The following is a 103,127-nucleotide window of genomic DNA, read 5'->3' as shown; positions in this document are numbered from 1 at the left end:
CGGGGTGCCCCGCACCGCTCTCGACCAGCTGGGGATCTTCCCCCTTTTACTGGCCGGCAGCGTTCTCGCCATCGCGGTGACCTCGTCGGCCACGTCCGTCCTGGTCGCACTGGGCCACTCGGAACTGGTGATGAGAGCCGGACTGCTCGGCACCGCCGCGTCCACCACGCTGTCGGTGCTCCTCGTGGGTGGTCCCGGTCCGTTGCCGAGTTACGGCCTGACCGGGGCAGGTGTCGCCATGCTCGCCTCCAGCATGATCAGTGCCTCCGTCAACCAGGTGGCCCTCCGCCGCTCCGCGATGCCGGCCGGCCGCTCCATGTGGCCGGGCAGACCGGATGTCAGGCAGGTCTGGAAGCTGGGCGCCGTGGGGATTCCGCTGGCCGGCACGGTACTCGTCAAGTTTGCCGTCCTGGGCGTACTGACCTTCGCGGCGGCCCGGATCGGAACGGACAGCGCGGCGGTGCACAGCGTGGGAATCTCGCTGGTCAACCTCATCTTCACGGCCGCGGTGGCGGTCGGCCAGGCCACCATCCCGGTGATCTCCGGCCATGCGGAGACCCGCGACAGCGCGAGTATCCGCCACAGTGTCCGGGCAGGGACGTTGCTGGCGCTGGCCGTTGTGGGGTTCATCGCGGCAACGGTGATCGTCCTCGGTCCGTGGGTGGTTCCGCTGTTCACCACGGATGCCGTTGTACGACCGAGGATCACTGACCTTCTGCCGCTGGTGTCGGCCGTGGTCGTCACCGACGCGCTTCAGGCGGTCGTCGGATTCGGCCTCATCGGCCTCAAGCGCACGGTGCCGAGCTTCGTGTCGACCTTCGTCTGCTACGGAGTCCTGGCCGCTGTCGCGGCTCCGGTCGCCTCGGCCGGGGGCCTGGCCGCGCTGTGGACGGCTCTCGCCCTCGCCAATTTCCTCCAGGCAGTCGGCAAGGCGTACTCCTTCCACCGGCACAGCACATTCGCGGAGCACCGTGAAGACGCCTCGACCAGTGCGACCAGCCGATGAACCCGCGCCCGGCACCCGGTCAGGGGCGGGCCGACGCCGTGAGCCGACGCAGTGCCGCCTGTCCCGGTGGCCCCCACGTCGGCTTGCCGCCGGGGCGGCCCTGGTCGCCCGCGTGGCCGATGTGGATGCCGGCCAGGGCGCGGAGGACCGCCCAGCCGCGGGCGCGGCGGAGGGTCGCGGGGTCCGGGGCCGGGCGGTAGGCGGCGTGGAAGCGGTCGGTGGCGCCGTCCGGGAGGAGGAGCCAGGCGCAGGCCAGGTCGAAGGCGGGGTCGCCGGCGAAGAGGTCGCCGAAGTCGATCACGCCGGAGAAGGTGCCGTCGGTGGTGAGGATGTTGGCGGGGTGCAGGTCGCCGTGGAGCCAGAGGCGGGGGCCGGTCCAGCCGGGCGCGGCTGCCGCGTCCTCCCAGATCGCGCGGACGGCGTCCGGGTCGTGGACGAGGCCCAGTTCGGCGGCCCGGGCGAGCGCGCCGGTGAGGCCTTCGGCGGTGTCGGCCAGGCGGCCCCCGCGGTCCCGGCCGGCCGGTGCCTCCTCGGGGGCGGGGCGGTGAAAGGCGGTCAGGAAGGCCGCGAGCGCGTCGGCCGCCTCCTCGGGGCGGGTCGCGGGCGCGTGGTCGGCGGGCTCGCCCGGCACCCAGGTGGTGACGAGCCAGGGGCGCGGGAAGCGTGCGGAGGGCTCACCGAGGCGCTGCGGTACGGGGATGGGCAGGGGCAGCCCCTCCGCGAGGAGCGGCAGCCAGGTGTGTTCCTTGCGCAGCAGCGCGTCCGCCGACTCGGTCGCCCAGGGCATGCGGACGGCGAGGTCGTCGCCGAGCCGCCACACCTGGTTGTCCCAGCCGAGCGCTCCGAGCTTCAGGGGGCGGTCCGCCAGGTCGGGGTGCTGCTCGCGCAGCAGATCCCGGATCAGGTCCGCCGTGATGTCCGTCCCGGTGACTGTCATGGGGAGCAACGGTAGCGGCCCGCTTAGGCCGGATGCCGGTCCAGGATGCGTGCCCGGCCGGTCGCGCCGGAGGATTCTGATCATGCGGAACTCCTCTGACACTCCGTCCTGTCCCCGGTACGCGCGGCGCGGTGGTGCCCGGCACGCCATATCCGCGGCGGCCGTCTGCGGTGTCCTGCTGGCGGTGACCACGGCCTGCGGGGACACCGGCAAAAAGGCCCGCTCCGGCGGCGCGGCGGGCAATGGCAACCCGGCCGTGTCCGGGTCCTCCCGCCCGGCGACCGGCACCGGCGTCCCCGGCGTCGGGGAGCGGATGGGCAAGCAGATCCCGGCCGACACCCGGCAGCTGGTGGTCGTCTACGGCGACGACCGGGACTCCGCCGAGGGCCTCGCCGTGCTGTACGAGAAGCAGGGCGCCCAGTGGAAGCAGTCCGCGAGCTGGCCCTCGCACAACGGCCGCCGGGGCTGGACGACGGACCATCAGCTGGACGACGAGCGCAGTCCCGTGGGCGTCTTCACCCTCACCGACGCCGGAGGCACCCTGCGCAGTCCGGGCACCAAGCTGCCGTACTGGTACGACGACAACGCCTACGCAGCCTCGGTGAACCAGGACGACGAGGCGCACACCCACGACTTCGACTACGTCATCGCCATCAACTACAACCGGCTCAAGGGCACCCCGCCCTACGACTGGAGCCGGCCCGAGGGCGTGGAGAAGGGCGGCGGCATCTGGCTGCACCTGGACCACGGTGACGGCACCTCGGCCTGCGTGACCGTCCCGGAGGCCGGCATCAAGACCCTGCTGCGCACCCTCGACCCGGCCGATCATCCGGTCGTGGTGATGGGCGACCGCGAGCGCCTCAAGGGCTGAGCGGAACCCATCCGTCACACGCGTATCGGCCGCGGCGATTCGGCCAGCGCCGCGCGGATGCCCGGCGCGGTGAGTCCTACGGCGCGTTTCCGGGGCTCCCGGAATGACGCCTGTCGATGCGGACTCCGCTGCGGCCGAAACACGTGTGTTCGATATCGGTCTCCCTCTCGTTGGTTCCGGTGCCGCACCTTCACCGGATTCCACAACCTGAGGAGACGCGCAGTTGAGCACATCCACCCGCACCGTCCCACCGCCCGCCCCGGCGGAGATCACCTACTCCGGGCACTACTCCGTCAACCCGCTGGGCGAGGCGAGTTTCCGTAGCCTGTGCGCCCAACTCCCGCGCGTGCTCGGCCGGATCACGGCCATGGCGTGGGCGATCGACCGCCGGTCCGTACTGCTGCTGCTCGGGTGCCAGGCGGCGACCGGCGCCGGGGCCGCCGTACTGCTGACCGCCACGGCCAGGGCCATGACGCCCTTGCTCGGAGCGGGCGCGATGGCGGACCGGCTGCGCGCGGCACTGCCCGCGCTGGTCGCCGTCGCCTGCGCGGCCGCCGTGGCGCGGACCGCCCTGGCCATCGCCCGTTATGCGGAGCGCCGCATCACCCCCCGGCTGACGACCGCCACGGACACCGCTCTGGTCGAGGCGGTCTGCCGGGTGGAGGCGGCGGCCTGTGCGGTGGACGGCTTCTCCGACCGGCAGGAAGCCGCCGAGATGGGCGTGACGCGTACGCAGGTCATGGTGATGGACGCCCAGCGCTTCATGTCGGCCCTGATCAGGATGGTCACCGCGGGTGCGGTCGTCACCGTGCTCAATCCGCTGGTGCTGCCGCTGCTCCTGCTGGCCGTCGCCCCGGCCGCCATCGGCGCCGTCCTCACCGCGCGGGTCGACTACGACATCCACTACGCCAACATCGCGGACCGCAACGTCCGGGGCATGACCCGCTGGTGGGCGACCACGCCGAAGTACGGTGACGAGGTCCGCGCCAACGGCATGACCGGCTACCTCCTGTACTGGTACCGGGCCCTGTCCGAGCGGGTCGACCGGCGCACCCTCGCCGCGGCCCCGAGGACGCTGCGGATCGCGCTGCTCTCCTCCTTCGCCGGGGGCTTCTTCCTCACCGCGACCTGGGGAATGCTGGCCTGGCTGGCCGTCACCGGCCGAGTCGCGCCCGCCGTCGCCGCCACCGCGGTGGTCGCGGTGCAGACGACGCTGTCCGCGCTGTCCCAGCTGGTCATGGAGGGCGCGGCCGTCTTCCACACCAGCCTCTACCTGGGTGACATGCAGGCGTTCTTCGACCACGCCGCCGAGCGGGCGCCGAGGCGTGGGGGCGCGGTCGTCCAGGCGCCGGTGGAGGAGATCCGGCTGGACGAGGTCAGTTACCGGTATCCGGGCAAGGACCGGCCCGCCGTGGACGGTGTCTCGCTGGCGCTGCGGCGCGGCGAGATCCTCGCGGTCGTCGGTGTGAACGGCTCCGGCAAGAGCACCCTGACCCGGCTGATCACCGGTATCTACCTCGCGGACAAGGGCCGGGTCGTCTGGAACGGCACCGATCTCGCCGCAGCCGATCCGGCGACCGTCTGGGACAACACCGGTCTGGTGCCGCAGATCTTCGCGCAGTGGCCCCTCCGGGTCCGGGAGAACGTCACGCTCGGCCAGCCCCGCAGCCATGACGACGGCCCGGTCTGGGACGCGGTGGAGGCCGTCGGCATGCGCGAGGCCGTGGAGGAGCTGCCCGCCGGTCTGGACGCCCTCCTCGCCCGGGAGATCTTCGGCGGCACCGAACTCTCCGGGGGCCAGTGGCAGCGGCTCGCCTGCTCCCGGGCGCTGTACCGCCGTCCGTCCCTGCTGATCCTGGACGAGCCGACGTCCCAGATGGACCCGCACGGCGAGCACGCCATCTTCGAGCACATCAAGGCCATCTCCGCCGACCGGATCACGATCGTCATCACCCACCGCCTGGAGAACACCCGGATCGCGGACCGGGTCGTCGTGATGGACCAGGGCCGGATCACCGAGCAGGGCACGTACGACGATCTCGTGCACGCCGGCGGCACCTTCGCCGACCTCCTGCGGCTGTCCCAGGACCGCTGAGCGCTTCGGCGCGGGTCCCCGGCGGAAAGGGGGAACGCGTCAGGCGGAACGGAACGGGCCCGTCGCGCGGGAGCGGGCGGCGGGCCCGGCAGGGACAGCGCGCGGGTGAGTGCCGTGCGGCGAGGAGGCGACATGGGTGGCGACGGCAACAGCGCCTTGGGCCACAAGAAGTTCAACCGGTCCAAGAGCCATTTCACGGACCGGATCACGGCCGACGGGCGGGACGGCCGGCCGGTGGAGTCCGGGCGGTACCGGCTGGTGGTCTCGAGGGCCTGTCCGTGGGCCAGCCGGGCGGTGATCTCCCGCCGTCTGCTGGGGCTGGAGCGGGCGCTGCCCATGGCGGTCACCGACCCGGTCCAGGACGACCGGAGCTGGCGGTTCACCCTGGACCCCGGCGGCCGGGACCCGGTGCTCGGCATCCGGTACCTGGCCGAGGCGTACGAGAAGCGGGAGCCTGGCGCGCCGGGCGGGGTGAGCGTGCCGGCGATCGTGGACGTGCCGAGCGGCGAGCTGGTCACCAACGACTACCAGCAGCTCACCCTGGACCTGGCCACCGAGTGGACGGCCCTGCACCGCGAGGGCGCCCCGGACCTGTACCCGGAGGGGCTGCGGGACGAGATCGACGAGGTGATGGCGGAGGTCTACGAGGACGTCAACAACGGGGTGTACCGGGCCGGGTTCGCCTCGGACCAGGAGGAGTACGAGGAGGCGTGCGCCGGGGTGTTCCGGCGGCTGGAGGCGCTGGCCGAGCGGCTGGCGGGGCAGCGTTATCTGGTCGGGGACACGATCACCGAGGCGGACATCCGGCTGTTCACCACGCTGGTCCGCTTCGACCCGGTCTACCACGGGCACTTCAAGTGCAATCTGTGGAAGCTGACGGAGAACCCGGTGCTGTGGGCGTACGCGCGGGACCTGTTCCAGACGCCGGGGTTCGGGGACACGGTCGACTTCGACCACATCAAGCGGCACTACTACCAGGTCCACTCCGGCATCAATCCGACCGGGATCGTGCCGCTCGGCCCCGACCTCTCCGGCTGGCTGAGCCCGCACCACCGCGAGGAGTTGGGCGGCCGGCCGTTCGGCGAGGGGACTCCGCCGGGACCCGTGGCACCGCACGAGCGGGTGGGACCGCGAGGTCTGCCTGCATGAGGAGGGCTGGACGAGGAAGAAGCGTGACATGGCGAAGAACAAGACCAAGAAGAAGCTTTCGCTCACCTACAAGCCGGTCGGCTTCGTGATGAGCTGGGCCGGCGGCGCGCTGGCCGGGTTGGCCTTCCGCAAGGCGTGGATGGCGATACGGCACGAGGAGGACGCCCCCGACGCCCTGGACCGGGACCGGGGCTGGGGCGAGGTCCTGCTCGCGGCGGCGGTGCAGGGCGCGATCTTCGCGGTGGTGCGCAGCGCCGTGGACCGTACCGGGGCCAAGGCCATCGAGCGGTCGACGGGTGTGTGGCCGGTGGCCGAGAAGGGCGGCCGGGACTGAGAACACGGGGACCGGGGGTGGCGGGCCGACAAGGCGCCCGCCACCCCCGGTCCTCGCGTGTGGCTCAGCCCTGCTTGGGGGCGGTCGGCGGGGCCAGCCGCACGGTGAAGGAGTGGCCCGCCGGATCGGAGTAGCCGCGCTCCTCGTGCGGGCCCACCGCGTCCCGGGTCTCGATGGGGCGGCCCCCGAGCGAGACGATCCGCCGCTCGACCGCGTCCAGGTCGTCCACCATGAACTCGACATGCGCCTGGAGCGAGTTCTCCGGGCGGGGCCAGCTCGGAGGCGTGGCGTTCACATCGCGGCGGAAGGCGATGCGGAAGCCGTCCGCACCCCGTATCTGCACCAGGTTGGCGGAGGCGACAGTCTGCTCGCCGTCCAGCAACTCCTCGTAGAACGCGGCCAGTTTCTCCGGCTCGGCACAGTCGAGCACCACCACACCCGCTTTGACCAGCGTCATGCTTCCTCCCAGAAAGTCGCCTCACCCCAGCGACTGTCCAGGCCCACCCGATTCAGTCCGCGGACCTCGCGCGGCTCAGTCCGCGAGGCCGACGAGGAACTTCCGGGCGGGGCAGAAGAAGGTGACGCCGGTGACCGCCCGTGAGTAGTCGAGGATGCGGTCGTACAGGGGCGGCGGGTCGCCGATGAACATACGCTCCAGCATTTTCTCCGTGACCCACAAGTGCCGGGAGTAGCCGATGAAGTAGGTGCCGTACTCGCTCTTGCCGGGTGTGGCGAACGGCATGTTGTCGCGGAGGATGTCGTGCTCGCCCTCGGCGTCCTGGATGGTGCACAGGGTCTTGTGGGACTTCTGGCCCTCGGTCGCGTCGGGGAGTTCGATGTTGTCGAACTTGGTGCGTCCGATGACCTGTTCCTGGGTCTCGGTGGTCTGGGCGCGCCAGTCCCTGAGGTTGTGCAGGTACTTCTGGATGACGACGTAGCTTCCGCCCGCGTACGCCGGGTCCTCCTCGCCGACCAGGGTGGCCGCCGGCAGGGAGAGGCCGATCGGATTCGCGGTGCCGTCCACGAATTCCAGGAGGTCGCGTCCGTTGTAGTAACGGAATCCGGTGACATCGTCCACGGCGGTCACGGAATCACCGAATGCCTCAAGGAGGATCTTCTCGAATTCGACGACGAGGTCCACCGAATCGGCGCGGATATGGTAGAGGAGATCGCCCTCGGTGGCGACCGCGGTGTGCTGGGCGCCGCGGATCTCCTGGAAGGGCTTGAGTTCCTTCGGCAGCGGTTTCCGGGTCAGCGGTTCCCAGGCGTGGTGCGAGATACCGAGATTGCAGGTGAAGATGCCGGTGTTCACCTGGATCTTGATGTCCTTGACCAGGTCCTCGATGCTCGCCACCACCGACCGCGCCTTGTCCATGGACTCTTCGCCGTCGTTGATGGTCAGCACCAGGAAGGCGGCCGCGGCGGTCATCGGCGCGTCGATGTACTGCGGCTCGGTCTCGAGGGCGTGCTTGGCGGCGGCGGTGTAATCCATGGCCTCTCCCGGTGAGCGGCCTGCGTCGCAGGCAGGCGGGGCGGTGCGTAGCGGGGCGAATCCGCCTGTCCAGCATCGGACACCGTACGGCGGTCCGCCACCGGCGCCGGAGCCGGAAAGGTCCGCCATTCAGGTGATCCCAGATGTGCCGCGCACCTGCGGCTGCCCAGAAACCACGGGCCCGCCGGGGCCTTCCCGGCTCGCGGGTTGATCGATTCGAAGTGGCAGCCTGACGGCGGCGGGCCGAAACTGAAGCGGCAGTTCGTGATCAGAGAAGAGCACGTGGCCGAGCCAGCGATCCAGACGTTCTCGCAGGAGATCACATGGTGGAACAGTCCTCGGACGTCCATATAGAGGGAACGGACGAGAAAACCGTCGTCGAGCGGCGCAGTCCCGGCCCGGCGGTGGTGAAGACCGAAGCGCGGCTGGCGGATGCGCTCGCCGATGTCATGGGCGTGGAGAACGTTCCGGCCGATGCGCACTTCTTCGACGGCCTCGGCGCCAATTCCCTGGTCATGGCGCAGTTCTGCGCACGGGTCCGGAAGCGGGAGGATCTGCCTTCCCCGTCCATGAAGGACATCTACCGGTACCCCACGATCCACGCCCTGGCGGCGGCTCTCGCGGAGTCCGCCCCGGCTCCGGCCGATTCCCCGGCCGGCTCCTCCCCCGCCACGCTCGTGATGCCGCCGGAACCGGTGACACGCGCGAGCACGCTTTCCCACGCCCTTTGCGGCACGGCCCAGTTGCTGATCTTCCTGGGGTATTCAGTGGTCGCCGGTTTCGCCACGGCGGGCGGATACGAATGGGTCGCCGACGGTTCCGGTGTGGTGGATGTCTATCTGCGGTCCCTGCTGTTCGGCGGCGTCGGATTCGTGGTCCTGTGCGCTTTCCCCGTCGTCACCAAATGGGTGCTCGTCGGGCGCTGGAAACCCGGTGAATTCCCCGTGTGGGGCCTCTCCTACCTGCGCTTCTGGGTCGTCAAGGCGCTTCTCCACGCGAATCCGATGATCCTCTTCATCGGCAACCCGCTGTATGTGTTCTATCTGCGGGCGCTGGGCGCGCGGATCGGCAAGGGGGTGACGATCCTCTCCCACTCCGTACCGGTCTGCACGGATCTGCTGACGATCGGTTCCGGCACGGTCATCCGCAAGGACTCGTTCTTCCTCGGCTACCGGGCGCACGCCGGGCGTATCCAGACGGGCCGGATCAGCCTCGGCCGGGATGTGTACATCGGGGAGAAGACCGTCCTGGACATCGACACCTCGATGGGTGACGGCGCCCAGCTCGGACACTCCTCGTCGCTGCACAGCGGCCAGGCAGTCCCGGACGGCGAGCACCGGCACGGCTCCCCCGCGCAGGCGACCGAGGTCGACTATCTGCGGGTCGCGCCGGCCCGGTGCGGCACCGCCCGCCGGACCTGGTTCGGACTCGCCTCGCTGCTCCAGCTGTTCCTGCTGTACATCCCGCTGGGTGTGGGCGGGATGTACATGCTGTTCAACGCGGTGCCGGCGGTCCGCAGACGGCTCGACCCCAAGACGGCGCTGCCCCTGACGGAGGTGGCGACCGACGCGGTGGTCCTCTCCCTGGTCCTCTTCGTCGGCTTCGTGGTCCTGGGCCTGGCCCTGCTGTGCACCCTGCCGCGCCTGCTGAACCTGGTGGTCCCGCCGGACCGGGTGTTCCCGCTCTACGGGTTCCGGTACGCGGTGCACCGGGCGACGGCGCGGATGACGAACATCAAGTTCTTCGCCTGGCTCTTCGGGGACAGCTCGTACATCGTCAACTATCTGCGCGGCATCGGGTACGACCTCTCCCACGTCGAGCAGACCGGGTCGAACTTCGGTACCGAGGTGCAGCACGAGAATCCGCTGCACGTCACCGTGGGCAGCGGGACGATGGTGGCCGACGGGCTCTCCGTGATCAACGCGGACTACTCGGCCACGTCGTTCCGGGTGTCGCGGGCGACGATCGGGGCGCGCAACTTCCTGGGCAACAACATCGCCTATCCCATCGGCGGCCGGACCGGCGAGAACTGCCTGCTGGCGACGAAGGTGATGGTGCCGCTCGACGGGGAGGTCCGCGAGGGCGTCGGGCTGCTCGGCTCGCCGTGCTTCGAGATCCCCAGGTCGGTGGAGCGCGACACCCGGTTCGACAAGTTCAGGTCCGGTGACGCGCTGCGCCAGAGCCTCGCCCGGAAGAATCGTTTCAACCTGCGCTCGATGGCCTTCATGCTGTTGGTGCGCTGGCTGCACGTGCTCGGGCTCACGCTGCTGGCCCTGGCCACCGTGGAGCTGTACGGCGTGCTCGGGCACGTGGTGATCGCCACCTACATGGCGCTGACGCTGGCCCTGTCCACGCTCTACTACGTGCTGCTGGAGCGCTGCCTGACCCGCTTCCGCCGGCTGCGTCCCATGCTGTGCTCCATCTACGACCCCGCCTTCTGGTCGCAGGAGCGCCTGTGGAAGGTGCCGGACCGGCACCTGAACATCTTCAACGGGACCCCCTTCAAGTCCCTTGTCTGGCGCCTGATGGGTGTCCGCATCGGCCGCAGGGTGTTCGACGACGGCTGCTACATGACGGATCGCACGCTCGCCGTCATCGGCGACGACTGCACCCTGAACGCCGGCAGCAAGGTCCAGTGCCACTCGCAGGAGGACGGCACCTTCAAGTCCGACATCAGCACGCTCGGTGCGGGCTGCACCCTGGGCGTCGGCTCGCATGTGCACTACGGCGTGACGATGGGCGACGGCGCGCGACTGGCGCCCGATTCCTTCCTCATGAAGGGCGAGGAGGTCCCCGCGCACGCGCGCTGGGGCGGCAACCCCGCCGTGGAGATGCCGGAGGCCGCGGTACTGCCCGCCGGCACCGGCCGCAGGACCCCACCGTCCGTGGACAGCGCCGCCGCGGCGTCCGTGAGTTGAGGGAGCATCCGATGGCAACGCGTGTGCAGGCGGACCGGGAGTTCTGGAGCGGCGTGCTGAGCGCCGGCGGATTCACCGTGGTACCGCGCTGGGCCGAGGTGCCGGTTCCCGGTATCGCCGGGCACGAGGTGCCGGTGCCCGGGTCCGTGGGCGAGTCGGCGCGACGACTGGATGTGCCGGCGGGCGCGCTGCTGCTGGCGGCGCACGCCAAGGTGCTGTCCGTCCTCTCCGGCGAGCAGGACGTGGTGACGGGGTACGCCGCCGACGCGGACGGCGAGCCCCTGCCGTGCCGGCTCACCGTGTCCCCCGGCACTTGGCGCGAGCTCACGGAGGCGGCCCAACGTGCGCAGGAGGAGTTGCTCGCGCACCGGGACTTCCCGCTGGCGGACCTGCGGCGCGAACTGGGCGTGACGGAACCGTCGTACGAGGTGGTGTTCGGTCCCCCGGAGCCGCCGACCGGCGACCGTGTCCTGCACGTGCACTGGTCCGAGACCGAAGGGCGCCTGGTCCTGCGGTACCGGACGGATGTCCTGGACGCCGGGAGCGCGGACCGGATCGCCGGCTACCACCTGCGGGCGCTGGAGCTGATGGCGGCCGATCCGGACGCGGAGCACACGGCTCAGAGCCTGCTGTCGGACCAGGAGCGGCACGAACAGTTGGCGGGGCTGGCCGGTCCCGTACGGGAGTTGCCGGACGCGCGGGCGCACGAGCTGTTCGAGCGGCGCGTACGGCAGCACCCGGACGCGGTGGCGGCGGTGCACGGCGGCCGGGAGTGGACGTACGGCGAGCTGAACCGCCGGGCCAACCGGCTGGCGCGGGCGCTGGTGGCGCGCGGGGTGGGCCGCGAGGACGTGGTGGCCGTGGTCACCGAGCGCGACCTCGACTGGCCGGCCGCGACGTTGGCCGTGTTCAAGGCGGGCGGCGTCTACCTGCCGATCGAGCCGCACTTCCCGCCCGGCCGTATCGCGGCGACGCTTCTCCGGGCCGGGTGCCGGCTGGTGCTGACCGAGTCGGGCAGCACCGGCACGCTCGACCAGGCGCTGGCCGAGGTTCCCGGCGCCGAGCGGCTGCTCATCGGGGACGCGTACGCGGAGGGGCACGCCGACGACGATCTCGGTGTCGCGGTGGACCCCGGGCAGCTGGCCTACATCTACTTCACCTCCGGCTCCACCGGTGAGCCGAAGGGGGCGATGTGCGAGCACGCGGGGATGCTCAACCATCTCTTCGCCAAGATCGACGACCTGGGTGTCGGCGAGGGCGGCGTGGTGGCGCAGACGGCACCGCAGTGCTTCGACATCTCGCTGTGGCAGCTGATCTCCGCGCTGCTGGTGGGCGGGCGGACGCTGCTGGTGGAGCAGGACGTGCTCATGGACGTGGAGCGGTTCGCCGACACGCTCGTGGGCGGCCGGGTCGGGGTAGCCCAGCTGGTGCCCTCCTATCTGGAGGTCCTGGTCTCCTACCTGGAGCAGCACCCGCGTGACTTCCCGGACCTGCGCTTCGTGTCCGTGACCGGTGAGGCGCTCAAACCGGAGCTGGTGCAGCGCTGGTTCGCCGTCCAGCCGGGCATCAAGCTGGTCAACGCCTATGGCCTGACCGAGACTTCGGACGACACCAACCACGAGATCATCGACGGGGTGTGCGAGCGCGTCCTGCTGGGGCGTGCGGTGAACAACGTGCGCGTCCTGGTCGTGGACGAGCGGCTGGAGCTGGTGCCGCTGGGCGCGCCGGGGCTGATCGCCTTCTCCGGGGTCTGTGTGGGCCGCGGCTACGTCAATGATCCCGAGCGGACCCGTGAGGCGTACCTGGAGGACCCCTACCGGCCCGGTGAGCGGCTCTACCTGGGCGGTGACTGGGGGCGCTGGCATCCCGGCGGCAAGCTGGAGTTCCTCGGGCGCCGGGACAACCAGGTCAAGATCCGGGGCTTCCGCATCGAGATCGGCGAGATCGAGAACACCCTGCTGCGGGTTCCCGGGGTGCGGGACGGCGCGGTGGTCGTGGCCGAACGGCCGGGGCAGGGACAGCAGTTGGTCGCCTTCTACGCGGGACGCGAGCTGCCCGTGGACGAACTGCGCGACACGCTGGGCGCGGACCTGCCGGCCTACATGGTGCCCGCGGCCTTCCACTGGCAGTCGGCGCTGCCGCTGACGGCCAACGGCAAGACCGACCGGAAGGCGCTCACCGCGCTGGCCGAGCGGACCACGCCCGCGGCGCAGGACGGCGCCGGGGACCGGGAGCCGCGCACCCCGGCCGAGCGGAGGCTCGCGGCCGCCTGGGCGGTGCTGCTCGGCGTTCCCGAGGAGCGGATCGGCCGCAGGGACCACTTCTTCGACTCCGGCGGCACCTCCCTGACGGCGGTGAAGCTGACGATCGCGCTGGACCGCGCGGTGTCGCTGAAGGACATCACCCGCAACCCGGTCCTCGCCGACCTGGCCGCCCTCCTGGACGGCGCGGCCGGGCCGAGCGGGGAGCTGCTCCAGCCGCTGGCGGAGGCGGACGGGACGCCGGAGTGCGCGCTGGTGTGCTTCCCGTACGCGGGCGGCAACGCGGTCAACTTCCAGCCGATGGCGAGTGCGCTGGCGGGCGGCGGGATGTCGGTGTTCGCGGTGGACCTGCCGGGTCATGACCTGGCCGGGCGGCGGGAGCCGTTCGGTTCGATCGCCGAGGTGGCGGAGCGGGTCGCGGCGGAGATCACCGCGCGTGGTCTGACGCGGGTCATGCTGTGGGGGCACTCGTCGGGCGCCGCGCCGGCCGTGGAGACGGCCCGCAGGCTCCAGGAGCGCGGGGTGGAGGTGGCGCGGCTGTTCCTCGGCGCGCAACTGCTCGGCACGGCCGCCGAGCGGCATGCCGCCGTGGAGGCGCTGTCGGTCCGCAGCGACGCCGAGATCGCCGCGCGGCTGGCCGAGGAGGGCGGTTACGTCGAGCTGGCGGAGCTGACCGCGCGGCACGCCGAGCGGGTCGGCGCCGCCTACCGGCACGACTGCCTCTCCGCGCACCGGTACTTCTGCGACGCCCTGGATAATCCGCCGGCGGTGCGGCTGTCGGCCCCGGTGTCGGTGGTGGTGGCCGCCGACGACCCGTACACGGCCGGGTACACCGGGGCCCACCTGGACTGGCTGCTGCTGGCCGGCCGCGTGGACCTGCACGAACTCCCCGACGGCGGGCACTACTTCCCGCGCCTGCGCCCCACCGAGGCGGCGAAGGCCGTACTGGCCGCCGTCGAACCGCTGGCCTCCTCCTGACCCCTCCCCCAGCCCCGTGACGGGCGACCGAAAGGACAACCGAGATGTCGACCTCATCCCTGTCAGCCCAGCTCGATGTGGAGCTGCGGCCGGGCAGACCGCCGGTGGCCCGCATCGACACCCCGGCCGATGTGCCGGGCTGGGCGGCGCAGTACCGCGACGTGCTGCGCGCCCAGGTCACCGAGCACGGGTCGCTGCTGGTCCGGGGCCTGGGGCTGCGGGACCCGGAGCAGGTCGGTGCCGTGTTCGCCCGGCTGACCGGCGGCCTGATGACGGAGCGGGAGTCCTTCGCACCGCGCGAGACCTTCGGCTCGGGGCTGTACGAGTCCACGACCTGGCCGGCCAACCAGCCCATGTGCATGCACCACGAGCTGAGTTACACGCAGGAGCCGCCCTCTTTGATGCTGTTCGCCTGCCTGACCGCGCCCGAGGACGGCGGGGCGACGGCGGTGGCGGACGCTACGGAGGTGCTCCGGGAGCTGCCCGCCGAGGTGCGGGAGCGCTTCGAGCGGGAGGGCTGGCTGCTGACCCGGTCCTACAACGACGAGATCGGGGCGTCCCTGGAGGAGTCGTTCGGGACCGCCGACCGCGCCGGGGTCGAGAGCTACTGCCGGGCGCACGGCATCGACTTCAGCTGGCAGCCGGACGGTTCCCTGCGGACGGCACAGCGGCGCCCTGCCGTGGTCCGGCACCCCGTGACGGGTGAGCCGTGCTGGTTCAACCAGATCGCCTTCCTCAACGAGTGGACGCTCGCCCCCGAGGTGCGCGAGTACCTGGTGGACATCTACGGCGCGGACGGCCTGCCGTTCAACACCCGCTTCGGGGAGGGCGGTCCGATCGGCGAGGACGTCGTCGGGCTGCTCAACGCGACGTACGAGAAGCACACCCGGCGCGAGCCGTGGCAGGCCGGTGACCTGCTGCTGGTCGACAACATCCGGACCGCGCACAGCAGGGAGCCCTACACCGGGGACAGGCAGGTGCTGGTCGGCATGGCCGAGCCGCGCGGCCTGGCCGCCGGGGAGACGAACTCGGAGGCGAGCGAGCGATGACCGATCTGTTGCCCACCACCGCACAGCCGGCCGTACCCGACCCGGCTTCGCCGACGTTCGCGGTGATCTCCGGTGAGCAGGTGCAGAAGGCGCTCGCCGGGCGCGAGAAGGAGATCGTGGACCTGGTCGAGGCGACCTACCGGTTGCACGGGGCCGGGGACTCGGTCAACCCGCCGTCCTACTTCCTGCGGTTCCCCGACCGGCCCAGCTCGCGGATCATCGCGCTGCCGGCCTCGGTCGGCGGGTCCGTAGGGGTCGACGGCATGAAGTGGATCTCCAGCTTCCCCGACAACGTCCGGTCGGGGCTGCCCCGCGCCTCCGCGGTGCTGATCCTCAACGACCCCACGACGGGCTACCCGTTCGCCTGTCTGGAGAGCTCCATCATCAGCGCGACCAGGACGGCGGCGTCGGCCGCGCTGGCCGCCGACTGGTTCAGCCGCGACCGGCCGCGTCCGACCCGCGTCGGGTTCTTCGGCACCGGTCTGATCGCCCGCTACATCCACACCTTCCTCGCGGGCACCGGCTGGGAGTTCGAGACGGTCGGGGTGCACGACCTGGCCGCCGACAGCGCCTCCGGCTTCTGCGACTACCTGCGGCAGAGCGGGACGAGCGCCGAGGTCACCGTCCACGACAGCGCCGCGGACCTCGTCCGCTCCAGCGACCTGGTCGTCTTCGCCACGGTCGCGGGCGAGCCGCACGTCACCGACGCCTCCCTGTTCGCCCACAACCCCCTGGTCCTGCACGTCTCGCTGCGCGACCTCGCCCCCGAAGTCCTCCTGGCGTCGGCGAACTTCGTCGACGACGTCGAGCACTGCCTGAAGGCCGACACCTCCCCGCACCTGGTCGAACAGCGCACCGGGAACCGGGACTTCCTCAACGGCACGCTCAACGACGTGATGCTCGGCCGGGCCGCCCCGCCGCCCGACCGGCCGATCGTCTTCTCGCCCTTCGGGCTCGGCGTCCTCGACCTCGCCGTCGGCAAGTACGTCTACGACGAGACGGCCGCCGCCGGAAACCTCGGCCTCATCGACAACTTCTTCCACGACCTGCGCCGGTACGGCTGAGAGCGCTGCCCTTCCCCGGTACCAGGAGGCCCACCGTGCCCGTCATATCCGCTCCCCATGACTTCAACGAAGGCCATCTCTTCGTCGACCTCAAGTCGATCTTCGGATGTCCCCTCTACCTGAAGTGCGAGGGCTTCAACTTCGCCGGCTCCATCAAGCTGAAGGCCGCGAACGAGATGGTGGAGAGCGCCGAGCGGGAGGGCATTCTCAAGCCGGACTCCGTCATCGTCGAGTCCTCGTCCGGAAACCTCGGCGTGGCGCTCAGCATGATCGCCGCGAGCAAGGGCTACAAGTTCCTGTGCGTGACGGACTCGCGCTGCAATCTGTCGACCCGGCTGCTGATGGAGGCCCTCGGCAGCAAGGTGCACATCGTGGCCGACCTGGACGAGAACGGCGGGTTCCTGGGCACGCGGATCGAGTACGTCCGCTCGCTGTGCGCCTCCGACGACCGGTACGTGTGGCTCAGCCAGTACACCAACCCCGGCAACTGGCAGGCGCACTACCGGACCACGGCGCCCCAGATAGCGCGTCATTTCCCGCGCCTGGACGTGCTGTTCATCGGTACGGGCACCGCCGGGACGCTGATGGGGTGCGCCCGCTACTTCCGGCAGTGGCACCGGCCGGTGCGCATCGTCGCGGTGGACAGCGTGGGCTCGGTCGCGTTCGGCGGGGAGCCGGGGCGCCGGATGATCCCCGGCCTCGGGATGAGCATGCGGCCGCCGCTGCTGGACGAGTCCTACGTCAACGAGGTGATCCGGGTGGAGGAGGCGGACACCATCCGGGCCTGCCACCAGATGGCCCGGCGTGGCTTCCTGTTCGGCGGGTCCACCGGCACGGTGGTCAGCGGCGCGGCCGACTGGCTGTCCCGCCACGACACCCGCGACATGACGGCGGTGGCCATCGCGCCGGACCTCGGCGAGCGCTACCTCGACACCGTCTACCAGACCAACTGGCTCCAGGACCTGTTCGGCGACGAGATCCTCGCCCCGAGCGGCCCGACCACCACCCCCTTCCCGACGGACGAGCCGGCGCCCCGCGAACCGGACCGCTGGCCACAGCCGTGACACCTCACCCACCTGCCCCGTCCATGTCGGTGCCTCGGGTGTGAGGGCCCTGTGGAACGGGGTCCGGGCAGGCGTCCCTCCGCGTATGCGGGGCATCCGGTTCTCCGGATACGCAGGAGGGGTGATGGTCATGTTCGAACCCGACCGTGAACCGGCGGTGGCCCGTGACGAGCCGGTCGGTGAACTGGTGCAACGCGCCTCGCAGCAGCTCACCGAGCTGGTGCGAGGCGAACTCCGCCTTGCGCAGGCGGAGATGAAGGAGAAGGGCAGGCGGTACGGCAAGGGCGGCTCGCTGTTCGGAGGCGCCGGACTGGCCGGCTTCCTCACGCTCCAGGCACTGGTGGCCACGGCGATCGCCGCGCTGGCCGTACCGCTGCCCGTGTGGGCCGCCGCGCTCATCGTCACCGGCGTCCTCGGCGCGGTCACGGCGGTTCTCGCCCTGACCGGCAAGAAGGAGGTCGGCATGGCCGCCCCGCCCGCGCCGGAGCAGACCATCGACAGTGTGAAGGCCGATGTGGCCGAGATCAAGGAGAGTGCCAAGCGATGACACAGCAGCCGTTCGAGGAGTCCGCCTCCGCGAGCCCGCAGGAGCTGCGGGAACAGGTCGAGCGGACCCGCCACGAGCTCGGGGAGACCGTGGAGGCGCTCACCGGCAAGGCCGATGTCAAGGCCCGTGCCCAGGAGAAGGCGGCCGCGCTCAAGGTGCAGACCGTCGAGACGGCGCAGAAGCTGCGGGAGAAGGTGCCCGACCCGGTCAAGGAGAAGGCCGCGACGGCGGCGACCCAGGTCCGGGCCAAGGCCGGCCAGGCCGAGCAGCTCTGGCAGGACCGGGCTCCCGAGCAGGTCCGCGACAAGCGCAAGCTGCTGGTCGCCGGCGCGGTCGCGGTGCTCGCGCTGACCCTGCTGCGCCGCCGGAAGCGCCGCTAGCGCGCGTCTGCGGTGCTGAACGGGCCCCGGCCGAGCAGAAGTCCGCTCGGCCGGGGCCCGTTCCGTCGGCTCAGTTGGGCTGCCCCACCGGCCGTACGACGACGGTGTTGACGTCGACCCCGGCCGGTTGCCGGATCGCCCAGACCACCGAGTCGGCGATCTGGCCGGCGGTCAGGAGATGCCCCGGCGGCAGGCTGCCGTAGGCGTCCCAGAACGGGGTCTCCACCCGGCCGGGCGCGACCAGGGTGACACCGATGCCGTACTCGGTGACCTGGCGCCGGGTGTTCTCGGCGAGCCCGGTGACCGCCCACTTGGTCGCCCCGTAGAGGTTGCCGGGGGTGTTCACGAACCCGGCGACACTGCCGATGAGAACGATCCGGCCGCGGGACTCCTTGAGCGCGTCGACGGAGGCGCGGATGAGCAGCGCCGGGCCGAGGACGTTCGTCAGCACCATCTCGCTCCAGCCCGACGGGTCTCCCTCGGCGACGGAGTCGTGCGTGGCGACACCGGCGTTGGCGATGACCGTGTCCAGCCGGCCGTAGGTCTCGATCGTGCGGTCCACGGCGTCCCGGACGTCGTCGTACGACGAGGCGCTGCCGGGTAGGGTCAGCAGTTTCCCGGGGTCGCCCACGCTCTCGGCGAACTCCCGCAGCCGGTCCTTGCCGCGCCCGGTGACGGTGACCCGGTGGCCGGTGTCCAGTAGTTGCCGGGCCACAGCCGCGCCGATGCCGCTGCCGCCGCCCGTGATGAGCGCGACCGGAGAGTCGTTCATGTTCATCCCCCTCTATGTTCGTGGACACCGCAGAGCCCATCACTTGGAGTGCTCACGAAGTCAAGTGTTCCGGCGGGTGCCGGGGCGATCGCGGGGAAGGCGGGTGTCATGAGCGTGGACGAATCTCCTTTGGACAAATCTCCTCTGAGTGCATCTTCCCTGCGGGCCGTGGGGTGGGCGCGGTCGTTGCCCGTCAGCAGTGGGGTGAAGGCGGCGCGGGACTGGACGCGGGGGCATCTGGAGACCCTGGCGTGGGCACGGAGCGCGCCGGAGACGGTGGACGCGGTACTGCTGACCGTGTCCGAGCTGGTCACCAACGCCCATGTGCACGCCCAGGCGACCGCGCAGCTCGTGCTGACCTGGGACAGCGAGTGCCTGCATGTCACCGTGCATGACGCCTCGCCGCAGCTGCCCGAGCAACGCCGGCCGACCAGCGTGGCCACCGGCGGCCGGGGCATGCTTTTGGTGGACGCTCTCGCCGACAGCTGGGGTGCCTACGCGTGCCCGCGCGGCAAGGAGGTCACGGCCTGCTTCCGTCCGTCGCGCTGAGGGCTGCTCAGGAGCGGGCGAAGTCCTCGGGCTCGAACTCGTGGTTTTTCAGGTGCTGTTCGATGTCCTCGAGGCTGTGCCCGGTGAGTTCCGGCATCTTCCACCACACGAACAGCCACGCGGCGACGTTGAAGAAGGCGTAGATCCAGAACACCTGGCCCACTCCGAAGGCGCTGATCATGGTCAGCAGGGTCAGGGTGATCAGCAGGTTGGTGCTCCACAGGGTGGCCGACTGGACGCTGGTGGCGGCGGCCCGCACCGACAGCGGGTAGATCTCGGAGCCGGTCAGCCAGCCCATCAGCTGCAGGCCGCCCGCGTTGAAGAACATGAAGGTCAGCAGGCAGGCCACGATGGCCGGGATGTAGGCACGGGTGCCGTGGCCGGTGATGTAGAAGCCGCCCAGGACGAACAGGCTGATCGCCGCGCCGGGCACCATGATCAGGGTGAGCCTGCGGCGACCGACCTTGTCCACGATCCACAGGCCGACGATCATCATCACCAGGTAGACCACGCCGAGGGCGACGCTGACCTGGAGCGCGTCGGCGCGGGGGAAGCCGTTGTCGGTGAGGATGGTCGGGGCGTAATAGATGATCATCTCGATGCCGGAGAGCTGGGTGAAGACGGCGATGCCGCAGCCGACGACCAGCGCCGGGCGTACCCACGCCTGCCGCAGCCCGCGCCACCCCTGATGGCTCCGGTCGGTGCGCTGCTGACGGCGGGCCAGGGCGGTGATCTCGTCCAGCTCGGAGCGGATGTCGTACCCCTCGGGGCGTACCTCCTTCAGCACCTCCTCCGCCCCGTCCACATCGCCCTTGCGCAGGATGAGCCACCTGGGGCTCTCGGGCAGCCGCAGCTGGCCGATCAGCATCACCAGCGCCGGTGCGGCGGCCGCGCCGATCGACACCCGCCAGGACACCGCCTCGCTGGCACCGACGATCGTGGCGATGACGATGCCGACGCCGATGGCGAGCTGGAAGCAGAGCACCAGCCGCCCGCGGATCGACTTGGGCGCCAGCTCGGCCACGTACATCGGTACGGTCTGGGTGGCGCCGCCGACCGCGAAGCCCAGCAGTACGCGGGCGAGGGCCAGGCCGACGGCGGAGGGGGCGACCGCGCAGGTCAGGCTGCCGGCGATGAACACACAGCAGATCAGCAGGATCGTGCGGTGCCGGCCGAAGCGCTCGCACAGCAGGCTGCAGCTCAGGGAGCCGATGACGGCGCCCAGCAGGATGCCCGCGGCGATGGTCTCCTTCATGGTGTTCCCGATGTGGAACTCCTCGGAGATCTGGAGCAGTGCGCCGGAGATGATGCCCGTGTCGTAGCCGTACAGCAGGCCGCTGATCGCGGACACCACGGCCGCCATCAGCATGTGCCCGTTCAGCCCGTTGGTGCGGGGCGCCTGGCCCGCGGCTTGCGTCATGGTTCCTCCGAGGCGACGTCGACCGTTCCCGCCGGTCGAAACCGTACGTCGCAGAGGGTCCCGCAGCCCGGACGGCTCGCTTCAGCGGGGCGATTCGGCTGACCGGCCGGCCGCCTCCCGCCTGAGACGGCGGAGCATACGGGCGTCCTCGAAGCCGACCTCGCGGGCGGCGGACTCGGCGGTCGCGCCGTGGCTGATGAGGTGTTCGGCGCGTTCGACCCGGAGCGCCTGCTGGTAGCGCAGTGGGGTGAGGCCGTCGGTGGCCCTGCTGAACAGCCGGGTCAGGGTACGGGCGCTGACGCCGGCGTGGGCGGCGAGGCGGGCCAGCGGCAGGGGCTCGGCGAAGTGGGTGTCGATGAGGTCCTGGACCCGGTGGGTGGTGTCGTCGAGGTGGCCGCGGTGCCGGAGCATGGCGCTGGCCTGGGGTTCGTCGCCGTTGCGACGGGCGTAGATCACCATCTCCCGCGCGACCTGGGCGGCGAGGGCGGGGCCGTGGCGTACGGCGAGCAGGTGCAGGGCGAGGTCCATGCCGCTCGCGATGCCCGCCGAGGTGACCACGCGGTCGTCGGTGGTGAACAGCACGTCCTTGACGACGGTCGCCCGGGGGTGACGGGCGGCCAGTTCGTCCTGGAGCTGGTGGTGGGTGGTGCAGCGGCGGCCGTCGAGCAGCCCGGCGAGACCGAGGGCATGGGCGCCCGCGCAGACGCTGGCGACGGTGCCGCCGGCGGCGTGGTGGGCGCGCAGCCGGTGGAGGGTGCCGGGGGTGAGCACGGGTCCGGTCCGCAGGGTGCGGGCGCGCCAGCCGGGCACCACGACCAGGTCGCCGGGGCCGAGGTCGGGCCACTCGGTCCGGGCGGTGAGCGTCAGCCCCTGGGCGCTGGGGACCTGCGGCTGTCCGGCGACGTAGTCGAGGGTGTACGGCCGCCCGAGGTCCGCCGCCGTGGAGAAGACCTGGGCCGGTCCGGCCAGGTCGAGCAGATGGACCCCGGGCAGCAGGACGAAGACGACGCGGGTCATGCCCGTGCTGCCGCCAGTTCGGCCACGGTGGCGATCCGGGCGAAGCGGTCGCGCAGTACGGCATGGGTGCGCTCGATGATCGCCTCGGCGCCGAGGTCGCCGATCGGGTTGGTCGCGGTGGCGTCGGCGACGAAGACGACGTGGTACCCGAGGTCGCTGGCGAGCCGGGCGGTGGTCTCGACGCACTGCTCGGTACGGATGCCGCACACCCACAGCTCCCCCACGCCCGCCTCGGTCAGCAGTTGCTGGAGGTTGGTGGTGGTGAACGCGTTGTGCGAGGTCTTGCGCAGCACCGGCTCACCGGCCAGCGGCTGCTCCAGCTCCGCCAGCAGGCGGACGTACCCCAGCTCCGGGTCGAACACGTCCCCGCTGCCGGGCTCGGTGTGCAGCACCCACACCACGAGATCCCCCTGCTCCCGCGCGGCCCGCACCAGCCGGTTCACCGGCTCGGCGATCTCCGGATTGCTGATCTGCTCCCACAGCGGCCGGGCACGAAAGGACTCCTGGACATCGATCACGATCAAGGCTCTCTTCATGTCCCCCAGTCTGACCTGGCCGAACACCCGCCCGACAGACACGATCGGGGCCACACCCGGAACGATCCGGTCAGCTGCACACCAGCCTCTCCGCCTCGGCGCTCGCCGGCGACAGCTTCTCGTCGATCCCGCACTTGACGAGATCGCCGTACGTCACGGGCGACCAGGTGGCCACGGTGCCGAGTATCGGAGCCGCGCCCGGAGCATCGCAGTGGTACGCGAAGGACGCCTCGTAGCTGGTGACACCGACGTCGTAGAACAGGACGCCCGAGGACTTTCCGAAGGAGGTCTCTTGCACCTTGTCCGCGCCGAGAGTGAAGTCCGTTCCCGCGTCGGCCAGTTCCGCACCGGTCTTCTTCTCGAGCGCCGCGACGGCTGCACGCTCGTTCAGCGTCCCCTTGGGCGGTGCGGGTGTCACCCCCGCGTGGAGCGAACGAACGGGCACCGCCTCGAAGAACACGTGAACGTGGGCACCGTCCCGTACGTCGAAGCGCCGGGCGTCCGACACCCCGGCCAGCACCTCCCTCTTCACCACCTTCCCCCACTGGAAGGTTCCGTGCGGGCAGGCCCGGCTGGGCGGCGTAACTCGGGCGCTCGCGGAACGCTCCGGCACGGTACCGGCCGCACAGCCGCTCCCGGCCAGCACGACGGCGACCGCCACCACCCCTCGAAATCCACGCTTCACGCTCGACAGCCCCTCCCCTTGATCCAGGAGCGACAGTCTTCACGACCCCCTCCCCCGCCCCGCATCCGGCTGCCCCGACAGCGTCAACTGGTCAACCTGATAAGACGGTTGCGGGATACGGAAGGTGCCGACGATGCGGGAGTCGGTCACTCGGCTTTGCGGAGCGACTTTTCGGTGGCGTCTGCTGAAACGGTTCTTGGTGCGAAGACCCGCTCGCATCTGTACATGTACGCCCCCGGCGCAACCCACACCGCGCCAAATGACCTGATTAACCCTTCAAGCCCGGCTCGCACCCTCGACACGATGGATCAAGCCTTCGGGACTGCCGCCGTCCATGGCGACAGCCGGAGTGCGGGACCAGGGGGAATTTCAGCATGAGCTTGCGCAAAGTCCTTGCCGTGACGGTCGCCGCTGTGGCGCTGGCGGGAAGCCAGTTACTGGTCGGCAGCGCGTCGGCGGCCCCGGCGGGCGGTGCCCAGAGCCGGATCGACAGCTATCTGGCCGCCCACCCCGGCGAGAAGCAGCTCGCCGCGGACAAGGCCACCATGCCCGGCGGGACGGTGACCTTCGCCGCTTCCGGTGCGGCCGCCATCAGTTGTGGCTCCGGGCACCTGTGTATCCAGGACGGGAACGGCAGCCGCTGGGACTACTACTACTGCGGCTACTACGACTTCTACGGCATCGGGGACGGCTACTTCAACAACAGCCAGACCACCGGCACCGTCGCCCGGTTCTACAACCAGAACGGCACCGAGCGGTGGAGCAGCCGGGCGCCGCAGAGCGGTACGGCGTCCTGGACGCCGGTCTGGCACATCCGGCCCTGCTGACCGGAAAGGACACAACACTGCTCCCCGCCTTGAGCCGAGGCGGGGAGCAGTGCCGTGCGGGGTGGGTCAGAACGACGTCAGCGTCAGGGTGAAGCCGGAGGGGGCCGTGTCCTGGATGAAGGAGGCGAAGTCGGCGACGTCGTCGAAGGCGAAGCCGTACGCCTTGCCGTCCTTGGTGGCCGCGTGGACGGCCTTGGAGTAGTGGTTGGTCAGCTCGCCCTGGTAGAAGGCGGCCGGGTCGGTGCTGGGCTGCGCGGTGTCGGTGAGCAGCGTCGAGCGGTTGAAGCCCGCGCCGAGGACCGCGGCGACGGGGCCGGTGGTGCCGTCGTTCGGGGCGGCGAGGTTGCCGTCGCAGAAGAGGACGTCGCGGGTGGAGGGCTTGGCGAAGGACACCGACGCCGGGCCGTCGAAGGTGAAGCGGTCGCCGCGGACCCGGCCGGTGAAGGTGCCGGCGTTCGTGGTGATCTTCAGGTCCTTGCCGGTGAAGGTACTCCACACCTCGTCGATGTACGGCGCGAAGTAGTCCTTGGCGAACAGCCCGGCGTCCAGGCCGTGGCCGGGCGCGATGATGCGCTTGTCGTCGACGACGAGCTTGGAGAACTCCGCGACCTCCTTGACCGCGGCGAACGCGGCCGCGCGGCCGCCGTCGCGGATGCTGCCGGTCGTCTGGTCCTTCTCACCGGTGAGGCGGATGCTCATCGGCACGCTGAACATGTCGACCATCGTGGTGTTGCAGAACATGCCGGAGGCGTTGTACGTGAACTCCGCGCAGTCGTGCAGCACACCGAAGTTGGGGTCGGACTCGACCCAGCCGGCCGGGAACTGCAGGGCCGCGTTGCCGGCCCCGTCGGTGACGGCCTTCATCTTCAGCTTGTCGCCGAGCGAGACGTAGATCCGGCCCGACATGAACGGCAGGGACAGCTTGGTCTCGCCGCTGCCCGCGAGCGGTATCGCGTAGTCGGTGAAGCCGTCGGCGCCGTTGTCGGAGACGGCGATGGGCGCGAGGGTCCCGTCCTGGGTGAGGCGGACCTGCTTGCCGTCCACGTTGCCGACGACGTAGACGTTCACCGAGGCGTTGTCGAACGAGCCGCTGTTGTTGACGACGGTCACCGGCAGCGAACCCGACGCCGCGCGGGTCTTGTTGCCGCCGCTGTCGCCGGGCTGGTCGGCGAGCGCGAAGGGCGCGATGGCGGCCGCCGCGGGGATGGCCACGGCGGCGCCGCCCAGGGCGAACATCAGCTTGCGGCGGGTCAGGTTGCGCTGGTGACGAGGCGACATGCGGGGAACTCCTTGCAGTGGGGGACGCACCCGGCCGGAGCCGGGACAGCACGGGGACGGTCATGGGGGGCCGGGGACAGGTGACTCCCGGCCTCCTGACCTCAGTTCTGGGCGGAGACGTGGACGTAGTCCACGGTCATCGTCTGCGGGAAGGACGTACCGGCGTCGGGGCTGCCGGGCCAGTCACCGCCGACCGCGAGGTTGAGGATGATGAAGAAGGGGTGGTCGTAGACCCACTTGTTGCCGCCCACGTCGGCCGGGGTGCGGGTCTGGTAGTTCTGGCCGTCGACGGACCAGGTGATGCCGGACGGGCTCCAGTCGACCGCGAAGGTATGGAAGTCGTCGGCGAACGGCTTGCCGTCGGGCAGGTTGTACGCGGCGCCGATACCGCCCGCGCCGGAGTAGCCGGGGCCGTGGATGGTGCCGTGGACCGTGGCGGGCTCCTTGCCGACGTTCTCCATGATGTCGATCTCGCCACTGTTGGGCCAGCCGGCGCTGCCGAGGTCGTCACCCAGCATCCAGAAGGCCGGCCAGATGCCCTGGCCGCGCGGGATCTTGATCCGGGCCTCGAAGTGGCCGTACTTCTGGGTGAAGGTCTGCGCCGTGTTCAGCCGCGCGGAGGTGAACTGACAGGGCCCGTTCCAGCAGTTCAGGTTGGGGTCGGTGTTCTTGCGGGCGGTGATGACCAGGTTGCCGGAGCCGTCGAGGGCGGCGTTGTCGGTGCTGTTCGTGTAGTACTGCAACTCGTGGTTGCCGTTGCCGCCGCCACCCGTCTCCAGGGTCCAGCGGGAGCTGTTGGGCGCGCTGCCCGCGGCGCCGTCGAAGTCGTCGGACCAGCTGAGCGCCGCCGGGGCGGCGTCGGCGCGGTGGGCGCCGGGGCCCGTGGTGTTGAGCAGCACACCGGCGGCGAGCGCGGCGGCGCCTCCGCAGACCAGACCGCGGTAGGACCAGCGACGTAAACGATGACCAGCCATGAGAAGAACTCACCCTGTTCTCTGTGGGGGGACGTACAGGCACGCCCTCGACCGTGGGGGAAGGGACGAACGCCGGAAGAGCACACCGCACACACCGGACCCTGGGTCTGAGAGCGCTCTCACGCGCACGGCGAGCACCACCGGCAAGCCCCGACCATACGCCCCGCCCCCACCGGCTCCAACCATCCCGACAACCCCTCAAAACGCCCACGAGCAGCGGGTATCTGAACAAACAACAGCCCCGCCAGGCGACGTTTAACCTTCGATTAACCCCCACTTAAGTCCCGGCCGGGGGCTCGGCGACGGTGACCTGAGCCGGGGGCCCCGCAGTTGTCACGGAGCGGCCGCGTGTCTGTACGCACCGTCGGCGAATGCGGCGCCCGGACATGCGAAGACCCCCCGGCGCCGCACGGGCAACGAGGGGTCTCCAGGACTCTCGGGCGTCTACCCCCGATCCGCCGCAGGCCGGTCCTTCGCCAGGGCGTACAGCTCCTTGGACGTCGTGATCAGTTCACGCCGTTCCTCCTGGGAGCCGACCATCGGCTGGGAGCCGCGCAGCGGGACCTGGGCGCTCTCGGGGAGGAACTTCACCGTCACCAGCCCGATGACTCCGGCCAGCATCAGGTAGTACGCGGGCATCAGGTCGTCGCCGGTGATGTCGACCAGCGCGGCGGTCACCAGCGGGGTGGTGCCGCCGAAGGCGGCCACGGCGAAGTTGAAGCCGATGCCCATGGCCGCGTAGCGGACGGCGGTCGGGAACAGGGCGGGCAGCGTGGCCGCGCTCGGCGCGGCGAAGAAGGCCAGCAGGGTGGACAGGATCAGCACACCGAGGATCGGCGCCCAGGTGCCCTCCGCCTTGATCAGCAGGAACGCCGGGATCGCCAGCACGATCATCGCGGCGGCGGCCCAGCCGTACAGCGGACGCCTGCCCACGCGGTCGCTGAGCCGGCCGAGGAAGGTGATCAGGATGACGATCCACACCATGCCGATGAGCACCAGCACATCGGCCGAACTGCTGGACCGGTGCAGGGTCTCGGTCTGGTAGGTCGGCAGATAGCCCGTGACCATGTAGTTGGTGACGTTGTACAGCAGCACCAGGCCCATGCAGATGAGCAGCGCGGGCCAGTGGTTCCTGATGATGTCCTTGAACTCACTGCCGGCCGACTCCTGCGCGAGGCTCTTCTCGTGCTCGTCCAGCTGCTGCTGGAACGCCGGGGACTCCTCCAGCTTCAGCCGCATGTAGAGGCCGATCACACCGAGCGGGCCCGCGACCAGGAACGGGATGCGCCAGCCCCAGGAGAGCATCTCCGCGTCCGACAGGAGCAGGTTCAGCACGGTGACCAGGGCGGAGCCGAGCGCGTAGCCGACGAAGGTGCCGAAGTCGAGCCAGCTGGAGAGGAAGCCGCGCCGCCGGTCGGGTGAGTACTCGGCGACGAAGGTGGTCGCGCCGCCGTACTCGCCGCCGGTGGAGAAGCCCTGCACCATGCGGGCGACCAGCAGCAGGATGGGGGCCGCGATGCCGATGGTGGCGTAACTGGGGATGACGCCGATGGCGAAGGTTCCGATGGCCATCATGATCATGGTGGTGGCCAGTACCTTCTGCCGGCCGAGCCGGTCGCCGAGCGGCCCGAAGACCAGTCCGCCGAGCGGGCGCACCACGAAGGCGGCGGCGAAGGTGGCGAAGGAGGAGACCACCTGGGCGGCCGGGGAGGCGCCGGGGAAGAACACCTTGCCGAGGGTGGCGGCGAGATAGCTGTAGACGCCGAAGTCGAACCACTCCATGCAGTTGCCGAGCGCCGAGGCGCCGACGGCCCGCCTGAGCAGTGGGGGTTCGACGACCTGGACGTCGTCCTTGCGGAACGCGCCCCGATTGCGCCTCAGTCTGTGGGTCAGCTCCTCGCGGACCTGGTGCGGGAGGTCCGTCACGGCCTTGGAGGTCTTCCTCTTTATGCCTGAGGGCCGCTCTCCGTCGGACAGAGCATCGCTCACTGCCGCTCCTTTCGCCGTCGGTGTCACCGGATGCGCTCTTTCCGGCCGCACCGGGCATCAGCCCCGTGTCCCATCCTGCTGCCCAACGCCGCACACGTCACACCGGCCACGTGCACATGGGCGAATGCCGAGGTCAGCGGTGTGATGATTAAGAAACAAGGCAGCTCAATCCCATGACGTACGGCGGTTGGACTTCGCGGTGCCGAGGGCGCAGGGTGGACCAGCCCCGTTTCCGGGGGCACCCCTACGGCATCACCCGGAGATCACCCGATGAACCACGTCGCGGACCCCGCTCGTTACGACGGCACCATGCGCTACCGGCGCACCGGCCGCTCGGGGCTGGACCTGCCCCTGCTGTCGCTGGGCTACTGGCACAACTTCGGCGACGACCGGCCCTTCGAGACCCAGCGCGAGATCGCGCTGCGCGCCTTCGACCTGGGGATCACGCACCACGACCTGGCGAACAACTACGGCCCGCCCTACGGCTCGGCGGAGATCAACTTCGGCCGGCTGATGAAGCAGGACCTCGCGCCCTACCGGGACGAGCTGGTGGTCTCCACCAAGGCGGGCTGGGACATGTGGCCCGGCCCCTACGGTCAGGGCGGCGGCTCGCGCAAGTATGTGCTGGCCTCCCTGGACCAGTCGCTGAAGCGTATGGGCCTGGACTATGTGGACACAATCACCGTTAGGGGCACCTGCCGCTTGTGACTTCGTCGATGAGGTCCAGCGTGTCGCCGAGTCGCATGCGGAGTTTTTCGACGATGAGTATGAGCCCGGCGGCGTCGACTTGGGCGAGGTCTTCGCTGCGGGTGTAGTCGAGGTCGCGGCGCGCGTAGTCGATGCGGGCGCGTTGGAGGTCGGTGAGGGTGCGGGGGGGTGCTTGTTCTTCGGTCATGGGGGTGTCACCTGTCGTGCGGGGTGCGAGGGTAGCGCGCTTTATCGAACAGATGTCCGCATCTGCGCTCTTGCATTCGATCACACCGTGATCGATTCCGGCTACATCTAGTTGCCTGCCGCGCACTGTGACCTGCGTAACGACCTCTCGCAACCAGAATTTACCACCCGGCGGTAAAGACAAACCATCAAGATCATTCCACCGTAGGTGGGTGCTCGACCCGCTCCCCAACTGGGTGCCCCGCCGCAGGCAGCAGATCGGATTACAGATCCGCGCCGCCCGCAAGGCCGCCGGCCTCACGCAGATTCAGCTCGGGGAACTCATCGGCTGCGACCACAAGACCATCTCGCGCTGGGAGAACGGGCACACCGTCATCGACATCAATGACTTGCTGCTCGTTGCTGACGCCCTTGATGTACCTCTCGCGGATTTGGTGAGGTGACTGCCGCCGGCCGGTCCCAGCTCCGGCGGCAGCCTGTGCGGCCCTACCCCGAGCGCCGTCGGGCGGGGCCGCGCCCGGTCGACCAAACCGGGGGTCAGTAGCTGCGCGGCCGGGTTCCGTTGGGAGGCTGGCACGGCTTGGGGCAGAGGAGCACGGGCGGAGCCGCGGCGCTACCGGTGTCCACAGTGGCTTTGTCGGGCTGGCCTTCGATCGGGCGCCCACAGCGGTCGCAGATCACGGAGTGCCTCCGTCTCGTGTGGCGCGGATGATGACGTTGCCGACCTGTTCGCGGGAGCAGAGGTCGTAGCGGTACCGCGGGGCCGTCACCCAGTAAGGGGTGGGCAGCTCGTCCTCGGTGGGCGGCCTCGTGCAGGAGGGCGGCGGCATGTTGAGGTGGCTGCCCGCTCCCAGGTACGGGGTGGTCACCAGGGAGCTGGGCCAGTAGACGTGGGCGCGGCAGGGCACGAGCGCCCAGTATGTCGACTGCTCGGCGTACAGCCCGGCGATGAGCGGGCCCCGCAGGATGTCGCGGGCAACGGTGGCGACCGCCTCGGGGGTGCTGTCTCCTGCGGCGGTGTGCATGATGTGGCCGGGGATGCGCACGGCGGCGAAGCGCCCGCCGAGTGGTACCAGGTGGTCACAGCCCAGCTCCCAGTGCCGCAAGACCCGCTCGGGCTGAGGGTGTGCGCCTGCCAGCCAGGCGGTCACGGTGTCCAGCGAATCGGCTCTTCCCTGGAGCTTTGCTGCCCCCAGAAGGGGAGGCAGTAGCGGTACGGGGTTGGTCTCCTGCGGCAGCACGACAATGCCTCCCCTAGTCACGGTAATCCGTCTCACACTCGTGACCGTAGGGGTGGCGCACCGCGACCGATGACCGGAATCCGGTCACCCCGTCAGGCGGTGAGGACGCCGATTTCGACCGCCAGCTCGGCCGCGCGCCGTCGCCGCGACGCCTGCTTCGACTCGACCTCCTCCAGGAGGATCGTCCGGGCGTAGCCGTTGTATCGGATCGTCTCCGGGGCCGCGCGGAACGCTTTCTCCAGGGTGGCGATGGCCACGTCCGGCTGCCCGTCGAGCTGGTAGCCGCGGGCTTCCTCGATCCGGTGGCGCGCCCGGCGTGGGCGCGAAGGGATCGTCAGCTCGTCGGCGCGGGCCGCCTGCCGTACCGACTCGCCACCCTGGTGGAGTTCCACGGCGACGGTCACCGCGTGTGCGCCCATCACGGCCCTGCTGAAGCTGGTCACGGGGTGGTAGTAGTCGGTCGGCAGGGTTGCCGCCATGGTGTCGGCCTTGTCCCAGTGCCGCCATGCGGTGCCGGTCTCTCGGCGGCGGGCGGCGGTGTAACCCAGCTCGAACCGGAGGGCGCCCGCGATGGCCAGGGTGTCCGTGTCGGCGTCGGGGAGCAGGGGCTCCAGGTAGCGTAGCGCCTCGGTGTTGATGGCGTCGGCCGCGTCGAAGTGGCGGGCCCCGGAGTCTCGGTGGGCCTGCGCGAGGAGCCAGGCGGCGACGCCGATGGCGTGCGGGTCCTCGGAGTCCTGGGCGGCGATCATGCCCCGCTCGGCCACGCGCCACAGCAAGGCAGCGTCCGGCTGGTAGGCGAGGAAGAACTGGCTGAGGCTATACGTCTGCGCGAGCAGAGCCTGCGCCGTCCGCCGTTCCGCCGCCCCGTCCGCGTGCCGGGCCAGGGCCTGCGCGTCCCGGATCAGGTCGGGCAGCAGGGCGCCGATGACCTCGCGGTGGTTGGGGGCCTGGTGTCGGGCCTTCCACGCCGCGCGCAGCCGGGCCTCCAGGTGGGGAACTCGCGGCAGCTCGGTGTCCGTGCCGAGGTGCAGGGTGTCGATGGCTGCCTTGACGGCGGCGAAGCGCGGGTGGCCGGGGCCGGTGAAGAGGTCGACGTGCGTGTCCGCGTTGCCGGTGAGTTCGGCGAGGTCCCGGACGCGCAGCGCGTCGGCGATGCGGAGCACCATCTCCAGGCCCGGCGCCTGCTGCTGACCGTTCTCGATCTTTCTCAGCGTGTGTGGAGAGACACCGATCAGGTCAGCGAGCTGAGCACGGGTCATACCGCGGCGCTCGCGCAGGATCTGCACACGCTGACCAAATCGCAGCGGGTCGGTGTACGGGTCCGGGGTAGCATCAGATGGCACGGTCTCGCCCCTATCACTCTGTACAGCTCGTCACTGTCAGGGTAGGGGGCGAGACCTTTTCCGTGGGTGCTGTTGACGCAGCGCTTCCCGGACATGACGAAGCGGCCCTGCTCTCCTTCGGGAGGGCGGGGCCGCTTCGTCATGCGATGCGCCGGCGTTCTGCGGGCAGACCCAGCAGCGTGGCTGCCGGGCTTGGTGACGGGTAGTCCGGCTGTGGGGCGCCATCGCGGCGGCAGACGAGTGCGTCGGGGTCGCCCGGTGGCGGCTGGAGGGTGTACCCGTCCGGGCAGGTCTGCCCGTCTGCTCCGTCGCGTCCGTCTGTCCCATCCGTGCCGTCCTGTCCCGGCGGGCCAGCAGGGCCCATGGGTCCGACTGGTCCGGGCGCCCCCGCGGGTCCCGCAGGCCCGTCATCGCCTTGGGTGCCGGCCGGCCCGTCAGCCCCGGTCGCTCCCTCGGAGCCGTCGGCTCCTGCCTTGCCGTCCGCCCCGGCGGTGCCCTGCGGCCCGCCCGGCCCGGTTTTGCCGGGCGGTCCGGGCGGCCCGGGTATGGGGACGGGTACCTCGCTGCGGTCGGAAAGCCCGTTGACGGCGCGAGCCGGATCGGGTGCGACCGGCGTCCGGCCCGCGGCCCGGACCTGCTGGCGCAGAGCACGGACATCCCCGGCGAGTGTGCTCACCGCGGTGCCGCGCCGGTCCGCCTCCGTTCGTGCCTGCGCCGACTCGGCGGCGAGCCGGTGAGCGGTGCTGTCCGCTGCGTCGATGCGGCCCCACACGATGACGACCGCCCCGGACAGGGCGACCAGCCAGCACATGAGCGCCAGCGGCCGCCAGCGGCGGGCCAGAGCCCGCTCTGTCCGGGTCATGGGTGTCCTCCGAGTTGAATGACGAGAGCTGTGAGTCGAGCGATTTCGGCTTGGTCTTCGGCGTGTTGCTTGGCGAGGTCAGCGCGCTCGGCTTTGAGCTGAGCGCGCTCGGTCTTGAGTTCGGCGCGTTCCTCTTGCAGATCGTTGGTGAGCGAGCTGTAGCCAGTGAGCGCGTTCTCGCTCCTCTTCCCGAGGTACGCCACCACGCCGCCGACGACCGCTCCAACGCCCACGAGCAGGCTGCCGAGGGTGGTGGCGTCCATGGGCCTCCTTAGACGCCGGGCGCTGTACTGGCGCTGTCCTTCTGGCCGATCGCGCGGGCGGCGATGCCCTTCACCAGGGCGACCGCCGCGGCGAGCCCGGCCGTGCCAGCGCCCTGCCAGAAGCTCACGTGGAGCATGTCAGCCGGGCCGCCTGCGAGGGCGACCGCGCCGGCCGCGCCGAGGAACGTCCACACGACGCGCTCGGTCAGGTCGCGGGCGTAGGTGGCGCTGGTCTTCACGACGGTGTCGGCGTTGATCCGGGGGATGCTGGTCTCGGACATGGGTCCTCCTAGGAGTTCGGGACGTGGAGCTTGGCCCACGAGGTGGGGCCGGGTCGGCCGTCGGCGTCGGCGCCGGCGTAGCCGAGTTTGCGTTGCCAGGCTGCGTAGGAGCGTTCGTCGCCCGAGCCCCAGGTGTCCGCGTGGGCGTCGGACTGGTAGCGGCCGCATCCCTCGGCGACGAGTCGCTTGTGCATGGCGGCGATGACCGGCGAGCGGTGGCCGGTACGGAAGAACGAGGCGCCGGGGAACGGCTCGTACTTCGGCTGGCCGGTGCTCGGCTTCGTCGTCTGTGTCTTGCCGATGGCGGCAAGGTTGGGCATCGGGCCAGGGTCGACGTGGCTATTGCCGGGCACTTGGTTGTGCCCGAAGTGGCCAGCTTCGCCGAGCCAGGTGGAGAGGGACACGGTGTCGCGGGCGAACGCGGTGGGGGCTCCGCCCGGCCAGGTGTCAGGGATGCCGAGGGAGCGTAGCCAGGCCATGATCTGGTCGAGGTTCTTGCACGGGGTGTCCCGAACGGTCGCGTACCGCTGCCCGTTGACGGTCTCGTTCGCGGTGAAAACGGTCTCGACCTGGATGCAGTACTTCCCGGTGCGGTTGGTCTTGATCGTGTCCGCGTTCTGGAGGGAGAGGCTGCGGGAGTCGGCGGGGAAGAACTGCGCTATCTCGCCGGTGAAGGGGTCCCACAGCAGGTGGGGGGCGACCTCGCGGCCGTCGCCGGTGAACCAGCCCAGCTCGTTCTTGTACGTCCAGTCCTTGGCGTTGGACGTGATGTGCCAGACCGCGCGGGCGGGGCCGCCGTGCATTGCGCCGGTGTTGCCTATCGCGTGCCGGGTGGCGCCCGGCATCCAGAGGTTAGGCATGTGTGTCTCCGTTCACCGTGGGCGTCACCTTTGAATCGTAGCCCCATACATCATCTCACCTACGTTTCGTAGGCTACAGTTCGGTCATCCCTTGCTCAGGGGGATGGCGGTGGGGTCGTGGTCGTGCGGGTCGCGACCCCACCGCGCACAACAACCCGCACCCCGCACCCCTCCCGCACAGGAGATCCGCATGCATCGCTTCTCGGTCGACTACCGCAAGCGCGACGGGGAGCGTCGCGGCATGCTGCTGAACCAGGGTTACTTCATCCATGACCTGCCGCGCCTGATCCCACTGTGCCGGGCATTCGGTCATCGTCCGGTCGTGGACGGCACCGCCGGATACGACAGCCAACCGGGCCACCGCTGGGTGTGCTGCGACCGCTGCGGAACCAGGCCCGACCCACAAGGACAACTCGACTCCGAACGCTGGGATATCGGCGACCGCTACGACGGCCCCCTAGACGGAACACGCCCCCCATATCCATCGAGGAAAGAGATCGAGGAGCGTGCCAAGCAGGGGCTCCCGCTCTACGCACCGGAGCCGGTTCCGGGACCGTGGCCCCAACACCCCGCTGGAGCGGTCGGCGCGCAGCTCATCATCGGAAAGTCGTTTCCTGGTTGGCACGCCGAGGTGAAGGTGGGCAACAAGGCCAGCGAGCACACCCTCGCCGCTCATCTGCGGCTCTACCCCTTCGGTGCGCTCTACCTGCACACCGAAGGGTTCGGTACGTGGCTTCAGCGGCGCCTGAACCCGGTCGGCTATGAGTCCCGCGTCATCTCGGTCGGCATCCAGTACGGCGGCATCGAGTGGAAGTTGTGGGCCAAGCGCGACGAGTGGTCGAAGGCTGACCCGTGGTGGATGCGCGGCACGCTCAAGCTCGACCCGCGCGACCGGTTACTTGGCCGCCGCCGCTACGACTACGAGGACATCGGCGATCCGGTGACGGCCGTGGTGCGAATGCCGCACGGCGACGACCACAAGGTGCAGCTTCAGTTGCAGCGGTGCACGGGCGGCCGGAACCGGCGGCGGTTCCATTCGTGGACGGTCGACTGGGAGACGACGCCGGGCATTCCCACGAAGCCGGGCCGCAGCGGGGTGCTGGGTTCGGCGGTCGAGGTCAACCCCCGGTTCGTGGAGGGCGGCACGTGGCCCGCTGAGGCCGTGGCCAGTATCGCCGCGCAACTGACTGCTGGCCGTGCCCGCTACGGCTACCGACTGCCCGTCGTGTTGGACGGCAGCGACTTCGACATCGAGGTGGACTGATCATGACCCGCTTGCAGATCCTGCAACTCCCCGAAGGTGCTGGCGACGACCGCCCGCCGTTCGTGCTCGTCATCGACCAGTGCCAGGGCGTCTATCTCGACATGGTCGAGATGATCGAGAGCCACTGGCGGCGCGTCGGCGAAGAGATCGGCGCACGCGGCACGCTCATCTTCATGGAGAGCGTCGACATCTCCGTCAACGAGACCAACCCCGCGTCAGCCCAACCACGGGGAAGCGAGAGCCGGGAAGCAGCGCTCGAACTGGATCGGCTCGCTAAGGAGCTGTACGTCACGCGCGGCATGCTCGACGCCGACGACCTCCAGACAGTGGACGAGATGGTGGCCGAACATGAACGACTGCGCGCACAGCGGGACGAGGCCCGCCAGTGGGCGCGGCACGGCTACGAGATCGGCCAGAAGCACTGCGGCTGGAGCGACCACGGTGTTGCACCCAGCTGGCTCACCGATGGCTGGCCGCCTCACATCGACTCGTGCGAGCACCTCAAGCTGGTTGCCGAGTTCGACGAGGCGATCACTCGTGTGCGGAGCCTGCCGACCGAGCCCGAGATCATGGACGCGCGGCAGGAGCACCCCGGCGTGTGGCTGCACGGCTACAAGTGCGGTGTTCTCGCGGTGAAGTCGGCGCTCCGTCCGCGCGACGAGGAGACGGTGAAACCGTGAACCTCCTGTGCCCGCTGCTGGCGTTCCTGTTCGCGTTCGCCGTGCTCTACCCCCACCCCGCACCCACACCCGCGCCCGTGGTGAGGAGCAGCCGATGAGCGAGCCCCTGCCGCCCTTCAGTGGCGACACCCCCACCTGCCCCAAGTGCCGCTACCGGGGCGCCAGCACCCAGTACCGAGAGCTTGGCCATTGCATCCACGGCGAGCGCGACGTCGTCATCGGATGCCAGAAGAACGAGCGTCTGCATCGTGAGTGTGAGCGCTGCGGTTACGCCTGGGACGAAGCCCTCGCAGAACCGACAGGGGGCAGTCGATGAGCGGCCCGTGTGAGCGTCCGGAGTGTGGTGGCGTCGTCCGCACCGACTCATGGGGTACACCCGTCCTCTGCCCACACCAAGACACCAGCGCCACCACACGCCAGAAGCCGCGCGCCTCCGTCATCGAGCTGATCGCCACCGACCACCAGCGCAGCGAAGACGGCGCGGGCAGCATCGTCCTCCCCCGTGAGGTCCGCATCAACGGCGTCTCCGTCTATACCGCCAAGGGCTGTCCGATCCGGATCAGCGAGATCACCTCCGACAACCTCGTCACGGTCAACCTGACCCTCATCGTCGGGCGCCTCACCGTCGCCGCCGACAGCGACCTCCCGGAGACGCCGTGAACACCGCCGTCACGATCACCGCGATCATCGCCGCCGTGGTCGTCATCCAGATCATCGCCACCACCATCCGCGAACTCGCCAGCCCCAAGGAAACCGAGGCGGCGGACGACAGCAAGGAAAGCGGCTTGTGATGGAGGTCGGCATTGCCGCCAAGCGGTGCGTGAGATGCAGCGAAACGAAGCCGCTTGAGGACTTCACCAAGTCGAGTCGCGACAAGGATGGACGTCGCCCGTACTGCCGCCTTTGCACCCGCGCTCAGAACAAGCTTTGGAAACTATCCAAGGCGAGCCCCTGCCTGGACTGCGGCGGCCAGGTGAGCAGAGCTGGAGTCAAGCGATGTCGGGCATGCAACGGCAAGCTCAACTCAGGGGTGAATCACTACGCCTACAAGGGCGGCAGCAGTATCACGCCGAGCGGCTACGTCTACCTATCCGGACACCACGATCACCCCAACGCCAACGGGGTCGGTCAGATAGCCGAACACGTCCTCGTGATGTCCAAGGAACTTGGCCGGCCGCTCATCAAGGGCGAGAACGTCCACCACAAGAACGGCGACCGCGCCGACAACCGGCCAGAGAACCTCGAACTGTGGTCACGGGTGCAACCGCCCGGCCAGCGAGTGGAGGACAAGGTGGCCTGGGCCATCGAGATCCTGCAGACCTATCGGCCTGAACTACTGAAGGAGCAACCATGAAGATCGGCGTGACGGGCGGGCAGGGGTTCATCGGGTCCTACGTGCGCGAGGAACTCCGGGCACGAGGCCACCAGGTTGTCGTCTTCGACCGGCATCCCCGTACTCCCATGGTGGAAGGCGAGGAGTTCTTCCTCGGTGACATCCGCGACGAGACGGCGGTCTTCGAACTCGCTGCGCACGTGGACGGCATCGTCCACCTGGCCGCAGTACTGGGCACCCAGGAGACGATCGCCAACCCGCGTCCTTCCGCAGACACCAACGTTCGTGGCAGCCTGAACGTGTTCGAGGCAGCAAGCCGGTACGACCTGGTCGTCGCCTATGCGGGTGTCGGAAACTCCTTTATGCGTGACCTGGGAACAGGCTCGTACACGATCTCGAAGTCGTGCGCCGAGGACTATGCACGTATGTTCAACGCCTACCGCGACGGTCGGATCACCATCGTCCGCCCCGTGAACGCCTACGGACCGAGGCAGTCAGTCGCGGCTCCCTACGGCACGAGCCGGGTCAGGAAGATCGCGCCCGCGTTCGCGTGCCGCGCCCTCACCGGGGCGGACATCGAGGTGTACGGCGACGGCACGCAGGTCTCTGACTGCGTGTACGTCGAGGACGTCGCCCGCGCGTTCGTGACTGCGCTGGAGCACGCCGCGCAGCACGGGCCCACCGAGCGGCCTGTCGAGGTTGGGCCGGCGGAGTCGTGCACGGTCAACGACATCGCCAGCCTCGTCGCCAAGGAGGCGGCGTATCTGACGGGTCTGTCGCCAGTCGGGGTGGTGCATCTCCCGATGCGTCCGGGTGAGGTCCCGAACGCGGTCGTCAAGGCCGACGTGTCCACCCTGGCGCAGATCGGGATGAGCGCAGCGGACTTCGTGTCGTTGGAGGAGGGCGTGCGGCGGACCGTCGACTACTACGCCACCCAGTGGCTGCCCGGCTACCTGGCCGCCTGATGCCCGACGTTCACATCAAGCTGTCCGACGGCGTCTCCGAGGTCAGCGTCGATGTCAACGGCAGCACGGACGATTCGCTCGACCGAGCCGAGGCGACCGCCCTGCGGCTCTTCGCCGTGGTGGTCGCTGCATCACCTCCCGCGCGCCGAGCCGGGTTCGGCGGCTGGGCGCTCGCGAGCGATTCCGAACGGCATCCTGAGGAGTAGCTGGTGAGGGTCCACTTTTGGTCTGCTGATATGGCGGGCAGCGCCCACTATCGGGCGGTGCTGCCTGCCGTGGCGTTGTCGTGGCTGGGGCATGAGGTGTCGCACGGTGTTCGCCTCCCCGCAACGTGGGCGAGCTACGACACGTTCGTGGGCTGCCGGGTAGCGCAACGCGACCCGTCCCTCATGTGGCACCGGCTGAAGGCCGAGGGGAAGAGGTTGGTCCTCGACTTGGACGACGACTACTTCCACATCGACCCCACCAACGCCCACGCCGCCCGCGTCTGGGATGTGGAGATGCTCGGTCGGCTGGCGGCGAACATGCAGGTCGCGGACCTCGTCACCTGCTGCTCCGAGCCGCTAGCCGAGACGTTGCGTCAGTACACGGATGTGGAGGTGCGGGTGGTGCCGAATGGTCTGCCTGCGCAGTATCTGGGTGTGCCGCGTGACTATGAGGCGGTAGACCGTCCGCTGTATGTCGGGTGGGCGGGTACGTCGTCGACGGTGGCGGAGTTGCCGGAGGCGGTGCGCGCCCTGAACCGGATCAGCCGGTATGGGCGTGCGGGTGGGGTGCAGGTGCGGTTGGTGGGGATCGGCCCGGAGCAGGCGATGGGTCTCGGTCTGCGTGGCCGTCAGATCGGTGCGCTGGGCTGGGTGGAAAGGTTCGAGCACTACCTGCACGCGGTGGGCGAGTTCGATGTCTGGGTGGCGCCGTACCGGGACATCGGCTTCAACCGGGCGAAGTTCGCCACCAAGTATCTGGAGGCGAGCATGTTGGGTATCCCGTTGATCGCCTCGGACATCGAGCCGTACCGGGCGGTGATCCGGCACGGGGAGACCGGGTTCCTCGTCAAGCGTGAGCATGAGTGGGGGAAGTACTTGAAGCAGCTCGCGGACGATCCGGGTCTGCGGCGGCGGGTGGGTATGGCGGCGCGGGCGGAAGCCTCAGGGAGCATCATGCAGGCCGTCAACGTGCACTGGCAGAACGCTGTCGTCGCACCTGTGGAGGTGACGGCGTGAGGGCGCGCGTCGTATTCGGAGTGCTGTCCAGTGAGGCGTGGACGATGCTGGTCATCGGGGTGGTGATGTGGGTCGTATGCGTGGTCTCGGGTGTCTCCATGGTGGGCGGTAACCCGACCGCGATCAATGGCGTGATCGGCTGCGGGATTGCTGCCCTCGTCACGACCGTCGCCGGGATTGGCCTCGCGCGCCAAGACCTCAGGTGGCGGCGATGACCAGGCAGTGGCTGGGTCAGCAGGTCAGCGATACGGACTTCCACGTTGTGCCGTTGGACGATCTCCTCGTCCACGACTTCAGCCAGACGTGCGCGTGCGGGCCACGGTCGCGTGTCATCGTCCGCGAGGGCCCGGACGGTTGGGTGCACACGCACCACAGTTTGGACGGGCGGGAGTTGAACGAGTTCGACTACGGAACGGACCCGGACGCATGACCGGCCCGGAGCATTACCTTCGTGGCGCCGAGCTGCTCGCGGAGTCCGAGGGCATCAGGACCGACCTCAACCCGGACAAGTGCAGTGCGTTGGCGGTGCAGGCAGTCGGACACTTCCTCGCCGCGCTCGTCGCCACCACCGCCCTGCACCAGCACCCCGAATCCGTCGCCTGGGACCAGGCCGTCAACCCGAAGGAGCAGCGGTGAGTGCCAACGTGCACGCCATCCTCGTCGGTCTCCTCAGCGTGCCCCACACACCCGAGCAGGCCGAACACGCCGCCCGGACAGTGCTCGACCTGCACGCCCACGAACTGGCCGAACGGCAGCGGGCGGCACTGCCCGACGTGATGGACCGCTGGGTCCCGCTTCACCAGGACGCGATCAGCGAGGTCATCGACCTCATCGACCCGAAGGCGCAGCGCGCCACCGAAGGAGACACCCCATGATCGACGGCCACCGCGTCATCGCCTGGACGCCCTACGGCAGGACCCGGACGTACAGCATCCTGGTCAACTACCTGGAACGGGACGTCCGCCGTGGCCTCATCGACGAGGTGTGGGCCTACATGAACACCGACCCCGTCGGCCAGGAAGACGACGTCGCCTACGCCCACCAGCTCGCCGAACAGCACGACTGGTTCCACCTCAAGCACCGCCCCGAAAACGTCAACCTCGGCCCCCTCCCCAAGCAGCGCTACACAGGGTTGGCGTACCGCGAGATGGTCGACCCGAACGCGGTCTATCTGCGGTTCGACGATGATGTCGTGTACATCCACGAGGACGCCGTCGAGAACCTGGTGCGCGCCCGGATCGAGATGCCCGCCCCCGTCGCGGTCTTCCCCATCATCATCAACAACGCGCTCTGCTCCCACTTCCTCCAGGTGTGCCAGAAGATCCCCATGGACTGGGGCACCGTCGCCCCCTACTGCATGGACCCCGTCGGCTGGGCGAACGGCCCGTTCGCCGTGCGCCTCCACGAGATGCTCCTCGACCACATCGAAGCCGGAACCGTCGAAGACCTGTACCTGTACCAGGACTTCCCCCTCCAGCCCGGCACCCAGTTCTCCGTGAGCTGCTTCGCCTCACTGGGCAGCATGTACGCCGGACTCCCCCAGCCCGGCATCCTCGTCCCCGACGAGGAGGAGAGCTTCCACACCGTGCACCAGCCGCTGGCTACGGGTGCACCGAACATCATCCGGGGTAACTCGCTGGTCAGCCACTTCAGCTTTTTTCCGCAACACCCGTTCCTCAACGAGACGGATATCCTCGACCGCTACCGCGCATTGGGAGAGAAGGTCGTCGCATGACCGAACAGGAGACTTGGCGGCCCGTACTGGGCTGCGAGGGCCGGTACGAGGTAAGCAACCTTGGCCGAGTGCGTAGTCTGCTCCGGAGCACGCCACGGCTGCTCAAGCCAACGGCCAACACCAATGGGTACTTGGTCGTGTACGTGTACGGCAGCGGCGAACGCCGGCGCAACCGATCAGTCCATCAACTGGTAGCTGAGGCGTTCATAGGCCCACACCCACCTGAGACTGACGTTCGTCACCTGGACGGCAACAAGCTGGACTGCCGGGCAGTGAACCTGGCCTACGGCACTCGTTCCCAGAACATGCTGGACCTGGTCGAGCATGGTGGATGCGTGAACGCGAACAAGACGCACTGCAGTGTGTGCGGGACAGCCTACGACGCAGCGAACACCTATCGCCGACCTGACGGTGGGCGTGAGTGCCGTTGCTGTGCGAGACGGCGCAGGGCGGAGCACGAGGCAAGGGTCGGCCCTCGGAAGAGGGTCCGCAAGAGGAAGGCGGTCGCCTGATGGCCGGCCAGCAGGTCAGTGCCGACGCCGCTCTCCCGCACTTTCGGCAGCGGTGCAGTGAACTTCAGGACGAGAATCTGCTCCTGCGTGCTCGCACGGATGAGTTGGAGCGGGAGAACGAGCAGCTCAAGCAGCAGCTAACTGGCCCGCCTTCGGAGCAGCCGCAGGGCCCGGATCTGGCGGCGCTCCCTCCGCTGCCCGATGATGTCTAGCCGATGCGGCGGATGTGCAGGTAGGAGTTGGCGAGGACGGTGACGGCGCTGGCGGATGAGGTGGTCTGCGCCCACTGGAGAGTGAGGTTCCCGGCGGTGGCCCCGGTGGTGACGATGGCTTCCTCGATGATGGCTACTGCCAGGCTGTCGGCCTGGTAGTTGAGGCTGGTGGTGAAGCCGTGTCCGGAGAATCGGCCTTGGGTTTGGGTGCGTGAGGTGAAGGCTGCGGCGACGTCGGTGGGGCCGTGGCACAGCTTGAGTCCGGTGGCGGTGCCGGGGACGCCCCACGCGGTTTTCAGGTTGACGGTGGAGAGTGCGGTGGTGGCGAAAATAACGAACCGGGCGATATAGATGCCGTTCGCTGCGAGTGTGGCGGTGAGGTGGGGGTCGTCGGCTGCGGTGGTGGTGGAGGTGCGGGCGGTGTCTGCCGCTTTGAGGATGTAGCGTTCCTGGCCGATGCCGCCGACGGTGAGGTTGAGGGCGACTGACAGGTTGTCGTCGGTGGCGAGGCTGTTGACGCCGGACCGGTAGAGGTTGACGTCGGGTGCGGTGCTGCCTCCGGGTCCCCATAGGTGGGTGCCGTCGGTGTCGATTTCGAACCGGTCCTGCGTGTCCCCGGTGACGCGGGCGGACAGCAGGTCGGTGGTGGTAGCCGCGTTGGTCACTGCGATCGTGGCGGTGGACCCGGACGCGCCAACGTTGATCTGCCGGCCGGACGCGAGGCGCAGCGTCGAGTTGTACTGGGCGCTGCCGTTGGGGATCTCCACCCACGAGGCGGATGCCGGGGCGGTGCCGTTGGAGAAGTAGGTGCGGTAGCTAGTGTCGGTCTCGAAGATCGGCTTACCGGAGTACGGGGTAGCGGGCCGGGTCGTGGACGTGGCCGCCTGGAAGCCTGCGGCCAAGTCAAGCTTGTCGAGGTTCTGGCCGATGTCTTGGCTGTAGCTGACCAGTTCGGAGCCGTCGGACTTGGACTTGTACAGGCCGAGCCTGCTGGTGGACGGGTCAGGCATGGGGCACCTCAACAATGTCGTCGTTGGGGGTGTCGCATTGTCCGCACGTAGCTCGGTAGGTGGGCGGCAGGACGTTGGCGAAGAGGGTGGCGCGGAAGCTGACGCCTTCTACTGGGCAGCCTGGGGTGCGGCAGGTTACGTCTGCCTGGATGGAGGGCCATTCGTCTGTGGTTGGCCAGTCGCCGTTGAGGTCGGGTTTGATCAGTTCCATTACAGCCATCCCACGTGCATCCAGTTGATGTTTGTTGCGGTCGTGTTGGTTCGGTAGACCCAGACGGTGAGTCCGGTGCTTGTGACGTTGGAGACTGCGACGCCTTGTACGGCTGACCCGATGACGGTGGTGTTGGCCGTGGCGAAGGCGTAGAACGTGTCGCCCTTCGTGCCGAGTCCTGTGACGGTGGTTGAGGTGGGCGTGTTAGCGGCTGGGTTGATGGTGACCTGCCCGAACCCTCTGGCGTCGCTGTACCACTTGCCGTATTGGTACGTGCGTCCGTCGTTGCCGAAGAGCAGCCTGTTGTCGTTTGCACTGCCGTCCAGGTAGCCGACCTGTAGTTGGGTGGCGTCGGCGTACACCAGGCCGCCGTTAATACCGTCCTTGCTGTATCCGGCGTACAAGTTGTTGGGCTGGGCGTACACGTATCCGCCGCGTGTTGCCTGGGTGTTGTCAGCGCGGACAATCTGTAGTCGAGCGGCATTGGTGGTGAGGTAGACACGCGAAGTGATTTGGGTTCCGGTGCCGTCGTCGTAGGGCGAGCTGTTCATGCCGAGGTTGACGTCGGTGCCGGAGCTAACGGCGTTGATGTATCCGTAGTCGGTGCCGGTGTTGGCGTACCAGCGGATTTCCGGGAGCAGGGTGGAGCCGGGGTTGATCTCGATACGTTTGCCGCTGGTCCCGGACTTGAGGGTGCCGATGATGGAGACGCTTCCGTCGGCTCCGGCGATGGCGACAGTCTGTTGTCCGGCCGCGTTCCAGGCGCCGATGCCGCCGGAGTTGAGTTCGACGCGGGCTCCGGCGTCAGCGGTTTTGATGCGGGCGCCGACGACGAAGTCTGCGTTGATGACACCTGCGGTGACCTTGGAGACGGTGAGATCACTGATGTGGGCGTCGTCGATGAGGAGCGCCGTCGCCGTCGCGCTGTCGCTGGGGCCGGACTTGTTGCCGGTCTTGTCGACCGCGACGACCTTCACGTAGCGGGCCGATGTCTCCTCGACCTGCACCGTGTACACGACGGGGATCTGCGCCTGGATCATGCCCGCGTTGGCCGGGGTCTTACCGCACAAGGTTGTCGCGTCCGGGGTGAACGTCGGCTCATAGCTCACGTGGACTTCGAGGTGGTCGAGGTCCGACTCCAGGTTGAAGGTGCCCCCGGTGTTCTTCCCCAGCGTGTGCGTGATCTGCACCGCGATCCGTGACCCGGCCACAGTGGGCGGGGCCGGCGTGCTCGGCGGGATGTTGTCGGCGGAGGCGACGAAGGTCGTGATCGGGGACCAGGCGCCGGTGTTGCCGGTCTTGTCGACGCCTCGGATCTGAAGGTCGTAGCCGATGCCAGGTGACAGGTCTTGCAGCTGTGCGGTGGTTTGGTCCCAGGCGACGTTCATGGTCTGCCATTGGGTGGTGGGCGCGGCGAACGGCTGCTTCCAGATCTGGAGGTCTTGCCAGCGGACTTGGCTGACTTGGGACCAGGTGGCGGGGTAGATCATGTCGGTGTCGACGGCCCACCGGATCTCGTAGTGATCCCCGTCGAGAACCGTGCTGCCGTCGGTGTTGTTGGGTGCGTTCCACTGGAGGATGACGCGGGCGCGGGTGTAGCCGCGTGCATCAAGGTAGGCGGCGCCTCGGAACGGGGTGACGAACGTCGGCTGGCCGGGTGTTGAGGTGTCGGTGTTGGGGCGGGTGCCAACAGGTTCTGTGCCGGCGGTGGAGAGTTGGCGGGCGAAGTCCCCGACGGTCACTGTGGATGTGCTGTCGGTTTCCCATTCGACGTACTGGGTGAGGTCGACCCAGGCGCCGTTGTTGTCGCGGTAGGCGACGGTGTACTGGTCGGTGATCGCCCACGATGTTTCGGTGACCTGAAGTTTGATCGGGTTGATTCGCTGGCCCCGGAACGTGATCTCCGTCGTCGGGTCGACGAGCCCGGAGTCGGGGTTGTACACCCATACGCGGTCGCCGACCTGGAACGTGCCGTGCACGTCATAGTCGGCCGTCGAGAGGGTGAGCGCGTTCCGGGACGACGTGAACTGGCTGAGGGCAAGCTGAGCCCGTGTGCTGGCGTTCCCCGACGCCGTGTCCGACTCCGACACCAGGCGCGTGAGTTTCAGCGGGCCGCCGCGCAGGTTCTTGTACGGGGTGGACGGCGTGATGTCCGCGGTCCCCGTGGTGATGCTCGTGCCCTCCCCCTCCGCGAGGAGTACCACGCGGGTGCTGTAGTCCTCCACGTCGCGGGTGACGTCCATGCTGCCCGGCAGGGCGCGCATGAACATGTCCTCACCACTGGTGATGGTCGTGATCACGCACGTCGGGTTCGTGACGAACAGGTTGGCGTCCGGACCCGCATCCAGGGTGGCGTTGCCGTTGACCCGCCAGGACACCGGCACCGAGGTGGTGGACATGGTGTCGCACACGTAAGTGATCGCGTCGCGCGGCGACTCGTAGCGGTGGCTGCCTGTGTACTGGCCAGGCACGCTGTAGATGCTGCCCGCAGTGACCGCACCACTCGCGGGGAGGAGCATGTTGATGGCGGTAGCGAACGAGGCCGAGGCCGGCGCGACTGCGTTCTCGTAGACGTCGCCCTTCCCGTCTTCGTCACCAAGCCAGAACGCCATCCCGACCCCGCCGATCGACAGGTCGTCTTGGGGGGCGTTGGTGCGGCCATCATCCCCGATGGTGCGGGTGCGGAGGACACCGATATAGCGGGCGGTGGTGAGGAGCGTGTCCCCGTACTGTGCGGGGTCCAACCGTCCGGGAACGATGGCGACATGCCCGAAGTAGTCCAAGCTGTCGAGGACGTTACGGGGGGTTTGGGAGAGGAGCTTGACCTCCCACGAGCCGAGCGCCTTGAGAACTTCCTGAACGGCCATGGCTACCGCCTCACGCCGTAGATAGCCTCGGGCATCGCCGCGAAATACTGGTTCCGCAGTTCAAGGCCCGTATCCCCGGAGACCGCACCAGTGCCACCGACCTCAGCGCCGACCCAGAAATCCATCACGGTGACCGAGCTGAACAGGATGCCGCCATTGGCGTGGCCAACCCAAGTACGGGCGCTGCCTATGGCAAACCTGTTGCCGTTCGCGTCGTTCGCTGAGGCCCTCACATAGCCGTTGGCAGGGATCTGCGTGTTCGTCTCCAGCGTTGACCGGTAGACGGCAAGCGTCGCCGCCGTGCCAACCTGAAGGTAACCCTCCACCGTTCGAGAGCCGCGCCGCAGCGTGAGGTCGAGGGTTGCGCGACCAGGGTTCAGGCCCTTGACCAGGCGAACAATAGCCATCTCAGGATCATTACGGAGAAGGGTCGCTCCGTCCCAGGACGCTACTGACGCTGCCGAGCCGGCCACCGAGATGTTCCACAGCTTCGACCGGTATGCGCCCCCGCTGTAGGACTGCACGTCCAGAGTTGCCGATGCGCTGGGCGTGGCGTTTACGAGTCCGTTTGACAGGCTCCAGTCCGTGGCCGACAGGGGTACGTCAGCTCCGTACACCTCTTGCCCTGCCGTTGTTGTTACCCGCACGCGGCCCGCCAGGTAGGTGGTGGGTGGGCACCCCCACCGTGGGGAGACGTTCGCGGGGACGCTGCGGTAGACGGTGATGGTGCCGTCGCTGCTGGCGCGGGTCATGGTGGAGGGGTTTGTTGAGCCGGTGTAGTAGCCGTAGTGGCCGATGGGTGGGGCGTGCCAGCGTTCGCCGCTGCTGCTGTAGTCGTTGAGGCGGACGGCTCCGGTGAGGCGGGACTGGAGGTCGGTTTCGGCGTCACTGCCGACGCGTTCGAGGGAGACTTTCCAGTCGGCTGTGACCCGCTCGCCGCGGTTTTCGGTGTAGGTGGAGCTTGCGGCCTTGATCGTGTAGTAGCCGTTGCGTTCGGGTTTGTCGGTGAAGGTGACTGGGATGACCTGGCCCATGGTCAGGCTGTTGATGCCGTCGTGGCGGGCCACGACCTGTGCGCGGGTGAGCGGTGGAAACGACTCCTGCCCGTCGAGGTCAAGGGTGCGGGTGTCGCCGCCCGCCTCCGCGACATCGAAGGTTTCCCGCAGGGGGATGCGACCCAGCTGGATGTCACCCCAGTCGAATGCGCTCACTTACGGCTCCTGTCGTCCTGACGGATGGCTTCCTTCATCTCCTTGACCAGGGCCTGCGCGGCGGCGCGGCGGGAGGCGGGGCTGGAGAAGTCGAACGTGCCACTGACGGTGATGTTCTCGATGACGACACTGCCGCCGCCCGTTTGGCTGCTGGAGACAAGCTGCTCAAACATGACAGTCTGCTGCGCGTCCAGGACACGCTCCGGGCGCCCGGTCCGGTTGATCGCCATGGTGGCGCCGGGCTGAAGGATGCCACCGGAGTCGTACTTCGCGGCAGGTGCGAAGCCCCACTGGCTGGTGAACATGCTGTCGCTGTAGCCGCGTGCGCTCCTGCCCATGTGGACGCCTGCGCCGCCGCTGCTCTCCACGTTCATGCCGGCGAGGGTGCCTGCGGTGTGGCCGACGCCCGCGTTGGTGATGCCGATCATGAACGGGCTCTTGAGGTTGCGGATCCAGCCGGAGGGGGCGGTCGCGCCGAACGCCCCGGTCGCCCACCTGCGGTGCGGGCTTTCCCCGCGGATGACGGATTCGATCGCGGACATCAGACCCGAGCAGTCCCAGGAGGGGTTGCCGTTTCCGGCCCACTGGTAGGGCAGCCCGTTCTGGGTTTTCACCCAGGACACGGCGCGCTGTACGGCGGGCCCGCCGACGGCTTTCTTGTCCTCGTTGCCGAGGAAGCCGAGCATGCCATCCAGGGCCTTGTTGGAGAGGCCCTTGAGGAGGGTGCCGAGTCCGCCGCCGGGGATCTGGTTGATGAGCGGCCGGATGAGGCTGCTGATCGCCTTCTGCGCCGCGTTCTTGAGGCCGCCGATGACGAGGTCTTTTGCCCAGGAGGCGGCGCCGGAGAGGGCGCTGGTTACGGAGTTGGTGACGGAGCCGACGATGCCGCCCTTCGCGAAGTGCTGCCCGCCTGCCTGTTCGCGGCGGCGCTCCTGCCGCTGGGTGGGGTTGCCTCCGGTGCGGGTGGGCTTGTCCTGACCGAGCATGGCGTCGATGCCCCGGTGCCCACCGAGTTGAGCGACCTGGCCCTTGGAGAGGATGCGTTCGCCGGGGGTGAGCATGGCGGGCACGGTGTCGGTGTTACCCGAGCCGGGGACGACGCCGCCCTTGTTGAAGCCGAGGCTGATGGAGGGGAGGTTCAGCTTGCTGTTGATCTTTCCGGCGATGGTGTTCCACATCTTGCGGACGCCGTCGTTGTAGACATGGGAGATCACCCACTTGACGGGGCCGCCAATCTTGGACTGGATGCCTTTCCAGATCGTGCCGAGCGAGTCCCGGAGGGCGGAGAACGCGGACTTCATACCGTTCTTGAAGTTCGTGATCTTGCTGTTGATGGTGGAGAAGATCGACGTGACCTTGTCGCGGGCGGTGTTCCACATCGACGACCACGTGCTGGTCACGGACGACTTGACGCCAGACACCCAGTTAGAGATCGACGTCTTCGCGTTCGACAGGTTTGTCCTCAGCCCCGACCAGAACGACGACCACCGGTCGGAGACGGTCTTCCACAGCTTGCTCCAGGTGTCGACGACCCAGTTCTTCAACTGGGTGAAGATCTCCTTCGTCTTCGTCCACAGCTTGGTGAACCACGAGATGATCGCCTTGACGAGGTCGGGGATGATGCTGTGCCCGACCAGGACGTCATACATCCAAGTGAACTTGTCGACGACCCAGCCGACGGCCTTGGTGATGATGTCCGCGAACTTGCTGATCCAGCCGATCACTGTGGTGATGACCGGGACGAGGATGCCAATCGCGCCCGCCAGCGTCCCCGCCAGCAGTCCGGCCAGGCGTACCACCAGCGGCATCAGCGGGGTGAGTACCTGCATCACTAGAGTGAGCAGGGAGATTGACAGCTGGGCGATCGCTGGGATGAGTGGCATCAGTGCCGCGATGATCGGCGGAAACAGGGGTGCCAGCTGCGCGAACAGCGTCCCGATCATCGTGACAACCGGGATCAGCGCGGTCACCACGGGAACGAGAGCGCGTACCAGCACACCAACCACCGTGACCAGGGCATCCCCGATCACGGTAAGGACCGGAGCGAGCGCCGCGATGATCGTGCCGAGGAGTTCCCCGATCGGCGCCAGGAGCGGCATCACTGCCTGCACCAGCCGGATGATCACATCCCCCAGTTGTCCGGCCACCGGCAGCAGCGCGGTAATCACTGGCATGAGCGCAGTACCGAGGCTCTGTGCCAGCTGCGCAAGAACAGGGCCGAACTGCTCCGCCAGCTGTGTCACCACCGGAGCCAGCGCGGCCAGCAGCGGAAGAGCCGCCTGAATCACCGCACCCAGCGTGCCCGCGAGGAGCTTGGCGATCGCGTTGACGGCGGTAAAGATTGAGGTGAGGGCCTGCTGAACCTCCGGCATCGCCGTGACCCGGCGCAACTCCGCAAACACCGAGCCGAGCGCACCGAGCGCATCCCCGCCACCCGCGGCGGCGGCCTTCATGACGTTGCCGATCGTGCCGCCCAGGTCCCCGAGGAACTGACCGAACTGCTTCACCACCTCCACGGCCCCGTTGATCGAGTCCTCTAGCGCCCCCGACGCCAACCCCTTTGACAGCTTCTCCGAGATTCGGGTAGCCGCATTCCCTGCTGCCGTGGTGAGCCGCTCGAACGCCGGCGAGGCGGCGATACTGAGCTGGGCGAGCCCTTGGATGAACTGGCCGGGCACCTTGGCCAGGGGGCGTAGTCCGTTGTTGAGGCCGTCGAACATCTGCTTGAGCTGGCCGGTCCGGCCTAGGTTGGTGACCGCGTCGAACGCGTTCTTGGCCATGGTGTTGAGCACGCCTGCCGTGCCGACAAGGCCCTGCCGGAGGGAGGGCAGGATCGCCGTGCTCATGGTGGTGAACTTCTGACCCAAGCCGTTGAACAGCGTGTTCTGCACGTCCAGCTTCAGGGACCGCCACGCCTCGCGTTGGGCGAGGACGGCATTGACGAACGCCCGCGCGTTCGGTGCCAGCTTGGCCATCGCCTCGGCCGTCTTGTCGACCGCGGATGCCGACTTCGTCTGCGCGTCCGCGAGAGCCTCGGCTGCCTGCCGGGCGGCGTCCTGCGCGTCGGCGATCTGCCGGGCCCCGTCGGTGGCCGCCTTCGCCGCCGCAGTCTGGGCGTCGGCGACATCCCTTTGGGCTTTGGCGACGCGTTCAGCCCCGTCCTCAGCGGTCTTCGCCGCCGCAGTCTGGGCGTCCGCGACATCCCGCTGCGCTTTGGCTGTGCGCTGCGCCCCGTCGGTCGCCGCCTTCGCGGCCTCGTTCTGGCTGTCCTTCAGCTCCTTCGTCTTGTCGACGACCTTCTCGTTGGCGTCGGCGATGTCACCCTTCGCCTTGGTGACCTTCTCGCTTCCTTCGACCCCGGCAGCGTTCGCGGCGGCGGTCTGCTCCTGAAGGCGGACCGTCTCGGTCTGCTGCTCGGACAGGGCCTGCGCAGCCTGGTCGTAGCGCAGCTGCGCGCGCGCCAGCTCATCCTGCGACGCGGCAGCACCCTTGGCCTTGACCGCATTGAGGGACTTCTCCGCGTCCTGAAGGTCAAAGACCTTCTGCCGCTGGTCAAGCTGAGCATCCGCCAGACGCGAGTTGAGGTCTTCGAGGTCTTCGGCGGCTTCCTTCCGAGCCTCGTTCAAATCCTGCTGAGCACGGCGGGCATCGCGTTGGGCGTCGGCGAGGTCGCGTTCCGCCTGCTCCACCTGCTCCGCCGCCCGGCGTTGCGCATCCGCAACATCCTGGACGGTGTTCCGCAGCTCCTGCTGCGCGTCCCGGACGTCCCGGACCGCCCGCACGTTCGCCTCAGCGGCATCCTCGACCGTGTCCTTCAGGTTCTCCTGCGCATCCTGAATGTCCCGCGCTGCCTTCACCCGCGCCTCAGCAGCGTTGACCTCAGCATCCCGAACCGCCTGCTGGGCTTTCGCCAGCGAGCGTTGCGCAGTCTCCACCCGCCGCGTCGCCGACTCCGCAGCACCCGCCGACTTCTCGGCCGGCGCGAACGCTGCCTTGAACGCGCCGCCGATGCCGCTGAATCCGAGCTTGATCGCGGTGAACGCGGCCGCCAGCGACAGGACAGCAGGCACCGCCACCAGGGCGGCTGGGCCCATCGCGGCGAGGGACTGTCCGAGCGAGGCCGCAGTGGGCAGCACGCCGATGATCAGGGCGGCGATCTGCGCGATACGCGAGGACAGCAGGCCGATTCCTCCGGCGCTGCTGCTGGCGCTGCTGCCGAGGCTGGCCAGGCTGCCGAGCCCGGAGAGTCGGGTGCGGATGTTGACGTTGCGGTCGCGGGTGAGGAACCGCAGGCTCGTGTTGGCGGCTTCGGTGTCCGCGCGGGCCTGCACCGTCACCTGTCGGCGGCGTGTGAGGTTGGCGAGGCTGTCGGCGGCGACGCGGGTGTCGACGTCGATGCCGATGTTGACCTTGCGGCGTTGGGTGAGGTTGCGGATCTCGTTGGCGCCGACGCGGGTGTCGACGGAGGCGCGAATGTTGACGACGCGGTCGGCGGTGAGCTTGTCGAGTTTCTTCTTCGCCGCCGTGTAGGCAGCCTGCTGAATCTTGGGGAGGACTTCGATGGATCGCTTGCCGGAGAGGGAGGCGAGCTTGGCCTTGGTCCCGTTGTCTTTGAAGTCCGCGCTGATCTTGACGGTGCGGGGTTTCGTCAGCCGGGTCAGTCCGGCGGTGACGGCCTTGTCGTCCAGCTGTGTGGTGAGCTTGATCTGCCGTGCTTTGGTCAGGCGCGCGAGGGCGGTGGTGGTCGCCTTGTCGTCGAGGCGGGTGGTGAGCTTGACGGTGCGGGGCTTGACCAGGGCAGACAGGCGGGTCTTGGCGTCCTTGTCGTCCAGCTTGGCGAGGACCGAGGCGTTGTTCTTCTTCGCCTTCAGCCGGTCCATGGCCCGGTTGTAGCCGGACTCGTCGGCGGTGACCTCGACGTAGCCCTCAGCGATCCTAAAGCTGCCCGCCACCTGTGGTTCCTCCGCTCACCACTCCGGGGAACATGACCCGGAACGCCGTCAGGCTGACGTCCTTGACGGCTCCATCGCCCTGCCTGCTTGGCGGGGCTTCGACGTGTGTGCGGGTTGGGGTACTGCTCTGTGGCTGCTCGCGTTCTTCGTCGACGCGGGCGGCCATCACGCCCTGGTAGGCGGTCAACCTGTGGGCGAGGGCGAAGTAGCGGGGGCCACTGACCTCTTGCTCAAGGAGGTCAATGCCATAGATCGCTAGGAAGTCGGCGTCCAGATCGTCCTCGTGGTCGAGGACCCACGTGATCTGTGCCAGCCGGTCCGCGATCGCATCCAGCCACAGCTGCCCATAGGCCCAGGTCCGGAGGCTGGTCAGCCACGCCCGGCTTTTCCCCCCTTGTCTTCCTGGTTGCCGAGGGCCTGCTTGACGATGATGTCGATGATCGATTCGAGCTGCTCGCTGGTCAGGGCGTTCGACTCCTCCAGCGCCGTGTACGCGTCCTCACCCAGCACGCGGATGAGGAGAGGCGCGGTCGCGAGTTCGTGCCCGACCTGGGCGGCCTTCCGCAGGTACTGGAGGGCGACGCCCTTGGGGATGGTCTTGGGGATCGTGTACTCGGTGTCGCCGATGTAGAAGAGCGGCACGCGCTCCTCGGGCACGTTGTCGTCGGCTGCGATCCGGATCGGTTCGAAGTCCACCGCGCCGCCCGCAGGCTTGGCGGGGGTGCGCTTGCGGGCGGCGGCGGTCTGACGGGTGGTGGATGCCATGGGTGGTACTCCTAGCAGGGGTGGGGGTTAGGTGGTCTGGTCGACGATGTGCAGCGGGCTGATCGACGCGGACACGTAGTGGCCGGAGAACTTGACGCCGTACACGGTCTGCTTGTCCTTCGTATACGCAAGTTCGACCGCGTCCGTGCTGAGGGACTTACGAAGGATGACCCGCCGGATGAAGGGGTTGGCGCCCGGCGCCCAGCCGTCGAACAGGAGCGCCTTGTAGTTCGGCTGGGTGGCCGCGCTCGCGAAGGACGGGTCGAACGATGCGTACCCGGCGCCCGACGCACTGGTGCCGCCGTTCAACGCCAGCGACAGGTTCCCGAGCGTGACCTCCGCCATCGATGTCTCGATCGTGAAATCGCGCTTCGTCAGCCGCGACCCGACCCGGTCGACAACCTGGTCGACCTCCAGCTCCGAGTACGACTGGTCGATGGACAGCTTGACGCCGTCCTGCGTACCGCCGACATCCGTCCAGCTACTCGCCGGCGGCGCGGTGTTGACAGCGGTGTCGGGGGGCTCGGCAGCCTGGAACGCTCCGGAGTACAGGGTCGCCGGACCCTGTACGAGATTTGTCGTAGTTACTGCTATGGGACTCACATCCTTCAGGCGGCGGCCGTGGTGGGCCGGTTACTGGTCCTTGGTGGTGGTCTTCTTCGGGGCCGTGGGGGTGGCCGCCTGCGGTGCGGGGTCGGGGTCTTCGAGGAGGAGGCCCTGGCGCTTCAGGTCGAGGTATTCGGCGTCGGCGACTTCGAGTTCCTGCCAGGGGCACTTGGTGGTTCGGATGCGATGGGTCATCGGAAGTCCTTGCGGTCGAGTGGCCAGGTCACGGAGGCGAGCTGGGGGTGGTAGCGGAGTTCCAGGGTTTGCTCGGGCGGGATGTCGCGGGGGCAGGGCACGACCCGCACCTCGCCCGCGACGAGGAACTCCATCTCCGCTCGGTTGTCGTGGACGAGGACGCGGCCGTTCCACGTGAGGAGGTCGCGGCTGATGGCGCCCTGGAGGGCGTAGAGGTGGCTCATGCCGGGGCCTCCGTCCAGGCGAGTACGAGACCGGGGATGCTGTAGCGGGCATACGAGGACGGGTCGTCCGGGATTCGGCGGTGTTCCCCGGTGGTGTAGGCGGACAGCACGCGGGCCTGCGGGTAGCCGTCCGGGAGGGTGAGGGCCTGCGGGATCGCGGAGTGGTTGTAGCAGGCGGCCTGCACTGCTTCCGCGAGGACGGCGGCCTTGTTCCACGGGGGTTTCTGGCTGCCGGGGTTGGCAGCCCAGCAGTCGACGCCTATCGCTGACTCGCGCAGTGGGGTGTACAGGTTGGGGGTGCCGCCGACGATGGTGACGGTGACGAATCCGTCGGCGGCCCACGACAGGCTGCCGTCCGTGCCGGGCTTGGGGAGCGTTGTGGAGACGCGGTCGCCGACCACGGTCTTCAGCCAGGCGATCGCTACCAGCTCGGGTGTTGCGCGTAGCACCGGTGTGGTCACGGCGTCCTCCGTCGTAGGAGGGCGGGACGCAGGTACGGCTGGGCGGCGGTGCCGGGGTGGTTGACCTTGGCGACGGGGTGATTCGCGCCGGGCCAGTACAGGGCTTTCTTGTTCCTCGGCAGGATGACGTGGGGGGCGGTGCCCATTTCCACGTAGGTGGCGTAGTTGCAGTCCAGGCTGCCGACCCGCAGTACTTTGCCCTGGACTTCGGAGCGCAGGCTTTCGGCGAGGCGGCCGGTCTTCTTGGGGGCGTAGGCGCGGGCGTCGTTGAGGATGGCGGGGCCGATGACGTTGTCGAGCCAGTCGTGGATGGCCGCGTCGACGTGCGTGCGTGCGGACGGGTCGATCCGTGTGGATCGCGTCATGGCCGCCTCCTCTCCGAAGGTGGTGTCGAGCTGTGGCCGCCTGGTCTCCCCGGGCGTGTGGCCCATGCGGTTGTTGATCAGGTGGTGCGGCGCAGGTCCAGTCGGATGTCGACGGTCAGCGTGGGGTTGGTCATGGAGGACACGGCGTCCACGCTGTAGACGGCCCCGGTTCGTTCGTCCCGGACGCGGTCTTGGTCGGTGATGTCGGTGCGGGCGGGGACGCGGGCGGTGGCGTAGCGGACGATGCGGGGGGTGGGATCGTCGCGGGTGGTGACCCGCCGCGTCTGCTCGGCCAGGGACGCGGGAATGCCCGTGTACACGGGCATATCTACGTTCTGCTCGTCCCCGTAGGCGTCGGTGGTGACGCCCCGCAGGATGCTGATCTGGGTAGTGGCGATGGCCTGCATCAGGCACCCCCCAGGCAGGGGGTCCACGGCTGCTGGTCGTCGCTGGCTTCCGCGAGCGGATCACCCAGCCACGACCCGGCGCCCTCGACTGCGGACCGGATGTGCACCGTCCTCGACCGCATCCATGACACCCGCCTGAGTGCGCGGGCGGCCATGGGTGCGAGGACCAGGCCGTCACCCGACAGCGTGGTAGAGACCTGATCCTGCTGGATCTGCGTGGCATCCAGCCGCGTCTCCAGCCCGAACTGGCCTGCCAACCACGCTGCTTGGTAGGCGACGGCCTGGCCCAGCCAGTAGAGATCCCGTGCCCGCATCCGCTCCCCATCGGGAAAGATCCGGTTGGAGAAGACCTCCACAGCCTTCTGCGCCTGGGCAAGCTGCTGATCCGTCACCGACACGCCCGTGGCGTCGATGACATCCTGCGCACTGCACCAGGCGTCGACCATGGTCAGCCGTCCTTGCCGCTGGTGTCGCCGCCGTCCGCCTCAACCACATCGCGCGGGGTGGTCGTCTCCTCCGGCGAGTGGTCGACCGAGGACGGGACTGTGTCCACGGAGTAGGTAAGAACCGTCGACACCCCGTTCGGGTGCGTCTCCTCCCCGTCGAAGCTCACGTCACCGCGCGGGTGCAGACCACGCTGGATCGCCTCGTTCACGACCGCGGCCGTGTTGCCTGCGTGCGCGGGGTCGTCGCCTGAGGTGGGCCAGCCGGCCGAGCCGACGACGAACTTCTTGATGTGTCGCAGGCCGTCGCTGCCGTCTGCTGACCGTTCGCTGACCTCGGTCTCAGGCTCACCGGCCTTCGCGGGGAACTGCCGCGCCCGCGCCACGCTGGGGTTGGTCTTCTTCGCTGCCATGGCCCACCTCCGATCTGGCCCGTACCGCCCGGAGCCGCAGGCGGTACGGGGTCACAGGTGGGTCAGCCGACGAGGATGGAGCCGCCTGCGGGGTGGCCGTAGGCCCAGCCCCTGCGCGCCCTCATCTTGAGGATGGACTCGTCGGTGAGCGCGCTGAGTCCGTCGCGGCCGTCGATGAACACGGATTCGGGGCCGGAGCGGATGCCGAGCTGCATCAGGTCGGTGGAGACGAAGGCCATGAGGGGCCGTCCGGAGGGGGCTGCGGTGGCGGTGGCGGAGAGGCGGGCGCCGAGGGACCAGGTGATGGGGACACCGAAGATCGTGTCGGGGGTTCCTGCGAGGCCCTTGACGAAGATGGGGTCGCCCTGGCTGTCCTTCACGCCACGCAGGCTCTTTCGGAAGGCGGGGTGGGCGATGGAGACCATGGTGGCGGGGTCGTAGTAGTCGCCGATTTCGACGTTGCCGATGGCGGTGGAGAACTCGTCGTAGGTCGGGGCGCCTGCGGCTGCGGCAGTGGTGATGTTGGCATCGGCGGTGTAGCCGAGGGCGGCGTCGGTGGTGTGGAGGAGCTGGTAGAGCGAGGTGAAGGGGACGCCTACGCCGGGTGCGGCGGATACGGCGAGGCTCGCGTTGTCGATGATCTTGGCGTAGCTGGTGGCCCAGTCGTTCATCTTCGTGGCGATGATGTTGGGCAGGGCGTCGTTGATGTCCTCTTCGGCGATACGGATCGCCTTACCGAACTTCTTGGCGTAGAGGATCACTTCGTCGTTGAGGGAGACGTCCTCGCCGTAGGAGCTGCCCTTGTCGACGATGTCGACACCCATGCCCGCCGAACGGGCAACATGTCGAGTGTCGGAAGCCATGGGAATGCGGGAGGCGAGGGCCTCGACCGCTGAGGTTCGGCTGATGCGGGTGATGACCTCGGAGCCGTACTCCTCCGGGATCCACGCCTCGGTTGCGTTGCGTGCCATGGGTGCCCTCCTGCGGGCGTCGTGATGGGGGTTTGAGTAGCGCGGCCCCATCACGGGCGCCTTCGCAAAAGGCGGTGGTTACTCCATCGCGGAGTAATTCACCTGGTGATGAATATACCTGCGGGTGTCAAGCCCGGCCGAGGATTCGTGCCGCATGCAGCTCCGCCGTGGTCTTCGGCTTCTCCGCAGCGGCAGGCTTCGGCGCACCCGTCGGCCGCACCTTCGGCTTCGCCTTGTCCTGCGGCAGCAGCTCCGGGTACTCGCCCTTGACCCGGTCCACCTCCGAGTCCACCCCGATGAGATCCCCGTCGTCGTCAACGGTCACGGCCTCCCAGTCGACCAGCCGCATGACCCGCTCCGGATTCGTGAACCCGGCCTCCGCCAGCGCGGCGCGCACACCGGCCTTCTTCATCGGCTCCCGGAACCGCCTCTCCCCCTCCTCGCGGGCCTCCCGGAGCGCCTTCTCATGCTCCGTCTCATCACCGCGGGCCTTTTCCTCCAGCTCGCGTGCGCGGAGCCGGTGGAGCTTGCCGTCGTCGTTGGCTTTCTTCAGTGCGGCCTGCGTCCGCTTCCACTCCGCCTCGGTCGGCGGCTTCCACTCCGGCTCCTTCTTTGCCGGCGGCTGGGGCTTCGGCGCGGGCTCCGGCTCGGGGTCGTCGGCGGGCTCGGGCTCCTGATCGTTGACCGGGTCCGGTGCGGGGTCGTCCTCGACCACAACATCCGGCTCGTCGGACTCGGCGCCGCCAGCGATCGGGTAGATCGGGCGGCCGTCCTGGCGGTAGCCGAGGATCAGGCCGGGGCGCACGCTGATGCCGTCGGCCTGGTTGGTGTTGGGGTGGATGCCCATGGTTCCTCCATCGCGGGGGTGTGGTCGGCTCCCATCACGGTTGCCGGGGGTTCTATGCGGCTGGTGCGAAGCTGCCGGTTCGGAGTGCGCGGCGTGCGCGTGCTTCCACGGCGGGCAGCAGGTCTGGTTCGGTGCGCAGGAGTTCGCGTGCGGCACGCAGGCGTGCGGTGCGGGATTCGGAGGGGCGGGCCTGCCCATAGCCGATCGACCGGTGCGCCTCACGCTGCAACGCGAGCGGGAACGGGACACCGCTCGCAGCCCAGGCGTCGTCCCAGGGGACGCAACGGCATCGGCAATGCGCGTGCAGGGGCGGCCCATCCACACCGTCCGCTCGCGCCTGCCGCTGTCGCGGGTCCCACGACAAGCCACCCGGGAACGAGGCGCCCGCCTTCGCGGTACGCCCCGTGTAAGCCAGGCAGCGGACACACGCGTCAGCCTCCGACACCCACAGCCGGAGCGGCGCAGTCGCCCGCACCACGGCCTGGAGCCCCTCGTGGAGCGCGGTGTTCACCACCCATGCCACATGCGCACGCACCGCAGGGAGCACCGCACGCGCAGCACCCAGCCCTGCCAGCATGTGCGACCAGCGCGACACACGATCCTCATGCAGCAGATGCAGCGTCCGATCCCGCCGTTCGGCCACCAGATCCCGCACCCGCCGCGCCTCATCCCGCAACGCACGCGACACCGACGGCACCCGCGGGTCACGACGACGCCGGCCGGTCACGGCGCGCACGAATTCGCCGCCCTGCCGTACCCCGAGCGCGAGTGCCGGACCGAGCCCGTCAGTAAGTGCGGCAGGCGCCCGCTCGCCGATACTGTCGAGGAGACGGCTAGCGGCAGCGCGTGCAGCGGCGATGATGCGGCGCAGCAGATTGCCGGGGACTGCCTGGTAGTTGGGTCCACCGAACGCTCGGGTCCACGCTTCGAGGGTGCGGCGAATCAGCTCCTCGAACGCCCGGTCCGAGCCGCGCAACGCACGGCCGGTGATCTGGTTCTCCAGGTCGACGACCTGGTCCGTGTGCTCCCCCTGCACCAAGCGCAGCAGACGCTCACTGGAGTACGGCATCAGCCTTCCTCCTGTGCGTTCGCGAGTGCTTCCAGGTCGTCGATCGCGCCGGCCATGAGCTGGGCAACCTGCTCCTCAGTGATCACACCCAAGGTCTTGGCCGCGCCGAGTTTCTGCGCCGAGTCCGCGAGCGAGGCGAGGACATCCACACGGCGTTGGAGCTCGGCATCGTCCGTACCCGCCAGCCAGGCGTCGACCTGCTCTGCGCGATACCCGGCCTCCATGAGTGCCTGCCGGCGCGGCACCCCAGCCTCGATCTTCGCCTTGACGGTCTGCCAGCCTTCGGCGGTGGATACGGAGCGGGCGGGCACCCAGTCGACGGTGATGACCGGGTCCTCAACACCGAGGCGACGGAGCGCGAACGTGAACGCCTCGTGGAGGGTGGCACCGTAGGAGGTCTGCCGGTTTTCAATCTTGGAGATGAACGGGCTGTCCTCCTCCTGGTAGGAGACACCGGACCGCTGCGAGGACTGTGGGTCGAACATGCGCAGCGGGGTCTCGCAGATCTGCGCCATCGCCCGCACGTTGAACATGATCGGGTCCAAGAAAACCTGCGGGTTGGCCGCCTCGAACTGGCCGACCGCCTTGTAGCCGCGGAGCAGCCACATCTCCCCCGGCCCGGCCTTCAGGCTGGAGTCGTCACCGATGTCCGACGGGCCGGCATCGGGGGTGGGCCAGTCATCGTCGTCGAAATCACTGGGGTCGAGGTCGCTGGTGTCGGTGGTCGCGGTCTCGGTGAGGGCGTACCGCTGTGGGGCGCCTTGGTAGTCGACGGTGCCCATGTGGGTGGCCTGGAGTTTGGTGATGGCGGCCTGGGGGCCGTAGGCGCCGTAGTGTTCGGGGACGCCGTAGGGGCGGTCCGTCCGAAAGTGGAAGACGGGCTGTTCACCCCACTCGTTCTCGATCCTCCACGACTCGGGGTCCTCCGGGTCGGCAGGCCACGGCATCCAGTCGCCCGCGTCATCGCCCCGCGCGTTCTTACCCGTCGTCCAGCGTTCTGTCAGCCCGTCGATCAGCACCTCGGCCCGCAAGTACGGGCCGTCACACCAGCGTTTGATTGTCATCCGCTTGCGGCGGGGGTTCTCCTCGTCGTAGATCACACGGACCGTCTGCGGGGAGTTGTAGAACATCTCCACCCGCACCACCCGCCCGGTCTCGTCCTCGACGGGGAGGACCATCAGGTAGGCGTCGCCGTACTCGCCGGCCCGGCGGAACAGGTCGGGCAACTCCAGGTTGAGTTGGTTGTCCTGCCAGATCTTCGAGATGAGCTGGTTGGTTGCCTTGTCGGGGCTGGTGATGGAGGCGACCTTCAGTCGGTTGGTGACCGCGTTGACCGGCGTTTTGGCGAAGTTGAGGTCGAAGTCGATGCGGTGCGCGGCGAGAGCGCGGCGCAGCCGGACACTGGTGAACACTTCGGGCACATTGCCGTCGTAGTACGCCTCGGCCTGGTCGTAGCCGGGCCGAGCCTCTGACAGCTCGTGGATGCCGTACATGAGGTCGGCGCGCGGATCGACGTTCGCCTCGTCTTCCAATGCAGCCTCCACTCTTTGCCTTTGAATCGAAGGATAGACGGTCGAATCAAGCACGTCACATAACCACACAGGCGGTGCGAGCCTTCGAAGTGCAGGATCAGACGTAGGAAGCGCGAGACGCAGACGGCGCCTGACCCTTCACGGCAGGAATGAATCTCCTCACCGCAGACCCCACCGCGTCCACAAGGTCGTCATTCGGCGCCTTCGGGAACGCACACTGCTGCTCCTCCAACTCCCGCAACCTGCGCGCATGCAACACCCGGCCACGCTGATACAACCCGAGCACACCCTCAGCGCGAGTGAACTTCGGCTCCGTCTGCGACACCGTCTTCACCCTCACCGGCATCCCGTGAAAGACGGCCTTCCACACGTCATGCCCCTGATTCACCTCCACCAGGATCAGCCCAATCCGCGGCCACTCATCCAACAGAGCAAGGACTCGCTCACGTAGCTGCTCACCCGGCGGGATCTTCACCGCCAGCGCCTCGTGCACCGTGCACCGCCGATGCTGCGCCGACCACGACACCACCGCCAACCCCGTGAAGTCCGACTTCCTCTTCGCCGTGACCGCAGGGTCGATCGACAGCATCATGTGCGTCACCGGGTCCGGACCGTCCGGGCCGGGATAACGGAAGTCATCCACGGTCCACAGGTCACCATCCGACCCCATCGGGTCGTTGGCGTAGTTCTTCGCGAACGACCTCGTGTGCTCAATCGACTTCAGATAGGCGAGCGGCCACTTCGCCGGCCAGACACTCCGCTCGTAGCCGCCCGCGGTCTTGATGATCGGCGGGGTGTAGTGCGCGTTGAAGCCTTCCTCGCGTACCCAGTCGGCGGTCTCCACGCTGCGGGCGTGCTTGACGAGCTGGTGCACGATGCTGCCGGGCATGGTGACGGTGCCGGAGATGACAACGCGGGCGTACACGTTGAGCGGAAGGATCGCATCGATCAGGGTGGTGCGTCGCTTCCGCGCCAGGTCGGGCGAGTACGACGACTCGTCGGGTTCGATGTCGTCCAGCAAGAGCAGGTCGGGGCGCTGCTCGCCAACCTTCATACCGAGGCTGGAGGAGTCGATACCGCGGGCCGCGAACACGAACCCGTTCCCGGCGATGTACATCGACTGCGTGTCCGCGACGCTCGACCCGGACGGCCGCTTCGCGGGGGCGCATAGGTCGGGGTAGTCGCGGCGGAGGAGTTCGTTGGAGTCGACCTCCCGCTTGAACGATCCGAGGTGGGTTTCCGCCTGGGTGGCGGACGCGGCGAACGCGGCAGCGAACTTCACGTGCCCGTGCGCGGCAGCCCACGCCGGCAGGATCAGAAAGAACCACGTGGACTTGCCCATGTTCCGCGGTGCGATGTACGCGTCCCGGTTTTCACCCGGCCCGGTAGGCGGCCGGACCCAGCCGCGTGCGGCACGGCACCAGTCAAGGTGGGCATCGCCGAACGTGATCCGCCCCTCACTGTCCTTCAGGTGGTGACGGAGGTAGACCAGGGCGAACAGCAGCGGATTGAGTCGGGTGAGGGTGCGCCGGCCTTCGGGGTCGGCGAGGAGCCGCGGGTCGTATTGGGCGAGGTAGGTGTTGAGGTCGAAGGTTTCCGCGTCGAGACCTTCGAGGTAGCTAGGCGTGCAGAGAGCCGCCATAGGGTCATACCTCGTCGTCGCGGCTGCTGATGTAGCCGCCGTTCTCGATCTCCAGGGCGGCTGTGAGCATGCCGAGGGTGGTGATCCAGTCGAGGGATTCGCTGACCGCCTTGACGAGGCTGACGGTTCCGTCAGTCTTGACGATCTTCAGGATGATGTGGGCGTCCGTCGGCAGGTCGCCCTCGTCTAGGTCGATGGTGACGCCGAGCGCGTCGAGGAGCTGGCCGATCTTCTGGTCAGGCATCGGCGCCGCCGTCGACGATGTTCTGCTCTTCCATCTGCATGGCGGCTCTGGCGTCGCGCAGCATCTCTTGCAACTCCAGGTCCTGCTGTGTGACTTCGGTGACGATGGCGTCGACCTTGAGTGCGGCATCGAGGCCGAGCAGCTTCCGGAAGCTCTCGCGCGCACGCAACGCCCTGTCGATGGCGCGGAGCTTGATGTCGTGGTCCGGTAGGGGGTTGCCGTCCTGGTCGTAGACGATCCGGCCGTGGGACACCATGACGTGGTCGGCTTGGAGGATGTCGAGTACCTCGTCGTACATGGCCTCTAGGCGGGTTACTTCGAGGTCGACGAGTTCTTTGGCGGGGCCGAGGCAGGCGTCGCGGATGGCGCGGCGGACTCCGACGCGGGCGTCGGAGCGGTCGGTGTAGCCCAACTGGTCGGCGATTTTTTGGTAGGTGAGCCCTTGGGCGCGGAGGCCGGCGGCTTCGGCGTCGCGGCGTGCGTTGTCGAGGGTGCGGACGAATTTGCCTTTGCCGCTGCGGGCACGGTCTCCGGTGGGGTGGGTCATGGGATGCCTCCTGCCAGCCTGTTACCTTTGAATCGTAGGCCAAAGTGCAGATTTGGCTGCGATTCGACGGCCGAAAGGTGGTGTTGGGGATGGTGTCCGACCGAGGCGGATGCTTCGGCTTCGTCTACCGCGCACGCTTCAAGGTGTATGCCGCCCTCCGCCGCAAGGGCATGTCGAAGTCCAAGGCTGCCCGCATCAGTAACGAGGGGTACACCCGCGCTGGCCGTTCGATGATGGGGCGGAAGGGCGTGCGCACGAGGCGGGCGCGCGGCCGTCAACGCCGCTGAGCGTGGCGGCTGGTGGGGCCCTGGAGGCTGTGGCGGCATTCCGGGGCCTCACTCGTGCGCGGGGGTTTCTCGTGAACCTCTGGCCCAGCTCAGTGGTGGCGGTTAGCATCCCCGGATCGCACGCATCACGGGCGTGCCGTGAGGGGGGATCACGATGGCTGGCTGCAGGGATTGCCGGACGTGCACGATGCCGGGTTTCGCGCGGATGGGGCAGAGCCTGGGTGCGGGGTTCGGGCATTTGATGACGTGCGGGATTTCGTGGGTGGTGAAGCGGGGCGCGATGTCGCATTGCCCGCAGTGCAAGCACCTCCGGTCACGGCATCAGCGGCGTGCGGATGGGTCGTTTATCGACTGAGCTCGCGCATGCTGGAGGCCCCGATCCCAGACTGGGATCGGGGCCTTTGCCGCGCGGCGGGTCAAATCTGCCTGGGGCCGGGCTGCCAGCGGATGGTGAGGACCGTCGAAGCCTCCACCGCCCACCACGTGTGGGTAACACCGGGCGGCCATTGCACCCAGTCACCCTGCTGACGCAGTTCCACAGTGCCGTGGCCGGGGAAGTCGAGCACAAATCGGCCGTGGATGAGGATGGCCACGCTGACGGTTTCGGCTGGAGCAGAGAGGGCGGGCCGTTGGTCGCCTGCCGGGTGTATGCCCCACTTCATGGCGAGCCCCTGGGTGGGATCACCAGCTGCCTGGTTGAGGAACCAGCCTTTGTGTGCGCGACCGGTACGGATGGTCATGACTACCTCCAGGTGCGGGTCAGGGCCCACCCCAAGCCGGGCCCGGACTGCGGTTGGCGGTGGGCAAGTTCCGACACGGTGACCCCTTTCGGCGGCGGAGGGCTGTTACGGGTGGCGGTAGCCGGTGAGGAACTGGTGGACGCGCCGTGCGGATGCCGCGAGGTCGGCGTCGGTGTCGTTGGCGCGCTCGGCGAGGGTGTCGAGCATGTCGAGGGCGCCGTCGATGCCGTACTCCAGGTTGCTGATGCGCTGGGTGTAGCGGCGGTACTGGGCCTCTTCCTGTTCGGCGGCCATCTCGGTTTCCTCGTGGGTCTCGAACTCGGTGTCGCTCATGGCGGGGCCCTTTCGGTGGCGGTGGGTTGAGGATAGGGCGGGGTTAGATGGGCTGGCCGTCGCAGTCGCGGTAGCCGTCCGCGCTGCCATGAATGCCGAGGCATTCCTCGTGCGCGTCATCCGGCTCGGGATCGTCGGCGGGGTCGGTTTCGATGAAGTTCATTGGACCTCCTAGTTGAGGGCTAGGTGCGCAGAGCGCTCTTCCACGCGTTCCGCTCGGACCTCTTCACCCGTCGGCGGGCCAGCTTGCGATCCCGGCCGGGCGGCTGGCCGCAGCACGAGCAGTCACGGCCACCGGGACCGTCGGGGCAGTTAAGGCCGATCATGCGAGGCATCCGAGTCTCCTTCAGAGCGTGTTGACGAGGTCGCTGTAGGGGTCGTCGAAGTCGACCAGGCTGCCGTTCGCGGGCGCGGCGGGGGCAGCGGCCGGGGTCTTGAGGTCGCGGGCGAACTCGGCGACCATGTCGGCGGCGTCCGGCTCGGTGTCGGTGATCCAGTGGTAGGCCGGCTCGTGACGGGGCGCGTTGCTGTCGAACGTGGACTGGATGAGGACCCAGCCCTCGACGAGGAAACGGCCGTTGGGCAGCTGGATGGCGGTGATGAAACCGCCGGGGCACGGGGTGAAGGGGGCGAGCATGCGGGGTCTCCTTCAGCGTCGGGTGTTGCGGCTGTCGATTTCGTCGCTGATCCGGTCGGCCAGGTCGGCGTGGAACTCCTTCACGCTCTCGCTGCTTCCGTAGGTGTCGGTGGTCAGCAGGAGGCAGGCTTCGCGTTCATCGCGGAGCCCGTCGGTGGACATGGCGGCGAGGTTGTCGGAACGGGGCATGGGTGTCTCCTAGGCGGCGAGGGTGAGCTTGGTGGCGGTGAGCTTGTAGGCGGGCTTGCGGGGCTTGTAGAGGGCGGCGATCCGGGCGACGGCCTGCACGGTGTAGCGGGTGCACTGGCGGGCGCGGCCGTGGGTGTAGGAGGTGGAGGGGGTTCCGGTGATGCCCGCACGGGCGGCGTTCTTGCGGAGGCTGCTGGCGACGGTGCGGGCTTCCTTGATACCGAGTCCGGCGGCCACACAGTGGGCGGCCAGCGTGCCGACGCCGTGGCGGCGGATCTTGGCGGCGGCGCGGTGGGTGCGGGTGCGGTCGCGGAGGGTGCGGCGGGCGGTGCGGGTGCTGGCGTTCACTGGGTCCCCCTTGGTGCGGCACTTGATGGCTACACGCTATGCCTACTCAGACCTCACGTCAACCATGTTGGCACATTGAATCCGCCTACCAAAGTGGCATACTGAGGGGATGGATACGCCCATGACTGACGAAGAGAAGATCGCCGAACTGGCCCGGCGCACCCAGCGCATGGCCGACGACAAGGCATGGATCTTCAAAACGATCCCCGAGGTCTTCCCCGAAAAGCACGGCGGCGAGCAGGTACGCGGCCGCCTCACCGCCGTCGTCAAAGCCACCGGCTTCACCCGCGAATACGTCGCCCGCATCCGCGACGGGAAGGTCAAGCCCTCATGAGCGCCCGCGATCGACTCGCCGACGCGTTGAGGAACCCCGAACTCGTCGGGTACGACGAGGAGGGGGCGGCCGAACTCATCGACACCTTTGCGCACGAGCTAGCCGAGCAACTCCGGGCATGGGGAGAGGACGGCGGGAAGCGGCTCGCGGTCGACGAGCAGGATCTTCCCCTCCACCGATCCCCGTTCTTCATGTACGAGGATGCTGACGTGGCCGCCGGCCTCATCGACCCGTTCACGAGCGAGCGCCCGGTGGGCGGCGAGGAGGAGACCCCATGAGCGCAGCCAGGGACAGGCTTTGGGAGCTGTGCCAGACTCCAGACACGGCGTCAGCCTTCGGTGATGCGCTGGATGACCTACTGCGTGAACATGCGCAAATGCTAGCCAGGCGAATCCGAGCCGAGCGGGGTTCTACCTCACTGGAAAGCGGCCACCACTTCTTCAATGGCATGGACTACGCTGCCGGCCTCATCGATCCGCACGCGGGCCCGGTGCGCCCGGACGAGGAGCCCACGTGAGTAACGTGACCGACGTGTTCATCATCATCGGTGATAGTCAGGATGGCTTGGCTGAGGAAGTCGCCCCGAAGGTGGCGGAGACGGTCGCCGAGTTTGTCGACGGCGTCAACACCGACATGCCGATCATCAGCACGAACCGTGATGACTGGCACCTCCTCCAGGGCGGCAGGAAGGGAGCTGGTGGCGCGGCTATCTGGTTCGGCTGGAATTACGGGCACCCTGACCAACTCACCGAGCACCTCAAAAAGGCAGGGTTCAAGCACATCACCGTGTGGTCACAGCACGAGATCGACGGAACCGAAGGCATCCCGCCGACCGTGACCAGTTGGTAGCCCCACCGCATGACGGAGGCCCCGCCCGGAATCCGGTGCGGGGCCGTTCTACGTCTACGCGGCAGCCGTGCGGGGGAGACAAGGCGTGCGATCGCCCGCGCCCACCAGGGGCCACGCGGCTGCCGCTGATCAAGACGCTACGCCCCAGCTCGCACGCCTGTCACCACCCGTACAGCAGAAAGGCCCCGCCTCGACGGGGGGATGCGAGGCGGGGCTGAATTCAGTGTCGCAGCAGTGTCAAACAGTCGGCTGGCCCACACGGACGGGGAGGTCGTGGCCTGCCGCACGCAGGGCGGCCTCTAACGCGGTCTGCGCACCACTGTCCTGCCACGCTTGGGTGCGGGCCGCAGTGTCGAACCGCAACCGCACTGCGCCGTCGTGCAGGTCGACGGTGGCGCGGGCCAGGAACAACCCGGTGACGTGACGGCGGCGATCGGCAGCGTCACGCACAGGCGGCCACCACACGGGAACAGGCACGGTGTCTCCTACTGCTGGTTGGCGGTCTTAGCGATGAACCCGTTGGTGGCACGCCCGTGGGTCACTCCACGGGAACCCATTGGATGACGGTCACCGGGCGCTCCTCCACTTCGGTCGCCTCTCCGTGTCGCCGTACCAGCCGTGGTTGTCGGGCATCCCGCCGCCGACCTCGAAGTCCCCCATGTCAAGCTCGGCCTCGTATTCGACGGCGTATGTGCGGCCGTCGTCGGGCGCATGGAAGATGCAGCGGCGCAGCGCCGTGTACTTCAGCACGGTCACCTGCTCGTCAGCGAGGACATGCTCGTCGTACTCGATGTCATCAGGGTCATCCGGCGGGACACTGAGCGCGGCCAGTGCTGCGATGGTGAACTCTCGAACAGGCATGCGTTCTCCCTTATCCGTTTCGGGTAGCGTTCCGCACCCATACGCCAGCGGGGCGGTTGTTGATGGTCCGCTGGTCGACGGGCCCCGCGTAGTGGTGGTGATGCTGCTCCGGCAGCACACCGCGTGCACGCCGGGCGAGCCGGCCGAGGGCGAGGACGAGGGCGGTTGGTGCACCGAACACCACGGCGATCACACCAGGGTTGGCGTGGCCGGACGCCCACAGCAGCGCCGTCCCCGACCCACCGGTCACCGCGACGAGGACGCTCGCGGACAGCATCCGCGCCGCATCATCCACGGCCTTCGCACTCATCGGCGCACGCCCCGGCTGCGGCACAGGCGGCGCAGCACCATAAGGCGGCAGCGGAGTCTCGTCCCGATGCGCGATCGGGATCTCGTTCACCGCGGCCACCAGGCGGCGGATCGTCTCGTGGTCGGCGGCGGTCGGCTCGACGGGCTTGTGATCGGACTGCATGGCTCAGCTCTTCTCATCAGGGCACGCAGAGGGGAAAAACAGAAAGCCCCCAGGTGCAACCCGGGGGCTTCCTTGGTGGAGTGGTGGGATCAGTCGTCGTCCGGGTCGTCGACGCTGCCCGACTGCTCTGCGAAGTAGATCGCGGCGAAACGCACAGCAGAGTTCTCACTGAGACCAGCCTTCTTCAGGCCGGCGATCAGCTCACTCATATGGAGCATCGCCTCGTCCATCGGCGTCATCTTCAGGTCCGGGAACTCGTCCGGCTGCATCAGGAACCTCACCGCTGTTGGGAGCCGCGTAGGTTCCATCATCGCCCTTGGTGAGCTTGTCCTGAAGGGCAAGTTTCGAGCACAGGTCTCGGAAGGTTCGGTCGGACTTGTCGTAGCCGGCCTTCACCATCAGCGGGTACACCTCGGACGGCTTGGCGTCCCTGCCGATGGAGGCGAACAGTTCCACGGCGAGCTGGTCGTTGGTCTTGGGGGTGACGCGGGTCTTGGCGAGTTCGATGACCGCGTCCTGAGCCGCTGCCCGCTCCAACTCGTTCGCGTCGAGCATGGTCTCGGTCAGGCGCGGGATGGCCATCGTCGGACCATGTGCGACGAGAGTGTCACCGTCGTCATCCAGGGCGCGGCCGAGGAGAGCGTCGTAGGAGGCCGGGGTCGGCCAGGATCGGTACAGCTCCCACACGGATTCGTGCATGCGGTCGGGGCCGACGTTGCCGTAGGCGTCGCCACGGAGATTGGGGATGCAGCGGGCCCAGCGCTGTCCGTAGGCGAGGCCGGCTGCGCGGGCTGAGACCTCGTCGAGGTCGGGGCGGATGCTGGAGAGTTGGCGGGCGGCGTCCATGAACAGGGTCTGCATGCGCTCGTAGTCGGTGCTGTTTTGGGTGAAGGCTTCGGCCATGGTGGCGTATGCCTTGGCGGGGGCGGGCTGGAAGGGGCCCTTGGTGGCGGACATGTAGACGACGGTTCCAGGGTCGGTGAAGATCGCCATGTCGGGGGCGCCGAAGCCGGGGAACAGCATGTCGAGTTCGGAGGCGTTGTTGGTGCGCAGTCCGATACGGCCGGGGGTGAGTTCGTCCATGGCGGCGGTGATGTAGTCGCGGGTGGCGCGCAGACCGGTGTTGGAGACGCGGACGTTGACGGAGCGGCCTTCTTCGATGATGAAGTCGATGCCTTCGAGGACGTCGTCGGGCATGGACTTGGTCTCGTCGACGCGGATGTGGATGGCGGGGATCTCAGGCCGTGCAGGGAGGTTGTCGATGTCTTCGTCTTCGAGGAGGTCGGCGTACTCCGTTTTGCGGGCGGCGATGATGGCGCGGGCGGCGTGGACCATGAGGCGGCATTCGTCTTCGTTGGTGGCGGGCCAGTCGATGAGGGGCACGCCGATGCCGTAGCGCAGGTAGGGGTTGATGAAGACCGCGCTCATCTTGGCGGAGGTGTCCATGTCCCAGATGAGGGCGTCGATGCAGCGAGCGAGTCCGAGGCCGAGGGTCTTCATCAGGGCGGTCTTGCCGGAGCCCTGGGCGCCGATGGCGATGAAGCCTTCGTCCTTGAGGTTGAGGCCGGCTTCTTGGCCGTTGCCGATGACGCCGAAGCCGACGGGCTTGTTGATGGTGGTAGGGGTGAGCTTGGGGTAGGGGATGGCGCCGGACATCATGTTCTTGCGGGTGATGGCGATGAACACGACGTTGCGGGGGATGTCGGGGCCGCCAGCGGAGAACGCGACGCCACCGCCCTTGGGTAGGTGGAGTGCCCCGGCGAGTTCGGCTTCGTAGCCTCGGAGGGAGTCGATGTTCATGTGTGCCGGGAGGGTGATCTTCACGGTTTCGCCGACGCCGGAGGGCCAGCGGTCGACGATGGGGTCGGCGATGGCGCCTTCGATGCCGCAGATGTCGTAGAGGAGCTTCGCCCATCCCTGCTGCGCTTTGGTGATCTCTTCGCCTTGGGCGAGGCGCCGGTCGAGTTCGGCTTCGGCTTCGCGGGTGGTCTCCCCCCACTTGTCCATGCCGATGTTCACGGCGGCCCCGGCGGCCCATACGGATACGCCGATGGTCATGGTCGTCAAAGTGGGCTGGGTGGCGAGGGCGTAGGACAGCCAGCCGGTGGTGGCGAGCCAGGCAGAAGCGCGGGCGGCCATGACACGCCGCCAGGACCCGCGGGCCTTCTCGTAGAGGACGGCGGTGCCGGTGCAGAGGACGCCGGCGGTGGCACCGGCTTCCCAGGGGATGTCCGCGAGGGGTGCGACGAGGGCGCTGGCGCAGGCGAGTTCGGCACCCCAGGCGGTGAGACGGCCGGGGGTGACGGCATCGCGGCTGAAGTCCCACCGCTTCGGCTTGTCGGACAGGGTTTCGAGACCTGCGGGGATCTCGGTCTTGGTGGTGGCCATGGTATTTATCTCCTTCCTGGGTTTCAGTGCTGGCCGGGGCGGCCGACGACGTCCCACTTGGACTCTGCTCGGGCTCCCTTGCGGGGCTTGGCGTTCAGGCGCAGTTCGCGCTGGTGGGCGCGCTGCGCGGCCTTGATGGATTTGCGGAGTTCGGCCGCGACGTTCTTCACCTTGGCGGCGGTTGCGAGGACGGTGTCGTCGACGGTGGTCTCGGTGGGCCATGTCTTGGCCATGCGCCGGTACAGCCGGGTGACGGCATCGGCTACGACCTCGATGCCGCCGGCTGCTCCGGCTACCTCGGAGAGGCAGTCGACCATGTGGCCGCGGTCGAAGCCCTTCATGAGGGTGACGAGCTTCTTCGTGCTGGCGTCGGAGGTGGGGACGAGCGTGCCGGTGCCGCTGCTGGTGGCGCCGGCCGGGGTGCTGCCCGCGGGCAGGGCGAGGCGCTGCTGGCCGGACGACATGATGGCGGCGCGCAGCTTGGCGGCGTCGAGGGTGCCGGAGGCGTTGCGGATGTTCCAGCGTTCCTCACCGATGCGGGGTTCCATGACGCGGTAGATGTCTTCGCGGTGCGCCTGGACGAACACAACGATGATGGTGTCGGCCATGCGGGAGGCGGTGAGGGCTGCGATGGCGGCGTTGTTGAGGTGCTTGACGACTGAGGGGTGGAGCGGGGCGGTCTTCTGGAGGGCGCTGGCTGCCTCGCGGACGGCCATGGCCAGGTTGCGGCACATGGCGGGAATCCCGGCGAGTTCGTAGACGTGGTCGGCCATGTCGGCGTCAAAGTCGCCGTGTAGACCGTTGGCGAGCTGCTCGGCCATGGCGAGGAGGAGCCGGTAAGCGGTGGAGGCGCGCATGTCGATCTGCCGGGCAACCGCCACGCCCTGCCTGGTTGCGGCGGGCTGTGTGGTGGCTACGGGGTAGGTCACGGGGGTGCTCCTTCGCTGTTCGGTCCCCGCCACGAGGGCGAGTAGTCGGTGTTGCCGGTCGAGCTCGATGTCGACTTTCTTGGTTTCCTCGCGGATGACTTCGACCTTCACGGTGTACGGGTCGCCCAAGGTGCCACGGCGGGCGGCTTCTTCGGCGGCTCGCTTGCCGGCCCTGATGGCTTTACGGCGGGCGTCTTTCTCGCGTTTGGTCCGGACGAGGTCGATGCGCTTGTCGCGCCTGGCGTGGGGGTTGTTCGGAGCCTTGGGGTCCTTCGGCGGCTTGGGGTCGAGTCCGTCGGGTGAGGACGTTGCCGTGTCGTTGCCGCCGCGGTTGTTGCCCGGCTTGTGGTGCTTGGTCTTGCCGGGCTTGTCCTTGTGGCCGCGGCCTCGCCAGCGACGGTCATCGGGGTAGTCGCCGCTGTGGTCGCGGCGAGTCTTGGGCGCCTTGGGGTTCTTCAGGTCGGCACCGTTGCCCTTGCCGCCCTTGTTGTCCATACGGGTCTTATCGTGCTTGCCGAGGTCGCCTTGGCCGTTGTTCTTGCCGCGGTTCTTCAGCTTTTCGGCGAGGCCCTTGCCGCCCTTGGCGAGCTTGTCGGCGACCGGGTCCTTCACCTTCGGTTTGCGGTCCTTGTGGCCGCCGCCGAGGCCGTTCCCCTTGCCACTTCCATGGCCGGGCCCCTTCGGTGTCTTGTGTCTGCCACCACCGGTTCCGTCGGGGATGCGCCGGCCGCCGCCTGCCCCGTTGCTTCGGTCGCCATCGCCACGCCCGCCCGAACCGGAGCGGTAGCGGCCCGCTACATCTTCGGAGCCGGGGCCGGACGGGTTGCCGTTGTTGCTGTTCTCGTCATGCTCGCGGCGACGTGCCCGCCACATCGACGCGGCGACCAGAACGGGTAGGGCGGCGCCGCCAACGATGGCCCCCACGGGGCCGGCGGCGAGGAAGCCGAGGCCGATCGCCGCGGTTTCGCCGCTCACGCTGTGCGAGATCGCGGCGTACCCGTTTCGCAGCGAGTTGCCTGTATTGCCCTGGGACGCGCGGGGGGCGGGGCGGGGCGGGGAAGGGTTCCGAGGCTGCTGAACGACCACCAGGGGCCCCTGTGTGGGGTTTTCAGGCCCGCCCCGCCCCGCCCCGCCGCCCGAGCTGTCACTGGGCGTGGCGGCGTGGGAGAGCGTGGAGTCGGGATTAACGGGGGTGATGGTCTCTGCGCTCACCGCCTGCACTTCCTTTCCGTGGGCTTGGGCCGGCTGATCTCAGTGGTCACGTCCGGCCCCTCAGGCGGTCTTCTCGGACTTCGGGTCCTTGGCTTTGGCGTAGAGACGCTGTGCGGTGACGAGCCGGTCGTAGGCGGTGGTCTGGCTCAACCCGAAGTCGGCGATCACTTCGGAAAGCGGGTATGCCTTCGGGTCGTTCGCTTCGACCAGGCGGGCCAGGACCGCTTCGACTTCGGCCTGCTTCTTCGCGCCGCGGCCACCGAGAGCGGAGACCGAACCCGAAGTGGCGGCGGGCTTCGGGTCCGAACCCGAAGTGGCGTCCGAAGCAGAGGCGGCGCGGGCGGCGATGCGCTGGGCACGCTCGCGGGCCTCGTTCTGGCGGCGCTGCTCGGCGTCGGCAGCCTCCTGCTCACGGATGCGACGTGCGACTTCGTCCTGGATGCGGGCCTGCTCGGCCTGCTGCCGCTGCCGGTTCAGTTCGGCTTCTGCCTCCGCCTGGCGCCGGGCGCGGGCGATCTCGGCGAGCTTCGCTTCGGTTTCGGCTACGAGGAGCCGGGCCGCTTCGGCTTCGGCTACGCGCTTCGCTTCTACTTCGAGTCGGGCGGCTTCGGCAGCTGCTTCGGCTTCGGCCCGGGCCCGTGCTTCGACGGCTTCGGCTTCGGCGACTTCGGCACGCCGCTTCGCTTCGGCTTCCGCCTGGCGGAGTTCGGCCTGGTGCTTCGCTTCGGCTTCGGCTTCGGCCTTCGCTCGGGCTTCGGCTTGCCGCTTCGCTTCGGCGGCGGCCAGCTTCTCCGCCTCGCGCTTGGGGAGGTCGACGGCGTCCTGGATGCTCATGCCGTCCTTGGCGAGAGCCAAGACGAGGCTCTGTTCCGCGGTCGCCTTCCGCCGCCAGCCGTGACGCCCGTGCTGGCGGCGGAGCTGGGCGATGTAGATGCGCCGCTCCCGCTCCAACTGGAGGACGGCGTCCCAGGTGCGGATGCCCCACAGTCGCTGGCGCCGCCACAGCACGAAGGTGCCGAGGGGGTTGAGGAGCCATCGGGCTGCGGGCGGACCTTCGAGGTGCTTGTCCGCGACGATCTCGGCGATGCGGCCGACAGCGTGCCGGGCGGCTTCGACGGCGATGACGAACAGGACAGGGATGACTCCATGCATGCCGGTGCCGACGGGGTCGGGCCAGGACACGACGGCGTTGAACGCGATGGTGGCGGCGGTGAGGCCCCAGGCGGTGTAGCGGAGGAGGGGGAAGGCGATGCGCCGCCAAGTGAGGAGGAGATCGAGGGCGAGGAACGCGATGATGCCGGCGTCTACGGCGATGGGGAAGGCGTGGGCGAACTCGCCGAAGCCCTTGCGGACGGCTAGTCGGGTGACGGCGTTGTAGGAGCCGATGAAGCCGAGGGTGGCGATGGTGAGGACGGCGCCGACGACGATGCCAGTGAGGATTTTCTGGATGCGGGTGAGGGGCTGGAGCGGGTTCCCTGGCGCGGGTGCGAGGGGGCCGCTGGGGCGGTTCGGCTCACCGGCCGGGGTGGTCACTTGGGTTGGTCCTTCCGGGGCGGGACGGTGGTCTGCTGGTTGGCCTCGTCAGTGATGGCGTCGGCGTTTGCGGGTGGGGCGTCGCCAGGCGAGCCAGGCGAGCATCGCGGTGACTTCGAACGGCCAGCCTTGGCCGGTAGCAAGGGCGAGGATGGCGAGGGCGGTGAATGCCCAGCGGGAGAGAGGCGTATGCAGGGTGACGGCGAGGGGTGAGGTGCCTCGTCGGGCGGGCCGCGACATCAGCGTGTCCTCGGGTCAGTGCTGGATGACGGGCTTGTCGATGTCCCGGTGCTCGACCTCCACGCCAACACCGAGGGCGCGGGGGGAGACGGTGATCTCCTCGGCGATGGCGACGGATCGGTGGCGGCCGCCGACGCAGCCGGTGGCGACGGTGACGAGCCGCTGGCGGGCGTCCGCCACGTCGGTGAGCAAGATCTGCACCATGACCGCCGTGTTGGTGATGAGGTGTCGGGCGCCGGGGGTGGTGAGGACGTGCTGGCGGACGGCGGAGTCGAGGCCAGTCAGGTCCCGCATCGCCGGATCGGCGTGGGGGTTGCGGAGGTGGCGGCGGGTGTCGAGGGTGATGTCCGCCTCGGGGGCCGGGCTGTGCCCGTAGCCGAAGCTCGTGATGACGACCTGGGTGTGGTTGACCGGGTAGAGCGGGGAGAGGTCAGGCGGGGTATTCATGGGCGGGTTCCTCTCGGGTTGGGGTGCTGCCGCGCGGGACGGGGGGACGTTGGCCGCGCGGCAGCGGTCTGGGGGGTTAGTGGTTGCGGTTGGGGTGGGTGTGCTGGTCCCAGCCGCCGCCGGGGAAGAAGCCGGGGTGTGCGGAGGCGCGGGCGGTGGCTTCGGCTTGGGCGATGAGGGCGTAGGTGGTGGCGACGGCGGTGAGGTTCTGCACGGTCGGGTTGGCGTCGGCGATGCGGGCGGCGACTTCGATGTACTCGACGGCCTTGGCGTAGGCGTCGGCGCCGGTGATGGTGGTCAGGTCGGTGGGGGTGGCCATGGTGTGCCTTTCGGGGTCAGCGGTGGAGGGTGGTGGCGAGTCCGAGGATGGTGATGGCGCAGCAGAGGAGGAGCAGGCTGCGGGTGAGCCACGGGCGGGGCCGGGTCACGGCGTCTCGGAGAGCGTGGCCGCGTGGGTGCGGATCTCGGAGGCGGTGATCCCCTGCATGTAGGCGGCGGTCGTCCGCTGCTCGTAAAGGTGGCGTTCGCCCCCGGTAAGGGTTCGGCCTTGGTTGGCGCGCTCGCTCTTGAGGGTGTGGGCGATGGCCGCGTCACGGAGGATGGTTTCCCGGTCCGGGGTGAACTGCGGACTCATCGGGTCACCTCCCCCGCCTTCTGCACGGGGAACGGGTTCCGGAAGAGGTGTTCGGCGAGGGCTCGGCCGGCCTTGGCTGTCGCGCGGGTCGTGTGTGCCGGGGGTGTGCCCGGTGGGCTGGGTCATCGGCTGGCCGCCGGGCGGGGCATGGCACGGCAGGTTTCGGCGTGGTCCTGCGCCCAGTCACGGGCGTCCGGGAGCACCTGGTCGACGCGCCGCTCCTGTTCCTCGGGTGTGTCGTCCAGGCGTCCGTTGGTCGGAATGTCGTGGTCGTTGCCGCAGCCGTTACAGGTGGCTACGACGTACCCGCTGTGGCTGGTGTGGGTGATGTCGACGGTGGCACCGCCGACGGTGAGGTAACGGGCGATGACTGACTCGGGCCAGTCGTTCATCGGTTGCCCACCTCGTGGTTGAGGGTGCGGGCCGCGTGCTGGAGGGCGTTGAACTCGGCGGGCGTGAGGGTGGTGGCGTCACGGGCGGCGAGGTCGAGGTAGCGGTCGGCGGCGGCTGTCTGTTGTGCGGCGCGTGCCTCGGGGCTGGGCCCGGGCGTGGGGTTGCCGATACGATCGGCCATGGTCATTCCTCCTGTTAGGGCAGGTGGTATGGCAGGCCCGGCGCGAGGTGCGAACTCGTGCCGGGCCGTTCTGTTGGTGCGAGAACGAGAGTAGCGACTTCCTTGTAAACTTACAAGGGAGTCTGGGAGGATGGAGCCATGCCCAGCCCCACCGGGGAGGACGAGCGCGCCGAAGGAGGCCCAGACTTGGTGACGTTTGGCCAGATGCCTGCACGCCTTGAGGCCGCCGGGCTAACGAAGCTGACCCACCAGCGGTGCAGGCAACTCGCTGAGGAAGACCCGGATTGGCCCATCCCCATGGAGCAAGCCGTCAAGGTCGGACGCATGCGTCTGTTCGACTGGCACGTGCTAGAGCCCTACTTCCGCAACAGACGCCTCCGACAGGGAGAACGCACCGACCTACCGAAGAAGAACGACAACGCAACGAACAGCGAGGAGTAACCCGCACATGCAGATCACGCTGAACCCCGTCTGCTTCGAAGGCGTCAACCAGGCCGCCGTCGAGGAGGGATACGTCGGCATCCCGCACACGATCACTGACGGCCGGCTGAGCCTGGGCGCGGTGGGCCTACTGCTGCGACTCATCAGCCTCAACGGCGAGTTCGACGTCGACGCCGCGAAGCGCGAGGCGCTGGCACGCCAGGAGCAGAACGGCGAGCTGGAGGACGTGGACGAGCTTCTGACGGAGCTGGTCGACGCCGGCTGGATCAGCCTGCCCGCGTAGCTCCAGACACAGAAAGGCCGGGGTGTGTCACCACCCCGGCCCAGATGACCAGCGGGTTGCAGCCCGCAGATCGACAGAACCATCCAAGAGAAAGGCGCTCTGTGCGCATGAGGGTACCCAAGAGGATCGCGCTCGGCCACGCCGCCCTGGCGGTGACCGCCTGATGATCGAGAACATTCGTGGGCGCAGCACGGAAACGAAGTACGGTCGCATCCCCCTGTGGCTGTACGAGAGCAGAGCCGGCCTCCAGGCCATCTCCACCTACGGGTGGCTGCACGGGCGCTACGGCCACTACGAGCGGGTGATGCCCAGCTACGCCACGCTCGCCAAGGAGTTGGGCGTCAGTCGCGGCAGCGTCATCGCTTACGTGAAGGAGCTGACGGCTGTCGGCGCGGTCAGGATCGAGACCTCGGGCGCGGCGGGGCGGCAGACGAACCGGTACGTGATCGCGTTCAACGAGCCGTTCCCGGTGACTGGTCAGAATACTGACCAGGAGGGTGGTCAGAATGCTGACCCGGTGGTCAGCGGAGTGCACCCCCCTGGTCAGCCCGCTGACGGGGGTGGTCAGCCGGTTGTACAGAAAGAAGACGTTTCTACTAAGACGTTTCTAGAAGACAAAGAACTCTCTCTCCCCGCAGCCCTTCCCGCTCCCCGCGTGGCACCTGAGTCAGAGCGCGAGAGAGAGATCCATGTATCCATCGACCTGACCCATGCCGACGAGACCGACGCCACCGCACGGGTAGCCGTCGCGTGGGTTGAGGCGTACAAGCGGATCAGTGGCAGCAGCCCGGCCAGCAAAGCCGTCTCCCGAGTGCAGGCGTCCGCCGCTTCCCGTCTCCGCGCCGATCGGTCTGTCGACGACCTGGTTCTGATCGCGGTGGACATGGCCGAGACGAACCTCTCCTGGACCGACCTCACGGAGCACGAGGCGCACTGGCTGAACAAGCAGCAGCAGGGCGGGCTGGTGGGGACAGACGCGAACGTGGCCGGCTGGCTGGCCCTCGCAGGCGACTCCAAGCCCGTACAGGGCCTCGGGGGGCATCAGCCGTACCGGGACGACCTCTGGCATCGGCTGGAGCAGCAGGCGGCGGCTGGGGAGCGTCCGGACGGTTGGGAGTGGGTTCCGCACTGCGGGCGCCCGGACTGCGACGAGATCACCCGCATGTACGGCCACGGCGACACCCAGACTTACTGCGGCCGCTGTCACCCGAACTTCGTGTTCCTCCCGCAAGGGCTGGGACGATGACCATCAGGAGGAACCACATGGGTGAGCGGTACTGCACGGGCGCCGAGTGTGAGGACTGCGGTCCGGACGATGAGTGCTGCGAGACGGTCTGTGGGGTCTGCCCTCAGGTGAGTGCTGCCGGCGGGTGCACGATGACGCCGGGCGAGATTGACGGCACTCGGAGCTGTCGGCAGCACGAGATGTACGACATGGTGAGGGGCGTGTGAGCCACATGGACGACTTGGTGCAGTGGCTGGGTGCCCAGCTCGATGAGGATGAGCGGATCGCGCACGCAGCGAGCAGCGGTCCGTGGAACGCCTACGCTGGGCCGGAGATGCCCTGGATCAGCAAGGGTGAGCTCATCCACCCGGTGCGGACCTGGGAGCGCATGACGGGGCAGCCGTCGATTATGACTGAGGCGTGGTTCGACTCGCGCTTCATTGCAGAGTGGAATCCGGCTCGGGTGCTGCGGGAGATCGACGCCAAGAGGCGGCTGCTCGACCTGCATGCCCCAGACGTCATGGGGACCCATACCAGTTGCACCGAGTGCGGGCAGGGCTACGAGATGCACGACTGGGGTCCCGCATACCCGTGCACGACGGTACGGCTGCTCGCCATGCCCTACGAGGCGCGGCCCGGCTACCGAGAGGAGTGGCGGCCGTGAAGATCAGCTATCTCTGCTTGAGCGGGTCCACATCAACCGCGTACCTGGATGAAGCCCCAGACGAGGATCAGCTCGACCAGCTGGCCGGGCTGGACAAGTACACCGACGAGCCCGTCACGGTCGCGTGGGACAGCGAGACGAGGCGCTGGCGCGAGGTGAGACAACCCTGATGTTCAAGACCGAGGAGACCCGTCGTATCCGTTTGAAGGGCGGCACCCGCGTCCACGACGTGCCTGTGCCTCATTCGCGGCCGATGGCCACGACGTGCGGGAAGCGGGTGAAGCTGTTCGATGCGCGGGGCCGGATACTGGATCTGCCGCTGTCTGGGATGGACAGCGTCACAGTCACCTGCCCGGCCTGCCTCCGCGCGACGGCCGCCTAGCCGCACCCCGACACCCCCGCCTCGTGTCCTGGTGGGGGTGCTCCCGTGTCCGCCTTAGGATCGGCGTGTGGAGATCCCCGAACCCTTGATCGAACTGGAACGCGCGGCCGAACAGGAACGCGGCAAGCTCGCCGGCCTCGACGGCGACAAGTATGAGGCGCAGCAGCGCGTCTGGCGAGCGGCGGCAGCCCGGTTCCAGGCAGCCGTCACCGAACACGCGAACGCCACCGGGGTGGACCGGTACCGGCTGGAGATGGCCGTGAAGAAAACCGTCCGACACGACGACGGCACGGCATAACCCCCACCCCACCGACACCGTTACCCGACCACAGGGACGGCACCAGCCGGCCCACGGCAACAAGGGGACGACGTGGCGAAGATCCGCGACTACCAGGGCGAGATCAGGGTGTGCGCATCCTGCGGACAGCCCTGCTACCTGGGAGACCTGGAGCCCGGTTACGGGCAAGGCTGGCAGCACTTCCACGAGCAGTGGGACGGCGTGTTCTGCCCATTCTTCCCGCTGGCCGGGACACCGTTGCCGATGGAGTGGGACGGTATGGCGTTGCAGCAGGTGAAGGCGGTGTACCCGGACACGTATCCCATGTGACCGCAGACAACAGTGAAGGCCCCCACCGTGATGTGGTGGGGGCCTTCACTGCACCCGGAGCAGTGCGCAACAGCCGTGGCGTGCAGAGCAGTGACGCCAACGGTTGAGATTCAGAGTAGGAGGGCTGTCAAGAAACGGTTAGCGCAGCTTGCCACGCCCACCACCAGGCGCCGCAGCTGCCCGCCGGCCCCGCGCGGCTCGCCCGATCCTCGGGCGGCGTGGTTCGCCGTCGACCCCGGCAGCGCGGCGGGCCAGCTCACCGAGTTTCTCCTCCGGCAGTCCGGACATGGCGACGGCTTCACGCGTGGCCGCAGCACATTCGGGGTTCGAGCAGTGGGCAGGCGACACCGGGGGCCCGGACTGGGGGGTTTCGGGTGGGAGGTAGATGGTGGCGCATCCGATGCACAGGCGGATCGGTCGCATGGTTCTCCCTTCAGCCCTGGCCGCTGCCGTGGCAGGCGTTGCAGGGGCCGAGGTAGGTGTGCGGGACGTGGATCTGGTTGCCGTCTTTGTCGAGTTCGACGCGGTGCTCAGTCTTCTGGGTCAGCCCGGAGCCGCCGCAGGGGCCGCACTTCTGCTCTTGGGACATACGGCCAGAATGCCCGATCCGGGTGAGCCCTGTCAGGGCCTTGCCCGCTGCCGGTTGTCGACGGCGCGCGTGGATAGGCGGTACTCGCCTGCGGGCGGGTTGGCGGGTCGTCGTAGTCCGGCGAGCGCGTCGGCGAGTGTGCGCTTGAGGTTCTGCGGCGCCACGGAGGGGCGAGCCACGGCGAGTGGTGTGGGCGTCTCATGGTCGCGCTGGCCGCAGGCTTCGTCGACGTGCCGGTCGAACTGGTTGAGGGCGCGTTTCACACTGGGGTAGGGGCGGTGTCCCATCGGGGTCTCCTCTGCTCGCGGCCAGGATGGCAGAGGGTCATGCAGTCTCGGGCCATTCCGTCAACAGCTCGCCGGTGGTCTCGTCGGTGAGGGTGACGCGCGCTCCGGGCTGCCCGTATTCGCCGACGGTCTGTGTGTGTTTGCGGCGGGCGACGGCGAGGTTGTTCCACCAGCCATGCATGGTCGACTGGCCATCGAGCGTGAGGTGGAGGTGGTAGCGGCCGGGGGTGGTGCTGTTGGTCACTGTGGAGGGTCGCCAACGATGGTCTGGTGACCGCAGTCCTGCCAGGTCACCGTGGCACTGGCGACACCCTCGGGCTGTTCAACGCGCATGGTGTGAGAGATGTGCAGGCAGAGGGGACAGGGAAAGGTCACGTGCACGGCTCGCAGGGTGTCGAACGGGGTGATGTCTGGCGTGGGGATGCTGTCGCGGACTTGCTCGCAGTACTGGTCCCACTGGGCTTGCGTCCACCGCACGGGTGTCTGTAGATCCACTGGTCCTCCTCAGTTGCCCTCAGGATGGCAGGCGTCTCCGACACTCCTATTACCGAACGTATGCACGACCAGCCTGCGTCTGACCGTCTCTCCCAGCTGCGCTTCCTCGAACGCGTACAGCACGAAGACCTCGCCCGCACCCGCCGCTGGATCGCCACCGAAGAACGCCGCCAGCAAGAGCAGCGCCGTGGCGAAGCCCGTAAGCCGCCAGCCCCGGACTGGGTCATCGACTACGGACTGAACCGCGACGGTCTCCCCCTCACCGTGCACGCAGGGGACTGCCACATGCTCGGGAAGCGCGCGCGTGGCGTGGATGCGGGGGTGGCGCGGCGGGCGCTGGTCGAGGGCGTGAAAGCGTGCGGGTACTGCCGGCCCGACACGGAACTGGGCGTCCTCGACGGGTGAGCGTAGGAAGCCAAAGGCCCCGCCTGCGTGAGGTGCAGGCGGGGCCGAGCATGGTGAATTCAGCGACGGCCATCGCGGATCTGGTAGATCCGGGCCCGAGACAAGCCGGTCGTCTCCACCAGCCGAGCCACGGAGGCACCGTTCGCCAGCGACAGGCGGACGAGGTCGTTGAACTGGCGGTCGGTCTCGGTGAGGTCATCCTCAAGTGCCTTGCGCATCTTCGTCTGCCGGTCCAGGAGCATGAGGGCGGACTCGACTGCCGGTCGCTTGCGCTGCACGATGGGTGCGTCTTCGTAGGTCAGGCTGACCTGGATGCCCCGCTCCAGGATTGTGACCGGGGCGCTGAAGTGGATCGCCTTGACTGTGAGCTGGGAGGGGTTCTGCTGCCGGACGACGCCGTCCTCGTCGGCCTTCATGCTGCCCGGCAGGGCGACCATGTCTACCGCGCCGTGGATGCCTCCGAGGTTGGGGTGGGCGTCAGCGGCAGCGATCCAGGTGCGTCCGGACCAGGTGAAGCGGTCGCCTCGGCAAATGTCGTTGATCGTGGCCTGCATGGTTTTCCCCTCCGCCGCCACCGATGTGTAGCGCGCTACACGTAAGATGCCACCCCGAGAGTGAAATGTCAAGCGCGCTACACATGGCCTCGCGGACGCCCCCGCCGTGCATGTCGGAGGTTGCGGCATGGCAGGCCGCCGACACCGCGCTGGGGGTGCTCGATTAGCTGGCTGTGGTCAGGATCTGGTCGGCGGCGCGCAAGTAGTCACTCCGATGTCGAGGGGCGGTGCCATCTTCCAGGAGGGAGACCGTTTTCAGGATCGTCCAGGTGTCGTGCACGGTGACTGTCTCGCTGAGCTGCATCACCAGCCCGACAAGCTCCAGGTAGTCCGCACTTGATCGTTCGGGAGGGCGAGTCTCGTCCCACCAGTAGATGATGTAGGCGACGCGTTCGCGTGTAGGGATCTCGGTCACGCCCTCAGCATGCCGACCCTATGTCGCATTTATGTCGCACACTCTGTGCTCGTGTCGCGCGCTTCGCGGGCCTGGGCCACGGACTGGTTGAGTGCGGTCATGAGGTCGAGGATCTGCGCCGGCTGCTCGGGCTCGGGCGCGGCGGGCAGCGGATGGTGTTCCCGCTTGGCGTCGATGACGGCTTGTACGGCGTCGGTGTAGTGGTCGCGGAGGTCGTCGCCTTCGAGGTTGTCGCGGGTCATGGTGTCCATGAGTGCGAGCGCGCTGTCGATCTCCTGGTCGGTGACCGCGGCGGGTGCGGGGGCGAGGCTGTCGGGGTCGCGGATTTCGTCGTCCCAGTGCATGGCGTGGAGGACGAGGACGTCGTCGCGGACTCGGAGGAGGCCCAACCGTTCGCGGCCGGACCACGCGTATTTGGCGACGGCAACCCGGCTGGAGCGGGCCAGTGCGCGGGCGAGGAGCTTGTACGGCTTGGCGGCGACGGGCCCGTCGGAGGCGAGGTAGTAGCCGTCGCCGATGCGGATGGGGTCGATGGAGTCGAGCGGCACGAACGCCACGATCTCGATGGCCTTGGCGGTGGGGAGGGGGAGGTTGCGGAGGTCGTCGTCACTGATCGGGATCACCATGTCCTTGGTGAGCGGGTAGCCCTTCCCGATCTCCGACTGCGGGACTTCCCGGTCCTCCAGCTCGCACACCTTCCGGTACCGGACCCGGCCGCCGTCTGCGGTGTGGATCTGGTGGAACCGGACGCTGTGGTCTTCGGTCGCGGATTGGACGCGGATCGGCACGGTGACCAGGCCGAAGCTGATGGCCCCGCTCCACACTGTGTGCGGCATGATCGTCCTCCGCTCGCCCCGAGCACGACCAGCCTACGAGCCGGGCAGGTAGCCTGCACGACAGTGCCCCCACCTGCTTGCTCCAGGTGGGGGCACGCGTGTTGGCTCCTACTTCACGGGCGTCGCGTAGGACCGGAAGCCGATCCGTTCTGCCTCAGCGGCCAGAGTCTCTCGCCAACCCGTGGGCGGCGGGTGCTCGGCGCTCTCGCCGTCGCCGTTGTAGTACAGCCACGGCTCCGGGTAGGCACTGGTGCCGATGAACTCGATACCGAGTCGCTTGGCGTCGGCGAGCAGCGTGTCGACGGCGACGGACAGGCCGCTGCGGATCTTGGCGTTGCGGACCGGGTAGCGGGTGTGCAGGGTGCCCTCGGTGGAGACCTGTCCGGTGTCGGGGTCGTTGTTGGCGAACCCGTCGTCGGTGTATTCGAGGGCGGCGTGCCAGCCGCCGTAGGGCTCGTCGTTGATGCGTTCGGCGAGTTGGCTGTAGGTGACGGTGATGCCGGTGGACCAGTACCGGCCCGACTTGCTGATCATGTGTCCTCGCTTTCGTGGTGGGTGTCGTGCCCGGCCGGGCGAAGTCAGTGGCGGGTGGCGGCCCGGATCATGCGGTAGGGATCTTCCGGTCCGGGGTCCGGGCGGAAGCCGTGCCGCATGTACCAGGCGCACAGGTCGTCGTGTGAGAGTCCCGGTTCCTGCCAGGACGGGAATGGCGCGGCGGCCAAGCCGATCGGGAGGCTGGGGGCGTGTGCCAGCACGGCGTGCAGCAGCCGGGTGGCATGGCCGCATCGCCGGTAGCGTGGGTCGACTCCGATGTGGCTGATCCACAGTGGGTCGATGTCCAGGGCATCGAGGTAGCCGACCTGGCCGCTTGGGGTGTGCAGCTCCCACACGAGGCGCGGGGCGTCTGCGTGAACGCGGATCAGGCGCACATCAGCGTCGGCAAAACCCATCTCTGGTCTCCTCGCTACTGGGTGTCCTGCCCGGCCGGGCGGGAGCACAGGCTCAGGCGGTGCGGGTGGTGGTGCTACTGGGCGCGGCCCACTCCAGCAGGCTGTGGAGCTTGTCGCCGGACTTGGTGACGAGGGTGAAGGGGATGTATCCCAGGTCGCTACGAACTTCCTTGGCTTCCTGGGCGGCCATCTTCACGGTGACGGTGCCGTCATTCTCGATGCTGACGATCTCCACGGCTGGGGTCCTTTCGTGGCGGTGGTCGTCCCGCCCGGTGTGGGCGGGACGGTGACGGTCAGGCGGTGAGCTGCGCGGCGAGGGCACGGAGGTCGCCCAAGCGCAGACCAGTCCAGGGCGCGTCAAGGTAGACGCGAGTCGTTGCGGTGAGGACGACCATCTCGTCCGGCTCGCCCGCGTACACGGCGAGGACGTGCTTGAGAGCCTCAGCCGGACTGTTCGGTGCATCGCCGTAGCGGTCAACGGCCTCGCGGTGGGTGCGGTCCGAGTTCATGACGTGTCCTTTCTGGGTCGTCCGCCCCGCCCGAGTGGCGGGGCGGTGGTGCTCAGACGTTCTGGTCGCGTTCGGCGGAGTACAAGCTCGCGGTCTCGCGGGTCGCGTTCAGCTGGACGGCACGGATCAGCAGCTGCTGCGTGTCGCCAGCGATCCGCGTAATGTCCCCGCAACGGAGGCCCTCGTCGATGTTGTCGGCGAACCGGGTGAGGGCGTCGGCGAGGTCGCGGGCGTCGCGGGCCAGTTGCTCGTGGCCTCGGGTGAGGGTGGACGCGGTCATACGGTCGGCCATCGACTCGGGCATCACTGTCCTCACTTCTCGGTGGCGCGGTCGGCGTGCGTGATGCCGATGCGGGCGGCGTCCTCGCGGCTGAACCGGTGCGTGTAGGCGTTGTCGTCCACCGTCGTGGTGGTGATGAGCTCGTCCGCCGTGACAGCGGTGATCTCGTAGTCCCGCACCCGGTTCGTGGGAAGTGGTGCGCGCTCGAAGCGCACAACGTCCCCCTCACGGAAGACCTGGCCGTCGATCTCGAACATGAGCTACTCCCCTTCGAGGGCCCCCGCTCTGCGCGAGCGGGGGCGAACGGTTCAGGCGTTGCGGCGGTCGTTCACGACCAGGGCTACCGTCCCGGCCGCCAGCAGCAGCCACAGGCCCCAGACGAGCCACAGCCAGGCCCCGAGGTTGAGGCCGGCGGTGAGGGCGATCGCGGCGGCCAGGGACGCCGTCGTGCAGGCGATGTTGGCCTTCAGGCTGGTACGCATCAGGGCCTCACTTCTTGGTGGCGGCCTGCGCCGCGCGGATCTCGTCGGCGGTGACGGTCTCGTACCACCGCCACAGGCCGTCCTCCCAGTACTCGACCTTCGCGCTGGTGGCGGGACTGTCGGCTCCGAGGGTGGCGCGGACGAACTCGTAGGTCTTGGCCTCACTGGTGAACGAGGAGGTAGCCTCCACATCCGGGCCGATCACGGTCACGCGCCACGGCTTGGACGGCTTCTTCACGGTCATGTGGTTCTCCCTTGCTGTCGGATGGCTTGTGCTGCGATCCTGGGAGGCGGGCCCCGGAGTTGTCGTCAGCATCTCCGGGGCCCTTCTCTCACCCCTTGCGGTGTCGGCCCTTCGGCTTGCGCTTCCGGTCCTTCCACGTGATGGCCATCGAGATGGTGTTGACCGCGAAGGTCGCTGCCGTGAGGGCCAGGGTGATGATCTCCCCTGTATTCAGTTGTCTCACCTCCTCTCTGAGGAAGTGGCTCAATTCTAGGGCACCCTAGAATCCTTTGTCTAGTGCTCCCTTGAAAAAGATTCGATAGCGCCCTAACCTGGGCCTATGCCAACCCCCGCCGACCGCATCCACCAGCACATCACCACAGCCGCCGCCGCCATCACCGCCGAACTCGCAGCCATCACCGACCCCATCGAACGCGAGAAGACCGCCCGCGAAGCCCTCAAGATCCCCGACCTCACCACCGCCATCCGCATCCAGCGCGCCCAAGCCGTCGAAGAACTCAAGGCAGGCCGCACCCTCCGCGAAGTCGCCGCACTCCTCAAGGTGTCCACAGGACGCGTCGACCAGATCCTCAAAGAAGGGCGCGCCCTTCAGTGAGCCGGCCCGCAATCGGCTGGGACGGCATCACGTGGCACGGCGGCGGACCCGACATCTGGACGTGAACGCACAACCGCCCCATCTCAACCACGGAGACGGGGCGGAAGGCGGTGCGCCGGGTAGCAACTCCGGTGCGCGGCAGCCGATCGGACGACACCCCTAGGGTGCCGCACTGCCACTACCAGCATACGTCGAACGCCCGCCACACAGGCGGGCGTTCAAACAGACGCGGTGCTGTCCGACTGTCCACCGACACGCGAGGCCGAAGAGAACCCCCACCACTACCTGTCCACGGCCTGCCTGCACGGCAAGCACGGCTACTCCTGCCGGTGCCGTGTCGCGCCTTCAGCCCAGTCTTCCCAGCACGCGCGCCCGTTGGCGCCTTGCTTCGGGCCGACGTGGTTGCCGGGGTGGCGGGCTTCGCGGGTGCATTGGACGGTGCCGCCGCCGAGTAGGTAGCGGCCGGTGAGCGTGGCGGTGCACGGGTTCCCGTGGACAGGCTCAGTCCATGTGTGCGGCATCGGATTCCTTCCGGTTGGGGGCCGCCCCCGAACACAGGGAGGCGGCCACACGGCGGGGTCAGGCGGTGTAGCGGCGGACGGGGATGCCCGCCTGTTCGGCGAGCCGGGCGCAGTGGGTGGCGCCCCGACTGCCGTCCCGGATGAACGCGAGCACCAGGTCGGCGCCAAGGTCGACCATGGCCCTGTTACGGCGCGGGCCAGCAGCCTTGCCGTGCCGCTGCCAGTCGGCGGGATGCCGCTCGATGGCGGCGCCATACTGGCGGGCCCACAGGTCGGCCATGGCGTCAGCGCCACGCGGGCAGTCACCGTGCACCACGACCAGCTCCCGGCTGGCGGGCACACTCTCGGCGGCACGAGCCAGCGCTGTCTGGACGGCACCCACATCGGCCCATGTGCGCGATCCGGTGACCAGGATGCGGTAGGCGGTCACCGTGTCTCCTCGCTGACGCATCCGCAGCCGCAGGCCACGTCTGGCATGTCGTCGACCTGGTGCGGGCCGTGGGGGCAGTCGTCGGTCATGCACGGCCAGCAGCGGGTCGAGTGGACGGTGACGGTGATCGGCGTCTCCTCGCCGCCGTCTGCCGCAGGCTGGGACACGGCGGAGGCTTGTTCCACGGTGTAGGTGGTCGTCTCCCGGACGATCCGCCGCTGCATGGGCGTGCCGTCGGGCCATGTGGGTGTCCGCTGGCTCCGGAACGCGTACCGGAGCACGGCGTTGGGGAGGCCGGTGAACGGGCTACTCTCGGGCTTCCAGTGGTCGCCGTCGAGGAGTTCGATCCGCCAACGGTGCAGCGGCTCGTGCGCTTCGGTGTCGGGCTGGGGTGCCTCAGCGGCGCGCTGCCGCCCGCAGCGCGCACCCTTCAGCCACTCCCGCACGTCCGCCGTAGTGACAGCACGCCCCTCACGGTCGGCGATAGCGCAGCACTCACCGACGAACGCGAGCGCGTCCTGCGCACGGTAGAGCTGGAGACCGAGATCGGCCGCTAGGTCGCGGGCCTCCTCTGCGGTCAGCTCGTCGTCAGCGGCGTGGCCCGGCGGCGGGGACACCACCACAGACGCGGCAGCAGCGTCCGGCTCCGGCTCGTCGGCCCAGTAGTCCGGACGGACAGGCTCCCAGTCGCCGTAGGTGACGCGGCGGCGGACCAGAATGCCGCGCTGACGCTCACCAGGAACCATGTCGCCACCCCCGTCCGGGTGCGGAAACCACGTGTGAAACTCCCACTCGGGCGGCGGCGTACACGGCAGGCTGCTCTTACGGATGGGCTCAGGCAGGTCGTCGGTCTGGGTCACGGTCGTCTCCAGTCGTAGGGTCGGGGGTGCCGGCTCGGCGGTGTTGACGTCACCGCCGAGCCGTGCGCGCGTCATGCGGGTCACCTGCGGCCAGCGCAGGCGGGGCAGAGGTCGACGAGACGGCCGCCACGACGGCGTCCGGCCCAGCCCTGTCGCCTGCCGTCTGCGCGAACCTCTCGCGGCGTCACCGAGGCGAACGAGGCAGGGACTGCGGCGCTGGCAGGGCAGTCGGTGGTCTCGTCGGGGCCGTCGCAGTAGACCTCGGTGCCGATCGGGCGGGCGGTCATGCCGTCCACCCACAGGTGCTGATCTTGGTCTGGTCACCGGGGGCGTAAGCGCGCACCGGCTCCGGGCCGGGGCACTCGGACGGGGACGGTCCGGCGAGGTCTTCCCGCAGGACGGCGGCCCGCTCCTGGTCAAGCTCCAGCCAGTACGGCTCGCCGTCCGGCCCGGACAGGAGGACGGTGACGGTGTCGTCGTCGCCCCACATCACGTCGTTCAGGCCCCACCGGAGTGGGGTCGGGTCGTCGGCGTCGGCGATCGCGCTTGCGGAGTGCAGGTGGAACGGGGCGCGCTCGGCGGCGAGTTCGGCGCGGAGGCGGCGGATCTCGGCGGTCAGCGCGGGCACGTCCTGTCGAGCGTGAGCGATGAACTCGGCGTCGGCCATACGCCAGGGGCAGTCCGCGACGGTCTGATCGATAATGTCGCCGTCGTCGGTGCATTCGGTGTTCACCCAGTAGTAGCTGCGGTGGGTGTCGTTCGGGGGGAGCTCGACAGCCGTCCACTCGCCAGGGGTGGCGGCGTCCGCGCGGGCGTCGATCTCGTCTAGCTGCTGGTCGGTGAGCAGCTGGGTCATCAGGTCTCCAGGCGGGCGTGTTGGGTGCGGGTGCGGTACTGGCAGGTCAGACGGCGTGCTGGTTTTCGATGGGGTGCTTGCACCGGGCTTCGACAACGCACCCCTCGTGCTCGTGGGCTATGTCCAGGACCCACTGCGGGATCTCGTCCCACATCAGCCATGCCGAGTGCTCGAAAACCGCGGTGACGAGGAGCCCGCTCTCACCCCAGGCGAACCGGAACCCCCACACCTCACCCATCGACCGGCTGCCGGCGCAGTACAGCGGCGGCACACTGCCCGGAGTGACGCTGACGAAGTGCTTGCGCGGGCCGGGGATCTTGAAGCTGCGGTCTTCCGGGGATTCCTCCGGCTCGGACCAGGCGGTGATGTGAATCCAGCGGGCTCGTCCGGTGGGTGACTGCTCGTCGGGGCGCCCGAAGACTTCCATGTCGGTGCGGGCTTCGACGGTGAAGCCCGTATCTCGGAGGGAGAGCATCCACCGGTAGAGGTGGGTGGCGTAGCAGCCTCCGGGGAGGTTGGTGTCGCTGCCGGGGAAGGCGACGACGACGGCGGTGTTGTCGCGTTCGTCGCGGGCCACGGTCCATGAGGCGGCTGGGGTGGTGTCGGGGAAGTGCTGCTGCATGTGCTGGCTGACGTGTTCGGCGAGTGCCCAGTCGGTGGGTGTGGTGACGGGGTCGGGGAGGGTTATGGTCACGGGTTCTCCGGGGTGTACGGCGGGTTGGGTGCGCGGGAGGGCTTGTACGCGTGTGTGGTGCGGTGTGGCGGGGTGGGTGGTGTCGGGGTCGCGGGTGGGGCTGCCGGGCCGCCTACAGGCCGTCAGGTGGCGGGGGTCAGGCGACGTCGAGGAGCGTCACGGGCACGGCGCCGGGCTCGCCCTCGCTGCTGCGGTCGAAGTACCAGGTGCAGTCCGGGTCGTCGCCGCGAGCCGGGTCGGGGCGGCGGAAGACCACCCAGTGCTCGGTGATGGCGTCCTCCCACTCGCCGACCGTGCTCGCCTGGTCGTCGGCGAGGTTGGCGAGGTGGCAGAAAGTGCGGGCGTGCCGGTTGAAGGCTGCGAGGGCGCGGCGGGTGCCGGGGTGGCCGAGGGCGAGCATGTCGCCGTCCTCGCCGATGTGGCAGACGGGGATGCCGTAGTGGGTGGCCTCGGTCTCCGGGTCGGTGATCACAGTGTCGGTGGTCATGGGGTTGCCTTTCAGTGTCGGGTTACAGCGACCACAAGGTCGGCTGCATGGGTTGGAGGTCTAGTTCTGCCTGGCCGGGCATTTGGTCGGGGTTGCGGCTGATGCGGATACGGGCCGGACGGTGGAGGCGGCGGGCGCAGACGGGGCCGTAGCCGGTTGCGGTCGGGCGTTTCAGGCGACGACCGCAACCAGCGCAGCGGACGGTCACGGGGCCTGGCTGGCCGGGTCGTTGTCGGGCTCGCCGGGGTCAACTTCCGGGTGGGTGAACCGGACCGGCTTGTCGAGCGACCGGGCGTAGGCGATCTCCGCGATGGTCGACGAGCCGATGTAGTCGCCCACGACGAGCACGTCGTCGGCGAGGCGGATCTTCGCCCGGTGCAGGTCGTCCAGGGCGGTTTTGATCCGCTCCGCATCGGCCGGGTCGGCCCACAGCGGGTGCGGGGCCTTCATGTTGCAGCCGGGCTTGACGACGATGTAGCCGCTCGCGGTCAGTTCCAGGTCGGCCTCGGTCATCTCTGCCATGAAGCGGGTGCTTCCGCAGATCACGACGATGGGCGGCAGACTCAGGCCGTACTTCGCTGAGGCGAGCTTCTCTTCGGGGGTGTACAGGTTCGGGTACGACACGGGGTCCTCCGGAGGTGTGGGATGGTGGGTTGGCTGGCCGCCCGCGCTCCCTGCGGGCGGCCGGTGCTGCTACTGGGCGGTGGTGGGCCGCTCGGTGACGGTGGTGGTGCGCTCCATCAGCCGGTGCTCCCAACTCGGCTGCTGTTCACGCCGCCAGGCGAGCTTCCCGAGTGCCTGGCGCTTGGACTCCCACGAGTAGCGGAGGCCGTGCTGCTGCCACGGCTGGCTCGGCGTGGGCCGGGACTGGACGAAGTAGCTGACGCGGGTGTCGGCGGTGTAGCGGGGGGTGCAGGGGGCGTCGCTGCCGGGCGGGCGGTGACCGGCGGGCTTGGTGCACTGGCCACCGCCGACGAACTTCGTGTCGCAGCGGTCGACCGACAGCTCGTCGGCCGGGATCGCGTCGGCCATGCGGCGCAGCTCGGCGCCGACCGACTGGGGGCTGGCGTCGATGTCGAAGGACTCCGCTACGTCGGCGGCCTCGCGCAGGACGGCGGCCCGGTCCACGGGCGCGGGCAGCACGGCGCTGATCTGCCGACGCAGCTTGTCGACTTCGGCTGCCGGAGTGATCAGGTCGAGGGCGTTCTCCCACGGGTCGTTCATCGAGGAGTGCTCACCGATGACGTTCTCGGGGGCGACGGCGTAGGCAAGGCTGTCAGCGATGTCGTGCAGGTTGTCGCGTTCGCGGATCACCTGCTCGAACTCGCGGTCCGTGCGTGCCGCCTGGTCCCGCGCTTCGGCAAGTCCGGCGCGGAGGCGACGAATCTCGTCGGCCATGGCGGCTGCGGCATCGGCTACGGGGTGCGCGGAGCAGCAGGCGAACCCGAGGTCGGGGTGCTGCTGGTAGGCGGCGATCGCGGGGGCGATGGTGTCGAGGTCGAAGGGCTGGGTGGTGGTGTCGCTCATCTCGGTCTCCTCGGTGGTGGTTGGTCGGCTAGGCGGTGGGCTGGTCTTCGGTGACGGACTCCAGGAGGCTGTGCGTCTGGTCTCCGGCGGTGCTGACCTTGTCGGCCCAGATCTGGCCGAGGTCGTCACGGATGGCGGCGGCTTCCTCGGCGGTCAGGGTGAGGCGGACGGTGTTGTTGCTGCGGTCGATCTGCACGGCGGGTCTCCTCGGCGGTGGGTGTTCGCGGGGTCTAGGCGGCTGTCTGGCGCTCGTTGACGGTCGGGTTGGGGCGTTGGGTGTTCGGGGTGCCGACAGTCCGGCAGAGAGCCGCCCAGTGCGCGTCACGCTCCGCCTGCGTCCACGGCTCCCCCGCCGGCTTGCGGGCCTCGGGGCGGACGGGCACGGACTCCAGCAGCAGACGATCCAACGGGCTCATGACCGGCCCTCCTCTTCGTGCTTCGACTCCCAGAGCGGGCAGTGCAGGACGGGGAACTGGAAGTCGTCCGGGCCCTCGGAGTGGGTGCAGGACTCGTCCCAGTCGTTGCATCCGCAGTGGTAGCCGGGGTGGCACTGATGCCTGAAGTCGGTGGACTCGGGCTGGTAGTGCACGCACGTCTTGCAGGTGCGCAGTGCCGGGTTCTGCCAGCAGCGCGTCATGTGGTCCTGCACCTGCCGCAGATCAGCGCGGGTGAAGCGACGACAGAACCGGCACTGATGCCGCGACACAACAACCGGCATCGGCAGGTCCACGAAGAGCTGGTCGTAGTTCGCCGGCTTGCGAGTGACGCGGAACGCGACCAGCAGATGCTGCGCAGCTGCGGCGGCGGTCAGCCGGGCGAATGGATCAGTCCACGGGATCGCATCGTTGGGCGCGTCCGATAGACACGAAGCGATCTCGTGCCGGCTGTTGAGGCTGGGGCCGTTCAGCGCCTTGAAGTCGAACGCAGTCAGCAGCTGGGTGGCGGTGTCGTGGTCGTTGACGATCTCCGGGCCGATGTCGCTGGTGATCCAGGCGGCGAGTTCGGCCTCGGCAACGGTGGTCTGAACGGCGGTCATGCGGCGGTCTCCTTCGCTTCAGCGGTGCGGGCGTCGTGGCAGGCGGTGAGCGCACGTCCGTTGTCGTGGCACGGAACTCCCGGTGTCACTCCGCAGGTGGTGCACACCGCGGTCGCAACCGCCCACGTGGACAGCCGTTCCGGGTGCAGCTTCGACAGGAGCCGGCCGGACTTGCGGAGGGCGCAGGGCTTACCCGGCTGGGCTTTGCAGTGGGGGCAGGTGACCTTGCGGGCGGGGTGGGCGGGCGTGCGGAGCGTGGCACGCAGGCTCGCGGGCATCCGGGCCGCAGCCGGGCGGGCGGTCATGCGGTTGCCTCGGTTGCGGCGTTGATGAGGCGGGCGATGTCGAGCAGGTAGTCGCTGCCGCCGTCGAGGGCGTAGTCCTCGGTGCCGTCCATGGCCGTGCGAACGGCGACGACATCGGCTTCGATTTCGAGGAGCTGGGCCAGCAGGGTGCCGACGCCGGGGTGCATGGCGGCGATGTAGGCGGCGTGCTCGCGGGTCTCGGCGTCTGCGATGTACTGGACGGGCGGGATCTGCGGCTGGTCGAACTCCCGGTACTCGCCCTGGGCGACGATGCAGAGGCAGGACTCCATGGTGTCGGTGTCGCTGCACTCCTCCACGTGCCAGGGGCGGCTACCCCAGTGCTCGGTGGGGACGGCGGTGGCGAGGCCACGGAGCCTGTCGGCTGCGGCGCGAAGTTCCTCGGCAAGGTTCATGCGGTCTCCTCGGTGGTGTTGGTGGTGCACTGGCCGGTCACGGGGCGGTGATCTCGTTCGCGGTGAACCCGTCCGGCCGGTAGCCGACGTGCGCGGCGAGGAGCTGAGCCGCCGCCCGGAGAAGCTGGTCTTCCTCGGAGTGGGCGGCTTCGAGCGCCGTCCGCCAGTCCCACACCAGCGACTCCACGGGGTGGACGTGCGGCTGAACCAGGGCGTGAGCGAGCTGGTTCAGGGCCAGCAGCCCGCGGCGGAGCGCCACTCCGAGGTATCGGCCGCAGGTCGGGCAGAGCGGCCAGCCGTCACGGTCGGCGAGGTGTACGAGGTCGGGGATGCAGGGTTCGCCGCAGCGGTGGCATTCGACAGCGCGGCCCTCGCGGCGGATGGCGGCGCGGACGGGGTCGAACGGGCCGCGCCAGTCGTCGGGTTCGCGGCGGTAGCGCAGGGAGGTCAGGGGGTTCATGCGGCGCCGCCCAGGCGCCGGTCGCGGCCTTCGAGGGTGACGACGGTGGTGGTTTGCGCGAGGCGGGAGGTGATGCGGGCGCCGAGCTGGTCGTGGAGGTCGGTGCCGTTGGGGTTGGCGACGGGCAGGTTGCTGGTGATGATCAGCGGGCGGCATTCGTTGTACCGCTCGTTCAAGATCCTGTAGGTGGCTTCCTCCGTGAACTCGCTGATCTTCTCCGTGCCCAGGTCGTCGATCAGCAGCAGCGGGATGCGCATCAGCCGCTTCACCTCGGCCTCCGGGCCGCGGTCGCTGCCGTTCGGCCGCATCAGCGCGTACATGTCCGGGGCGGTCAGCGCCAGAAGCTCGAACCGGTCCGGGCCGGCTTCGGCGATCCGGCGCAGCGCCCCGTATGCCTCGTGGGTTTTGCCGGTGCCGAAGGTGCCGGTGAGGAACAGGATTCCGGCGGTTCGCGGGTCACAGGTGGCGCGGTCGGCCCAGCCGATCACCTGGGGGTGGGTGGCCACGGCCTGCTGGTAGCGGTAGGGGGTGGCGTTCTCCCAGCGGTTGACGGCGATCTGGGTACGCTGACGGCGGTGGTACTCCGGGTGGCCGGGCTCGTCAGGGGTTGGGGTGTTGTCGACGGGGCCGGCGGTGATGTGTCCGAGTCCGCGGGCGTCGAGGGCGCGTTGCAGACGCTGCATGATCACGTCATTCGCCAGAGGCGTGGGGTCGGGCATGGAAGTCGAATCCGTTCCGGTAGACAGAGGGGTCGGCAGGGGGCTCAAAGTGCTGATGGCGCTTGGTCGGTACGGCGCGGAGGTTGGGTTTGCCAGTGGACTGCTCGTCGGGTTCGTCGTCGTAGCAGCCCTTGTTGAGCCAGGTGGCCGGGTACTTCGTGTACTTGGGGTCCTGGTTGGCGCGTTCGCGGGCGTAGCCCTTGGCGCGGTCGACCATGTGCTGCGGGTCCACGCCGCGTTTGATGGCGGCGATCCACGCCTTCTTCGCGGCCTCGCGGTCACGCTTCTTCGGATAGATCAGGTAGAAGGCGCCGAAGGCTTCGAGGTGGAGATCTGCGGCCGACTTGTCGTCGGTCTGAGCCGCAGGCGAAGAAGAGTCTTTAGGTAGTTGTTCGTCTTTAGGTTCGTCTTTTGGTTTGGCGGACGTGGACGTCCCCCCGCTGTGACGTCCACGTCCGGTCGCTGTGACGTCCACGTCCGGGGGGACGTCGGCGTCCGGGCGGACGTGGACGTCCGGACGCTTCGGCGCTGATTCCTGCTCTGGCCTGGACTGATTGGCGCGGCGCGTTTCAACGCCGCGCGCGCGGGCGGACGCCAGCGTCCGGGCGGACGTCCGCGTCCCCTCGTCGTCGCCAGCGCGGCCCTTCGGCACGCGGTTCTCGACCGCGAGGTCGTACACGGTCGGGCGCTTGTCCGCCGCGATGTGTGCAGCCTTCCCCTGGTCGCCCTGGCGGATCAGCTTGAGTGCTTCGAGGTCCCGGAGGTCTCGACGCACGGAGCGTTCCGACTTGCAGGTGTAGGCGGCCAGCCGGGCGAGCGACGGGAATGATCCCCGCCCCTTGGTGTCGGCGTGGTAGGCCAGCCCGGTCAGGGTGGCGACCAGTTGGGCGGGCATGGGCGGAGCGAACTCCACTGCCCACTTCATGGCCTCGGTGCTCACGTGTTCTTCTCTCGTTGGCTCTGGTCAGGACATGCCGAGTAACGCCCTTTCAAGGGCGGGCTTTCGAGCGCCTTTCCGTATTCCGATACTACCTCAGGGTGTGTAGTCACCCGCAATACATCAGCAATACGATCTAGGGGGTGGGGGTGTGTAGCCGGTGACCAGTCGGCTACCCTGTCGACATGACGACGAAGGGAACCCCTGGCCGCATGGTCCGCATCGACGACGCGATGTGGGTGGCATACGGCGAGCTGTGCGAGGAGGAAGGCACCTCCCGCGCCGATGACATCCGTCGTCATGTCCACCAGCGCGTCAACGCGTGGGCCAAGAAGAAGGCAGCCTTGCGCCGGCTCGAACGCCTCCAGAACCCTGACAGCTGACACGGTCCCCTCCCTTCTCTCCTCCGGGCCCCGCACTTGGTGCGGGGCTTTGTCGTGTGCGGGGTGGTGGGTTAGCTGAGGTCGGGGACGACGAACCAGCCTGGCTCGGACTGCGGCTCGACCCCGAGGCGAGCCGCTGCGGTGCGCAGCGCCTGGTCCCATGCAGCGCGCTGCTCGTCGTCGGCGGTCTGCGGCGTGACGTGCTGGAACTCGCCGAGGTCGACCTCCTTGCACTGGGTGGTCAGGAAGGTCATGTCGCGGTCGTAGTCACCGGCCAGCAGGTACCCGACGCCCTCACCGAGCTCGGTCTCCTCGATGTGCTCGGGGTCGGTGTCGGGGATGCGGACGCCGTAGGCGAAGTAGGTGGAGTGGTACATGCCCATGTCTTGCGCTCCTTGGCGGGTTATCGGAGTTGGCGGATGAGGCTGGCGGTGACGTCGTATTCGAGGGCGAGGTCTTGGGCGCGTTCTCCGTCGGCGAGGCGGCGGGCGATGTTGGCGCGCTGGACGGTCGTGAGTTTCGGCTGTGCCCACGGGGAGTGCCGGCGGGGCCGGTTGTTCCACGAGTACTGGCTGGCGGTGGCCATCAGGCGGCGGCCTTCGTGCGTGCCGCCTTGAGCCTGCGGTTGATCTCCTTCTTCACCGACCGTCGTTCCTCCGGGGTGAGGCCGCCGCGGACGCCCCACTGGTTGTCGCCGGTGTTCATGGCGTCGCGGAGGCATTCGCGGCTGACGGGGCAGCGGGCGCAGATCTGGCGGGCCCACTCGGTGCGGGTCTTGTCGCTGTCGGGGAACATGGCGTCCCCGGTGCCGATGCAGTTGGCGTTGTCGCGCCAGGCGTGACGATTCATCAGGCTGCTCCGAAGATCTGCTGGTACTGGGTGTTGAGGGCTTCACGCATCGGCTGGTCCGTGACGTGACGGGGGTGGACACACGAGGCGTGGCCGCAACCGGCGAGGACACGGCCTACGGGGGTCCTGCCGTGGGCGACGGTGAATGCGATACGGCGGGCGGTGTGGTTGATGCCGTCGTGCTTGAGGGTGGGGAACCCTTCGCGGTATGCGCCGGTCCACGTGAGGTGTCCGTCGCCGGTGTCGCAGGTGCGGGCTGTCCAGGCTTGTTCGAGGGTGATCGTGCTGGCACGCGTGGCGTCGGGGAGTTCGAGGTCGCGGCGGATGCGGCGGACTCGCTTCGTGGAGGTGTGCAGGGTCTGGCCGATGTAGCGGTCGGATCGGCCTTCCTGGAGGAGGGTGATGATGTCGGCGCGCGAAACGCCGGCGGGCCCGGGCATCACGCGGCCTCCCGTCGCGCCGCAGCTGTACCCCGCCAGGTGCGGACTCCGGAGTGATGCGTGGTGGGTCGGGTGGAGCAGGCCCAGCCAGCGGTGCGGATGTAGCCCTGGTCCTTGAGCAGGGTCATCAATCGCCCCCAGTGGGCTTGCGGGTTCGGGGGTTGCGGGAGCCGGTTGGCATCGACCACCTCGTAGGTGGTGAACACCCGCCCCGTCGCGGCGGCGGCCACGAAGGCGGGCCACACCTCGGCGAGCCACGTCTCGTAGTCGTCGGCCCGCGCGGGCGGTTCGGGGATGCTGCCGTCGAGGGCAGGCTGAACGGTCATGGGTTCCTCCTGTCGGAGGGCTACCGGGCCCGCCACTGCTGGGCGGGCCCGGTGCCTGCGGCTTTCAGGCAGCGAGTTGCGTGTCAGGCATCGCGTATCGGTCAAGCTCGTTGCCCGTGATGGCTTCGACGAGCGCGCAGACCAGGACTTCGGCGGCGTTCGGGGTGACGGCGTTGCCGTACTGGCGGACCTTCTCTCGCTTGTTGCCGAGGACGATGTAGTCGTCGGCGAAGCTCATGGCCCTGCCGATCTCGTGGGGTTCGAGCATCCGGAAGAGGACGTCGTCGATGTCGATGTCGCCCTTCACGAGGGCGTACTGGTCGCGGGTCGTGAGCGCGCCGATTGGCTCGTTCACCGAGCGGGGGGCACCGTTGCCGTAGTACGGGATCAGCATGTGCTCGGATGTGCCGGCCGGGGCGACGAGTCCGTGGTGGTTGCCGGACGCGGTGACGGTGGCCAGGGACTCGGACACCGGGCGGGCGATGCTGCCGCCGCCGCGGAGTTCGGCGATGAACGGAAGCCAGGCGAGCCCGGTCTCGTTGCGGGTTGTCATGGTGCGTAGCGGGCCGTGCGCGGAGGCAGCGTCCTTCCCGTCGCGTCCCTCAACCGGGATCATGAGCGGCGGCACCATCAGCGCGTCGTTCTCGCGGGTGGTCCGGGCGGGCATCGGCTCACCGACACTGACCGCGGCGTCCCGCCAGGTGCCGCCGGCTGGGACCATCATGGGGACGGGGCGGGCGAACTTCCTCAGCCCGGCCTCGATGCGCTTGAGGGTCTTCTCGGCGAGGGGCTTGGCGCGGTCTCCGATGCGCTGTCCGGAGATGGACCAGTCGATCGCGGCGGCGGCGGGGAGGGCTTCGGGTTCGACGATCTGGTTGCGGCAGCGGGTGTTGGGGCAGCGGTAGAGGTACTGCTGGCGGTAGCGGCCCATGTCGCGCTTGGGGTCCTTGAACACCTGCATGGCCTGGACGTGGGTATCGCAGCCGGAGCACCAGGCGCGAGGGCGCAGCCACTTGTCCCAGTCGGGGGTGCGGCCGAGGGACTCGTGCCAGTAGCCGACGTACAGGCGGTCGCGGGACTGCGGTGCCCGGTGAACGGAGCGCGGGTTGGCGTGCATTGAGTTGAGGGCGATGATGCGGGTGCGGTACCCGAGCTTGTGGATCTCACCGATCCAGCGGTCCCACTGGTCCCAGGCGCGGACGTCGACGACGTTCTCGACGATGCCCGCCTTGACGAGACCGCCGCGCTCGATGACGCCGCGCAGGTACAGGGGCACCTCCTCCATCAGTGCGCGGGACTCTTCCTCGGCGGTCGGCTGGTCGTCTTCGTCGTCGAGGCCGGCGAGGAGGTCGAGGAGGCTGCCCTGCATGGCGTTCTGGAAGTCGCGCTTCTTGCCCTTGGCGACGGACCAGTTGGTGCACTCCGGGCTGGCCCAGAAGATGTCGGTGACGGGCCAGTCCCAGACGGGCGCTTTGCGGATGTCGCCCTGGTAGTGGGATGTGGTGGGGAAGTTCTCGGCGTGCGATTCGATGGCGAGCTTCCAGTGGTTCGCAGCTCGCTCCACGCGGACGCCGGGCACGGCGTGGACGCCCTGCGAGGAGCCGCCGGCGCCGCAGAACCAGTCCATGACGGTGAGTGCGGTGTCGTCGTGTCGGTAGGTCATCGCATTACCGCCGGGATGTTGAGGGGCCAGGTGACGCCGTTGAGTGCACGCCGGTGGGTGTCGGGGAGGACGGCCAACGGGTAGCCGAGCCAGTGCAGCCCCATCGCCGCCAGGACGACCGAATCCGCCTGGTCGTAGCGTCCTCGGCCCTCGCACGGCACCCCGTACCGCTCGATGACGGCGTCGCGGACCATGCCCTTCGCGGCGGTCTTCCGCTTGTTCGGCGGGAGATCCTTCGCGGGGTTGGCGACGCCGCAGGCGTAGATGATGCGGTGCTGCGGCGGGCAGATCGCGAAGGGGATGCGGCGGCGCCACAGGTCGTGGCGGATCAGGCCGCGGAGGTAGGTCATCTCCTCAACGCCGGGCCGGTAGCCGACGGACATGGCGACGCCCTCGATGACGACGAGGCTGGTCTCGTCCGGGATGCGGTCGGCTATGGCGCGGCGGTGGAACTCCAGCCGATCGTGCCCGTCACGGCTGCCGGGGATGAGGGCTTCGGCGGTGTGACCATCACTGATGCCGGTGCAGGTCAAGGAAAGATCCAGGCCGTACACGGTGGGCCAGTCAGCGGGCCGAGGCCCGGCCACCACAGTGGTGGCCGGCGCCTCGGGGTCGAACAGGGTGGTCACGCGACACCGTCCTCGTCAGGCCAGACGATCTGCGGGGTGACCTTGACGGCGCGCCCGTCACGGATGACGACCCTCCACAGGTCGCCGGTCTCTTCGCCCTCGCAGTCGAGACGGCCGCTGAAGGTGTGGCCGGGGAAGGCGTCGATGATGGCCTGCACGTGCTCGATGAGGTTGTACGCCTTGAACGAGTCGTCCCATCGGGGCAGCACCGTGGACGCGGTCTTGCGGATGAGCTGGCCGTCGTCGGTGTCGACGGTCTCCTCGTCGGCGCGCAGCCGGACGTCGTAGGCGGTGCTGTCGTTGGCGCTGCCGGGCAGGAAGGGGCTGTCCTTGAACTCCTGCCAGGTGAGCGGGGGTTCGATGTTGATCTCTCCGGTGACGCGGGTGTAGTAGCCCATGGTCAGTTCTCCTGCTGGTCGTTGCGGATGGCGTCGCGGAGTCGGTCGAGGCCGGTCCATGCGGGCATGGCGTAGAGGAGTTCGCACTCGTCGCGGAGGGCGAGATCACAGCCGGGTTCGGTGTCGACGGCGGGCGCGGTGATGACGGGCGCGGTCGGCAGCGGCGCGGGAGAGGTCGGCTTGCGACGCAGCCAGCGGACAACCGCGAAGATCACGCGCACCAGGAGGGTGACGGCCCCGCCGGCGAGGATGAGGGCGCCGACGAACGCGCTAGCCACGCAGGCGTTCATGAGGGTGGTCGTGTCGACGTTCACGCGATCACCTGCACGATGTGGCCCTCTGCGCAGCGGATGAGGTCGCCGTGAACACTGGCGGCGGTGTCGACACCGCAGTCCGGGCAGTGCACGAACTGCTGCCCGCAGATCGCGGCGTGGGGGCGGTGCAGGCCGGTCGGCCAGACGAGCTGGAACAGCCACCGCAACGGCTGCGGCAGGGCGAGGACGGCTTCGCGGGTCATGACGCCTCCCCCCTGAAAACCTCGGGGTGGGCGGCCTTCCACTCCAGCCAGTGCTGCATGGGCTTGCCGCCGATCGTGTGGACCTTGTCCATGACCTGCTCCAGCGGCAGCCGAATGGCGTCCTCGGGGGAGGGAGAGTCGGGCGGGCCAGGTACGAATGCTGGTCCGGACGTCCAGGTCGTGATCCGGTAGCCCCAGTCGTCCTCGCCGTACTTGATGAACACCCGTGTTGGGTAGCCGGAGGCCACGTCCAGGGGGCGCTGAGCGAGCTTCGCCTGGTAGCTGTCGTTGAACCAGTGCTGGATGTACTCGCGGATGAACGAGGCGAGCATGTGGGCTTCGCGACTGTTGGGCTGTTCCACGCTGGCGAACGGCCAGGGCGGGTCGAAGTGGGTGCCGGTTTCCGTGGGGGTGCCGAGGTAGGCGGCGACGTAGTGCCAGCGGGGGTTGAAGCTGGAGACGACGGGGACGCGGAGCAGGGTCAGCGGGTGGTCCACGATGGCGTCGGTTCCGAAGGGCCAGGTCACTTGTCCCACCTCAGCTTCGACTCGCGGCGGGCCTGCCACTTCGAGCCCTCGGCGACTTCCGTGGTGTTCAGGCCGAGGGCGTCATCGAGCTGCTTCTGCAACCCGTCCGCGCGACGCTTCTCTCGGTCGTGGTCGGCCATCCACGCCACAGCCGCGCCGTTCAGGCGGGCGACTTCGGCGATGAGCTGATCCCAGTTGAGGTGCAGCTTCTGATCGCCGAGCGTGTCAGCGAGTGCCTTGCGGTGAACGTCGTGCTCTTCCAACACGTCCGGCACCGTGCGGCGGCCCCCGTACTCAGCCAGTCGGGCCTTGGCTTTGGCGAGGTCGTCGGTCAGGCAGGCGTTGACGATCACCGTGTTCGTGTACTGCTCCTCCAGCGACACGTATTGGCTGGCGATGCGGCGACGCTCGCCCTCGGCCTGGTCGTGCCGGGCCTCGGTGTCGAGGACGCGACGGCGTAGGCCGTCGATCTCAGCGAGCGCCTTCTCGTAGCGGGCGCGGGTGACGAAGGGGAGTTTCACTGGGTGCCTCCACGCTGGTGCGGGATGTAGGGCCACTCGGGGCGCACGCTGTCGGCCTGGTGCTCCTTGCCGGGCGTGGAACGGAAGTAGGCGGCCAGGGATTCGGCCTGCTCGCGGGCCCATTCGGTCTGCCACTGATGCAGATCCGTCAGCGACGCCTTGCCGATCTCGCCGTGCGTAGAAGCGATCCGCCACGCCACCCGGCATGCAGCGACAGCGTCCGCGTCGGCGGTGTGCGCGGCGTCGAGGGGGACTTGCCAGTGGCGGCATAGGTCGGTGAGGGTGCGGCCCCCGCGCCGGAACTGGTCGACGTGCTTGTCGAGAACACGCGGGTCCACGACCCGCATGTCGGAGCCGACAATGTCGGTGAGCGGCTGCACGCCATACCGTCGGGCCTCGCGGTCCAACATCGTCAGGTCGAAGCTGGCGTTCATCGCGACGATCGGGATCTCCGACAAGACCACCGCAGCGAGCGCGGCGATCACCTGCTCGATGACCTCACCCGCCGGACGGCCCTCCGCGCGGGCCTTCTCCGAGGTGATGCCGTGGACGCGGGCCGCGGCCTCCGGAATGTCCACGCCGGGGTCCGCGAGCCAGTTCGCCGCGGCCAGCGGCAGGCCCGCGCGGACCTGGACGACGCAGGCGGTGATGATCCGGTCCCGCTCGACGTCGATGCCCGTCGTCTCCGTGTCGAAGCCGGCCATGCGGCCCAAGTACCAGGGTGGGGCTGTGGTCTGCTCGGTCATGTCTGTGGTCTCCTTGGGCGGGGCAGCCCCGTAATTCGGATACGGGGCTGCCCCTTGCTTGGGGTTGTCAGCCGACGACTTCGGCCGGGTAGGCGCCGTCCTCGTCCGGGACGGGCTCCTTGGTGGTCTCTGCCTTGACCTCGTCCGCGCGTGTCTTCAGCGCCGCGATTAGGTCGTCGGTGAGGTGTCCGGCCGCGTGCGCGTCCCGGTACACGTCCTGCACGTCATCGACCGTGAGCGCCGCCTGTGCGTCCGCCAGGTAGTCCGGGCGCGGCGCCTCGATCGCGGCCACCGCCTGCCCGGCTGAGCCGGGGTTCAGGGCCGTCGTCGCGTTCATCGGCCCGGCCAGCGCCTGCCGCGGCGTGACCCCGCGCAGCTCGACCACGACGACGGGGAACTTCTTCGTCTCCCCGTTAGCGACCCGCTGCCGGGGCTCGATCCGCAGCGTGACGGGGATGAAGCCCTTCCCGTTGGTGCCGGAGAGGATCATGTCGACCATGCCGCCCCACTCCTGCGCGGCGTAGAAGGAGTGGGTCTCTGCCCGCCACATGCCCATCCCGGACAGGTCGGGCAGCATCACGTTGAGGCGGCTGGTGGTGGAGCAGACGGTGCCCTTCTTCTGGAGGTGCCAGTCCTCACCGAACCGGGCCGCGCACAGGCAGGCTTGTCGGGAGATCAGTTCGGTCTCGCCGTCGCAGCGGCGCTGGCATCCGCCCTTGGACCACATCTCGTTGTACTGGTTGAGCGGGTCGCCGGGGGTGATGAGCGCCTCGATGGACGACGCCTTGGTG

General features: G+C 68.6%; 144 protein-coding genes and 2 pseudogenes (2 of these 146 running past the window's edge). 48 read left to right on the top strand and 98 right to left on the bottom strand.

What is annotated here, in order from left to right:
* A protein-coding gene (locus ACIGA3_RS29035; protein WP_399721277.1) for an MATE family efflux transporter crosses the window boundary here: on the top strand, positions 1–1,006 show its 3' portion. Its footprint begins 359 nt before the window's first position; only the last 1,006 of its 1,365 coding nucleotides appear in the window; the start codon falls outside the window, past its left edge; it ends in the stop codon at positions 1,004–1,006.
* Between the two features lie 19 nt (positions 1,007–1,025).
* On the opposite strand, the gene ACIGA3_RS29030 is transcribed toward ACIGA3_RS29035, so the two are convergent.
* Positions 1,026–1,943 carry an aminoglycoside phosphotransferase family protein gene (locus tag ACIGA3_RS29030; protein WP_399721275.1) on the bottom strand — a complete coding sequence of 306 codons (918 nt, stop codon included), beginning with the start codon at positions 1,941–1,943 and terminating at the stop codon, positions 1,026–1,028.
* Between the two features lie 82 nt (positions 1,944–2,025).
* Here ACIGA3_RS29030 and ACIGA3_RS29025 point away from each other — a divergent pair, with 82 nt between their 5' ends.
* The 4 genes from ACIGA3_RS29025 (at position 2,026) to ACIGA3_RS29010 (ending at position 6,392) form a co-directional block, all read left to right on the top strand.
* Positions 2,026–2,814 carry a hypothetical protein gene (locus ACIGA3_RS29025; protein ID WP_399721273.1) on the top strand — a complete coding sequence of 263 codons (789 nt, stop codon included), beginning with the start codon at positions 2,026–2,028 and terminating at the stop codon, positions 2,812–2,814.
* 367 nt (positions 2,815–3,181) lie between these two features.
* Positions 3,182–4,909 (top strand): ATP-binding cassette domain-containing protein, encoded by a 1,728-nt coding sequence (locus tag ACIGA3_RS29020; RefSeq protein WP_399721371.1) that lies wholly within the window; start codon positions 3,182–3,184, stop codon positions 4,907–4,909.
* 132 nt (positions 4,910–5,041) lie between these two features.
* Complete coding sequence (locus ACIGA3_RS29015) at positions 5,042–6,058, top strand: glutathione S-transferase family protein (protein WP_399721271.1); 1,017 nt, start codon at positions 5,042–5,044, stop codon at positions 6,056–6,058.
* Positions 6,059–6,086: 28 nt separating this feature from the next.
* Positions 6,087–6,392: a DUF4235 domain-containing protein gene (locus tag ACIGA3_RS29010; protein WP_031183373.1), complete on the top strand. Its 306-nt coding sequence runs from the start codon at positions 6,087–6,089 to the stop codon at positions 6,390–6,392.
* Between the two features lie 64 nt (positions 6,393–6,456).
* Here ACIGA3_RS29010 and ACIGA3_RS29005 read toward each other — a convergent pair whose 3' ends face one another.
* Entirely contained in the window at positions 6,457–6,849 is a 393-nt protein-coding gene (locus tag ACIGA3_RS29005) for a VOC family protein (RefSeq protein WP_399721270.1), read from the bottom strand.
* A gap of 75 nt (positions 6,850–6,924) precedes the next feature.
* Positions 6,925–7,884 (bottom strand): Dyp-type peroxidase, encoded by a 960-nt coding sequence (locus tag ACIGA3_RS29000; protein WP_399721268.1) that lies wholly within the window; start codon positions 7,882–7,884, stop codon positions 6,925–6,927.
* 323 nt (positions 7,885–8,207) lie between these two features.
* On the opposite strand from ACIGA3_RS29000, the gene ACIGA3_RS28995 reads away from it, so the two are divergent.
* The 7 genes from ACIGA3_RS28995 (at position 8,208) to ACIGA3_RS28965 (ending at position 18,145) form a co-directional block, all read left to right on the top strand.
* Positions 8,208–10,802: a Pls/PosA family non-ribosomal peptide synthetase gene (locus ACIGA3_RS28995; RefSeq protein WP_399721266.1), complete on the top strand. Its 2,595-nt coding sequence runs from the start codon at positions 8,208–8,210 to the stop codon at positions 10,800–10,802.
* Between the two features lie 11 nt (positions 10,803–10,813).
* Positions 10,814–14,041 carry an amino acid adenylation domain-containing protein gene (locus ACIGA3_RS28990; RefSeq protein ID WP_399721264.1) on the top strand — a complete coding sequence of 1,076 codons (3,228 nt, stop codon included), beginning with the start codon at positions 10,814–10,816 and terminating at the stop codon, positions 14,039–14,041.
* Between the two features lie 44 nt (positions 14,042–14,085).
* Complete coding sequence (locus ACIGA3_RS28985; RefSeq protein ID WP_399721263.1) at positions 14,086–15,090, top strand: TauD/TfdA family dioxygenase; 1,005 nt, start codon at positions 14,086–14,088, stop codon at positions 15,088–15,090.
* The gene (gene sbnB / locus ACIGA3_RS28980; protein ID WP_399721262.1) at positions 15,087–16,154 is read left to right on the top strand and encodes a 2,3-diaminopropionate biosynthesis protein SbnB; all 1,068 of its coding nucleotides are present in this window, start codon (positions 15,087–15,089) and stop codon (positions 16,152–16,154) included. Before ACIGA3_RS28985 ends, sbnB begins: the two co-directional genes overlap by 4 nt.
* A 35-nt stretch (positions 16,155–16,189) precedes the next feature.
* Entirely contained in the window at positions 16,190–17,218 is a 1,029-nt protein-coding gene (gene sbnA / locus ACIGA3_RS28975; RefSeq protein ID WP_399721260.1) for a 2,3-diaminopropionate biosynthesis protein SbnA, read from the top strand.
* Positions 17,219–17,348: 130 nt separating this feature from the next.
* Positions 17,349–17,765, top strand: coding sequence for a phage holin family protein (locus ACIGA3_RS28970; protein WP_399721258.1), 417 nt, complete (start codon positions 17,349–17,351; stop codon positions 17,763–17,765).
* Complete coding sequence (locus tag ACIGA3_RS28965) at positions 17,762–18,145, top strand: DUF3618 domain-containing protein (RefSeq protein WP_399721257.1); 384 nt, start codon at positions 17,762–17,764, stop codon at positions 18,143–18,145. Before ACIGA3_RS28970 ends, ACIGA3_RS28965 begins: the two co-directional genes overlap by 4 nt.
* Before the next feature lie 70 nt (positions 18,146–18,215).
* On the opposite strand, the gene ACIGA3_RS28960 is transcribed toward ACIGA3_RS28965, so the two are convergent.
* Positions 18,216–18,917, bottom strand: a complete 702-nt coding sequence (locus ACIGA3_RS28960; RefSeq protein WP_399721255.1) for an SDR family oxidoreductase — start codon at positions 18,915–18,917, stop codon at positions 18,216–18,218.
* Between the two features lie 108 nt (positions 18,918–19,025).
* Here ACIGA3_RS28960 and ACIGA3_RS28955 point away from each other — a divergent pair, with 108 nt between their 5' ends.
* Positions 19,026–19,466 (top strand): ATP-binding protein, encoded by a 441-nt coding sequence (locus ACIGA3_RS28955; protein ID WP_399721254.1) that lies wholly within the window; start codon positions 19,026–19,028, stop codon positions 19,464–19,466.
* Between the two features lie 7 nt (positions 19,467–19,473).
* Here the strand turns inward: ACIGA3_RS28955 and ACIGA3_RS28950 are convergent, their stop codons facing one another.
* The 4 genes from ACIGA3_RS28950 to ACIGA3_RS28935 all read right to left on the bottom strand — a co-directional run bounded on the left by ACIGA3_RS28950 (position 19,474) and on the right by ACIGA3_RS28935 (position 23,124).
* On the bottom strand, positions 19,474–20,886 hold the full coding sequence (locus ACIGA3_RS28950; protein WP_399721253.1) for a sugar porter family MFS transporter: 1,413 nt from the start codon (positions 20,884–20,886) through the stop codon (positions 19,474–19,476).
* A gap of 81 nt (positions 20,887–20,967) precedes the next feature.
* Positions 20,968–21,903, bottom strand: coding sequence for a GlxA family transcriptional regulator (locus tag ACIGA3_RS28945; RefSeq protein WP_399721251.1), 936 nt, complete (start codon positions 21,901–21,903; stop codon positions 20,968–20,970).
* Entirely contained in the window at positions 21,900–22,439 is a 540-nt protein-coding gene (locus ACIGA3_RS28940) for a cysteine hydrolase family protein (RefSeq protein WP_399721249.1), read from the bottom strand. The genes ACIGA3_RS28945 and ACIGA3_RS28940 overlap by 4 nt, the downstream gene beginning before the upstream one ends.
* Positions 22,440–22,509: 70 nt before the next feature.
* The gene (locus ACIGA3_RS28935) at positions 22,510–23,124 is read right to left on the bottom strand and encodes a hypothetical protein (protein WP_399721248.1); all 615 of its coding nucleotides are present in this window, start codon (positions 23,122–23,124) and stop codon (positions 22,510–22,512) included.
* Positions 23,125–23,498: 374 nt separating this feature from the next.
* On the opposite strand from ACIGA3_RS28935, the gene ACIGA3_RS28930 reads away from it, so the two are divergent.
* Positions 23,499–23,951: a hypothetical protein gene (locus tag ACIGA3_RS28930; RefSeq protein WP_399721246.1), complete on the top strand. Its 453-nt coding sequence runs from the start codon at positions 23,499–23,501 to the stop codon at positions 23,949–23,951.
* 66 nt (positions 23,952–24,017) lie between these two features.
* Here the strand turns inward: ACIGA3_RS28930 and ACIGA3_RS28925 are convergent, their stop codons facing one another.
* From ACIGA3_RS28925 to ACIGA3_RS28915, 3 genes and pseudogenes are all read right to left on the bottom strand, one after another.
* Positions 24,018–25,229, bottom strand: a complete 1,212-nt coding sequence (locus ACIGA3_RS28925; protein ID WP_399721244.1) for a beta-1,3-glucanase family protein — start codon at positions 25,227–25,229, stop codon at positions 24,018–24,020.
* Positions 25,230–25,333: 104 nt separating this feature from the next.
* A pseudogene (locus tag ACIGA3_RS28920) lies at positions 25,334–26,203 on the bottom strand (family 16 glycosylhydrolase); the annotation flags it as partial.
* A 444-nt stretch (positions 26,204–26,647) separates the two neighbouring features.
* On the bottom strand, positions 26,648–28,153 hold the full coding sequence (locus ACIGA3_RS28915; protein WP_399721368.1) for an MFS transporter: 1,506 nt from the start codon (positions 28,151–28,153) through the stop codon (positions 26,648–26,650).
* Between the two features lie 309 nt (positions 28,154–28,462).
* Here ACIGA3_RS28915 and ACIGA3_RS28910 point away from each other — a divergent pair.
* A pseudogene (locus ACIGA3_RS28910) lies at positions 28,463–28,867 on the top strand (aldo/keto reductase); the annotation flags it as partial.
* 10 nt (positions 28,868–28,877) lie between these two features.
* Here the strand turns inward: ACIGA3_RS28910 and ACIGA3_RS28905 are convergent.
* A complete protein-coding gene (locus ACIGA3_RS28905) occupies positions 28,878–29,087 on the bottom strand; it encodes a hypothetical protein (protein ID WP_399721243.1) in 210 nt (69 codons plus the stop codon).
* 211 nt (positions 29,088–29,298) lie between these two features.
* Between ACIGA3_RS28905 and ACIGA3_RS28900 the strand changes: the two genes are divergently transcribed.
* Positions 29,299–29,529: a helix-turn-helix domain-containing protein gene (locus tag ACIGA3_RS28900; protein WP_399721242.1), complete on the top strand. Its 231-nt coding sequence runs from the start codon at positions 29,299–29,301 to the stop codon at positions 29,527–29,529.
* Positions 29,530–29,763: 234 nt separating this feature from the next.
* Here ACIGA3_RS28900 and ACIGA3_RS28895 read toward each other — a convergent pair whose 3' ends face one another.
* From ACIGA3_RS28895 to ACIGA3_RS28875, 5 genes are all read right to left on the bottom strand, one after another.
* Complete coding sequence (locus ACIGA3_RS28895; RefSeq protein WP_399721240.1) at positions 29,764–30,237, bottom strand: hypothetical protein; 474 nt, start codon at positions 30,235–30,237, stop codon at positions 29,764–29,766.
* Between the two features lie 182 nt (positions 30,238–30,419).
* On the bottom strand, positions 30,420–31,670 hold the full coding sequence (locus ACIGA3_RS28890; protein WP_399721238.1) for a helix-turn-helix domain-containing protein: 1,251 nt from the start codon (positions 31,668–31,670) through the stop codon (positions 30,420–30,422).
* Positions 31,671–32,528: 858 nt separating this feature from the next.
* Positions 32,529–32,795: a hypothetical protein gene (locus ACIGA3_RS28885; protein ID WP_399721236.1), complete on the bottom strand. Its 267-nt coding sequence runs from the start codon at positions 32,793–32,795 to the stop codon at positions 32,529–32,531.
* An 8-nt stretch (positions 32,796–32,803) separates the two neighbouring features.
* On the bottom strand, positions 32,804–33,076 hold the full coding sequence (locus ACIGA3_RS28880; RefSeq protein WP_399721235.1) for a hypothetical protein: 273 nt from the start codon (positions 33,074–33,076) through the stop codon (positions 32,804–32,806).
* 8 nt (positions 33,077–33,084) lie between these two features.
* Positions 33,085–33,936, bottom strand: coding sequence for a peptidoglycan-binding protein (locus ACIGA3_RS28875; protein WP_399721233.1), 852 nt, complete (start codon positions 33,934–33,936; stop codon positions 33,085–33,087).
* Between the two features lie 190 nt (positions 33,937–34,126).
* Between ACIGA3_RS28875 and ACIGA3_RS28870 the strand changes: the two genes are divergently transcribed.
* The 16 genes from ACIGA3_RS28870 (at position 34,127) to ACIGA3_RS28795 (ending at position 41,860) form a co-directional block, all read left to right on the top strand.
* Positions 34,127–35,200 carry a hypothetical protein gene (locus ACIGA3_RS28870; RefSeq protein WP_399721231.1) on the top strand — a complete coding sequence of 358 codons (1,074 nt, stop codon included), beginning with the start codon at positions 34,127–34,129 and terminating at the stop codon, positions 35,198–35,200.
* A 2-nt stretch (positions 35,201–35,202) separates the two neighbouring features.
* Complete coding sequence (locus tag ACIGA3_RS28865) at positions 35,203–35,880, top strand: hypothetical protein (protein WP_399721230.1); 678 nt, start codon at positions 35,203–35,205, stop codon at positions 35,878–35,880.
* A gap of 94 nt (positions 35,881–35,974) precedes the next feature.
* Entirely contained in the window at positions 35,975–36,196 is a 222-nt protein-coding gene (locus ACIGA3_RS28860) for a hypothetical protein (protein WP_399721228.1), read from the top strand.
* Positions 36,193–36,540 (top strand): hypothetical protein, encoded by a 348-nt coding sequence (locus ACIGA3_RS28855; RefSeq protein WP_399721226.1) that lies wholly within the window; start codon positions 36,193–36,195, stop codon positions 36,538–36,540. The genes ACIGA3_RS28860 and ACIGA3_RS28855 overlap by 4 nt, the downstream gene beginning before the upstream one ends.
* Positions 36,537–36,671 (top strand): hypothetical protein, encoded by a 135-nt coding sequence (locus tag ACIGA3_RS28850; protein ID WP_399721224.1) that lies wholly within the window; start codon positions 36,537–36,539, stop codon positions 36,669–36,671. Before ACIGA3_RS28855 ends, ACIGA3_RS28850 begins: the two co-directional genes overlap by 4 nt.
* Positions 36,671–37,234 carry an HNH endonuclease gene (locus ACIGA3_RS28845; protein ID WP_399721223.1) on the top strand — a complete coding sequence of 188 codons (564 nt, stop codon included), beginning with the start codon at positions 36,671–36,673 and terminating at the stop codon, positions 37,232–37,234. The genes ACIGA3_RS28850 and ACIGA3_RS28845 overlap by 1 nt, the downstream gene beginning before the upstream one ends.
* A complete protein-coding gene (locus tag ACIGA3_RS28840) occupies positions 37,231–38,178 on the top strand; it encodes an NAD-dependent epimerase/dehydratase family protein (protein WP_399721222.1) in 948 nt (315 codons plus the stop codon). Before ACIGA3_RS28845 ends, ACIGA3_RS28840 begins: the two co-directional genes overlap by 4 nt.
* On the top strand, positions 38,178–38,384 hold the full coding sequence (locus tag ACIGA3_RS28835) for a hypothetical protein (protein WP_399721220.1): 207 nt from the start codon (positions 38,178–38,180) through the stop codon (positions 38,382–38,384). The genes ACIGA3_RS28840 and ACIGA3_RS28835 overlap by 1 nt, the downstream gene beginning before the upstream one ends.
* A gap of 57 nt (positions 38,385–38,441) precedes the next feature.
* Positions 38,442–39,401 carry a glycosyltransferase family 4 protein gene (locus tag ACIGA3_RS28830; protein ID WP_399721217.1) on the top strand — a complete coding sequence of 320 codons (960 nt, stop codon included), beginning with the start codon at positions 38,442–38,444 and terminating at the stop codon, positions 39,399–39,401.
* Positions 39,398–39,616, top strand: a complete 219-nt coding sequence (locus ACIGA3_RS28825) for a hypothetical protein (RefSeq protein WP_399721215.1) — start codon at positions 39,398–39,400, stop codon at positions 39,614–39,616. Before ACIGA3_RS28830 ends, ACIGA3_RS28825 begins: the two co-directional genes overlap by 4 nt.
* Positions 39,613–39,831, top strand: a complete 219-nt coding sequence (locus ACIGA3_RS28820) for a hypothetical protein (RefSeq protein WP_399721214.1) — start codon at positions 39,613–39,615, stop codon at positions 39,829–39,831. The genes ACIGA3_RS28825 and ACIGA3_RS28820 overlap by 4 nt, the downstream gene beginning before the upstream one ends.
* Complete coding sequence (locus ACIGA3_RS28815) at positions 39,828–40,037, top strand: hypothetical protein (protein ID WP_399721212.1); 210 nt, start codon at positions 39,828–39,830, stop codon at positions 40,035–40,037. Before ACIGA3_RS28820 ends, ACIGA3_RS28815 begins: the two co-directional genes overlap by 4 nt.
* On the top strand, positions 40,034–40,276 hold the full coding sequence (locus tag ACIGA3_RS28810; RefSeq protein ID WP_399721211.1) for a hypothetical protein: 243 nt from the start codon (positions 40,034–40,036) through the stop codon (positions 40,274–40,276). Before ACIGA3_RS28815 ends, ACIGA3_RS28810 begins: the two co-directional genes overlap by 4 nt.
* The gene (locus ACIGA3_RS28805) at positions 40,273–41,136 is read left to right on the top strand and encodes a hypothetical protein (protein WP_399721209.1); all 864 of its coding nucleotides are present in this window, start codon (positions 40,273–40,275) and stop codon (positions 41,134–41,136) included. The genes ACIGA3_RS28810 and ACIGA3_RS28805 overlap by 4 nt, the downstream gene beginning before the upstream one ends.
* Positions 41,133–41,648 carry an NUMOD4 motif-containing HNH endonuclease gene (locus ACIGA3_RS28800; protein ID WP_399721208.1) on the top strand — a complete coding sequence of 172 codons (516 nt, stop codon included), beginning with the start codon at positions 41,133–41,135 and terminating at the stop codon, positions 41,646–41,648. The genes ACIGA3_RS28805 and ACIGA3_RS28800 overlap by 4 nt, the downstream gene beginning before the upstream one ends.
* Complete coding sequence (locus ACIGA3_RS28795; RefSeq protein WP_399721206.1) at positions 41,648–41,860, top strand: hypothetical protein; 213 nt, start codon at positions 41,648–41,650, stop codon at positions 41,858–41,860. The genes ACIGA3_RS28800 and ACIGA3_RS28795 overlap by 1 nt, the downstream gene beginning before the upstream one ends.
* On the opposite strand, the gene ACIGA3_RS28790 is transcribed toward ACIGA3_RS28795, so the two are convergent.
* The 20 genes from ACIGA3_RS28790 to ACIGA3_RS28695 all read right to left on the bottom strand — a co-directional run bounded on the left by ACIGA3_RS28790 (position 41,857) and on the right by ACIGA3_RS28695 (position 62,842).
* Positions 41,857–42,870, bottom strand: coding sequence for a hypothetical protein (locus ACIGA3_RS28790; RefSeq protein ID WP_399721205.1), 1,014 nt, complete (start codon positions 42,868–42,870; stop codon positions 41,857–41,859). The two genes, ACIGA3_RS28795 and ACIGA3_RS28790, sit on opposite strands and share 4 nt — an antisense overlap.
* Positions 42,871–43,080: 210 nt before the next feature.
* On the bottom strand, positions 43,081–45,948 hold the full coding sequence (locus tag ACIGA3_RS28785; RefSeq protein ID WP_399721203.1) for a hypothetical protein: 2,868 nt from the start codon (positions 45,946–45,948) through the stop codon (positions 43,081–43,083).
* A gap of 2 nt (positions 45,949–45,950) precedes the next feature.
* Positions 45,951–47,159 (bottom strand): hypothetical protein, encoded by a 1,209-nt coding sequence (locus ACIGA3_RS28780; RefSeq protein WP_399721202.1) that lies wholly within the window; start codon positions 47,157–47,159, stop codon positions 45,951–45,953.
* A complete protein-coding gene (locus ACIGA3_RS28775; RefSeq protein WP_399721201.1) occupies positions 47,156–52,111 on the bottom strand; it encodes a hypothetical protein in 4,956 nt (1,651 codons plus the stop codon). The genes ACIGA3_RS28780 and ACIGA3_RS28775 overlap by 4 nt, the downstream gene beginning before the upstream one ends.
* Positions 52,112–52,480: 369 nt before the next feature.
* Entirely contained in the window at positions 52,481–52,876 is a 396-nt protein-coding gene (locus ACIGA3_RS28770; protein WP_399721199.1) for a hypothetical protein, read from the bottom strand.
* Between the two features lie 27 nt (positions 52,877–52,903).
* Complete coding sequence (locus ACIGA3_RS28765) at positions 52,904–53,479, bottom strand: hypothetical protein (RefSeq protein WP_399721197.1); 576 nt, start codon at positions 53,477–53,479, stop codon at positions 52,904–52,906.
* A 30-nt stretch (positions 53,480–53,509) separates the two neighbouring features.
* Entirely contained in the window at positions 53,510–53,677 is a 168-nt protein-coding gene (locus ACIGA3_RS28760) for a hypothetical protein (protein WP_399721195.1), read from the bottom strand.
* On the bottom strand, positions 53,674–53,901 hold the full coding sequence (locus ACIGA3_RS28755) for a hypothetical protein (RefSeq protein WP_399721193.1): 228 nt from the start codon (positions 53,899–53,901) through the stop codon (positions 53,674–53,676). The genes ACIGA3_RS28760 and ACIGA3_RS28755 overlap by 4 nt, the downstream gene beginning before the upstream one ends.
* Entirely contained in the window at positions 53,898–54,362 is a 465-nt protein-coding gene (locus ACIGA3_RS28750) for a hypothetical protein (RefSeq protein ID WP_399721191.1), read from the bottom strand. The genes ACIGA3_RS28755 and ACIGA3_RS28750 overlap by 4 nt, the downstream gene beginning before the upstream one ends.
* Positions 54,359–54,727: a hypothetical protein gene (locus ACIGA3_RS28745; RefSeq protein WP_399721189.1), complete on the bottom strand. Its 369-nt coding sequence runs from the start codon at positions 54,725–54,727 to the stop codon at positions 54,359–54,361. Before ACIGA3_RS28745 ends, ACIGA3_RS28750 begins: the two co-directional genes overlap by 4 nt.
* 77 nt (positions 54,728–54,804) lie before the next feature.
* The gene (locus tag ACIGA3_RS28740; RefSeq protein ID WP_399721187.1) at positions 54,805–55,134 is read right to left on the bottom strand and encodes a hypothetical protein; all 330 of its coding nucleotides are present in this window, start codon (positions 55,132–55,134) and stop codon (positions 54,805–54,807) included.
* Positions 55,134–55,580: a hypothetical protein gene (locus tag ACIGA3_RS28735; RefSeq protein WP_399721185.1), complete on the bottom strand. Its 447-nt coding sequence runs from the start codon at positions 55,578–55,580 to the stop codon at positions 55,134–55,136. The genes ACIGA3_RS28740 and ACIGA3_RS28735 overlap by 1 nt, the downstream gene beginning before the upstream one ends.
* Before the next feature lie 2 nt (positions 55,581–55,582).
* Positions 55,583–55,990 carry a hypothetical protein gene (locus ACIGA3_RS28730; protein ID WP_399721184.1) on the bottom strand — a complete coding sequence of 136 codons (408 nt, stop codon included), beginning with the start codon at positions 55,988–55,990 and terminating at the stop codon, positions 55,583–55,585.
* A gap of 62 nt (positions 55,991–56,052) precedes the next feature.
* Positions 56,053–56,961, bottom strand: coding sequence for a phage major capsid protein (locus ACIGA3_RS28725; RefSeq protein ID WP_399721182.1), 909 nt, complete (start codon positions 56,959–56,961; stop codon positions 56,053–56,055).
* 127 nt (positions 56,962–57,088) lie between these two features.
* A complete protein-coding gene (locus ACIGA3_RS28720) occupies positions 57,089–57,808 on the bottom strand; it encodes a phage scaffolding protein (protein WP_399721180.1) in 720 nt (239 codons plus the stop codon).
* Positions 57,809–57,860: 52 nt separating this feature from the next.
* Positions 57,861–58,877, bottom strand: coding sequence for a hypothetical protein (locus ACIGA3_RS28715; protein ID WP_399721178.1), 1,017 nt, complete (start codon positions 58,875–58,877; stop codon positions 57,861–57,863).
* Positions 58,877–60,463 (bottom strand): phage portal protein, encoded by a 1,587-nt coding sequence (locus ACIGA3_RS28710; protein ID WP_399721177.1) that lies wholly within the window; start codon positions 60,461–60,463, stop codon positions 58,877–58,879. The genes ACIGA3_RS28715 and ACIGA3_RS28710 overlap by 1 nt, the downstream gene beginning before the upstream one ends.
* Positions 60,464–60,506: 43 nt before the next feature.
* Positions 60,507–62,051 carry a hypothetical protein gene (locus ACIGA3_RS28705; RefSeq protein WP_399721175.1) on the bottom strand — a complete coding sequence of 515 codons (1,545 nt, stop codon included), beginning with the start codon at positions 62,049–62,051 and terminating at the stop codon, positions 60,507–60,509.
* A 4-nt stretch (positions 62,052–62,055) separates the two neighbouring features.
* The gene (locus ACIGA3_RS28700) at positions 62,056–62,295 is read right to left on the bottom strand and encodes a hypothetical protein (RefSeq protein ID WP_399721174.1); all 240 of its coding nucleotides are present in this window, start codon (positions 62,293–62,295) and stop codon (positions 62,056–62,058) included.
* On the bottom strand, positions 62,288–62,842 hold the full coding sequence (locus ACIGA3_RS28695) for a hypothetical protein (protein WP_399721173.1): 555 nt from the start codon (positions 62,840–62,842) through the stop codon (positions 62,288–62,290). Before ACIGA3_RS28695 ends, ACIGA3_RS28700 begins: the two co-directional genes overlap by 8 nt.
* 44 nt (positions 62,843–62,886) lie before the next feature.
* Here ACIGA3_RS28695 and ACIGA3_RS28690 point away from each other — a divergent pair, with 44 nt between their 5' ends.
* On the top strand, positions 62,887–63,129 hold the full coding sequence (locus ACIGA3_RS28690; protein ID WP_399721171.1) for a hypothetical protein: 243 nt from the start codon (positions 62,887–62,889) through the stop codon (positions 63,127–63,129).
* A gap of 416 nt (positions 63,130–63,545) precedes the next feature.
* Here ACIGA3_RS28690 and ACIGA3_RS28685 read toward each other — a convergent pair whose 3' ends face one another.
* The 5 genes from ACIGA3_RS28685 to ACIGA3_RS28665 all read right to left on the bottom strand — a co-directional run bounded on the left by ACIGA3_RS28685 (position 63,546) and on the right by ACIGA3_RS28665 (position 65,376).
* Entirely contained in the window at positions 63,546–63,869 is a 324-nt protein-coding gene (locus ACIGA3_RS28685; protein WP_399721170.1) for a signal peptidase I, read from the bottom strand.
* A gap of 105 nt (positions 63,870–63,974) precedes the next feature.
* Positions 63,975–64,202, bottom strand: coding sequence for a hypothetical protein (locus ACIGA3_RS28680; protein WP_399721168.1), 228 nt, complete (start codon positions 64,200–64,202; stop codon positions 63,975–63,977).
* A 346-nt stretch (positions 64,203–64,548) separates the two neighbouring features.
* Complete coding sequence (locus ACIGA3_RS28675; protein WP_399721166.1) at positions 64,549–64,839, bottom strand: hypothetical protein; 291 nt, start codon at positions 64,837–64,839, stop codon at positions 64,549–64,551.
* A gap of 12 nt (positions 64,840–64,851) precedes the next feature.
* Entirely contained in the window at positions 64,852–65,028 is a 177-nt protein-coding gene (locus tag ACIGA3_RS28670) for a hypothetical protein (RefSeq protein WP_399721165.1), read from the bottom strand.
* 9 nt (positions 65,029–65,037) lie between these two features.
* Positions 65,038–65,376, bottom strand: a complete 339-nt coding sequence (locus ACIGA3_RS28665) for a hypothetical protein (protein ID WP_399721163.1) — start codon at positions 65,374–65,376, stop codon at positions 65,038–65,040.
* 121 nt (positions 65,377–65,497) lie between these two features.
* Between ACIGA3_RS28665 and ACIGA3_RS28660 the strand changes: the two genes are divergently transcribed.
* The 4 genes from ACIGA3_RS28660 to ACIGA3_RS28645 are packed head-to-tail and all read left to right on the top strand — an operon-like array spanning position 65,498 to position 66,559.
* On the top strand, positions 65,498–65,710 hold the full coding sequence (locus ACIGA3_RS28660; protein WP_399721161.1) for a hypothetical protein: 213 nt from the start codon (positions 65,498–65,500) through the stop codon (positions 65,708–65,710).
* Positions 65,707–65,988: a hypothetical protein gene (locus ACIGA3_RS28655; RefSeq protein WP_399721159.1), complete on the top strand. Its 282-nt coding sequence runs from the start codon at positions 65,707–65,709 to the stop codon at positions 65,986–65,988. The genes ACIGA3_RS28660 and ACIGA3_RS28655 overlap by 4 nt, the downstream gene beginning before the upstream one ends.
* Positions 65,985–66,227: a hypothetical protein gene (locus tag ACIGA3_RS28650; protein ID WP_399721157.1), complete on the top strand. Its 243-nt coding sequence runs from the start codon at positions 65,985–65,987 to the stop codon at positions 66,225–66,227. Before ACIGA3_RS28655 ends, ACIGA3_RS28650 begins: the two co-directional genes overlap by 4 nt.
* Positions 66,224–66,559 carry a hypothetical protein gene (locus tag ACIGA3_RS28645; protein WP_399721156.1) on the top strand — a complete coding sequence of 112 codons (336 nt, stop codon included), beginning with the start codon at positions 66,224–66,226 and terminating at the stop codon, positions 66,557–66,559. The genes ACIGA3_RS28650 and ACIGA3_RS28645 overlap by 4 nt, the downstream gene beginning before the upstream one ends.
* 567 nt (positions 66,560–67,126) lie before the next feature.
* Here the strand turns inward: ACIGA3_RS28645 and ACIGA3_RS28640 are convergent.
* From ACIGA3_RS28640 to ACIGA3_RS28590, 11 genes are all read right to left on the bottom strand, one after another.
* A complete protein-coding gene (locus ACIGA3_RS28640; protein WP_399721154.1) occupies positions 67,127–67,420 on the bottom strand; it encodes a hypothetical protein in 294 nt (97 codons plus the stop codon).
* A gap of 10 nt (positions 67,421–67,430) precedes the next feature.
* Positions 67,431–67,892: a hypothetical protein gene (locus tag ACIGA3_RS28635; protein ID WP_399721152.1), complete on the bottom strand. Its 462-nt coding sequence runs from the start codon at positions 67,890–67,892 to the stop codon at positions 67,431–67,433.
* Between the two features lie 201 nt (positions 67,893–68,093).
* The gene (locus tag ACIGA3_RS28630; protein WP_399721150.1) at positions 68,094–70,280 is read right to left on the bottom strand and encodes a hypothetical protein; all 2,187 of its coding nucleotides are present in this window, start codon (positions 70,278–70,280) and stop codon (positions 68,094–68,096) included.
* Positions 70,281–70,303: 23 nt separating this feature from the next.
* The gene (locus tag ACIGA3_RS28625; protein ID WP_399721149.1) at positions 70,304–72,184 is read right to left on the bottom strand and encodes a hypothetical protein; all 1,881 of its coding nucleotides are present in this window, start codon (positions 72,182–72,184) and stop codon (positions 70,304–70,306) included.
* Positions 72,185–72,481: 297 nt separating this feature from the next.
* Positions 72,482–73,954 carry a DUF2637 domain-containing protein gene (locus tag ACIGA3_RS28620; protein ID WP_399721147.1) on the bottom strand — a complete coding sequence of 491 codons (1,473 nt, stop codon included), beginning with the start codon at positions 73,952–73,954 and terminating at the stop codon, positions 72,482–72,484.
* A 48-nt stretch (positions 73,955–74,002) separates the two neighbouring features.
* Positions 74,003–74,194, bottom strand: coding sequence for a hypothetical protein (locus tag ACIGA3_RS28615; protein WP_399721146.1), 192 nt, complete (start codon positions 74,192–74,194; stop codon positions 74,003–74,005).
* 15 nt (positions 74,195–74,209) lie between these two features.
* On the bottom strand, positions 74,210–74,641 hold the full coding sequence (locus ACIGA3_RS28610; RefSeq protein ID WP_399721144.1) for an ATPase: 432 nt from the start codon (positions 74,639–74,641) through the stop codon (positions 74,210–74,212).
* 76 nt (positions 74,642–74,717) lie between these two features.
* Positions 74,718–74,960: a hypothetical protein gene (locus ACIGA3_RS28605; RefSeq protein ID WP_399721143.1), complete on the bottom strand. Its 243-nt coding sequence runs from the start codon at positions 74,958–74,960 to the stop codon at positions 74,718–74,720.
* A 105-nt stretch (positions 74,961–75,065) separates the two neighbouring features.
* Positions 75,066–75,275 (bottom strand): hypothetical protein, encoded by a 210-nt coding sequence (locus ACIGA3_RS28600; RefSeq protein ID WP_399721141.1) that lies wholly within the window; start codon positions 75,273–75,275, stop codon positions 75,066–75,068.
* A gap of 122 nt (positions 75,276–75,397) precedes the next feature.
* Complete coding sequence (locus ACIGA3_RS28595) at positions 75,398–75,667, bottom strand: hypothetical protein (RefSeq protein WP_399721139.1); 270 nt, start codon at positions 75,665–75,667, stop codon at positions 75,398–75,400.
* Complete coding sequence (locus tag ACIGA3_RS28590; RefSeq protein ID WP_399721138.1) at positions 75,664–75,849, bottom strand: hypothetical protein; 186 nt, start codon at positions 75,847–75,849, stop codon at positions 75,664–75,666. The genes ACIGA3_RS28595 and ACIGA3_RS28590 overlap by 4 nt, the downstream gene beginning before the upstream one ends.
* Before the next feature lie 138 nt (positions 75,850–75,987).
* Between ACIGA3_RS28590 and ACIGA3_RS28585 the strand changes: the two genes are divergently transcribed.
* The 8 genes from ACIGA3_RS28585 (at position 75,988) to ACIGA3_RS28550 (ending at position 79,451) form a co-directional block, all read left to right on the top strand.
* Positions 75,988–76,290 (top strand): hypothetical protein, encoded by a 303-nt coding sequence (locus ACIGA3_RS28585; RefSeq protein WP_399721136.1) that lies wholly within the window; start codon positions 75,988–75,990, stop codon positions 76,288–76,290.
* 7 nt (positions 76,291–76,297) lie between these two features.
* Positions 76,298–76,573, top strand: a complete 276-nt coding sequence (locus ACIGA3_RS28580) for a hypothetical protein (protein ID WP_399721135.1) — start codon at positions 76,298–76,300, stop codon at positions 76,571–76,573.
* Positions 76,574–76,736: 163 nt separating this feature from the next.
* Positions 76,737–77,819 carry a hypothetical protein gene (locus ACIGA3_RS28575; RefSeq protein WP_399721133.1) on the top strand — a complete coding sequence of 361 codons (1,083 nt, stop codon included), beginning with the start codon at positions 76,737–76,739 and terminating at the stop codon, positions 77,817–77,819.
* A gap of 211 nt (positions 77,820–78,030) precedes the next feature.
* Complete coding sequence (locus ACIGA3_RS28570; protein ID WP_399721132.1) at positions 78,031–78,462, top strand: DUF6221 family protein; 432 nt, start codon at positions 78,031–78,033, stop codon at positions 78,460–78,462.
* Positions 78,459–78,632 (top strand): hypothetical protein, encoded by a 174-nt coding sequence (locus tag ACIGA3_RS28565; RefSeq protein ID WP_399721130.1) that lies wholly within the window; start codon positions 78,459–78,461, stop codon positions 78,630–78,632. The genes ACIGA3_RS28570 and ACIGA3_RS28565 overlap by 4 nt, the downstream gene beginning before the upstream one ends.
* Positions 78,632–78,844, top strand: coding sequence for a hypothetical protein (locus ACIGA3_RS28560; protein ID WP_399721129.1), 213 nt, complete (start codon positions 78,632–78,634; stop codon positions 78,842–78,844). Before ACIGA3_RS28565 ends, ACIGA3_RS28560 begins: the two co-directional genes overlap by 1 nt.
* Before the next feature lie 67 nt (positions 78,845–78,911).
* Positions 78,912–79,142 carry a hypothetical protein gene (locus tag ACIGA3_RS28555; RefSeq protein WP_399721127.1) on the top strand — a complete coding sequence of 77 codons (231 nt, stop codon included), beginning with the start codon at positions 78,912–78,914 and terminating at the stop codon, positions 79,140–79,142.
* A gap of 72 nt (positions 79,143–79,214) precedes the next feature.
* The gene (locus tag ACIGA3_RS28550; protein ID WP_399721126.1) at positions 79,215–79,451 is read left to right on the top strand and encodes a hypothetical protein; all 237 of its coding nucleotides are present in this window, start codon (positions 79,215–79,217) and stop codon (positions 79,449–79,451) included.
* Between the two features lie 433 nt (positions 79,452–79,884).
* Here the strand turns inward: ACIGA3_RS28550 and ACIGA3_RS28545 are convergent, their stop codons facing one another.
* Genes ACIGA3_RS28545 through ACIGA3_RS28535 form a run of 3 tightly spaced genes read right to left on the bottom strand, consistent with a single transcriptional unit; the run spans position 79,885 to position 80,571 of the window.
* On the bottom strand, positions 79,885–80,040 hold the full coding sequence (locus ACIGA3_RS28545) for a hypothetical protein (RefSeq protein ID WP_399721124.1): 156 nt from the start codon (positions 80,038–80,040) through the stop codon (positions 79,885–79,887).
* A gap of 32 nt (positions 80,041–80,072) precedes the next feature.
* On the bottom strand, positions 80,073–80,327 hold the full coding sequence (locus tag ACIGA3_RS28540; RefSeq protein ID WP_399721122.1) for a hypothetical protein: 255 nt from the start codon (positions 80,325–80,327) through the stop codon (positions 80,073–80,075).
* A gap of 37 nt (positions 80,328–80,364) precedes the next feature.
* Positions 80,365–80,571: a hypothetical protein gene (locus ACIGA3_RS28535; protein WP_399721120.1), complete on the bottom strand. Its 207-nt coding sequence runs from the start codon at positions 80,569–80,571 to the stop codon at positions 80,365–80,367.
* 311 nt (positions 80,572–80,882) lie between these two features.
* On the opposite strand from ACIGA3_RS28535, the gene ACIGA3_RS28530 reads away from it, so the two are divergent.
* Positions 80,883–81,227: a DUF6233 domain-containing protein gene (locus ACIGA3_RS28530; RefSeq protein WP_399721118.1), complete on the top strand. Its 345-nt coding sequence runs from the start codon at positions 80,883–80,885 to the stop codon at positions 81,225–81,227.
* Positions 81,228–81,286: 59 nt separating this feature from the next.
* Here the strand turns inward: ACIGA3_RS28530 and ACIGA3_RS28525 are convergent, their stop codons facing one another.
* The 12 genes from ACIGA3_RS28525 to ACIGA3_RS28470 all read right to left on the bottom strand — a co-directional run bounded on the left by ACIGA3_RS28525 (position 81,287) and on the right by ACIGA3_RS28470 (position 85,720).
* Positions 81,287–81,781, bottom strand: coding sequence for a hypothetical protein (locus ACIGA3_RS28525; protein WP_399721116.1), 495 nt, complete (start codon positions 81,779–81,781; stop codon positions 81,287–81,289).
* 163 nt (positions 81,782–81,944) lie between these two features.
* Positions 81,945–82,196, bottom strand: a complete 252-nt coding sequence (locus ACIGA3_RS28520; RefSeq protein ID WP_399721115.1) for a hypothetical protein — start codon at positions 82,194–82,196, stop codon at positions 81,945–81,947.
* A gap of 29 nt (positions 82,197–82,225) precedes the next feature.
* The gene (locus tag ACIGA3_RS28515) at positions 82,226–83,032 is read right to left on the bottom strand and encodes a Ku protein (protein WP_399721113.1); all 807 of its coding nucleotides are present in this window, start codon (positions 83,030–83,032) and stop codon (positions 82,226–82,228) included.
* A 108-nt stretch (positions 83,033–83,140) separates the two neighbouring features.
* Positions 83,141–83,566: a hypothetical protein gene (locus ACIGA3_RS28510; RefSeq protein ID WP_399721112.1), complete on the bottom strand. Its 426-nt coding sequence runs from the start codon at positions 83,564–83,566 to the stop codon at positions 83,141–83,143.
* A gap of 44 nt (positions 83,567–83,610) precedes the next feature.
* The gene (locus tag ACIGA3_RS28505) at positions 83,611–83,982 is read right to left on the bottom strand and encodes a GNAT family N-acetyltransferase (protein ID WP_399721110.1); all 372 of its coding nucleotides are present in this window, start codon (positions 83,980–83,982) and stop codon (positions 83,611–83,613) included.
* A gap of 52 nt (positions 83,983–84,034) precedes the next feature.
* Entirely contained in the window at positions 84,035–84,217 is a 183-nt protein-coding gene (locus ACIGA3_RS28500) for a hypothetical protein (RefSeq protein ID WP_399721109.1), read from the bottom strand.
* A 58-nt stretch (positions 84,218–84,275) separates the two neighbouring features.
* Positions 84,276–84,491, bottom strand: a complete 216-nt coding sequence (locus ACIGA3_RS28495) for a hypothetical protein (RefSeq protein ID WP_399721107.1) — start codon at positions 84,489–84,491, stop codon at positions 84,276–84,278.
* A gap of 52 nt (positions 84,492–84,543) precedes the next feature.
* Positions 84,544–84,795 (bottom strand): hypothetical protein, encoded by a 252-nt coding sequence (locus ACIGA3_RS28490; RefSeq protein WP_399721106.1) that lies wholly within the window; start codon positions 84,793–84,795, stop codon positions 84,544–84,546.
* 8 nt (positions 84,796–84,803) lie between these two features.
* Positions 84,804–85,028 (bottom strand): hypothetical protein, encoded by a 225-nt coding sequence (locus ACIGA3_RS28485; RefSeq protein ID WP_399721105.1) that lies wholly within the window; start codon positions 85,026–85,028, stop codon positions 84,804–84,806.
* Between the two features lie 51 nt (positions 85,029–85,079).
* Entirely contained in the window at positions 85,080–85,253 is a 174-nt protein-coding gene (locus ACIGA3_RS28480; protein ID WP_399721104.1) for a hypothetical protein, read from the bottom strand.
* Positions 85,254–85,260: 7 nt separating this feature from the next.
* Complete coding sequence (locus ACIGA3_RS28475; protein WP_399721103.1) at positions 85,261–85,497, bottom strand: hypothetical protein; 237 nt, start codon at positions 85,495–85,497, stop codon at positions 85,261–85,263.
* A gap of 88 nt (positions 85,498–85,585) precedes the next feature.
* Positions 85,586–85,720: a hypothetical protein gene (locus ACIGA3_RS28470; protein WP_399721102.1), complete on the bottom strand. Its 135-nt coding sequence runs from the start codon at positions 85,718–85,720 to the stop codon at positions 85,586–85,588.
* Between the two features lie 96 nt (positions 85,721–85,816).
* Here ACIGA3_RS28470 and ACIGA3_RS28465 point away from each other — a divergent pair, with 96 nt between their 5' ends.
* Positions 85,817–86,092: an RNA polymerase subunit sigma-70 gene (locus tag ACIGA3_RS28465; protein ID WP_399721100.1), complete on the top strand. Its 276-nt coding sequence runs from the start codon at positions 85,817–85,819 to the stop codon at positions 86,090–86,092.
* 579 nt (positions 86,093–86,671) lie between these two features.
* Here ACIGA3_RS28465 and ACIGA3_RS28460 read toward each other — a convergent pair.
* The 16 genes from ACIGA3_RS28460 to ACIGA3_RS28385 all read right to left on the bottom strand — a co-directional run bounded on the left by ACIGA3_RS28460 (position 86,672) and on the right by ACIGA3_RS28385 (position 95,340).
* Positions 86,672–87,043 (bottom strand): DUF2493 domain-containing protein, encoded by a 372-nt coding sequence (locus ACIGA3_RS28460; RefSeq protein ID WP_399721098.1) that lies wholly within the window; start codon positions 87,041–87,043, stop codon positions 86,672–86,674.
* Positions 87,040–87,978 (bottom strand): hypothetical protein, encoded by a 939-nt coding sequence (locus ACIGA3_RS28455; protein WP_399721096.1) that lies wholly within the window; start codon positions 87,976–87,978, stop codon positions 87,040–87,042. Before ACIGA3_RS28455 ends, ACIGA3_RS28460 begins: the two co-directional genes overlap by 4 nt.
* A gap of 208 nt (positions 87,979–88,186) precedes the next feature.
* Positions 88,187–88,759 carry a hypothetical protein gene (locus tag ACIGA3_RS28450; protein ID WP_399721094.1) on the bottom strand — a complete coding sequence of 191 codons (573 nt, stop codon included), beginning with the start codon at positions 88,757–88,759 and terminating at the stop codon, positions 88,187–88,189.
* A 46-nt stretch (positions 88,760–88,805) separates the two neighbouring features.
* Positions 88,806–89,453, bottom strand: a complete 648-nt coding sequence (locus tag ACIGA3_RS28445; RefSeq protein WP_399721093.1) for a hypothetical protein — start codon at positions 89,451–89,453, stop codon at positions 88,806–88,808.
* A 136-nt stretch (positions 89,454–89,589) separates the two neighbouring features.
* Complete coding sequence (locus tag ACIGA3_RS28440; protein ID WP_399721091.1) at positions 89,590–89,940, bottom strand: hypothetical protein; 351 nt, start codon at positions 89,938–89,940, stop codon at positions 89,590–89,592.
* Between the two features lie 22 nt (positions 89,941–89,962).
* A complete protein-coding gene (locus ACIGA3_RS28435; protein ID WP_399721089.1) occupies positions 89,963–90,148 on the bottom strand; it encodes a DUF6011 domain-containing protein in 186 nt (61 codons plus the stop codon).
* Positions 90,145–90,564, bottom strand: a complete 420-nt coding sequence (locus tag ACIGA3_RS28430; protein WP_399721088.1) for a hypothetical protein — start codon at positions 90,562–90,564, stop codon at positions 90,145–90,147. The genes ACIGA3_RS28435 and ACIGA3_RS28430 overlap by 4 nt, the downstream gene beginning before the upstream one ends.
* Positions 90,565–90,633: 69 nt before the next feature.
* Positions 90,634–91,467: a hypothetical protein gene (locus tag ACIGA3_RS28425; RefSeq protein ID WP_399721086.1), complete on the bottom strand. Its 834-nt coding sequence runs from the start codon at positions 91,465–91,467 to the stop codon at positions 90,634–90,636.
* A 28-nt stretch (positions 91,468–91,495) separates the two neighbouring features.
* A complete protein-coding gene (locus ACIGA3_RS28420; RefSeq protein WP_399721084.1) occupies positions 91,496–91,663 on the bottom strand; it encodes a hypothetical protein in 168 nt (55 codons plus the stop codon).
* A gap of 34 nt (positions 91,664–91,697) precedes the next feature.
* Positions 91,698–91,883 carry a hypothetical protein gene (locus ACIGA3_RS28415; protein ID WP_399721083.1) on the bottom strand — a complete coding sequence of 62 codons (186 nt, stop codon included), beginning with the start codon at positions 91,881–91,883 and terminating at the stop codon, positions 91,698–91,700.
* Positions 91,880–92,503, bottom strand: coding sequence for a hypothetical protein (locus ACIGA3_RS28410; protein WP_399721082.1), 624 nt, complete (start codon positions 92,501–92,503; stop codon positions 91,880–91,882). The genes ACIGA3_RS28415 and ACIGA3_RS28410 overlap by 4 nt, the downstream gene beginning before the upstream one ends.
* The gene (locus ACIGA3_RS28405) at positions 92,500–92,808 is read right to left on the bottom strand and encodes a hypothetical protein (RefSeq protein WP_399721080.1); all 309 of its coding nucleotides are present in this window, start codon (positions 92,806–92,808) and stop codon (positions 92,500–92,502) included. Before ACIGA3_RS28405 ends, ACIGA3_RS28410 begins: the two co-directional genes overlap by 4 nt.
* Complete coding sequence (locus ACIGA3_RS28400) at positions 92,805–93,221, bottom strand: hypothetical protein (protein ID WP_399721078.1); 417 nt, start codon at positions 93,219–93,221, stop codon at positions 92,805–92,807. The genes ACIGA3_RS28405 and ACIGA3_RS28400 overlap by 4 nt, the downstream gene beginning before the upstream one ends.
* Before the next feature lie 37 nt (positions 93,222–93,258).
* Positions 93,259–93,681 (bottom strand): hypothetical protein, encoded by a 423-nt coding sequence (locus tag ACIGA3_RS28395; protein WP_399721077.1) that lies wholly within the window; start codon positions 93,679–93,681, stop codon positions 93,259–93,261.
* A complete protein-coding gene (locus ACIGA3_RS28390; RefSeq protein ID WP_399721075.1) occupies positions 93,678–94,364 on the bottom strand; it encodes an ATP-binding protein in 687 nt (228 codons plus the stop codon). The genes ACIGA3_RS28395 and ACIGA3_RS28390 overlap by 4 nt, the downstream gene beginning before the upstream one ends.
* A 7-nt stretch (positions 94,365–94,371) precedes the next feature.
* A complete protein-coding gene (locus ACIGA3_RS28385) occupies positions 94,372–95,340 on the bottom strand; it encodes a helix-turn-helix domain-containing protein (protein ID WP_399721074.1) in 969 nt (322 codons plus the stop codon).
* 182 nt (positions 95,341–95,522) lie between these two features.
* Here ACIGA3_RS28385 and ACIGA3_RS28380 point away from each other — a divergent pair, with 182 nt between their 5' ends.
* The gene (locus ACIGA3_RS28380) at positions 95,523–95,720 is read left to right on the top strand and encodes a hypothetical protein (RefSeq protein ID WP_399721073.1); all 198 of its coding nucleotides are present in this window, start codon (positions 95,523–95,525) and stop codon (positions 95,718–95,720) included.
* A gap of 71 nt (positions 95,721–95,791) precedes the next feature.
* On the opposite strand, the gene ACIGA3_RS28375 is transcribed toward ACIGA3_RS28380, so the two are convergent.
* The 14 genes from ACIGA3_RS28375 to ACIGA3_RS28310 all read right to left on the bottom strand — a co-directional run.
* A complete protein-coding gene (locus ACIGA3_RS28375) occupies positions 95,792–96,103 on the bottom strand; it encodes a hypothetical protein (RefSeq protein ID WP_399721072.1) in 312 nt (103 codons plus the stop codon).
* A gap of 20 nt (positions 96,104–96,123) precedes the next feature.
* On the bottom strand, positions 96,124–96,306 hold the full coding sequence (locus tag ACIGA3_RS28370) for a hypothetical protein (protein ID WP_399721071.1): 183 nt from the start codon (positions 96,304–96,306) through the stop codon (positions 96,124–96,126).
* The gene (locus tag ACIGA3_RS28365; protein WP_399721069.1) at positions 96,306–96,569 is read right to left on the bottom strand and encodes a WhiB family transcriptional regulator; all 264 of its coding nucleotides are present in this window, start codon (positions 96,567–96,569) and stop codon (positions 96,306–96,308) included. Before ACIGA3_RS28365 ends, ACIGA3_RS28370 begins: the two co-directional genes overlap by 1 nt.
* Positions 96,569–97,009, bottom strand: coding sequence for a hypothetical protein (locus tag ACIGA3_RS28360; protein ID WP_399721068.1), 441 nt, complete (start codon positions 97,007–97,009; stop codon positions 96,569–96,571). Before ACIGA3_RS28360 ends, ACIGA3_RS28365 begins: the two co-directional genes overlap by 1 nt.
* Complete coding sequence (locus tag ACIGA3_RS28355) at positions 97,009–97,335, bottom strand: hypothetical protein (RefSeq protein WP_399721066.1); 327 nt, start codon at positions 97,333–97,335, stop codon at positions 97,009–97,011. The genes ACIGA3_RS28360 and ACIGA3_RS28355 overlap by 1 nt, the downstream gene beginning before the upstream one ends.
* Positions 97,336–97,399: 64 nt before the next feature.
* Entirely contained in the window at positions 97,400–98,998 is a 1,599-nt protein-coding gene (locus ACIGA3_RS28350; RefSeq protein ID WP_399721065.1) for a DNA cytosine methyltransferase, read from the bottom strand.
* Positions 98,995–99,627, bottom strand: coding sequence for a hypothetical protein (locus ACIGA3_RS28345; RefSeq protein ID WP_399721063.1), 633 nt, complete (start codon positions 99,625–99,627; stop codon positions 98,995–98,997). The genes ACIGA3_RS28350 and ACIGA3_RS28345 overlap by 4 nt, the downstream gene beginning before the upstream one ends.
* Complete coding sequence (locus tag ACIGA3_RS28340) at positions 99,624–100,025, bottom strand: DUF6205 family protein (protein WP_399721061.1); 402 nt, start codon at positions 100,023–100,025, stop codon at positions 99,624–99,626. Before ACIGA3_RS28340 ends, ACIGA3_RS28345 begins: the two co-directional genes overlap by 4 nt.
* Positions 100,026–100,027: 2 nt before the next feature.
* Positions 100,028–100,339, bottom strand: a complete 312-nt coding sequence (locus tag ACIGA3_RS28335; RefSeq protein ID WP_399721059.1) for a hypothetical protein — start codon at positions 100,337–100,339, stop codon at positions 100,028–100,030.
* Positions 100,336–100,542: a hypothetical protein gene (locus ACIGA3_RS28330; RefSeq protein WP_399721057.1), complete on the bottom strand. Its 207-nt coding sequence runs from the start codon at positions 100,540–100,542 to the stop codon at positions 100,336–100,338. The genes ACIGA3_RS28335 and ACIGA3_RS28330 overlap by 4 nt, the downstream gene beginning before the upstream one ends.
* Entirely contained in the window at positions 100,539–101,069 is a 531-nt protein-coding gene (locus ACIGA3_RS28325; protein ID WP_399721056.1) for a hypothetical protein, read from the bottom strand. The genes ACIGA3_RS28330 and ACIGA3_RS28325 overlap by 4 nt, the downstream gene beginning before the upstream one ends.
* Positions 101,066–101,590 carry a hypothetical protein gene (locus tag ACIGA3_RS28320; RefSeq protein ID WP_399721054.1) on the bottom strand — a complete coding sequence of 175 codons (525 nt, stop codon included), beginning with the start codon at positions 101,588–101,590 and terminating at the stop codon, positions 101,066–101,068. The genes ACIGA3_RS28325 and ACIGA3_RS28320 overlap by 4 nt, the downstream gene beginning before the upstream one ends.
* A complete protein-coding gene (locus ACIGA3_RS28315) occupies positions 101,587–102,336 on the bottom strand; it encodes an exonuclease domain-containing protein (protein ID WP_399721053.1) in 750 nt (249 codons plus the stop codon). The genes ACIGA3_RS28320 and ACIGA3_RS28315 overlap by 4 nt, the downstream gene beginning before the upstream one ends.
* A 67-nt stretch (positions 102,337–102,403) precedes the next feature.
* Positions 102,404–103,127 carry the 3' portion of a hypothetical protein gene (locus ACIGA3_RS28310; RefSeq protein ID WP_399721051.1) on the bottom strand. 212 nt of this gene lie beyond the right edge of the window, so the window shows 724 of its 936 coding nt (coding positions 213–936); its start codon lies off the right edge, out of view — the gene reads right to left on this strand; its stop codon occupies positions 102,404–102,406.

Source organism: Streptomyces sp. NPDC085596 (assembly GCF_044541565.1).
Taxonomy (GTDB): domain Bacteria; phylum Actinomycetota; class Actinomycetes; order Streptomycetales; family Streptomycetaceae; genus Streptomyces.
Note: the sequence above shows the minus strand (reverse complement) of the source record. Positions and strands in the feature narration are given on the sequence as shown.

Bases quoted from the DNA above. Each gene is read 5' to 3' on its own strand.
- ACIGA3_RS28650 (WP_399721157.1), top strand. From the start codon at position 65,985: ATGAGCGCAGCCAGGGACAGGCTTTGGGAGCTGTGCCAGACTCCAGAC.
- ACIGA3_RS28595 (WP_399721139.1), bottom strand. From the start codon at position 75,667: ATGAACGACTGGCCCGAGTCAGTCATCGCCCGTTACCTCACCGTCGGC.
- ACIGA3_RS28790 (WP_399721205.1), bottom strand. From the start codon at position 42,870: ATGCCTGACCCGTCCACCAGCAGGCTCGGCCTGTACAAGTCCAAGTCC.
- ACIGA3_RS28855 (WP_399721226.1), top strand. From the start codon at position 36,193: ATGAGCGGCCCGTGTGAGCGTCCGGAGTGTGGTGGCGTCGTCCGCACC.
- ACIGA3_RS28685 (WP_399721170.1), bottom strand. From the start codon at position 63,869: ATGACCATCCGTACCGGTCGCGCACACAAAGGCTGGTTCCTCAACCAG.
- ACIGA3_RS28930 (WP_399721246.1), top strand. From the start codon at position 23,499: ATGAGCTTGCGCAAAGTCCTTGCCGTGACGGTCGCCGCTGTGGCGCTG.
- ACIGA3_RS28940 (WP_399721249.1), bottom strand. From the start codon at position 22,439: ATGAAGAGAGCCTTGATCGTGATCGATGTCCAGGAGTCCTTTCGTGCC.
- ACIGA3_RS28725 (WP_399721182.1), bottom strand. From the start codon at position 56,961: ATGGCACGCAACGCAACCGAGGCGTGGATCCCGGAGGAGTACGGCTCC.
- ACIGA3_RS28515 (WP_399721113.1), bottom strand. From the start codon at position 83,032: ATGCCGCACACAGTGTGGAGCGGGGCCATCAGCTTCGGCCTGGTCACC.
- ACIGA3_RS28365 (WP_399721069.1), bottom strand. From the start codon at position 96,569: ATGAATCGTCACGCCTGGCGCGACAACGCCAACTGCATCGGCACCGGG.
- ACIGA3_RS28845 (WP_399721223.1), top strand. From the start codon at position 36,671: ATGGAGGTCGGCATTGCCGCCAAGCGGTGCGTGAGATGCAGCGAAACG.
- ACIGA3_RS28545 (WP_399721124.1), bottom strand. From the start codon at position 80,040: ATGTCCCAAGAGCAGAAGTGCGGCCCCTGCGGCGGCTCCGGGCTGACC.
- ACIGA3_RS28615 (WP_399721146.1), bottom strand. From the start codon at position 74,194: ATGTCGCGGCCCGCCCGACGAGGCACCTCACCCCTCGCCGTCACCCTG.
- ACIGA3_RS28605 (WP_399721143.1), bottom strand. From the start codon at position 74,960: ATGGCCACCCCCACCGACCTGACCACCATCACCGGCGCCGACGCCTAC.
- ACIGA3_RS28495 (WP_399721107.1), bottom strand. From the start codon at position 84,491: ATGAACTCGGACCGCACCCACCGCGAGGCCGTTGACCGCTACGGCGAT.
- ACIGA3_RS28560 (WP_399721129.1), top strand. From the start codon at position 78,632: ATGTTCAAGACCGAGGAGACCCGTCGTATCCGTTTGAAGGGCGGCACC.
- ACIGA3_RS28720 (WP_399721180.1), bottom strand. From the start codon at position 57,808: ATGGGCATCCACCCCAACACCAACCAGGCCGACGGCATCAGCGTGCGC.
- ACIGA3_RS28575 (WP_399721133.1), top strand. From the start codon at position 76,737: ATGATCGAGAACATTCGTGGGCGCAGCACGGAAACGAAGTACGGTCGC.
- ACIGA3_RS28585 (WP_399721136.1), top strand. From the start codon at position 75,988: ATGCCCAGCCCCACCGGGGAGGACGAGCGCGCCGAAGGAGGCCCAGAC.
- ACIGA3_RS28965 (WP_399721257.1), top strand. From the start codon at position 17,762: ATGACACAGCAGCCGTTCGAGGAGTCCGCCTCCGCGAGCCCGCAGGAG.
- ACIGA3_RS28800 (WP_399721208.1), top strand. From the start codon at position 41,133: ATGACCGAACAGGAGACTTGGCGGCCCGTACTGGGCTGCGAGGGCCGG.
- ACIGA3_RS28865 (WP_399721230.1), top strand. From the start codon at position 35,203: ATGACCCGCTTGCAGATCCTGCAACTCCCCGAAGGTGCTGGCGACGAC.
- ACIGA3_RS28670 (WP_399721165.1), bottom strand. From the start codon at position 65,028: ATGCCCCGTTCCGACAACCTCGCCGCCATGTCCACCGACGGGCTCCGC.
- ACIGA3_RS28730 (WP_399721184.1), bottom strand. From the start codon at position 55,990: ATGGCAGCGAAGAAGACCAACCCCAGCGTGGCGCGGGCGCGGCAGTTC.
- ACIGA3_RS28455 (WP_399721096.1), bottom strand. From the start codon at position 87,978: ATGACGCGCGCACGGCTCGGCGGTGACGTCAACACCGCCGAGCCGGCA.
- ACIGA3_RS28580 (WP_399721135.1), top strand. From the start codon at position 76,298: ATGCAGATCACGCTGAACCCCGTCTGCTTCGAAGGCGTCAACCAGGCC.
- ACIGA3_RS28400 (WP_399721078.1), bottom strand. From the start codon at position 93,221: ATGAACCTTGCCGAGGAACTTCGCGCCGCAGCCGACAGGCTCCGTGGC.
- ACIGA3_RS28380 (WP_399721073.1), top strand. From the start codon at position 95,523: ATGACGACGAAGGGAACCCCTGGCCGCATGGTCCGCATCGACGACGCG.
- ACIGA3_RS28480 (WP_399721104.1), bottom strand. From the start codon at position 85,253: ATGCGTACCAGCCTGAAGGCCAACATCGCCTGCACGACGGCGTCCCTG.
- ACIGA3_RS28880 (WP_399721235.1), bottom strand. From the start codon at position 33,076: ATGTCCGAGACCAGCATCCCCCGGATCAACGCCGACACCGTCGTGAAG.
- ACIGA3_RS28705 (WP_399721175.1), bottom strand. From the start codon at position 62,051: ATGGCGGCTCTCTGCACGCCTAGCTACCTCGAAGGTCTCGACGCGGAA.
- ACIGA3_RS28970 (WP_399721258.1), top strand. From the start codon at position 17,349: ATGTTCGAACCCGACCGTGAACCGGCGGTGGCCCGTGACGAGCCGGTC.
- ACIGA3_RS28465 (WP_399721100.1), top strand. From the start codon at position 85,817: ATGCCAACCCCCGCCGACCGCATCCACCAGCACATCACCACAGCCGCC.
- ACIGA3_RS28530 (WP_399721118.1), top strand. From the start codon at position 80,883: ATGCACGACCAGCCTGCGTCTGACCGTCTCTCCCAGCTGCGCTTCCTC.
- ACIGA3_RS28370 (WP_399721071.1), bottom strand. From the start codon at position 96,306: ATGGCCACCGCCAGCCAGTACTCGTGGAACAACCGGCCCCGCCGGCAC.
- ACIGA3_RS28985 (WP_399721263.1), top strand. From the start codon at position 14,086: ATGTCGACCTCATCCCTGTCAGCCCAGCTCGATGTGGAGCTGCGGCCG.
- ACIGA3_RS28590 (WP_399721138.1), bottom strand. From the start codon at position 75,849: ATGGCCGATCGTATCGGCAACCCCACGCCCGGGCCCAGCCCCGAGGCA.
- ACIGA3_RS28815 (WP_399721212.1), top strand. From the start codon at position 39,828: ATGACCGGCCCGGAGCATTACCTTCGTGGCGCCGAGCTGCTCGCGGAG.
- ACIGA3_RS29025 (WP_399721273.1), top strand. From the start codon at position 2,026: ATGCGGAACTCCTCTGACACTCCGTCCTGTCCCCGGTACGCGCGGCGC.
- ACIGA3_RS28905 (WP_399721243.1), bottom strand. From the start codon at position 29,087: ATGACCGAAGAACAAGCACCCCCCCGCACCCTCACCGACCTCCAACGC.
- ACIGA3_RS28485 (WP_399721105.1), bottom strand. From the start codon at position 85,028: ATGTTCGAGATCGACGGCCAGGTCTTCCGTGAGGGGGACGTTGTGCGC.
- ACIGA3_RS28635 (WP_399721152.1), bottom strand. From the start codon at position 67,892: ATGCAGTCCGATCACAAGCCCGTCGAGCCGACCGCCGCCGACCACGAG.
- ACIGA3_RS28735 (WP_399721185.1), bottom strand. From the start codon at position 55,580: ATGGTCGACGCCTGGTGCAGTGCGCAGGATGTCATCGACGCCACGGGC.
- ACIGA3_RS28805 (WP_399721209.1), top strand. From the start codon at position 40,273: ATGATCGACGGCCACCGCGTCATCGCCTGGACGCCCTACGGCAGGACC.
- ACIGA3_RS28695 (WP_399721173.1), bottom strand. From the start codon at position 62,842: ATGACCCACCCCACCGGAGACCGTGCCCGCAGCGGCAAAGGCAAATTC.
- ACIGA3_RS29015 (WP_399721271.1), top strand. From the start codon at position 5,042: ATGGGTGGCGACGGCAACAGCGCCTTGGGCCACAAGAAGTTCAACCGG.
- ACIGA3_RS28450 (WP_399721094.1), bottom strand. From the start codon at position 88,759: ATGACCCAGCTGCTCACCGACCAGCAGCTAGACGAGATCGACGCCCGC.
- ACIGA3_RS28415 (WP_399721083.1), bottom strand. From the start codon at position 91,883: ATGAGCCCGTTGGATCGTCTGCTGCTGGAGTCCGTGCCCGTCCGCCCC.
- ACIGA3_RS28700 (WP_399721174.1), bottom strand. From the start codon at position 62,295: ATGCCTGACCAGAAGATCGGCCAGCTCCTCGACGCGCTCGGCGTCACC.
- ACIGA3_RS28340 (WP_399721061.1), bottom strand. From the start codon at position 100,025: ATGGGCTACTACACCCGCGTCACCGGAGAGATCAACATCGAACCCCCG.
- ACIGA3_RS28440 (WP_399721091.1), bottom strand. From the start codon at position 89,940: ATGACCACCGACACTGTGATCACCGACCCGGAGACCGAGGCCACCCAC.
- ACIGA3_RS28960 (WP_399721255.1), bottom strand. From the start codon at position 18,917: ATGAACGACTCTCCGGTCGCGCTCATCACGGGCGGCGGCAGCGGCATC.
- ACIGA3_RS28405 (WP_399721080.1), bottom strand. From the start codon at position 92,808: ATGACCGCCCGCCCGGCTGCGGCCCGGATGCCCGCGAGCCTGCGTGCC.
- ACIGA3_RS28745 (WP_399721189.1), bottom strand. From the start codon at position 54,727: ATGACGCGATCCACACGGATCGACCCGTCCGCACGCACGCACGTCGAC.
- ACIGA3_RS28540 (WP_399721122.1), bottom strand. From the start codon at position 80,327: ATGGGACACCGCCCCTACCCCAGTGTGAAACGCGCCCTCAACCAGTTC.
- ACIGA3_RS28950 (WP_399721253.1), bottom strand. From the start codon at position 20,886: ATGACGCAAGCCGCGGGCCAGGCGCCCCGCACCAACGGGCTGAACGGG.
- ACIGA3_RS28675 (WP_399721166.1), bottom strand. From the start codon at position 64,839: ATGCTCGCCCCCTTCACCCCGTGCCCCGGCGGTTTCATCACCGCCATC.
- ACIGA3_RS28610 (WP_399721144.1), bottom strand. From the start codon at position 74,641: ATGAATACCCCGCCTGACCTCTCCCCGCTCTACCCGGTCAACCACACC.
- ACIGA3_RS28795 (WP_399721206.1), top strand. From the start codon at position 41,648: ATGGCCGGCCAGCAGGTCAGTGCCGACGCCGCTCTCCCGCACTTTCGG.
- ACIGA3_RS28840 (WP_399721222.1), top strand. From the start codon at position 37,231: ATGAAGATCGGCGTGACGGGCGGGCAGGGGTTCATCGGGTCCTACGTG.
- ACIGA3_RS28655 (WP_399721159.1), top strand. From the start codon at position 65,707: ATGAGCGCCCGCGATCGACTCGCCGACGCGTTGAGGAACCCCGAACTC.
- ACIGA3_RS28860 (WP_399721228.1), top strand. From the start codon at position 35,975: ATGAGCGAGCCCCTGCCGCCCTTCAGTGGCGACACCCCCACCTGCCCC.
- ACIGA3_RS28715 (WP_399721178.1), bottom strand. From the start codon at position 58,877: ATGCCGTACTCCAGTGAGCGTCTGCTGCGCTTGGTGCAGGGGGAGCAC.
- ACIGA3_RS28875 (WP_399721233.1), bottom strand. From the start codon at position 33,936: ATGCCTAACCTCTGGATGCCGGGCGCCACCCGGCACGCGATAGGCAAC.
- ACIGA3_RS28510 (WP_399721112.1), bottom strand. From the start codon at position 83,566: ATGATCAGCAAGTCGGGCCGGTACTGGTCCACCGGCATCACCGTCACC.
- ACIGA3_RS28755 (WP_399721193.1), bottom strand. From the start codon at position 53,901: ATGAGCCACCTCTACGCCCTCCAGGGCGCCATCAGCCGCGACCTCCTC.
- ACIGA3_RS28475 (WP_399721103.1), bottom strand. From the start codon at position 85,497: ATGACCGTGAAGAAGCCGTCCAAGCCGTGGCGCGTGACCGTGATCGGC.
- ACIGA3_RS28330 (WP_399721057.1), bottom strand. From the start codon at position 100,542: ATGACCCGCGAAGCCGTCCTCGCCCTGCCGCAGCCGTTGCGGTGGCTG.
- ACIGA3_RS28600 (WP_399721141.1), bottom strand. From the start codon at position 75,275: ATGAGTCCGCAGTTCACCCCGGACCGGGAAACCATCCTCCGTGACGCG.
- ACIGA3_RS28490 (WP_399721106.1), bottom strand. From the start codon at position 84,795: ATGCCCGAGTCGATGGCCGACCGTATGACCGCGTCCACCCTCACCCGA.
- ACIGA3_RS28820 (WP_399721214.1), top strand. From the start codon at position 39,613: ATGACCAGGCAGTGGCTGGGTCAGCAGGTCAGCGATACGGACTTCCAC.
- ACIGA3_RS28740 (WP_399721187.1), bottom strand. From the start codon at position 55,134: ATGCAGGCCATCGCCACTACCCAGATCAGCATCCTGCGGGGCGTCACC.
- ACIGA3_RS29005 (WP_399721270.1), bottom strand. From the start codon at position 6,849: ATGACGCTGGTCAAAGCGGGTGTGGTGGTGCTCGACTGTGCCGAGCCG.
- ACIGA3_RS28525 (WP_399721116.1), bottom strand. From the start codon at position 81,781: ATGCAGGCCACGATCAACGACATTTGCCGAGGCGACCGCTTCACCTGG.
- ACIGA3_RS28785 (WP_399721203.1), bottom strand. From the start codon at position 45,948: ATGGCCGTTCAGGAAGTTCTCAAGGCGCTCGGCTCGTGGGAGGTCAAG.
- ACIGA3_RS28640 (WP_399721154.1), bottom strand. From the start codon at position 67,420: ATGCCTGTTCGAGAGTTCACCATCGCAGCACTGGCCGCGCTCAGTGTC.
- ACIGA3_RS28375 (WP_399721072.1), bottom strand. From the start codon at position 96,103: ATGGGCATGTACCACTCCACCTACTTCGCCTACGGCGTCCGCATCCCC.
- ACIGA3_RS28925 (WP_399721244.1), bottom strand. From the start codon at position 25,229: ATGTCGCCTCGTCACCAGCGCAACCTGACCCGCCGCAAGCTGATGTTC.
- ACIGA3_RS28680 (WP_399721168.1), bottom strand. From the start codon at position 64,202: ATGAGCGACACCGAGTTCGAGACCCACGAGGAAACCGAGATGGCCGCC.
- ACIGA3_RS28835 (WP_399721220.1), top strand. From the start codon at position 38,178: ATGCCCGACGTTCACATCAAGCTGTCCGACGGCGTCTCCGAGGTCAGC.
- ACIGA3_RS28505 (WP_399721110.1), bottom strand. From the start codon at position 83,982: ATGGGTTTTGCCGACGCTGATGTGCGCCTGATCCGCGTTCACGCAGAC.
- ACIGA3_RS28425 (WP_399721086.1), bottom strand. From the start codon at position 91,467: ATGAGCGACACCACCACCCAGCCCTTCGACCTCGACACCATCGCCCCC.
- ACIGA3_RS28760 (WP_399721195.1), bottom strand. From the start codon at position 53,677: ATGACCCATCGCATCCGAACCACCAAGTGCCCCTGGCAGGAACTCGAA.
- ACIGA3_RS28315 (WP_399721053.1), bottom strand. From the start codon at position 102,336: ATGACCGAGCAGACCACAGCCCCACCCTGGTACTTGGGCCGCATGGCC.
- ACIGA3_RS28355 (WP_399721066.1), bottom strand. From the start codon at position 97,335: ATGACCGTTCAGCCTGCCCTCGACGGCAGCATCCCCGAACCGCCCGCG.
- ACIGA3_RS28990 (WP_399721264.1), top strand. From the start codon at position 10,814: ATGGCAACGCGTGTGCAGGCGGACCGGGAGTTCTGGAGCGGCGTGCTG.
- ACIGA3_RS29030 (WP_399721275.1), bottom strand. From the start codon at position 1,943: ATGACAGTCACCGGGACGGACATCACGGCGGACCTGATCCGGGATCTG.
- ACIGA3_RS28570 (WP_399721132.1), top strand. From the start codon at position 78,031: ATGGACGACTTGGTGCAGTGGCTGGGTGCCCAGCTCGATGAGGATGAG.
- ACIGA3_RS28390 (WP_399721075.1), bottom strand. From the start codon at position 94,364: ATGCAGCGTCTGCAACGCGCCCTCGACGCCCGCGGACTCGGACACATC.
- ACIGA3_RS28770 (WP_399721199.1), bottom strand. From the start codon at position 52,876: ATGGCATCCACCACCCGTCAGACCGCCGCCGCCCGCAAGCGCACCCCC.
- ACIGA3_RS28870 (WP_399721231.1), top strand. From the start codon at position 34,127: ATGCATCGCTTCTCGGTCGACTACCGCAAGCGCGACGGGGAGCGTCGC.
- ACIGA3_RS29020 (WP_399721371.1), top strand. From the start codon at position 3,182: ATGGCGTGGGCGATCGACCGCCGGTCCGTACTGCTGCTGCTCGGGTGC.
- ACIGA3_RS28360 (WP_399721068.1), bottom strand. From the start codon at position 97,009: ATGCCCGGGCCCGCCGGCGTTTCGCGCGCCGACATCATCACCCTCCTC.
- ACIGA3_RS28395 (WP_399721077.1), bottom strand. From the start codon at position 93,681: ATGAACCCCCTGACCTCCCTGCGCTACCGCCGCGAACCCGACGACTGG.
- ACIGA3_RS28630 (WP_399721150.1), bottom strand. From the start codon at position 70,280: ATGGCCACCACCAAGACCGAGATCCCCGCAGGTCTCGAAACCCTGTCC.
- ACIGA3_RS29010 (WP_031183373.1), top strand. From the start codon at position 6,087: ATGGCGAAGAACAAGACCAAGAAGAAGCTTTCGCTCACCTACAAGCCG.
- ACIGA3_RS28995 (WP_399721266.1), top strand. From the start codon at position 8,208: ATGGTGGAACAGTCCTCGGACGTCCATATAGAGGGAACGGACGAGAAA.
- ACIGA3_RS28410 (WP_399721082.1), bottom strand. From the start codon at position 92,503: ATGACCGCCGTTCAGACCACCGTTGCCGAGGCCGAACTCGCCGCCTGG.
- ACIGA3_RS28660 (WP_399721161.1), top strand. From the start codon at position 65,498: ATGACTGACGAAGAGAAGATCGCCGAACTGGCCCGGCGCACCCAGCGC.
- sbnB (WP_399721262.1), top strand. From the start codon at position 15,087: ATGACCGATCTGTTGCCCACCACCGCACAGCCGGCCGTACCCGACCCG.
- ACIGA3_RS28885 (WP_399721236.1), bottom strand. From the start codon at position 32,795: ATGGACGCCACCACCCTCGGCAGCCTGCTCGTGGGCGTTGGAGCGGTC.
- ACIGA3_RS28955 (WP_399721254.1), top strand. From the start codon at position 19,026: ATGAGCGTGGACGAATCTCCTTTGGACAAATCTCCTCTGAGTGCATCT.
- ACIGA3_RS28945 (WP_399721251.1), bottom strand. From the start codon at position 21,903: ATGACCCGCGTCGTCTTCGTCCTGCTGCCCGGGGTCCATCTGCTCGAC.
- ACIGA3_RS28350 (WP_399721065.1), bottom strand. From the start codon at position 98,998: ATGACCTACCGACACGACGACACCGCACTCACCGTCATGGACTGGTTC.
- ACIGA3_RS29000 (WP_399721268.1), bottom strand. From the start codon at position 7,884: ATGGATTACACCGCCGCCGCCAAGCACGCCCTCGAGACCGAGCCGCAG.